Origin of the sequence: Psychrobacillus sp. PGGUH221 (genome assembly GCF_042055255.1) — a bacterium.
GTDB lineage: Bacteria > Bacillota > Bacilli > Bacillales_A > Planococcaceae > Psychrobacillus.
The window spans coordinates 1-115,343 of record NZ_JAQMHQ010000007.1 but is presented as its reverse complement, the minus strand read 5'-3'; the positions used below and the strand labels follow the sequence as shown (position 1 = coordinate 115,343).

100 protein-coding genes, 20 tRNA genes, 2 rRNA genes, 1 pseudogene, 1 riboswitch and 3 other annotated features (1 of these 127 running past the window's edge) are annotated in these 115,343 nt (G+C 36.6%); of the genes and pseudogenes, 27 read left to right on the top strand and 96 right to left on the bottom strand.

The window, feature by feature from the left end; translation table 11 throughout:
* The 4 genes in view from PGC35_RS13070 to sppA are tightly spaced (at most 47 nt apart) and all read right to left on the bottom strand, a layout consistent with a single transcriptional unit that may run on beyond the window.
* Positions 1-458 carry the start of a class I SAM-dependent methyltransferase gene (locus PGC35_RS13070; protein ID WP_375219465.1) on the bottom strand. 472 nt of this gene lie to the left of the window's left edge, so only the first 458 of its 930 coding nucleotides appear in the window; its start codon is at positions 456-458; its stop codon lies beyond the left edge, outside the window.
* A gap of 47 nt (positions 459-505) precedes the next feature.
* Positions 506-1,015 carry a thiol peroxidase gene (tpx, locus tag PGC35_RS13065; protein ID WP_375219464.1) on the bottom strand — a complete coding sequence of 170 codons (510 nt, stop codon included), beginning with the start codon at positions 1,013-1,015 and terminating at the stop codon, positions 506-508.
* Between the two features lie 36 nt (positions 1,016-1,051).
* Positions 1,052-1,633 (bottom strand): RDD family protein, encoded by a 582-nt coding sequence (locus PGC35_RS13060; protein ID WP_375219463.1) that lies wholly within the window; start codon positions 1,631-1,633, stop codon positions 1,052-1,054.
* 15 nt (positions 1,634-1,648) lie between these two features.
* On the bottom strand, positions 1,649-2,659 hold the full coding sequence (sppA, locus tag PGC35_RS13055) for a signal peptide peptidase SppA (protein WP_375219462.1): 1,011 nt from the start codon (positions 2,657-2,659) through the stop codon (positions 1,649-1,651).
* 154 nt (positions 2,660-2,813) lie between these two features.
* Between sppA and PGC35_RS13050 the strand changes: the two genes are divergently transcribed.
* The gene (locus PGC35_RS13050) at positions 2,814-3,614 is read left to right on the top strand and encodes an NAD kinase (RefSeq protein WP_375219461.1); all 801 of its coding nucleotides are present in this window, start codon (positions 2,814-2,816) and stop codon (positions 3,612-3,614) included.
* Positions 3,615-3,949: 335 nt separating this feature from the next.
* Here the strand turns inward: PGC35_RS13050 and rarD are convergent, their stop codons facing one another.
* The 6 genes from rarD to ezrA form a co-directional block, all read right to left on the bottom strand.
* Positions 3,950-4,855, bottom strand: a complete 906-nt coding sequence (gene rarD / locus PGC35_RS13045) for an EamA family transporter RarD (protein ID WP_375219460.1) — start codon at positions 4,853-4,855, stop codon at positions 3,950-3,952.
* Positions 4,856-4,989: 134 nt separating this feature from the next.
* Positions 4,990-6,573 carry an acyl-CoA synthetase MbcS gene (gene mbcS, locus PGC35_RS13040; RefSeq protein WP_375219459.1) on the bottom strand — a complete coding sequence of 528 codons (1,584 nt, stop codon included), beginning with the start codon at positions 6,571-6,573 and terminating at the stop codon, positions 4,990-4,992.
* A 145-nt stretch (positions 6,574-6,718) separates the two neighbouring features.
* Positions 6,719-6,922, bottom strand: a complete 204-nt coding sequence (locus PGC35_RS13035) for an alpha/beta-type small acid-soluble spore protein (RefSeq protein WP_053588614.1) — start codon at positions 6,920-6,922, stop codon at positions 6,719-6,721.
* An 81-nt stretch (positions 6,923-7,003) separates the two neighbouring features.
* Positions 7,004-8,206 (bottom strand): tRNA uracil 4-sulfurtransferase ThiI, encoded by a 1,203-nt coding sequence (gene thiI / locus PGC35_RS13030; protein ID WP_056832987.1) that lies wholly within the window; start codon positions 8,204-8,206, stop codon positions 7,004-7,006.
* Positions 8,203-9,345 (bottom strand): cysteine desulfurase family protein, encoded by a 1,143-nt coding sequence (locus tag PGC35_RS13025; protein ID WP_375219458.1) that lies wholly within the window; start codon positions 9,343-9,345, stop codon positions 8,203-8,205. Before PGC35_RS13025 ends, thiI begins: the two co-directional genes overlap by 4 nt.
* Positions 9,346-9,542: 197 nt before the next feature.
* A complete protein-coding gene (gene ezrA / locus PGC35_RS13020; protein ID WP_375219457.1) occupies positions 9,543-11,243 on the bottom strand; it encodes a septation ring formation regulator EzrA in 1,701 nt (566 codons plus the stop codon).
* Positions 11,244-11,390: 147 nt separating this feature from the next.
* Between ezrA and hisJ the strand changes: the two genes are divergently transcribed.
* Both hisJ and PGC35_RS13010 read left to right on the top strand, forming a co-directional pair.
* Positions 11,391-12,200 (top strand): histidinol-phosphatase HisJ, encoded by an 810-nt coding sequence (hisJ, locus tag PGC35_RS13015; protein ID WP_375219456.1) that lies wholly within the window; start codon positions 11,391-11,393, stop codon positions 12,198-12,200.
* A gap of 2 nt (positions 12,201-12,202) precedes the next feature.
* Entirely contained in the window at positions 12,203-12,682 is a 480-nt protein-coding gene (locus PGC35_RS13010) for a GAF domain-containing protein (protein WP_375219455.1), read from the top strand.
* Between the two features lie 910 nt (positions 12,683-13,592).
* On the opposite strand, the gene megL is transcribed toward PGC35_RS13010, so the two are convergent.
* Both megL and PGC35_RS13000 read right to left on the bottom strand, forming a co-directional pair.
* On the bottom strand, positions 13,593-14,786 hold the full coding sequence (gene megL, locus PGC35_RS13005; RefSeq protein WP_375219454.1) for a methionine gamma-lyase: 1,194 nt from the start codon (positions 14,784-14,786) through the stop codon (positions 13,593-13,595).
* A 268-nt stretch (positions 14,787-15,054) separates the two neighbouring features.
* The gene (locus tag PGC35_RS13000; RefSeq protein WP_375219453.1) at positions 15,055-16,911 is read right to left on the bottom strand and encodes a sensor domain-containing diguanylate cyclase; all 1,857 of its coding nucleotides are present in this window, start codon (positions 16,909-16,911) and stop codon (positions 15,055-15,057) included.
* 392 nt (positions 16,912-17,303) lie between these two features.
* Here PGC35_RS13000 and rpsD point away from each other — a divergent pair, with 392 nt between their 5' ends.
* The gene (gene rpsD, locus PGC35_RS12995) at positions 17,304-17,906 is read left to right on the top strand and encodes a 30S ribosomal protein S4 (RefSeq protein ID WP_053588607.1); all 603 of its coding nucleotides are present in this window, start codon (positions 17,304-17,306) and stop codon (positions 17,904-17,906) included.
* Positions 17,907-18,356: 450 nt separating this feature from the next.
* On the opposite strand, the gene PGC35_RS12990 is transcribed toward rpsD, so the two are convergent.
* The 8 genes from PGC35_RS12990 to PGC35_RS12955 all read right to left on the bottom strand — a co-directional run bounded on the left by PGC35_RS12990 (position 18,357) and on the right by PGC35_RS12955 (position 27,286).
* Positions 18,357-19,580: a CaiB/BaiF CoA transferase family protein gene (locus PGC35_RS12990; RefSeq protein WP_375219452.1), complete on the bottom strand. Its 1,224-nt coding sequence runs from the start codon at positions 19,578-19,580 to the stop codon at positions 18,357-18,359.
* Between the two features lie 55 nt (positions 19,581-19,635).
* Positions 19,636-20,829, bottom strand: coding sequence for a thiolase family protein (locus PGC35_RS12985; protein ID WP_375219451.1), 1,194 nt, complete (start codon positions 20,827-20,829; stop codon positions 19,636-19,638).
* Positions 20,830-20,851: 22 nt separating this feature from the next.
* Positions 20,852-21,697: an AraC family transcriptional regulator gene (locus PGC35_RS12980; protein ID WP_375219450.1), complete on the bottom strand. Its 846-nt coding sequence runs from the start codon at positions 21,695-21,697 to the stop codon at positions 20,852-20,854.
* 78 nt (positions 21,698-21,775) lie between these two features.
* Positions 21,776-22,483: an ABC transporter ATP-binding protein gene (locus tag PGC35_RS12975; protein WP_375219449.1), complete on the bottom strand. Its 708-nt coding sequence runs from the start codon at positions 22,481-22,483 to the stop codon at positions 21,776-21,778.
* Positions 22,470-24,302, bottom strand: coding sequence for a branched-chain amino acid ABC transporter ATP-binding protein/permease (locus tag PGC35_RS12970; RefSeq protein ID WP_375219448.1), 1,833 nt, complete (start codon positions 24,300-24,302; stop codon positions 22,470-22,472). Before PGC35_RS12970 ends, PGC35_RS12975 begins: the two co-directional genes overlap by 14 nt.
* Positions 24,256-25,143 carry a branched-chain amino acid ABC transporter permease gene (locus PGC35_RS12965; RefSeq protein ID WP_375219447.1) on the bottom strand — a complete coding sequence of 296 codons (888 nt, stop codon included), beginning with the start codon at positions 25,141-25,143 and terminating at the stop codon, positions 24,256-24,258. Before PGC35_RS12965 ends, PGC35_RS12970 begins: the two co-directional genes overlap by 47 nt.
* A gap of 32 nt (positions 25,144-25,175) precedes the next feature.
* Positions 25,176-25,919, bottom strand: a complete 744-nt coding sequence (fabG, locus tag PGC35_RS12960) for a 3-oxoacyl-ACP reductase FabG (protein ID WP_375219446.1) — start codon at positions 25,917-25,919, stop codon at positions 25,176-25,178.
* 173 nt (positions 25,920-26,092) lie between these two features.
* A complete protein-coding gene (locus tag PGC35_RS12955) occupies positions 26,093-27,286 on the bottom strand; it encodes an ABC transporter substrate-binding protein (protein WP_375219445.1) in 1,194 nt (397 codons plus the stop codon).
* Positions 27,287-28,354: 1,068 nt separating this feature from the next.
* Here PGC35_RS12955 and PGC35_RS12950 point away from each other — a divergent pair.
* A pseudogene (locus PGC35_RS12950) lies at positions 28,355-29,531 on the top strand (tyrosine-type recombinase/integrase).
* Between the two features lie 386 nt (positions 29,532-29,917).
* Here the strand turns inward: PGC35_RS12950 and xylF are convergent.
* From xylF to PGC35_RS12910, 8 genes are all read right to left on the bottom strand, one after another.
* Entirely contained in the window at positions 29,918-30,988 is a 1,071-nt protein-coding gene (gene xylF / locus PGC35_RS12945) for a D-xylose ABC transporter substrate-binding protein (RefSeq protein ID WP_375219444.1), read from the bottom strand.
* Between the two features lie 11 nt (positions 30,989-30,999).
* On the bottom strand, positions 31,000-32,550 hold the full coding sequence (locus PGC35_RS12940) for a response regulator (protein ID WP_375219443.1): 1,551 nt from the start codon (positions 32,548-32,550) through the stop codon (positions 31,000-31,002).
* Positions 32,528-33,997, bottom strand: coding sequence for a sensor histidine kinase (locus PGC35_RS12935; RefSeq protein ID WP_375219442.1), 1,470 nt, complete (start codon positions 33,995-33,997; stop codon positions 32,528-32,530). The genes PGC35_RS12940 and PGC35_RS12935 overlap by 23 nt, the downstream gene beginning before the upstream one ends.
* Positions 33,994-34,974, bottom strand: coding sequence for a substrate-binding domain-containing protein (locus tag PGC35_RS12930; protein WP_375219441.1), 981 nt, complete (start codon positions 34,972-34,974; stop codon positions 33,994-33,996). The genes PGC35_RS12935 and PGC35_RS12930 overlap by 4 nt, the downstream gene beginning before the upstream one ends.
* 122 nt (positions 34,975-35,096) lie before the next feature.
* On the bottom strand, positions 35,097-36,272 hold the full coding sequence (locus PGC35_RS12925; RefSeq protein ID WP_375219440.1) for a sugar ABC transporter permease: 1,176 nt from the start codon (positions 36,270-36,272) through the stop codon (positions 35,097-35,099).
* Between the two features lie 13 nt (positions 36,273-36,285).
* Positions 36,286-37,806: a sugar ABC transporter ATP-binding protein gene (locus PGC35_RS12920; RefSeq protein WP_056832964.1), complete on the bottom strand. Its 1,521-nt coding sequence runs from the start codon at positions 37,804-37,806 to the stop codon at positions 36,286-36,288.
* Positions 37,807-37,893: 87 nt separating this feature from the next.
* Complete coding sequence (locus PGC35_RS12915) at positions 37,894-38,961, bottom strand: sugar ABC transporter substrate-binding protein (protein ID WP_375219578.1); 1,068 nt, start codon at positions 38,959-38,961, stop codon at positions 37,894-37,896.
* Between the two features lie 293 nt (positions 38,962-39,254).
* Positions 39,255-39,509 (bottom strand): DUF3006 domain-containing protein, encoded by a 255-nt coding sequence (locus tag PGC35_RS12910; protein ID WP_056832960.1) that lies wholly within the window; start codon positions 39,507-39,509, stop codon positions 39,255-39,257.
* Between the two features lie 223 nt (positions 39,510-39,732).
* On the opposite strand from PGC35_RS12910, the gene PGC35_RS12905 reads away from it, so the two are divergent.
* Positions 39,733-39,897, top strand: coding sequence for a hypothetical protein (locus PGC35_RS12905; RefSeq protein ID WP_156316730.1), 165 nt, complete (start codon positions 39,733-39,735; stop codon positions 39,895-39,897).
* A gap of 49 nt (positions 39,898-39,946) precedes the next feature.
* On the opposite strand, the gene tyrS is transcribed toward PGC35_RS12905, so the two are convergent.
* Entirely contained in the window at positions 39,947-41,212 is a 1,266-nt protein-coding gene (gene tyrS / locus PGC35_RS12900) for a tyrosine--tRNA ligase (protein WP_375219439.1), read from the bottom strand.
* A gap of 50 nt (positions 41,213-41,262) precedes the next feature.
* Positions 41,263-41,458 (bottom strand) — a binding site (T-box leader).
* A 100-nt stretch (positions 41,459-41,558) separates the two neighbouring features.
* On the opposite strand from tyrS, the gene PGC35_RS12895 reads away from it, so the two are divergent.
* Positions 41,559-44,462 carry a transglycosylase domain-containing protein gene (locus PGC35_RS12895; RefSeq protein WP_375219438.1) on the top strand — a complete coding sequence of 968 codons (2,904 nt, stop codon included), beginning with the start codon at positions 41,559-41,561 and terminating at the stop codon, positions 44,460-44,462.
* A 555-nt stretch (positions 44,463-45,017) separates the two neighbouring features.
* Here PGC35_RS12895 and acsA read toward each other — a convergent pair.
* Positions 45,018-46,736, bottom strand: a complete 1,719-nt coding sequence (acsA, locus tag PGC35_RS12890; protein WP_375219437.1) for an acetate--CoA ligase — start codon at positions 46,734-46,736, stop codon at positions 45,018-45,020.
* 165 nt (positions 46,737-46,901) lie between these two features.
* Between acsA and PGC35_RS12885 the strand changes: the two genes are divergently transcribed.
* From PGC35_RS12885 to PGC35_RS12875, 3 genes are read left to right on the top strand one after another with little or no spacing between them, the layout of a single operon-like run.
* The gene (locus PGC35_RS12885) at positions 46,902-47,534 is read left to right on the top strand and encodes a GNAT family N-acetyltransferase (RefSeq protein ID WP_275789025.1); all 633 of its coding nucleotides are present in this window, start codon (positions 46,902-46,904) and stop codon (positions 47,532-47,534) included.
* Between the two features lie 37 nt (positions 47,535-47,571).
* On the top strand, positions 47,572-48,219 hold the full coding sequence (locus PGC35_RS12880; RefSeq protein WP_375219436.1) for an acetoin utilization AcuB family protein: 648 nt from the start codon (positions 47,572-47,574) through the stop codon (positions 48,217-48,219).
* Positions 48,189-49,391 carry an acetoin utilization protein AcuC gene (locus PGC35_RS12875; protein ID WP_375219435.1) on the top strand — a complete coding sequence of 401 codons (1,203 nt, stop codon included), beginning with the start codon at positions 48,189-48,191 and terminating at the stop codon, positions 49,389-49,391. The genes PGC35_RS12880 and PGC35_RS12875 overlap by 31 nt, the downstream gene beginning before the upstream one ends.
* Before the next feature lie 66 nt (positions 49,392-49,457).
* On the opposite strand, the gene ccpA is transcribed toward PGC35_RS12875, so the two are convergent.
* Entirely contained in the window at positions 49,458-50,456 is a 999-nt protein-coding gene (ccpA, locus tag PGC35_RS12870) for a catabolite control protein A (RefSeq protein WP_053588594.1), read from the bottom strand.
* Positions 50,457-50,599: 143 nt separating this feature from the next.
* On the bottom strand, positions 50,600-51,685 hold the full coding sequence (locus PGC35_RS12865; RefSeq protein WP_053588593.1) for a bifunctional 3-deoxy-7-phosphoheptulonate synthase/chorismate mutase: 1,086 nt from the start codon (positions 51,683-51,685) through the stop codon (positions 50,600-50,602).
* A 164-nt stretch (positions 51,686-51,849) separates the two neighbouring features.
* Between PGC35_RS12865 and PGC35_RS12860 the strand changes: the two genes are divergently transcribed.
* Positions 51,850-53,988, top strand: coding sequence for a cell division protein FtsA (locus tag PGC35_RS12860; RefSeq protein WP_375219434.1), 2,139 nt, complete (start codon positions 51,850-51,852; stop codon positions 53,986-53,988).
* Positions 53,989-54,290: 302 nt separating this feature from the next.
* Here the strand turns inward: PGC35_RS12860 and PGC35_RS12855 are convergent, their stop codons facing one another.
* The 9 genes from PGC35_RS12855 to PGC35_RS12815 all read right to left on the bottom strand — a co-directional run bounded on the left by PGC35_RS12855 (position 54,291) and on the right by PGC35_RS12815 (position 62,742).
* Positions 54,291-54,878, bottom strand: coding sequence for a YtxH domain-containing protein (locus PGC35_RS12855; RefSeq protein WP_053588591.1), 588 nt, complete (start codon positions 54,876-54,878; stop codon positions 54,291-54,293).
* A gap of 17 nt (positions 54,879-54,895) precedes the next feature.
* A complete protein-coding gene (locus PGC35_RS12850; protein WP_056832944.1) occupies positions 54,896-55,354 on the bottom strand; it encodes a DUF948 domain-containing protein in 459 nt (152 codons plus the stop codon).
* 289 nt (positions 55,355-55,643) lie between these two features.
* Positions 55,644-56,948, bottom strand: a complete 1,305-nt coding sequence (gene murC, locus PGC35_RS12845) for a UDP-N-acetylmuramate--L-alanine ligase (RefSeq protein ID WP_375219433.1) — start codon at positions 56,946-56,948, stop codon at positions 55,644-55,646.
* Between the two features lie 125 nt (positions 56,949-57,073).
* On the bottom strand, positions 57,074-59,542 hold the full coding sequence (locus PGC35_RS12840; protein WP_375219432.1) for a DNA translocase FtsK: 2,469 nt from the start codon (positions 59,540-59,542) through the stop codon (positions 57,074-57,076).
* A 234-nt stretch (positions 59,543-59,776) separates the two neighbouring features.
* Positions 59,777-60,382 carry a YtpR family tRNA-binding protein gene (ytpR, locus tag PGC35_RS12835; RefSeq protein WP_053588587.1) on the bottom strand — a complete coding sequence of 202 codons (606 nt, stop codon included), beginning with the start codon at positions 60,380-60,382 and terminating at the stop codon, positions 59,777-59,779.
* Positions 60,379-61,194, bottom strand: a complete 816-nt coding sequence (locus tag PGC35_RS12830) for a DUF1444 family protein (protein WP_375219431.1) — start codon at positions 61,192-61,194, stop codon at positions 60,379-60,381. The genes ytpR and PGC35_RS12830 overlap by 4 nt, the downstream gene beginning before the upstream one ends.
* 60 nt (positions 61,195-61,254) lie before the next feature.
* On the bottom strand, positions 61,255-61,566 hold the full coding sequence (locus tag PGC35_RS12825) for a thioredoxin family protein (protein ID WP_053588585.1): 312 nt from the start codon (positions 61,564-61,566) through the stop codon (positions 61,255-61,257).
* 13 nt (positions 61,567-61,579) lie between these two features.
* A complete protein-coding gene (locus tag PGC35_RS12820) occupies positions 61,580-62,092 on the bottom strand; it encodes a hypothetical protein (RefSeq protein ID WP_053588584.1) in 513 nt (170 codons plus the stop codon).
* Between the two features lie 128 nt (positions 62,093-62,220).
* Positions 62,221-62,742, bottom strand: a complete 522-nt coding sequence (locus PGC35_RS12815; RefSeq protein ID WP_375219430.1) for a DUF84 family protein — start codon at positions 62,740-62,742, stop codon at positions 62,221-62,223.
* A gap of 196 nt (positions 62,743-62,938) precedes the next feature.
* On the opposite strand from PGC35_RS12815, the gene PGC35_RS12810 reads away from it, so the two are divergent.
* Entirely contained in the window at positions 62,939-63,262 is a 324-nt protein-coding gene (locus tag PGC35_RS12810) for a hypothetical protein (protein WP_375219429.1), read from the top strand.
* 96 nt (positions 63,263-63,358) lie between these two features.
* Here the strand turns inward: PGC35_RS12810 and PGC35_RS12805 are convergent, their stop codons facing one another.
* Positions 63,359-64,432 carry a M42 family metallopeptidase gene (locus tag PGC35_RS12805; RefSeq protein WP_375219428.1) on the bottom strand — a complete coding sequence of 358 codons (1,074 nt, stop codon included), beginning with the start codon at positions 64,430-64,432 and terminating at the stop codon, positions 63,359-63,361.
* 172 nt (positions 64,433-64,604) lie between these two features.
* On the opposite strand from PGC35_RS12805, the gene PGC35_RS12800 reads away from it, so the two are divergent.
* Entirely contained in the window at positions 64,605-64,919 is a 315-nt protein-coding gene (locus PGC35_RS12800; protein WP_056832930.1) for a hypothetical protein, read from the top strand.
* A gap of 1,053 nt (positions 64,920-65,972) precedes the next feature.
* Here PGC35_RS12800 and PGC35_RS12795 read toward each other — a convergent pair.
* From PGC35_RS12795 to pepV, 7 genes are read right to left on the bottom strand one after another with little or no spacing between them, the layout of a single operon-like run.
* The gene (locus tag PGC35_RS12795; RefSeq protein ID WP_375219427.1) at positions 65,973-66,818 is read right to left on the bottom strand and encodes a YtnP family quorum-quenching lactonase; all 846 of its coding nucleotides are present in this window, start codon (positions 66,816-66,818) and stop codon (positions 65,973-65,975) included.
* 41 nt (positions 66,819-66,859) lie between these two features.
* Entirely contained in the window at positions 66,860-67,501 is a 642-nt protein-coding gene (gene trmB, locus PGC35_RS12790; protein WP_375219426.1) for a tRNA (guanosine(46)-N7)-methyltransferase TrmB, read from the bottom strand.
* On the bottom strand, positions 67,485-68,444 hold the full coding sequence (locus tag PGC35_RS12785; RefSeq protein WP_375219425.1) for a diacylglycerol/lipid kinase family protein: 960 nt from the start codon (positions 68,442-68,444) through the stop codon (positions 67,485-67,487). Before PGC35_RS12785 ends, trmB begins: the two co-directional genes overlap by 17 nt.
* Positions 68,437-69,417 (bottom strand): nuclease-related domain-containing protein, encoded by a 981-nt coding sequence (locus PGC35_RS12780; protein WP_056832922.1) that lies wholly within the window; start codon positions 69,415-69,417, stop codon positions 68,437-68,439. The genes PGC35_RS12785 and PGC35_RS12780 overlap by 8 nt, the downstream gene beginning before the upstream one ends.
* A gap of 4 nt (positions 69,418-69,421) precedes the next feature.
* Positions 69,422-69,964, bottom strand: a complete 543-nt coding sequence (gene thpR, locus PGC35_RS12775) for an RNA 2',3'-cyclic phosphodiesterase (protein WP_375219424.1) — start codon at positions 69,962-69,964, stop codon at positions 69,422-69,424.
* Positions 69,961-70,812, bottom strand: a complete 852-nt coding sequence (gene dat / locus PGC35_RS12770) for a D-amino-acid transaminase (RefSeq protein ID WP_375219423.1) — start codon at positions 70,810-70,812, stop codon at positions 69,961-69,963. Before dat ends, thpR begins: the two co-directional genes overlap by 4 nt.
* Positions 70,805-72,220, bottom strand: a complete 1,416-nt coding sequence (pepV, locus tag PGC35_RS12765; protein ID WP_056832916.1) for a dipeptidase PepV — start codon at positions 72,218-72,220, stop codon at positions 70,805-70,807. Before pepV ends, dat begins: the two co-directional genes overlap by 8 nt.
* A gap of 409 nt (positions 72,221-72,629) precedes the next feature.
* On the opposite strand from pepV, the gene PGC35_RS12760 reads away from it, so the two are divergent.
* Positions 72,630-72,851 (top strand): DeoR family transcriptional regulator, encoded by a 222-nt coding sequence (locus tag PGC35_RS12760; RefSeq protein ID WP_053588572.1) that lies wholly within the window; start codon positions 72,630-72,632, stop codon positions 72,849-72,851.
* Between the two features lie 29 nt (positions 72,852-72,880).
* Here PGC35_RS12760 and PGC35_RS12755 read toward each other — a convergent pair whose 3' ends face one another.
* Entirely contained in the window at positions 72,881-73,603 is a 723-nt protein-coding gene (locus PGC35_RS12755) for a pseudouridine synthase (protein ID WP_375219422.1), read from the bottom strand.
* A 9-nt stretch (positions 73,604-73,612) separates the two neighbouring features.
* Positions 73,613-75,226, bottom strand: a complete 1,614-nt coding sequence (locus PGC35_RS12750; protein WP_375219421.1) for a putative polysaccharide biosynthesis protein — start codon at positions 75,224-75,226, stop codon at positions 73,613-73,615.
* Between the two features lie 104 nt (positions 75,227-75,330).
* Between PGC35_RS12750 and PGC35_RS12745 the strand changes: the two genes are divergently transcribed.
* From PGC35_RS12745 to PGC35_RS12735, 3 genes are all read left to right on the top strand, one after another.
* Entirely contained in the window at positions 75,331-76,593 is a 1,263-nt protein-coding gene (locus PGC35_RS12745) for a BaiN/RdsA family NAD(P)/FAD-dependent oxidoreductase (RefSeq protein WP_053588569.1), read from the top strand.
* A gap of 24 nt (positions 76,594-76,617) precedes the next feature.
* Positions 76,618-76,844 (top strand) — a binding site (T-box leader).
* A 46-nt stretch (positions 76,845-76,890) separates the two neighbouring features.
* On the top strand, positions 76,891-78,279 hold the full coding sequence (trpE, locus tag PGC35_RS12740; RefSeq protein WP_375219420.1) for an anthranilate synthase component I: 1,389 nt from the start codon (positions 76,891-76,893) through the stop codon (positions 78,277-78,279).
* Complete coding sequence (locus PGC35_RS12735; RefSeq protein ID WP_375219419.1) at positions 78,276-78,848, top strand: anthranilate synthase component II; 573 nt, start codon at positions 78,276-78,278, stop codon at positions 78,846-78,848. The genes trpE and PGC35_RS12735 overlap by 4 nt, the downstream gene beginning before the upstream one ends.
* 888 nt (positions 78,849-79,736) lie before the next feature.
* Here PGC35_RS12735 and leuS read toward each other — a convergent pair.
* The 7 genes from leuS to PGC35_RS12700 all read right to left on the bottom strand — a co-directional run bounded on the left by leuS (position 79,737) and on the right by PGC35_RS12700 (position 89,986).
* Complete coding sequence (gene leuS, locus PGC35_RS12730; protein WP_375219418.1) at positions 79,737-82,148, bottom strand: leucine--tRNA ligase; 2,412 nt, start codon at positions 82,146-82,148, stop codon at positions 79,737-79,739.
* A gap of 43 nt (positions 82,149-82,191) precedes the next feature.
* Positions 82,192-82,406 (bottom strand) — a binding site (T-box leader).
* A 43-nt stretch (positions 82,407-82,449) separates the two neighbouring features.
* Positions 82,450-83,217, bottom strand: a complete 768-nt coding sequence (locus PGC35_RS12725; RefSeq protein WP_275789070.1) for a 3-hydroxybutyrate dehydrogenase — start codon at positions 83,215-83,217, stop codon at positions 82,450-82,452.
* A 46-nt stretch (positions 83,218-83,263) separates the two neighbouring features.
* Complete coding sequence (locus tag PGC35_RS12720; RefSeq protein WP_375219417.1) at positions 83,264-84,592, bottom strand: GntP family permease; 1,329 nt, start codon at positions 84,590-84,592, stop codon at positions 83,264-83,266.
* A gap of 35 nt (positions 84,593-84,627) precedes the next feature.
* Entirely contained in the window at positions 84,628-85,290 is a 663-nt protein-coding gene (locus PGC35_RS12715; protein ID WP_053588563.1) for a 3-oxoacid CoA-transferase subunit B, read from the bottom strand.
* Positions 85,291-85,306: 16 nt separating this feature from the next.
* Entirely contained in the window at positions 85,307-85,996 is a 690-nt protein-coding gene (locus PGC35_RS12710) for a CoA transferase subunit A (RefSeq protein WP_053588562.1), read from the bottom strand.
* Positions 85,997-86,226: 230 nt separating this feature from the next.
* Positions 86,227-87,570: a sigma-54 interaction domain-containing protein gene (locus tag PGC35_RS12705; protein WP_375219416.1), complete on the bottom strand. Its 1,344-nt coding sequence runs from the start codon at positions 87,568-87,570 to the stop codon at positions 86,227-86,229.
* A 1,240-nt stretch (positions 87,571-88,810) separates the two neighbouring features.
* Positions 88,811-89,986 carry an MDR family MFS transporter gene (locus PGC35_RS12700; RefSeq protein ID WP_375219577.1) on the bottom strand — a complete coding sequence of 392 codons (1,176 nt, stop codon included), beginning with the start codon at positions 89,984-89,986 and terminating at the stop codon, positions 88,811-88,813.
* 120 nt (positions 89,987-90,106) lie between these two features.
* Here PGC35_RS12700 and mnmL point away from each other — a divergent pair, with 120 nt between their 5' ends.
* The 4 genes from mnmL to PGC35_RS12680 all read left to right on the top strand — a co-directional run bounded on the left by mnmL (position 90,107) and on the right by PGC35_RS12680 (position 93,387).
* Positions 90,107-91,066 carry a tRNA modification radical SAM protein MnmL/YtqA gene (gene mnmL / locus PGC35_RS12695; protein WP_375219415.1) on the top strand — a complete coding sequence of 320 codons (960 nt, stop codon included), beginning with the start codon at positions 90,107-90,109 and terminating at the stop codon, positions 91,064-91,066.
* The gene (gene mnmM / locus PGC35_RS12690) at positions 91,063-91,632 is read left to right on the top strand and encodes a tRNA 5-(aminomethyl)-2-thiouridylate-methyltransferase MnmM (protein ID WP_375219414.1); all 570 of its coding nucleotides are present in this window, start codon (positions 91,063-91,065) and stop codon (positions 91,630-91,632) included. Before mnmL ends, mnmM begins: the two co-directional genes overlap by 4 nt.
* A 122-nt stretch (positions 91,633-91,754) precedes the next feature.
* On the top strand, positions 91,755-92,837 hold the full coding sequence (locus PGC35_RS12685; protein ID WP_375219413.1) for a type III polyketide synthase: 1,083 nt from the start codon (positions 91,755-91,757) through the stop codon (positions 92,835-92,837).
* A gap of 4 nt (positions 92,838-92,841) precedes the next feature.
* The gene (locus tag PGC35_RS12680) at positions 92,842-93,387 is read left to right on the top strand and encodes an isoprenylcysteine carboxyl methyltransferase family protein (RefSeq protein WP_371256580.1); all 546 of its coding nucleotides are present in this window, start codon (positions 92,842-92,844) and stop codon (positions 93,385-93,387) included.
* Positions 93,388-93,406: 19 nt separating this feature from the next.
* On the opposite strand, the gene PGC35_RS12675 is transcribed toward PGC35_RS12680, so the two are convergent.
* Both PGC35_RS12675 and PGC35_RS12670 read right to left on the bottom strand, forming a co-directional pair.
* Positions 93,407-94,729: an NAD-dependent malic enzyme gene (locus tag PGC35_RS12675; protein ID WP_375219412.1), complete on the bottom strand. Its 1,323-nt coding sequence runs from the start codon at positions 94,727-94,729 to the stop codon at positions 93,407-93,409.
* Between the two features lie 188 nt (positions 94,730-94,917).
* Positions 94,918-95,775 (bottom strand): alpha/beta hydrolase, encoded by an 858-nt coding sequence (locus PGC35_RS12670; protein ID WP_375219411.1) that lies wholly within the window; start codon positions 95,773-95,775, stop codon positions 94,918-94,920.
* Positions 95,776-95,821: 46 nt separating this feature from the next.
* Here PGC35_RS12670 and PGC35_RS12665 point away from each other — a divergent pair, with 46 nt between their 5' ends.
* Entirely contained in the window at positions 95,822-96,334 is a 513-nt protein-coding gene (locus PGC35_RS12665) for a gamma carbonic anhydrase (RefSeq protein WP_375219410.1), read from the top strand.
* A gap of 60 nt (positions 96,335-96,394) precedes the next feature.
* On the opposite strand, the gene metK is transcribed toward PGC35_RS12665, so the two are convergent.
* On the bottom strand, positions 96,395-97,591 hold the full coding sequence (gene metK, locus PGC35_RS12660; RefSeq protein ID WP_053588554.1) for a methionine adenosyltransferase: 1,197 nt from the start codon (positions 97,589-97,591) through the stop codon (positions 96,395-96,397).
* 206 nt (positions 97,592-97,797) lie between these two features.
* A riboswitch (SAM riboswitch) is annotated at positions 97,798-97,912 on the bottom strand.
* Between the two features lie 195 nt (positions 97,913-98,107).
* On the opposite strand from metK, the gene pckA reads away from it, so the two are divergent.
* Entirely contained in the window at positions 98,108-99,694 is a 1,587-nt protein-coding gene (gene pckA / locus PGC35_RS12655) for a phosphoenolpyruvate carboxykinase (ATP) (protein ID WP_375219409.1), read from the top strand.
* Between the two features lie 78 nt (positions 99,695-99,772).
* Here the strand turns inward: pckA and PGC35_RS12650 are convergent, their stop codons facing one another.
* The 8 genes from PGC35_RS12650 to PGC35_RS12615 all read right to left on the bottom strand — a co-directional run bounded on the left by PGC35_RS12650 (position 99,773) and on the right by PGC35_RS12615 (position 103,651).
* The gene (locus PGC35_RS12650) at positions 99,773-100,222 is read right to left on the bottom strand and encodes a hypothetical protein (protein WP_375219408.1); all 450 of its coding nucleotides are present in this window, start codon (positions 100,220-100,222) and stop codon (positions 99,773-99,775) included.
* 3 nt (positions 100,223-100,225) lie between these two features.
* Positions 100,226-101,014 carry an alpha/beta hydrolase family protein gene (locus PGC35_RS12645; protein WP_375219407.1) on the bottom strand — a complete coding sequence of 263 codons (789 nt, stop codon included), beginning with the start codon at positions 101,012-101,014 and terminating at the stop codon, positions 100,226-100,228.
* A complete protein-coding gene (locus tag PGC35_RS12640) occupies positions 100,983-101,468 on the bottom strand; it encodes an NUDIX domain-containing protein (RefSeq protein WP_375219406.1) in 486 nt (161 codons plus the stop codon). The genes PGC35_RS12645 and PGC35_RS12640 overlap by 32 nt, the downstream gene beginning before the upstream one ends.
* A 203-nt stretch (positions 101,469-101,671) precedes the next feature.
* The gene (locus PGC35_RS12635) at positions 101,672-102,316 is read right to left on the bottom strand and encodes a CPBP family intramembrane glutamic endopeptidase (RefSeq protein WP_375219405.1); all 645 of its coding nucleotides are present in this window, start codon (positions 102,314-102,316) and stop codon (positions 101,672-101,674) included.
* 83 nt (positions 102,317-102,399) lie between these two features.
* Entirely contained in the window at positions 102,400-102,570 is a 171-nt protein-coding gene (locus PGC35_RS12630; protein ID WP_375219404.1) for a hypothetical protein, read from the bottom strand.
* Positions 102,563-102,898 (bottom strand): transposase, encoded by a 336-nt coding sequence (locus tag PGC35_RS12625; RefSeq protein ID WP_375219403.1) that lies wholly within the window; start codon positions 102,896-102,898, stop codon positions 102,563-102,565. The genes PGC35_RS12630 and PGC35_RS12625 overlap by 8 nt, the downstream gene beginning before the upstream one ends.
* Before the next feature lie 73 nt (positions 102,899-102,971).
* The gene (locus tag PGC35_RS12620; protein ID WP_375219402.1) at positions 102,972-103,151 is read right to left on the bottom strand and encodes a YjfB family protein; all 180 of its coding nucleotides are present in this window, start codon (positions 103,149-103,151) and stop codon (positions 102,972-102,974) included.
* 50 nt (positions 103,152-103,201) lie between these two features.
* Entirely contained in the window at positions 103,202-103,651 is a 450-nt protein-coding gene (locus tag PGC35_RS12615) for a Dps family protein (RefSeq protein ID WP_053588549.1), read from the bottom strand.
* 103 nt (positions 103,652-103,754) lie between these two features.
* Between PGC35_RS12615 and PGC35_RS12610 the strand changes: the two genes are divergently transcribed.
* The 3 genes from PGC35_RS12610 (at position 103,755) to PGC35_RS12600 (ending at position 105,234) form a co-directional block, all read left to right on the top strand.
* Complete coding sequence (locus tag PGC35_RS12610; RefSeq protein WP_375219401.1) at positions 103,755-103,877, top strand: hypothetical protein; 123 nt, start codon at positions 103,755-103,757, stop codon at positions 103,875-103,877.
* 3 nt (positions 103,878-103,880) lie between these two features.
* The gene (gene yidD, locus PGC35_RS12605) at positions 103,881-104,111 is read left to right on the top strand and encodes a membrane protein insertion efficiency factor YidD (protein ID WP_375219400.1); all 231 of its coding nucleotides are present in this window, start codon (positions 103,881-103,883) and stop codon (positions 104,109-104,111) included.
* 103 nt (positions 104,112-104,214) lie between these two features.
* A complete protein-coding gene (locus tag PGC35_RS12600; RefSeq protein ID WP_375219399.1) occupies positions 104,215-105,234 on the top strand; it encodes a metal ABC transporter solute-binding protein, Zn/Mn family in 1,020 nt (339 codons plus the stop codon).
* Positions 105,235-105,311: 77 nt separating this feature from the next.
* Here the strand turns inward: PGC35_RS12600 and PGC35_RS12595 are convergent, their stop codons facing one another.
* The 5 genes from PGC35_RS12595 to PGC35_RS12575 all read right to left on the bottom strand — a co-directional run bounded on the left by PGC35_RS12595 (position 105,312) and on the right by PGC35_RS12575 (position 111,517).
* Positions 105,312-106,739, bottom strand: a complete 1,428-nt coding sequence (locus PGC35_RS12595) for an o-succinylbenzoate--CoA ligase (protein ID WP_375219398.1) — start codon at positions 106,737-106,739, stop codon at positions 105,312-105,314.
* Positions 106,740-106,820: 81 nt separating this feature from the next.
* Positions 106,821-107,639, bottom strand: coding sequence for a 1,4-dihydroxy-2-naphthoyl-CoA synthase (menB, locus tag PGC35_RS12590; protein ID WP_053588545.1), 819 nt, complete (start codon positions 107,637-107,639; stop codon positions 106,821-106,823).
* A 2-nt stretch (positions 107,640-107,641) separates the two neighbouring features.
* Positions 107,642-108,463 carry a 2-succinyl-6-hydroxy-2,4-cyclohexadiene-1-carboxylate synthase gene (menH, locus tag PGC35_RS12585; RefSeq protein ID WP_375219397.1) on the bottom strand — a complete coding sequence of 274 codons (822 nt, stop codon included), beginning with the start codon at positions 108,461-108,463 and terminating at the stop codon, positions 107,642-107,644.
* The gene (menD, locus tag PGC35_RS12580; RefSeq protein WP_375219396.1) at positions 108,451-110,163 is read right to left on the bottom strand and encodes a 2-succinyl-5-enolpyruvyl-6-hydroxy-3-cyclohexene-1-carboxylic-acid synthase; all 1,713 of its coding nucleotides are present in this window, start codon (positions 110,161-110,163) and stop codon (positions 108,451-108,453) included. Before menD ends, menH begins: the two co-directional genes overlap by 13 nt.
* Positions 110,156-111,517, bottom strand: coding sequence for an isochorismate synthase (locus tag PGC35_RS12575; protein ID WP_056832867.1), 1,362 nt, complete (start codon positions 111,515-111,517; stop codon positions 110,156-110,158). The genes menD and PGC35_RS12575 overlap by 8 nt, the downstream gene beginning before the upstream one ends.
* 154 nt (positions 111,518-111,671) lie before the next feature.
* On the opposite strand from PGC35_RS12575, the gene PGC35_RS12570 reads away from it, so the two are divergent.
* Entirely contained in the window at positions 111,672-112,583 is a 912-nt protein-coding gene (locus PGC35_RS12570; RefSeq protein ID WP_375219395.1) for a 1,4-dihydroxy-2-naphthoate polyprenyltransferase, read from the top strand.
* Between the two features lie 190 nt (positions 112,584-112,773).
* Here PGC35_RS12570 and PGC35_RS12565 read toward each other — a convergent pair.
* The 22 genes from PGC35_RS12565 to PGC35_RS12460 form a co-directional block, all read right to left on the bottom strand.
* A tRNA-Glu gene (locus PGC35_RS12565) sits at positions 112,774-112,845 on the bottom strand.
* A 7-nt stretch (positions 112,846-112,852) separates the two neighbouring features.
* Positions 112,853-112,943: transfer RNA gene (locus PGC35_RS12560), tRNA-Ser, on the bottom strand.
* Between the two features lie 6 nt (positions 112,944-112,949).
* Positions 112,950-113,024, bottom strand: a tRNA-Asn gene (locus PGC35_RS12555).
* Positions 113,025-113,028: 4 nt separating this feature from the next.
* Positions 113,029-113,105, bottom strand: a tRNA-Ile gene (locus tag PGC35_RS12550).
* A gap of 5 nt (positions 113,106-113,110) precedes the next feature.
* Positions 113,111-113,184: transfer RNA gene (locus tag PGC35_RS12545), tRNA-Gly, on the bottom strand.
* Between the two features lie 6 nt (positions 113,185-113,190).
* A tRNA-Phe gene (locus PGC35_RS12540) sits at positions 113,191-113,266 on the bottom strand.
* Positions 113,267-113,534: 268 nt separating this feature from the next.
* A tRNA-Asp gene (locus PGC35_RS12535) sits at positions 113,535-113,610 on the bottom strand.
* A gap of 3 nt (positions 113,611-113,613) precedes the next feature.
* A tRNA-Met gene (locus PGC35_RS12530) sits at positions 113,614-113,690 on the bottom strand.
* Positions 113,691-113,873: 183 nt separating this feature from the next.
* Positions 113,874-113,966: transfer RNA gene (locus PGC35_RS12525), tRNA-Ser, on the bottom strand.
* A 10-nt stretch (positions 113,967-113,976) separates the two neighbouring features.
* Positions 113,977-114,053, bottom strand: a tRNA-Ile gene (locus tag PGC35_RS12520).
* Positions 114,054-114,059: 6 nt separating this feature from the next.
* A tRNA-Met gene (locus PGC35_RS12515) sits at positions 114,060-114,133 on the bottom strand.
* Positions 114,134-114,156: 23 nt separating this feature from the next.
* Positions 114,157-114,232, bottom strand: a tRNA-Ala gene (locus PGC35_RS12510).
* A gap of 14 nt (positions 114,233-114,246) precedes the next feature.
* A tRNA-Pro gene (locus PGC35_RS12505) sits at positions 114,247-114,323 on the bottom strand.
* A gap of 6 nt (positions 114,324-114,329) precedes the next feature.
* A tRNA-Arg gene (locus tag PGC35_RS12500) sits at positions 114,330-114,406 on the bottom strand.
* A gap of 20 nt (positions 114,407-114,426) precedes the next feature.
* Positions 114,427-114,515, bottom strand: a tRNA-Leu gene (locus PGC35_RS12495).
* 15 nt (positions 114,516-114,530) lie between these two features.
* Positions 114,531-114,605 (bottom strand) — tRNA-Gly (locus PGC35_RS12490).
* 17 nt (positions 114,606-114,622) lie between these two features.
* Positions 114,623-114,707: transfer RNA gene (locus PGC35_RS12485), tRNA-Leu, on the bottom strand.
* A 24-nt stretch (positions 114,708-114,731) separates the two neighbouring features.
* Positions 114,732-114,804: transfer RNA gene (locus PGC35_RS12480), tRNA-Lys, on the bottom strand.
* A gap of 6 nt (positions 114,805-114,810) precedes the next feature.
* Positions 114,811-114,886 (bottom strand) — tRNA-Thr (locus PGC35_RS12475).
* Between the two features lie 11 nt (positions 114,887-114,897).
* Positions 114,898-114,973: transfer RNA gene (locus tag PGC35_RS12470), tRNA-Val, on the bottom strand.
* A 44-nt stretch (positions 114,974-115,017) separates the two neighbouring features.
* A 5S ribosomal RNA gene (rrf, locus tag PGC35_RS12465) occupies positions 115,018-115,133 on the bottom strand.
* 124 nt (positions 115,134-115,257) lie between these two features.
* Positions 115,258-115,343 (bottom strand): 23S ribosomal RNA (locus PGC35_RS12460); the annotation flags it as partial.

The window sequence follows — 115,343 nt, the reverse complement described above, 5'->3', positions numbered from 1 at the left end:
AATAGTTGTATGTCGCAACTTAACAACTCTCCTGTTTGTGCAGCCAACTGGATTAACAAATCATCAATTTCTACTCCAAATGCATGGTTTTCTGTTGGTAATGCATTCATTATTGTATAAAGTAAATTACCTGTTCCTAAGGCAGGGTCTAAAATTGCCAATTCCTTTTTGTCTTTCGACATTTCCTTCACAAAATAAGCTACTAGTAATCCAATCGCATCTGGGGTCATTTGATGATTGACTTGAGCGGATTTTTTCATACCTTTAAGTATCGCAAGTTGTACAGCTTTTCTTATTTGCTCCTTGCTAGGATTAATGATGGAAGGTATTTTTTTGTCTGTTAACCATAATTCCAGAGCATAAATAACTCCCTCTAAATAAGTAACAGATGCTTGTTCTTCTATAAAGCTACTCTCTTGATCGATAAACGTAAAAATTTTTTCTACATTTGTGTGCATATTTATCCCTCATAGTAAAACCCACTCTAAGAGTGGGCTTAAATGTTTTATTTGTTCGTTAATGCTTTAACCGCTTCTAATGCTTTTTCATAGTCTGGATGATCGGTACCTTCGCTAACGTATTCAGCGTAAGTAACAACGTCATTTTTATCGACTACAAAAACAGAACGAGCTAGTAATCGTAATTCTTCCATATAAACACCGTATGCTCTACCGAATGAAAGGTCACGGTGATCAGATAGAGTTTGAATTGCGTCAGCAGCATTAGCTCCGCACCAACGTTTTTGAGCGAATGGTAAATCTACTGAAATAGTTAAAATTACTACATCTTCACCTAAACTAGCAGCACTTTGATTGAATTTGTTTGTTTGTGTAGAACATACTCCTGTATCAAGGGAAGGAACTACACTTATTAAACGAACTTTACCAGCAGAGTCTTGAAGTGTTACTGGTGATAAATCATTTGCTAGAACTGTAAAATCTGGCGCTTTTTCTCCAACTACTACTTCTTTTCCAACTAAAGTTACTGGATTGTTTTTAAATGTTACTTGAACCATAAATATGTAGCCTCCTTTTTCAATATCTTCATCTTACTAGAATATGTTCTGCTCTTGCAACTCTTTTGCAGCAGGAGGACGTGTATATTCAACTTTCTGAGTTTTATCATATACAGCTTCGTGTACTACTAAAGTATCTGCAATAAAGTCGTGAATAGCTTGCTTTTTAGGAGTAAAAGCAACTGCAAGATATGGAATATTTAGTGGAATCACCGAAATAATTCTACCAACCCATTCTCTAAATAAAACCGTACTCCATTTTAACTTTTCTCGGTCCTTTGTGATTACTTTAATACCAAAAATCATTTTTCCAACTGTTTGGTTGAAAAATTTCGTCATCAACACGAAATAAGCATAAAATATAATTGATGTAATTAAGGTAAAAGGAGCATACCAAGTAGGATCATTTATCTCCAATGAAAGTAAACGGAAAATAGGTTTTATTAGTAACATCCCAATAGAAGACAAAACTAACAGGTCCGCTACATATGCCCAAAATCGTATCCAAAAGCCAGCCGCTTTGTGCTCAAATTGATCAGTTGGCTTTGCAGTGACTTGTTGAGTTGGAGCTTCACTTACTTGCACAATACGTTCTTCTGGCTGTTCAATTTCACTCATCATATTCCCTCCTTATCATTCACCGTATAAATACATCATGCGAGGTGCACTATTATCTGCAATCAGTTTACCGATTAATTTAGACTCCATATCTACACCAAAGAATGATTGTGCCTTCATCGCAAACAATGAAGAAAAACTTGGCGAATATCCATATTCAAAAACCTCTGCATCTTCCAAATCATTGTCTGTTTTGATCGCTTGAATTACATCTTCTATAAATCCAATTTCATCTGCTAATCCTGCTTCAACTGCTTGACGGCCATTTACTATTCTTCCGTCCGCTACTTTTTTAACTTCAGCCTCCGTCATATTACGTCCTTGTTCGATAATATCTACAAAATCCTCATAGGAATCGTTCAACATGACCTGTAACAATTCTCTCTCTTCTTCTGTCATCTCTCTTGATGGACTCATAATGTCCTTAAATGGACCTGATTTGATGGTAACAAATTCTACACCGTATTTCTCTGCAAGCTTACCATAATTGACACTTTGCATAATTACACCGATTGATCCTGTAATTGTTTCTTTGTTTACAAAAATTTTATCCGCAGATGCTGAGATATAATAACCACCAGATGCTGCCATACTGCCCATCGAAACATAAACCGGCTTACCAGCTTCCTCTTGTATCTCTCTAATTTCTTTATAAATTTGCGCTGATTCAACTACTCCACCACCAGGAGAGTTTACTTGAAGTACGATAGCTTTAACTGATTCGTCTGTTTTCGCTTGTTCTAATTGCTCTAAAAAGAATTGATGATTATAAGTCTCCGTAGCAAAAAGTGATCCAGTACTTCCTGTATCCTGTATAACTCCATTTACTGTAAGGAGTGCAACACGCTCATTCATATTACCCTCTTCAATTACTGTTTCATAAAATTCAGAGCTTGAAACTGATGCAAACTCCTCCATCATTGCTGTCCAATCCGTTGAAAATGCACTCGATAACGTATTGACAAAAATAGAAACTGCTAACAATACGGATGCCCCTAAAATGGCAAACCAACGTTTCATATTCATATACCTTGTTCCTCCTTTTGTTTACATTCTTACATACGAAAAAAATGTCTAAATGTTTCATGAAATGTTAAAATAAATGCATATACAGAAGATCACATACTTCTAATTAATTTTATATGATAAAAATATTATTTAATTAAAAGGAGAAAGCTTAATGACCTCAAGAAATACAATATTTCTTTATACTAAGAATGACATAGAATCATTAGAAAAAAAAGATGTTTTAGCAGATGCGATTCAATCGTACGGCTTTCAGGTTGTAGACAACCACCAAGATGCTTCTATTATTGTTAGTATTGGAACAGATGGATCTTTTTTGCAGGCAGTTCGCAAAACTGGTTTTCGTCAAGATTGTCTTTATGCTGGAATATCAACAACTGGCACATTAAGTATGTACTGTGACTTTTTAATAGAAGATATAGAAGCGATGGCAGAAGCAGTATTAAATGATCAAATAAAAGTTCGAAAATATCCGTTAATGGAAATATCGGTCAATCATAATCCGAAATTTTATTGTTTAAATGAGTTTGCGATTCGATCCAATATCATAAAAACATTTGTATTAGATATTATTATTGATGATAAACTCTTCGAGACGTTTCGAGGAGATGGCATGGTTATTTCAACACCAACTGGAAGCTCTGCCTACAACAAGTCGTTAAACGGTGCAGTTGTAGATCCACTTCTCCCTTGTATCCAAGTAACAGAGATTGCTTCCGTCAATAGCAATGAATTCAGAACACTTGGCACTTCTTTTATATTGAGCGGCAATAGATCTCTCGAACTCCGTTTACATAAGGATTGGAATGATTATCCTTCGATGAGCACTGACAATGAAGCATTGAGCATACAGCATGTAGAAACTGTCTCTATTGCTTTAAGCAATAAAATTATCAAAACCGTAAAATTAAAAGATAATAGCTACTGGGAAAAAGTAAAACGTTCTTTTTTATAAGGGTCTATTATTTTACCTTCAAAAAAGTGTGCTGGGTCTGATTCTACTAATGAAATAGTATTGTATTAAAGGGTATATCCAGGAAGTACGCCTTACACGCCGCAAGAGCGCGAAGAATGAGACCCCGCAAAGGATGGGAGAGCGACGAAGGAGCGACTTATCCTGCGGAGGCTCATGCGTAGCGTGCGGCAAGCGCACATCCGTTTTCTACTTTCTTTGGCTTGTTCGTTGTAAATATATTCAATAGATTCTCAACAGAATAAAAACTTACGTCTAGATCTTCCCAACATATTATGAGGAGCATGAGAAACCTTTTAATAAATAGAAACAGGTAGTCATAGCACTACCTGTTTTTTTCGTACCTCAACAATTTTTGATGCAGTAAATAAAATTAACGCAAGCCAAATAAAGGAAAATGATATGAATTCAATTTTACTAAACGTTTCGTCATATATAAAAACTCCGATAACCAACATGAGAGTCGGAGCTATGTATTGAAGAAAACCAGACATATAAAGCGGCATCGTTTTAGTACCTTTGGCAAACAACACAAGCGGTACCGCAGTTGCTACACCAGTAAAAGCTAACAATATCATAGTAGGAGTACTAGAATGAAAAAAGACTGCTTTATCAGTAATTAACAAATATCCAAAATAAATAAGAGCCACTGGTAAAACGAACAAAGTTTCAAGCGTTAATCCTCTCAATGGATCAATCGTTAAACTTTTTTTAATAAGTCCATAAAAAGCAAATGTTAACGCCAAAATAAAAGCAATCCATGGGATTTCTCCATAGGAGACAGTTAAAATTGCCACTCCTGCAGCTGCTATAAGTACGGAAAGCTGCTGGGCTCTTGATAATTTTTCTTTTAAAAAAATAATACCTAATAGCACTGAAATTAATGGGTTAATATAATAACCTAGACTTGTTTGAACAATGTATCCTGCATTTACTGCAAATATGTATGTAAACCAATTACCCGTTACTAAGTAAGAAGCTAGAACAAGACTCCAAAAGGCTTTCTTATTTTTCCAAAGTTCTTTTAAATCACTTATTAATACCCGAAAGTTCTTCATTAGAATTACTACTAAAAACGTAAATATAAAGGACCATATTACTCGACTTGCTAAGATTTCGTCGCTGGAAACATCCAAAAGCAACTTCCAATATATTGGCATAAAACCCCAAAAAATATAGGCAATAGCTACGATTACTATCCCTTGTTTTTCTTCATTTTGCAAAACTATCACCCCACATATTTAGGAACTCGAAACACAAGAAACATTATAATACTTTACTTCACTGAAGTAAATGGACATATTTATCAATCACACAAATAAAGCACGGAGAATATAAAATTCTCCGTGCTAATTTATTATTTAGTTTTGAGTTGTTGTTCTTGCTGTCTTAACTCTATTCTTCTAATTTTACCGGAAGTAGTTTTTGGTAATTCCTTGATAAATTCTATTTCACGCGGATATTTATATGGCGCTGTCATGGATTTCACATGCTCTTGAAGTTCTTTCACTAGTTCCTCAGTGCCTTGAATGGATGAATCACGTAAAACAACAAATGCCTTTACGATCGTTCCTCTAAGCTCATCTGGACTTCCAACAACTGCACATTCTTGAACAGCAGGATGCTTTGTAAGTGCATCTTCCACTTCGAATGGTCCAATGGTATAACCAGAGCTAATAATGATATCGTCTCCTCTACCTTCAAACCAAAAATATCCATCCTCATCTTTTTTCGCTTGGTCGCCTGTAATATAGTAATCTCCTCTAAATTGCATAGATGTTCGTTCTGGATCCTTTAAATACTCTTTAAATAGAGCTGGAGTTTCTATATGCACTGCAATATCTCCAACTTCTCCTGGAGCACAAATTTCTCCAAATTCATTCACTATTTCTACTGTATTTCCAGGAGTAGGTTTTCCCATAGAACCAGGACGAGCTTCTGTCCCTTTCATTGTTCCAACTAATAATGTATTTTCTGTTTGACCGTAGCCGTCTCGTACTTCTAAATTGAATAATCGATCAAATGTTTCAATAACTTCTCTATTCAAAGGTTCCCCTGCTGAAACAGCACTGTGAAGTGAGGAAAGATCATAGTCTTTTAATCCATCTACTTTAGCCATAATTCGGTATTCAGTAGGTGTACAGCAAAGAACATTTACTTTTTTCTCTTGCATATTTTTTAAATACGTATTTGGGTCAAATTTCCCATTATAAACATAACCAATCGCACCACTTCCTAAAGTTGCAAGGAACGGACTCCAAATCCATTTTTGCCATCCCGGACTAGCCGTTGCCCAAACAATATCACCTTCTTGAATCCCAAGCCAATTTGGAGCAGATGTTTTTAAATGTGCAAAAGCCCAGCCATGTGTATGCACTACACCTTTTGGATTTCCAGTTGTACCACTTGTATAAGATAGAAATGCCATATCATCCTTTAAAGTATCTACCACTTGAAACTCATCTGATTCTGCTACAATTTCATTTGTTAGTGATACCCAGTTATCTTTACTTTCACCTATTACTAATAGTAATTTTTCATCTAAATGAGAGACATCTTCGAATTGGTCTAAAAATGGCTCATATGCAATTATAGCTTTTGCTTCACTATGCACAAGACGATATTCAATATCCTTTGCTCGAAGCATTTCTGAACTCGGTATTACAACTAACCCCGCTTTTAATGCTGCGATATAAACTTCGTAAGCCTCTATTAATCGAGGAACCATGATTAATACCACATCACCTTTTTGAAGACCTTTTCGTCTAAAAAGATTCGCTATTTTATTTGACCTTTTCATTAGTTGATTATATGTACTAGTCTTCACTTCACCCTTATCGGATTCCCAAATAAGTGCTAACTTACTTTCATCTTTACTATATTTTTCAAATTCACTAACTAGGTTATAATTTTGAGGTGCAATTAAGTCTTGTTTATTCATCCTAACTCCTCCTTTTTATACACTTTAATTATAAAGGAAATTAACTGAGTTTTATATATAAAATTAATTTTCAGAAACCTTTATTTATAAAAAAATAACCACAAAAAGAAAAACCGGCAGCCTAAGCTACCGGTCCGTTGTTTTCTTATTTGCTGAAACCATTCATTTGTTGTTGAGCTTGAGCAACTAATCGCTTAGTGATTTCTCCGCCTACGGATCCGTTGGCACGCGATGATGCTTCTCCCCCAAGTTGTACTCCAAACTCTTGAGCAATTTCATATTTCATTTGATCAAGTGCTTGTCTTACTCCTGGTACTAAAAGTTGGTTTGAAGAATTGTTGTTTGGCATGTCTCTCACCTCCTTGTGAATATAGATTGGTCGATTTCTTTTAAATCATACACAAGGCGATGAGGTATATTTTGTTAATTATTAAAGCAGATTTTCAAACTCGTTTTTCTTTTTACTTGGAAATGAAAACACTTCTCTATTCTCTACTGCTTCTTTTATCAATTCATCAAAATCCTTAAAGCTTTCATAGTATTCCACTTTTTCAAGCTTTGGCTTTGTTTTTGGACAGGATGGCGTGAAAATTGTACAACAATCTTCATAAGGCAATATAGAGGTCTCATATGTCCCAATACTTCGAGCTATATCAATTATTTCAAGTTTGTCAAAAGAAATAAGTGGTCTAAAAATTGGTGTTGTGGATACTGCATTTATTGCTGTTAAGCTTTCTAATGTTTGGCTTGCAACTTGTCCTAAGCTCTCACCTGTGACTATTCCTAGTGCTCCAATTTCTTCCCTTACAAGATCAGCGATTTTCAACATCATTCTTCTAGTCGTTGTCATTGATACATTATCGGGTATTTGAGCTTGAATACTTTGTTGGATTGCGGTAAAAGGAATGACATGCAATCTTACTGTTGCGCCAAAATGACTTAATTGATTGGCTAAATCCATCACTTTTTCTTTTGAACGTTCACTTGTAAAAGGTGGACTATGGAAGTGAATTGCATCTAATCGAACTCCACGTTTCAATAACATATAGCCTGCTACAGGACTATCGATTCCTCCAGAGAGCATCAACAATGAGCGACCATTGGAACCAAGAGGCATTCCACCAGCACCAGGTATAACTTGTGCCATCATGTATACTGCATCTGATAAAACTTCAATTCGTAATTCAATTTCTGGCTTTTTCATTTGCACTTTTAAGGTAGTAAATTGTCTTAGCACATGATTTGCAACTTCTCTTTGAAGTTCATACGTATCTAGTGGGAATCGTTTATCGGTACGCTTTACCGTTACTTTAAATGTTTTATCTTCGTAGTCTAAACTATCGATAATTTTTATAGCAGTTTCTTTTATATCCTCCAGTTCTTGTGTACAAGAAGCAACTGGGCTGAATGATTGAATACCAAATATTTTTGGAAGACGTTTGATCAGTTCATCAATTTCTGCATCCTCTTTCGAGCTAAGAAACATTCGATCTCTTTCAGCTGTGATTTTTACATTAGGTAAATCAACAAATGAAAATTTTATATTGTTTCTAAGATGTGTAATGAATGCCTTTCTGTTTTTACCCTTTGTTGATAATTCTCCGTATCGAACTAATATTTTTTCCCATTTCATCTTTTTATTTCTCCTTTTATTACATTCATTACTTTCGTAAATATTTTTTTAAATTGCTCCACTTCAGCATCTGTATTCGTATACGAAAGACTCAATCTAATGACACCTTTAATATAGTCATCTTCTAGATGCATAGCTTTTAATACATGACTCGTTTTCGTTTGTTTAGATGAACATGCACTGCTTGTAGAGACAATGACGTCTTCCTTTTGCAAAGCATTTATAAAAACTTCTCCTTTTACACCTTTCACTGAAAAAGAAATGATATGAGGTGCTCTTATTTCCGGGGAAATGATTTTTATGGAAGAAAATGTTTTTAAAAAACGCTTAAGTTCCTCTGTCATTTTTATTAAGTTCTCTATATGTTCCTTAAGATTAACACTCGCTAATCTTACTGCTTTTGCTGTACTTACAGCAAGAGGAACTGGCGTTGTTCCGCTTCTAATCCCAGATTCTTGTCCGCCACCATAAATAATTGGATCAATTTCTATTGAATTTTTTAATGCTAGAAGTCCCGAACCTTTGAGACCATGAATTTTATGAGAAGAAATAGTAATAGCATCAACATGTTGCTCATCAAAATTTACAAGCATCTTTCCAAAGCTTTGAACGGCATCCATATGAAATACAGCTCGACAATTCGATTTAATGAGTGCGGATATTTCATTTATCGGTTGGATAGATCCTATTTCATTATTAACATGCATAACACTAACTAAAATTGTATCTTTACGAATTAATGTTTTTAAATCGACTATAGAAATAACCCCATCCTTATTAATAGGAATTTCTTCCACAATAAATCCTTGCTGTTGAAGCATTCTTGCTGCTTCTAAAATAGAAGGATGTTCGATTTCTGATATGAGAACATGATTACCACGCAGTTTATATTTATTTGCTAAACCGAATATGGCTAAATTATTCGATTCTGTTCCACCAGATGTAAAATATATTTTTTCGCTTGCAGTTTTTAGAACATCTGCAACTTGTGTTCTTGCTGATTGTAGCAATTCATTTGTATGATGCCCAAATTCATGGATAGATGCAGGATTTGCCCAAAAATTTTCATTTACCGATACAAATGTATCCATTATTTCTTTATGGGCTTTAGTTGTAGCACTATTATCAAAATAAATCATGTGTTATACCCTCCTTTTCGGAAAAAAACCACCTTCACAATTGTGTGAGGCGGTTCACATTAGTATACAAAGTCTAAATAAATTAAAATAGATCGTTGTTAAACTGTATGAAAACACTTCTCCGTTAAAGTGCTTCTTACTGAAATAAGATTTTTGCAGCAGCTACAAAGTTTGAAAGTATTTCTGAAACCTTCTGATTATGTACGCCAAGCGTCTTCTTTCACTAGAACTTCAATTTTCTTTAAAGCGCCCGGTTCAACCTCTTCAACCGCAGTTGCAGCATCTTCCAAAGCTTTTGCATATCTAAGTTGTCTAAATGCTTCTTCTGCTTCCAGTAAGCGCATGTGAACATTTGGATGATTTGCGCGATATCGGTTTCCATATTGTATTATCTTTTCTGTTAATAATACATTTTCAAGCATTTCCTTCGCCTTTTGATGCACTTCTTCCATACAAGCTTCAGCTTTTGATAAATAGTTTTCGACTAAAGACATGTTGAGAGGAACTTCTTGCAGGCTTTGCATCGCTACATAAATATGTTCTTCCGCTTCTTCTAAGCGAACATCCATATCCTCTGGAATTCCAGGGATATTAGCTTTTTGTAACATTCGGTCTGTATCGTGCAATAAATTTTTTAATTCCTCTAGTTTCGCGCGAGCTTTGTTTTCATCAATTCGAAGGTTTTTTAAACTATTTGCAAATCGATCTTGTTCTTCATATAAACGGTCAATATCTTCTGCAATTTCGTTCAATTCTTCTTGAAGGCTAGAATAAGCTGATTTTTCTTCCTCAACCCGGCTAGAAAGTAACTCAAATTTCTTTTGCAACTCTTCTAACTCTTTTAAACAGCTTTGAGGAATCTCTGCCTCTTTTTCTGGTAAACGGTAACTTTGTTGCACGTAGGTTGCTTCTTCGTTTACTGCAAGAGTTACGGATGTAACTTCTCTAAGACGATCAGCTGTTTTTTCTTTATGCTGGTCTACGTATTTTTTTGCTAATACTTCTTTTTCAAGTAAATCATAGAAAGTTTCAATTTCATCTTTTATTTCTTCAACACGTTCAATTGTTTTGGTCACTTTTAGTTCAACAATAGCTTGTTTTAAAACTTTTAGCTCTTCTTCTATAGCATCTAATTTTGCTGTCATTTCTAGATGTTGCAAGTAATAAGAGCTCTCTTCCATTTCCTTTTGACCGTTTCTTAAATCGTGAATACTTGCAGGAATCTTGTGTTGAATTTCTGATAGCACTGTAGGGATATCATGTAAAATATGAAAAAACTTTTGTCCTTCATTTTGTACAGATATGACAATCTCACGAGCGCTTAAATAATTTCCTGAATCTGTCAATTTATCAAATTCTTCAAAATGAGGATTAAATGATTCTAATTTAGCCTCAAGTACTGGAACTGCATCCCCAAATGAATACTGATGTGCAAGTAACGTTTTTCTAGCAGCGCGATGCTGTTCTTTCAACTGTTCCATTTCAATGCGATTCTTTTCTTCACTACCAATTAATTCTTCAAGTTCTTTTAGAATCGTAGACATTTTCTGATCACATGAAGTAATTAATGACTGAATTTCTTTTTCAGTCTTGGAAGCCTTTATAAAGAGAAACTTGTCTACGTTTTCTTCCGCATCAAATAATAGAACATCAATTTTAGGCATCAGTACATCCATTACCTCTGTCCATGTATTCCTCCAACGCTCAAACATTTCTTCTGTTTGACCATTCATATTCAGCTGTTTTACTTTCGTCATTTCTTCTAAAATCGGTTTATTTTGTATCTGGTGTTTTTCATGTTCTAACCGTTCAATTTCAGTATTATGTTTTCGTCTTATAATAAATGCAAAAACTGCAATGACTAAAAGTATAATAACCACTGGGATGATATACTTCATCGTAAGCCCCCGTTCCAAGATCAAGAGTTCTATTTTAACTATTACTATATATTTTACCATTCTTTTTATGTTATTGTTTCATAAAACAAGAGAAAAGCAATGAATTCTTTGAAATAATTGTATTTTATTCAATTGGAGGTATATTTTTTGAGAAAAGATGGCCATATTCATACACCATATTGTCCTCATGGTTCACTCGACTCTTTTCACTTATACATTGAAAAAGCGATTAAAAACGGGTTCCAAGAAATGACGTTTACAGAACATGCCCCATTACCTAAAAATTTCATCGACCCTACTCCCGAGCAAGATAGTGGGATGGAATTCACTAGGCTCGAATCATATTTGTCTGATATACATGATTTGAAAAAACAATATGAAAAAGATATTATTATTTCAACGGGGTTGGAAGTAGATTTTATTTCAGGCTTTGAAGAAGAAACAACTTCTTTTTTAAATACGTATGGTAAATATTTAGATGATTCTATCTTATCTGTTCACTTTTTGCGTTTTGAAAATAAATATACATGTATCGACTTTTCCAAAGCTACTTATTTAGAATTCGCTCAACAAGTTGGAAATCCGATATCTATGTACAAATTGTATTATAAAACACTCATGGATTCAATAACGAGTGATTTAGGAAAATTTAAACCAAAAAGAATTGGTCATATTACGCTTATACATAAATTCCAACATGCCTTAACAGAAAAAATAGATGATCACGATGTTATCGTATCCATTTTAAAAGAAATGAAAAATCAACACCTTCAATTGGATGTAAATAGCGCTGGTCTGGCAAAAACGTATTGTTTAGAAAGCTATCCTCCTCCTTCCTACATTATGTTGGCAAAAGAGTTAGGAATAGAATTGGTTTTTGGGTCAGATGCGCATCAAGTAAAAGATTTACATCAATTTTATAACGAAGCAAATAAATATATAGAGAATGGAGAATAATCATGTTTACTCAATCAACGTATTCAGAAGATTTATCTGCAAATTATACGATGCTAAGCAAGCAATTAGATGCATTATTAGAAGGAGAAACAAATGCAATCGCTAATTTAAGCAACGCATCGGCACTTTTAAATCAATTTTTCGACCAAATTAACTGGGTAGGCTTTTATTTGATGGAAGACGGGGAACTAGTGTTAGGACCATTTCAAGGTTTGCCTGCATGTGTAAGAATCCCAATTGGTAAAGGGGTTTGTGGAACAGCTGCGAATACGAAAGAAACAGTAATTGTTCCTGACGTACATGCTTTTCCAGGTCATATCGCTTGTGATGCAGCCTCTCAGTCAGAAATTGTTGTTCCAATTGAGAAAAACGGCGAACTGTTAGGTGTACTTGATATCGATAGTCCAATTAAGAATCGTTTTTCCGAGCAGGATAAGCAAGGTTTAGAGCAATTCGTACAAATTTTAGTAAAACATCTATAAAAGACTGTTGATTAGATAAAATTAAATTAGATACTAAGAATTTTATTTGCCTTTGCTATAGCCCCACTAACGCATACTCATCGAAAAAAATGACTAATACTCGTATGTCTGCTGTCGATGTTCTATTAAATGAGCAACATAGTTTAGGAAATCCTAATTCATCCTAATTCCTACTATATTAATCAAAAAGGATTTCTTCATAAACAGTTTTCTATAGGTATTGTGCACCTTACACGAGGACACTGAAAAAGTCTATAGAATTTGACTTTTTAAATAAGCTCTTCCAATAAATAAGAAAATCGTTGAAACGGCTCCCTTTCCGCGGGCGTTGCCTTAGCCTCCTAGGCCAACACGATGTTGGTCATGCAATCGTTGCCGCAGGATGCGGCGAACTTAGATTGCCTTCCCCACAACTGCGGGGTCTACGGCTATCGCTATTCCCGCAGGAGTGTCGCCTTTTTCAACGATTTTCTATAAATACTAATTGTAAAAATATAAGGAATAAAAACTCGCTCTATTAATGGCATAATGGTTTTCTAATTGAAAAGCGGATAATAGTTGATTGGAGTGGAAGGTGGCGACTCCAGCCGGAATAGCAAATGTTTTCTGCACCGAAAGCGAAGCGGCAGGTGCATGAGCTGAAGACCCTGGACTGAGCGAGCGAGGGAAGCGGCTGAAGCCATGCCGGCGGAACGCGTCCGCCTGGAACGGAAATCTACGGGTCTGTTATAAAATCTCATTGAGGACTTTTTCAGTGCCCTCCTTACACACTTCAAGACCGCGAAGAATGAGACTTCATACGGATGAGAGAGTGCCAGATGACTCGTCATTGAAAGCTTAGTCGTAGCATGCATAATCGCACAAGCCGTGTAGTATGTGTACCTAATCATAAAAAGCTGAGGGATATCCCTTAGCTTTTTAGTTTGGTGAAAGCTAACTGTAAGTCTTCTATTAGATCAGTAGAATTCTCTAGACCAACAGATAAGCGTAACAAACCATCTGTAATTCCCATCTCCATTCTTTCTTTTTCAGGTACTACTGAATGGGTCATCGTAGCTGGATGCTGTATTAATGTTTCTGCATCTCCTAAACTAACTGCAATTTTAATTAATCGTAGTTCATTCATTAGCTTTTGAGCACTCTTAAGACCGCCTTTAACCGTAAATGAAATAAGTCCTCCTCCAGCTTTCATTTGCTTTTTAGCTATCTCAAATTGAGGATTCTGCTTATCATAAGGGTAGTAGAAGTTTTCTACCAAGTCACACGTTTTTAAAAAAGATAAAATATCCTCCGCATTTTTTGTATGTCTATCCATTCTAACATGTAGTGTTTTCAATCCTCTGATCAGTAACCATGCATCAAATGGGGATATAATCCCACCAAAATCTTTTTGGATAGACATTCGTATCGCTTCTATTTCGTGTTTTTGTTTACCTACTAATATTCCCGCAATAACATCTCCATGCCCATTAATATACTTTGTCGCACTATGCAAAACAAAATCTGCACCTAGTTGCAAAGGATTTTGTAAATAAGGTGAACTAAAAGTGTTATCGACTACTACTTGTATTCCATGTTTTTTAGCTACTTTTGTAATTAGTTCGATATCCACAATTTCCATAGTTGGATTAATCGGTGTTTCGATATAAATGCAGGTAGTATTCGGTTTAATAGCACCCTCAATTTCTTCTTCGCTTGCTAATAAGGACAAATCATGCGAAATATTATATTTTTCCTTTAAAATGTTCAAGAGACCAAATGTACAACCGTAAATTCCTCGAGTACAAAGAATATGATCTCCTGCTTTTGTTAAATGAACTAATATAGTACTAACTGCTGCCATTCCAGACCCAAAAGCCAATGCCCCTTCCCCATATTCAAGAGCCGCCATTCGTTCTTCTAAGACGTGAACAGTTGGATTACCAAGTCTTGAATAGATTCCACCAGCTTCTTCACCTCCAAATCTTCTAGCACCTTGCTCTGCTGTTTCAAATGCAAAGGTAGAAGTTTGATAAAGAGGTACAGATAAACTACCTTGATGCTGGTCCGAATTATATCCCTTATGAATGTATAATGTTTCCTTTTGTAGCTTTTCATTTGTCATGCAAATACACTCCCTTGTAAACGCTTACATTTATTTTACAATGAATAAAATAAAAAAGATAGGCATCTTCACCTTGTTAAAGTGAAGATGCCTCGGGTTGTAGACAAATTTAGTAGGGTTCATTTCAGACTGTCTTGAAAACGCTTGTCATTCGAGGCGCGCCAGCACTAGGCGGAAGCGAATAGAACTTGAGTTCATGAGCTTACAACGAAGTGCAAGCAACGAAGAATGCGAGCGTTTGTCAACAGTCTGAGGCATCTTCACCTTGTTAAAGTGAAGATGCCTTATAAATACGTAATTGGTTTTTACCACTATTTTTTGCTTCATATAGAGCTGTATCTGCATTGTGGAACAAATGATGAAAAGAAGGAAGCTCATTTTTATCCCATCCGCAAACTCCAATGGATACAGTTACACTCGGATTTGTATTGTCAGGAATTAATTTAATTATGTTTTTGGACTCTTCTATGCCTTCTTCAATCGTCATTTGAGACAAATATACAGCTAGTTCCTCTCCACCCCATCTAGCTCCAATACCAATTCCTTCTGTTCGCTTTTTAATGACACTTGCGATTTGCTTCAGTATTTCGTCTCCAACCTGGTGGCCATGTGTATCGTTGACTAATTTAAAGTTATCAATATCCATGAGGATGAAGACGCCACGCTCGTCATTTTTCATAGACGTTTCCACGTATTTATCTAAATATTTTCGTGCAAAAAGATTAGTCAAATGATCACGATTCACCATTTCCTGCAGTTTATTACGCAATTTAGAATTGCTAATCGCTAGAGAAGAATGCTGTATGAGAGATTGCATTAATTTGAAGCTATCAAATGAAAAGAAATACGGTTCTTTATGTAAAACAATGCTAAATCCAGTAATAAGATTTTGCTCTTTAATTGGTATTGCAATGAGCGATTGAAAATCAAATTTTTGTTCTGCTAGTCTATTAAGATCTGCAATGAACAGAGCATCCTGAACTTTTCCAAAATGGTTGACTACATATTTTATATATTCTTGTCCATTCGATGTATGAAAAAATTCTGAACTGGCGGACGAAACTTCAGACCCTTGGTCGTTTAAAAAAACAAACCCAATTTGTTCTGGCTTAAAAGATTTATTTAATTGTTTGTGTAAAAAGGAGAGCATATCTTCTAAAGATAAATTCATATTAAGCTTATGGGAGGTTTCATTAATTAATTGCAAATCAGATACTAATCTATGTGATTGAATATATAGTTTTGCATTTTCTAATGCATTTCCAGCTGCTGTAGCAAGTAAGGATGCAAATTCTTTTTGTCTAACTGAAAATAAATAATCCAGAGGTGTAGACAATTGCATTATGCCATAAATACCTTGTTTCCCTTTAATAGGTACATTTAATAAACGGGCTCCTAAATCTGTTGCTAACTCTGTTGTGATTTCCCCTGAAACATATGCTTCAACTGTTGCGGGTCTCTCAGATGTATAGTCAAAAAGTTTATACGGAACCGATGTCTTTCGATCTTGATCATTGGACAATATTAAGATCGCTTTAAAATTTGGAAACGCCTCTTGTACAGCATTTAATGTACCTTCTAAAATTTGTCCAATATCAAGTGTTGAATAAAACATCTTCGTAACATTGAACAAGTTTCGATATTGATGTTCTTGCTGTGTTAAATAGACGGTTTTTTTTATTTTTTGAACCAATGTACTAATACTAGTTATAAAACTGATTACTTCTGTTGTCTGGGAAAATTCCTTCCATTTTTGAGTTGATTCCATTATTAACAAGCCTAAGGGTTTATTTTCTTGATCCCTTAACAAAATAGATACTTCGCCATCTGCCAAATTATTTTTTTGTAAAAATGGTATTTCATTAAAGTCTTGACCACAAAAATATCCTTCGACTTCAAACCATTTAATTGCATTTAATTTTTTTGCTAATGAATGATTCCATTGTAATTGTAAAAATGTATCTGTATCAAATATGAAGTAATTTGCCACCTGAACATTAAAAAACTCGGAAAGTATTTCTTTTAAATCTTCGAACCAGTCATAACTAGACTCATGATTAAAGACATTTTCATACCAAATATCTAAAATACGGCTCTTTATAGGCTCCACTATTTTAACGTCCATCCATTTAACACCTCTTAACTTTCCAAGTGTAAATACATTACTTTTATCACATACTCTTTATAATTCTATTTGACTATACTTCACATAATTTGTCAATTAATATACGACTAATCAGAATAGTAAAATCTTTTATATATCAATGTAATTAATGACTTAAAGTTTATTATATGTTGACTTACAAATTATAAAAAGTTACAATAGAATTTGTGTAAAATAAATGCAGCAGTTGTATGATCTAGATTGCTCATTTTGTTCCTCTATAGTTATAGATGGTGTATCCTGTAACCCTTGGCTGCATGGGCGATGATACATGAAAACAAAATGTCTGCTAGTTTGGATACATCTGGTCTTATTTTACAACAAAATAAAACCAATAAAAGGAGGAGTCATTCATGGCTCGATATACAGGTCCATCATGGAAATTATCACGTCGTCTTGGTATCTCACTAAGCGGTACTGGTAAAGAATTAGAAAAACGTCCTTACGCACCAGGACAACACGGTCCAAACCAACGTAAAAAATTAACAGAGTACGGTCTTCAATTACAAGAAAAACAAAAACTTCGTCACACTTATGGTGTTAACGAACGTCAATTCCGTACACTATTTGATAAAGCTGGTAAAATGCAAGGTAAACATGGTGAAAACTTCATGATTCTTCTTGAAACTCGCCTTGATAACATCGTTTACCGTTTAGGTCTTGCTCGCACACGTCGTGGAGCTCGTCAATTAGTTAACCATGGTCACGTTATGGTTGATGGTAAACGTGTAGATATTCCTTCATACCGTTTAAAACCAGGTCAAGAAATTTCTCTTCGTGAAAAATCTCAAAACCTTAATGTTGTAAGCGAATCAATCGAAGTAAACAACTTCGTACCTGAATATCTTTCTTTTGATGCAGACAAAAAAGTTGGTACATTCGTTCGTCTTCCAGAACGTGGAGAACTTTCTGCTGAAATTAACGAATCTCTAATCGTTGAGTTCTACTCTCGTTAATCGAGACACTCTGCAAATAGTAGTATTAAAAGCCTTCAAAACCTTGATAATACAGGGTTTTGGGGCTTTTTTATTTTTATTAGATAATGCAAGATAAAGCATGAAAAAGCAGGTTATTGGGGCTATTTTGGGGCTACAGTGGGGCTAGCAATATAAATAAATGGCGACGTATGTACAGTAATGGGGAAGTATAATTTGAATAATAAAAACAGAAGCACTTAGATTAATTTATTAATAACTATTTATAAAAGTACTTTTTTCTGCTACAACTACTCAATATGTTGCTTCCAGTTTGGATCTTTTTATTCCCGGAATGATTCATTGGCTAGAGTATTATTACAGTTTATAAGGAAAAAGTGGGTACTGAAATCCTGTTTATTTTGGTTGCCTCATACCTGAAGAACCCCTTCAAAGCCTTTTCGCGGCTCGAAGGGGTTTCTATTTAACAGATTAATTTCTATGCACCGCTAGTGTATCCTTTTCAACTCTGATAATTTTGTTTGTTTGGAAGTCCTCAATTTCTTGATCTGTAAAGCCCAACTCCGTTAAAATCTCTGCTGAATGTTCTCCGAGATTTGGTGGTGGTGTGAATTCAGCTATAGGATTATCTTGAATCTTAATGGCAGCGCCAGGAACTGGAACCCCGCCTTTATCTCCCATTTTTAACGTTTGGATCATTTCTCTATGCTTAATTTGAGGATCGTTGAATACCTCATCTAACTTATTCACGGGGCTACTTGCAATTCCCCTTTGTTGTAAATGTTGAAATGCTTCAAGTTTAGTTTGTTCACTCGTCCATTGAGAAATAGCTTCTTCTATTGTTTCCCTTCTTTTAAATCTCCCCTCTTTCGTATATAAAGGAGATTCACTTTGACCCCACTCATTTTTCCCTATTAGTTCAGTTAAATCTTTCCATTGTTTTTCAGACGCTAATAAATAGCTTGAGATGAATACATACCCATCTGTTGTAGGGAATGATTTCGAAAGTTCAAACCGATCTGTCTTTCCCCATCTTTGACTTGTAATACCATGTAACTTGGCCTCAGCAACACTGAAGCCTAATAAGGATACTAGTCCGTCAAGCATGCTTATATCAACAAAGCGCCCGTGCCCTGTTCGTTCCCTATGAAATAGGGCAAACATCGTACCTAGAGCAGCTTGCATTCCAGCAATATGATCTGCTATGAAAAATCCGACATATGTCGGCGGACCATCTGGATGCCCTGTCAATTCTGCTAACCCACTCATTGACTGAATGACTCCATCATATGCTCCATAATTTTTATAAGGACCTGTTTGTCCGAATCCTGTAATATGAACCATGCTAATTCTAGGATTCACAGCTGAAATTGCGTCATAATCAAACCCCAATTTTTCTGGTACATTCGCTCCATAATTCGTTACTAACACATCAGCTGTTTTGACTAGACGAGTGAAAATCTCTTTGCCTTTTTCGCTTTTTAAATCAATTGCAATTCCTCTTTTATTACGATTTTCCGAGGCAAAGTACAAACTAATATCGTCATCCATCGGGGCAGAAGTTCTTCCGACTTCCCCCTCTGGTCGCTCAATCTTAATAACGTCAGCTCCATGATCTGCAAGTATCTGGCTACAGAATGGTCCTGCAATATAATGTGATAAATCCAAAACTCTGATACCAGATAAAATAGACACAAACATCACCCTCAATCGAATTATTTGAAATTTAGAGACATATTATGACCATGCTTTATGCTCTTTCTAAGATTAAAGAAAATCCTTGTCCTCCACCAACGCAAAAAGTAATTAGCCCTCTCGATAAATCTCTCTCGTACATTTCTCTAGCTGTTCTTGCGACAAGAATGCCTCCGGAAGCGGCATTTGGATGTCCAATCGCGATAGCCCCTCCATTTGGATTCACTTTATCCATATCAATGCCTAGCTCGCGTATACACGCAAGTGATTGTGCCGCAAATGCTTCGTTTATTTCAATGATATCAAAGTCATCAATTAACAATCCTGTCTTCTTTAGTAATTTTCGTGTGGAGTAAACGGGTCCTATTCCCATGATTGAAGGGTCAACACCTGCAGATGCAGATGCTCCGATTTTAGCCAAAGGTTCTAATCCATATTTTTCCGCTTTCTCTCTACTCATAATAAGAACTGCCGAAGCACCGTCATTTAACGGCGAAGAGTTTCCTGCTGTCACTACTCCATCCCCACTCATAACTGGGTTTAGCTTTGATAGCACTTCAAGATTTGTTTCTGGCCGAATGCATTCATCTTTTTGGAAAACCTTTGTTTCTCCTTTTCTCTGTGGTATATGAATAGGAAATGTCTCAGCATCGTAAAATCCTCTCTGCCACGCAGCCTCCGCTTTCAAATGACTTGCAAGGGCAAATTCATCACATTCCTGTCTAGAAATGCTATACATCTCCGCGAGATTTTCAGCTGTGACAATCATAGAAGGATTCCCATATTCTTCATTGGTTGTTTGACCTGATAGAAACTCAAGCTTATCCGGATACGCCTTCTCTGGACTTTTTACATAGAACGGCTTTTGGGAGTGACTCTCAACCCCGCCCGCCAATACAACTTCGCATTGACCAGAAGATACTAGCATTGCTGCCCATGCTACCGCATTAAGTGAACTCGCACATTGGCGATCAATTGTGATTGCGGGTACTTCGATAGGGAAACCTGCTTCAAGTGCTGCAACTCGCGCAAAGTTAAAAGAATGACTATCGAATAAATTCCCCATGATAATCTCATCAATATCCTGTGGATTCACCTTATGTTCTTCTACAACATTTTTCATTGCCATTGCTCCGAGCTCTACAGCTGAAAAGTTAGCGAGAGTACCGCGCATTTTCCCAACCGATGTTCTAGAAACTCCCACTATTACAGCGTCTTTCATACTTACTGAATTATCTACTCTATTCATTATTATTTATCCCCCTTGGCATTTAAGGTAGTGGAATCGTTGCAATACAACTCACTTGAGAACTCGCAAGGGATAAACCGTAGAGTTCATTTTTCCGGAAGTTTCCGGGTGAGGTACCTACAATCTTCTTAAATGTCTTGATGAAATGGTAAACGTTGTTATATCCCACATTACTACTAATCTCCGATACATCTAAATTCGTATTGATCAGCAACTGAGCAGCTTGTTCGATTCGAACTTTATTTAAAAATAGGTTGATTGTCATACCTGTATTGTCCTTAAACGTTTTACAAATATAATTCTTGCTATGTCCAACATGTTGTGCAACTTTGTCCAAAGGAACTTCATTGGCATGATTTTCTTTTATATACTCTTTAATTTGATCCGAAACCATTAACTTTTGCTCATTCATTGTCACATTCATCTTTTGATATCGAATTATATAATAGAGGGTAGCTAGTAGTGTATGTGTGCCAATCTCTCGATACCAAGGAGACATCTCAAGTCCTTCATTAAAGACTAAATTCAACATGGCCTCTATGTTATCGGAGCCTATACAGACATTTGGAACATGATGTAAACTTTCTTTTAACTCATTATTAAAAACCGCATATTTTACTTCCAGCATGCGTAACGGTTTTCCATCTACGTCACGTGTGTCAGCAATGCCATGCCTATCAGTAGGTCTAGTAAACAAGTACATACCCTGAGTCAACTTGACACGTTCCTCACCTGCAATAAAGTCCCCTTCTCCGCTAATTACATAATAAATTTGATAGTAATCATTATGTGAATGGGGTTCAAGAGAGCTTCCTGAAGGGTATTCACTTTTAGCAAGCCATAATATATTTATCATGTTAGTATCCATTTTTTATCACCTTAAGTAATTTCATTAGTTTCTTCTTGGTGCTTATAGTAAGTGTAGAAACTAATCAAATTAGTTTTTTTATACATTTCCAAGATACGCCTTTGCGACATCTGGATTCATACGAATCTCTTCTCCTGTACCTGCTAAAACAATACTTCCCGTCTCTATGACGTAGGCACGATCGGATATCTTCAATGCACTATTCGCCATCTGTTCAACCAAAAGCACGGTAACACCCGAGGCATTAATTTCCTTTAATAGATCAAAAACCTCATTTACAATGATAGGAGCAAGCCCAAGTGAGGGTTCATCAAGAATTAAAAAGGATGGTTCAGTCATAAGGGCTCTTGCAATGGCTAGCATTTGTTGCTCTCCCCCTGAAAGAGTCCCTCCCAATTGTTCTTTTCTTTCCTCAAGCCGTGGGAAACGTTCGAAAATCGATTCAATCATGATATTTGTTTTCTTGGAATCCTTTACAATATGTGCTCCTAATAGAATGTTTTCCATTACTGTATGTTGAGGAAATATTTGTCTACCCTCAGGTACGATGCGAATTCCTTTACGCACCAGTTGGTCAGGACGATCATTGGTAATATCTTTTCCTTGAAAGGAGATACTTCCACTTTTCGCCTTATGAAGCGCGACAATCGTATTGAGAATGGTGCTTTTACCAGCACCATTCGCTCCTAAAACTGTAACAATCTCACCTTGTTCTACGTGTAAAGAGATATTATGAACAACTTCAGTTTTTCCGTAACTTACAGTTAAATCCTTAACTTGTAACATAGATTTCCGCCCCTTCACCCAGATAAGCGTTTCTTACAACCGGATTGGAATTCACGCTTGCGGGATCACCCTCTGCAATTTTTTTGCCATAATCAAGTACGGTAATATAATCGGATATCTCCATGACTAAATCCATGTGATGTTCGATCATTAGAACGGTAACTCCGGCCTCCCGAACTTTATTAAGCAACTTCGAGAATTCCATCGTCTCTGTATCTGATAGGCCAGCACATGGTTCATCTAGAACTAGAAGCTCTGGTTTCATGCTAAGAGCTCGCGCCAGTTCTAATAATTTCTGTTGACCCGCTGACAGGCTCTCCGGTTCATTATTCGCTTGGTGGCCAAGGTCTATTAAATCAAGGTAATCCATTGCTTCATAAAATGATTTTCTTTCTTCATTCCTCATTTTCCGTGTACGGAACATCGTATCGGTAAGTGAATAGCTATAAAATAGCCGTCCCCCCATCGCAACATTTTCAACGACCGAGAGATTGTTAAAAAGTCTTACATGTTGGAATGTCCGCGAGACCCCCTGCCTTACTAGATCCACAATACTCTTACCCGTAATGTCCTTGTCTTTAAAAATAACCATGCCTGCTGATGGCTTATCAACACCAGTAATCATGTTTAATGTTGTAGTTTTGCCGGCACCATTCGGACCAATTAGTGAGTGAACCGTCCCTCTTTTAATCGTCATGCTTAGATTTTCTACTGCAGTATGTCCCCCGAACTTCTTCGTAAGATCCTTAATAACTAAAATGTCATCACTATCGGAGTTAGTACCAACACTAATAACATTCTGCTTTATTTCAAAAGCTTTTTTGTCCCTTTTTTCCATGAGGTATTGATTGTCATCTATTTCTCTGAAATGCTTTTTAATCGTTCCTGCAATACCCGCCGGAAGTACTTGTGGGATGACGACAAGAAGGGCACCATATACAATCTGTTTCAAGTCAGGTGCTGCATTAAATAGTTCTGGTATTAACGTAGCAATGATCGCACCGATAATTGGACCGCTAAGCGTCCCTTGCCCACCCAAAACCACCATCAGAAGAATGAATACAGTAAATTGAAAACTGAAGGTATCAGGGCTTAGATAGCCACTATAACTAGCATAAACGCCTCCAGCTAATCCAGCGAGTAATGAACTGAAAAAGTAGCCTATGATTCTATATTTACTGAAGTTAATGCCAACCCCTGCTGCTGCAATCTCGTTATCTGTCATTGCAATTAAATCTCTGCCCCATCGACTTTTAACTATGTTCCTCTGTACGACAATACATATTACTACTAGTAGTAGGATGAAATAGTATTTTTGAAGGGTATCTAGGCTGAAACCGAAAATAGTCCAACTCGAGACGAACAGCCCCTGTGAACCACCTGTAAACCAGGTCCATTCATTAAACACTCGATGCGCCATTTCTAGTAAACCAATACTTATAAGAGCGAGGTAATGGTGTTTTACTTTAGATGCTGGAAGGGAAACTAGCAAACCGACTACAGCAGCCGCTATTGCCCCTAGTATAAGCCCCACGAAAAACGGCAAGTTGTAGGCGGTAATGGCTACTGCTGAAACATATGCCCCAACACCAAAATGTGCGGCAAATGCAAAAGAAGTTATACCACTAAAGCCCGCAGAAATGTTATAGCCAATTGCCAGGATAATATAGATGAAAATTAAACTTACTAATCGCAAGTAGTAACTACCTGCTACTAGGGGAATAGCTAAACTAATCAACAAAAGAGCAACCCAAAGGATAATAAAATAAACTTTATATTTTTTCTGCAGTGAAGCTGCCTTTATTGAAAATTTTGGCACCTAATATCCCTCCTGGTAAAACTATAATGACAACAATCATAATTAAAAAGATAACGGCATCTTTCATACCACCAGGGATCATCAGCCCAACAAATCCCTCTAACAAACCTAAGGAAATACCACCGATAAACGCTCCTTTGGTATTACCTAACCCTCCGATTAGCGCTGCTGCGAAAGCTTTTATGCCAAGTGCATATGTCATTGTATAGCTAGCAAAAGTTAAGGGTGCAATCAGTGAACCCGCGATTGCCGCAACACCTCCTGATATCGCGAAACAGGTCAACACAACGACACTGCTTCGAATACCCATGATTCTTGCAGTATCCGGTTTATACGATACAGCCCTAACAGCTCTACCAAAACTAGTTTTTTGAATGACAAATTGATACGCGATACCAATCGATATTGCAATAACAATCATCATCATTTCGTGCAACATAATATTCGCACCGAACATACGAATATCTAGACCATTAAACAGGTATGGAAAAGCCTTTGGTTCCGTTCCGAATATCATTCGAGCAATATTGTCTATGATGATACTTGCACCAAATAGAGTGACAATCCAACTTGAATTTTTCGATAGATCTCCTAATCTCTCTACTGCTGTCTTATAGATCACCATACTTAGCAATATGTTAATCGATATTGCTAACAAAATAGCAAGTATATAATTCATATGAAAAACACTTATGAACCAGTAGCTTGTCATAGCTCCTATCATAATAACGGAGCCATGTGCAAAATTAATGATACGAGTTGTAGAATAAATGATACCGATGGCAAGTGCCATTAAGGCATACATGCTCCCGTTAGCAAGAGCAAATATTAGTTCCTGCATATATACACCCCTCTCTTATCTTCCTAGTCGCCTCATGTTGTCGCAGCACCACTAACAGTTATGCACTGCCCTGATAAGAAGCTTGCATCATCACTAGAAAGGAAAGACACAACACTGGCAATTTCATGAGGTTTTCCAAGTCTTCTTAATGGGGTATTCTTTATATGTTCTTCTATAATTTCCGTCGGGACAGTTTTATACATGTCTGTTTCAATATAACCAGGGGCAACACAGTTAACGTTAATATTCTTTGGTCCCCCCTCCTTAGCAAGCGTTTTGGAAAAACCAATTAATCCTGCTTTTGATGCTGCGTAATTTGCCTGACCTACATTACCAAATGCAGATATGGACGAGATGTTTACAATCTTTCCGAAGGCATTCTTCCTCATAATCGGTACGACATGTTTACAAAGGTAATAGGCACCTTTAAGATTTACATTTATAACAGCATCCCAAGCTTGATCCGTCATTTTGTGGAACATACTGTCTTGAGTAATCCCAGCATTGTTGACAAGGATGTCAACAGTACCGAAATGTTTCATTGCTTGAGAAACAGCTTTTTCTACTTGGTTGTCATTCGATACATCACATTGAATGGCCAGAACTTCAGCATCACTAGTATCGAGTCTTGAAATCATTTCTTTCGCCAAGTTCAGATCATATTCAAGTACTGCAATACCTGCAATACCATCCTCTAGAAAGCGTTTAACGATAGATTCACCTATTCCTTTCCCACCCCCGGTAATAATTGCGTACTTACCTTCTAATTTTCCCATACTAATACCTCCCAAATAGTTGTGGTTTTTCTTTTTATTGATTTCCTAGTCATATGTAGGGTAAGTCTCCGACTAAGATAAAATTTAAAATTACACAGCTAGAGTAGAGCTACGTTATGTCGATCTCCCAATTTCCATTACAAATTTAGGAGATCGACAGTAACTACTTACAATTAATTTTTTATATACAGATCTCCATTAAACATTTCTGAGATCTTAACCATGATCAATTCTGATAAAGGGAACCCCTCGTGAGATTCCTCCGAAAAGGCATATTCATTTACAAAGACCGATTCGAATTCCGCCACATCATTTTCCAATACCTTTTTCACTTCATCAGTATCCGTCGTACCTGCTTTTTCAATTGCCCACTTTAGTAAATAAACTGCTTCATAACCTGATGTTACCGTAGTAGGGTTTGTATCACGTTTTCCGTATTCACCATATTCCTCCATAATCTTTTGATACATCGCCCAATATTTCGACCCTAACTCTGTTTGATTTGGCTCCACTGCCCAGTTGTTCATAGAAACAACTGACACATTATTAGCCCCAGGGCCAGCCAGTTCCTTAAAGTTTGGCATCGCCAATCCTGTATAGCCTATAACTTGCAAGTTATCAATATAGTCGATTCGTTCTAGAGACCTTACAATCTTCGCCCCATCAGCTCCTAAGGTCCAAAACAACGCTACATCTGCGTTAGCCTCTTTTATTTTTTGTGCAATCGGCGTCATGTCTGGATCATCCGACTTATAAGTAACTTTCACGGCAGGCTCAACGCCATATTCTTTTAGCGTCTCTTCCATAACCGCGATTCCATCCACACCAAGGGCAGAGGTATCAGCAACCAAAGCAATTTTCTGGTAATTTCCCTCAACTGCAATTTTGACAAGAGCTTTTGCCTGTATTTCATTTGACGGCATTATTCTAAAAGCATAAGGATTATTTTTGCTGATAAGGTCTGTACCTGTCGCTACTGGTATCATAGAAATCACTTTATTCTGCTGGAGATATGCCATCGAAGCAGCTGCAGGGGTTGAATTTGTAGGCCCGATTACAAACCTTGCCTTTTCCTTGTCCACTATCTCCTCCATAAATGTTTTGGATTTTGTAGGGTCAGCCTCATCATCACGTGTGACGACTTTCACCTGAGCACCCAAAATACCTCCATTTGCATTAATCTCTTTCACCGCAATATCTATCCCTTGAGACTGCGCTTTTCCATTTACAGCACTAGTCCCACTCATCGCTCCGATATTTCCAATTATGATTTCCTTAGGTGAACTGCTACTTGCTTTGTCTTCACCGCAAGCGGCAAGAAGTAGTAAAACGCTTAAAAGCAATGAAATAACCAGATTTTTTCTCATCAAAATCCCCCTCAATTTTTGTGGTAACAAAGATAATAGGAACCAATTGGACGATAAACAATTTCACAAATCCCCCATTTTACAGTAGTGTGTAAGCCCTTACATTATTCACCGCCCCTTTGTATTTACCAATTAATATATGACAACTTAGAACAACAAATTTAACTATATTAATTGGCGAAAATTTTAAATAATTTGAATATTAACCCAATTTAGCATATAAAATAGAGATAGTCAATATAATATATAGCAAACTTCGGTTTTTTATGAGAATCCACTATTTTTAGTTGTCATAAATCATCTTGCTATCACGATGTATAATACGTCAATTTACTAGTTGTTTTGTCGAAATCAAATTGATTCAAAAGGAAAAGGGCTTCATGCAAAAGAAGTAGCAGAACTGACAGGCTTTGCACACCCGTATTTCAGATATTGAAAGTGGCAAGAGCAATTCTACATCGGAGCCGCTTTAGAAAATGAAAAAGAAAAAGAGCCAGAAGCATTATGCCTCCGACCCAAAATGATTCACTCCATATCCTCAAATGCTTCTGGATAATTAACCGTACCAATAACTTCCCAAGTACTTTGATTCACCGTATCCGATTGTCACATTCAACTTCTCTTCATCCGCAAAACCATCGAAGCTGTTCTCGAATGCTTCCTTGTTGACTTCTACTGTAAAAATAATATCATTACTTCATCTCCCGCTTCTGTCTCCTTTATCTGCCTTCGCAGGCCAAGTGAATAGGTAAACCACCACTTGCAGCAAAACGATTAGAACCGTGACGAGTACTAATAATTGAACGGATGATAGCGGCTTGAAATAGCCCTCCCACTCTTCAATTTTATTCACACGTAGTACCCAACTATAAGAACTTAGAAAAGATAGGATATTTGCTATTAGAAGGACAATGAAAGACGAATGGGTCTTGGATTATGTATATTCCTTAAAAGAATAATAAGATTTTGAAACATTAAAAACCTCAGAGTATGTATCAACAAGGGACTTTAAGAATACCTACCTATTCCTGTGCATCACGCCGCCAAGTAATGAAAGGAACGGTATAATTGAAATTATTCAAATCGAGTAAAGAACCAGAAATCTATTACTATTTCAATACGAATAATGAAAAATTGTGGATGTTTCGCCATAAGTATTATGACAAAACAGGTAAACGAAGAGAGAAAAAGAAGAGTAGTTTCAAGACAGAAAAAGCAGCCCTTAAGGCACTATGGATGTAAAGGCTGCAACTTTACGTGGAGAATCTAAACAAGTGGAGCATGACCAAATAACCGTAGGGGAATGGTTATGGTATGACACCCACAAAAACGACTGGAAAGTTACTTCTCGAAAACAACGGGAAATGGCTATACGTTTACAGATGAAACCTTTGCTCGGTCATTATAAACTACAGAGTTTAGAAAAGACTACTTACAAGAGAGTGTTTTTGAATGTACTAGAGAAGAAATACAAACCAAGTACAGTTCAATTATTCCATACCCTTTTTAAGATTGCCATTAACGCGGCTGTTGATGATGAAATATTGTCTCGCAATAGATTCACTAAAATCACCCTGTCTTCTAATAACGAAATAAAAGAAAAGCCATCGAATTTCTTTACACCCTCTGAGTTAGTAGCATTTTTAGACGCAACAAAAGAGTGTGAAAACATCACGAATATTTCGTATCTCCTAACTGTTGCTTATACAGGTGTAAGAAGAGGTGAAGCATTCGGCTTACAAAGGAAGAACATTAATCTCATAAAGAAAACCATCACCGTTGAGCGTACTCGTGATAATAAAGTTATTCGTTCCCCGAAAACCAAAAACAGCTATAGAACCATTTTAATTGATGATCTTCTTGTTAATCAATTAAAGGCTTACCGAAAATGGTGTATAGAAACAATGCTATCTTTTGGTTACAAATTTACTGAAGAATCGTTTGTTTTCATATCACACCAAACCGGAGAACCCGCTACAGATAACAGTGTATTATACGCGTTTAGAAGAATCTTGAAGCGAACAGGACTTCCGCAAGTAACATTACACGGGCTTCGTCTCTTACACACGCAACTATTTTATTGAACCAGGGCTCTAATGTAAAAGTAATCGCGGAAAGATTGGGCAACACTCCACAAATGGTTTATGAAATATACGGACATGTGTTGGAGGAATTGGAAAGCGAAACTGTTGCTGCATTTAGCTACAGTTTAGAAGCGAGTGGGGCTAAAAGTGGGGCTAATTAAAATCAAACAAGCTGTAAACGTTGATACGACAAGGCTTTTAAATACTACTGAGTTCTACTCTCGTTAATAGAAATACTCTTCTAAGAGTATTAATAGAAACCCTAAAGTCTTTATTAATACAAGGCTTTAGGGTTTTTATTTTTGATTTCTGTTAAACAATGCGGTTGATATTACAGGCGGACGCTTTCCGCGGGCGGCCTGTGAGTCTCCTCAAGCCAACACGATGTTAGCATGAAGTTTGCCTCATGAGGTGGCGTTCTTAGCCTTCTTTCCTTTTTTATCACCTGGACACCCGCTGGAGGCGCCTCCTTTCACTACAATTATCCCAAAAAGCTAACAGAAATTATTCCATATATAGATCTATTGAAATTAAAATGACATACTATTTACTTCGAAGTGTCTTTATAAATATCCTCCGAAGAATGAAACCCATCCGCAATAACCGTGCTTTCTATGTTGTGAACATTTACAGCAATTGGCGATAGTAACACGGAAGGAACTTCAATTTTCCCATTATTAACTTTTTGGAAAGCAGGGACTTCCTCCCCTTTTGCCATAGCTACCGCTAATTTCGCTACTTCTTGTGTGAGCATCCGAATTGGCTTATACACTGTCATCGTCTGATCTCCACTAACAATCCGCTGTACTCCAGCCAAATCCGCATCTTGCCCTGCAACTGGCACGATTCCTGCCAATCCTTTTGCAGCAAGTGCTTGTATAACACCGCCTGCAGTGGCATCATTTGCAGCTATCACTGCGTCAATTTGCCCCTTTGTAGTATGGAGAGCTTCTTCCATATTAGTTTTTGCATTAGCAGGAGTCCAATCCTTCGTCCACTGATCATAAACGATGTTAATATCGCCTCTTTCAATATATGGACGTAGCACGTTGAATACACCTTTTTTTAATAAGTGTGCGTTATTATCAGTAATTGCCCCTCCGATAATCACATAATTACCCTTCGGTACGATTGCAGTGATAGCTTTTGCTTGCATCTCACCTACTTGTTCATTATCAAAAGACACATACAAATCGAGGTTTGCATTTTTCACAAGCCTGTCATAGGCAATTACTTGGATCCCTGCTAAATGTGCCTTATGCACAATTGCAGCTGTTGCTTCAGCATTATGCGGTACAATTACTAAAAGGTCAATTCCGCTACTGATGAGCGCCTCTGCTTGTGAAATTTGTAGAGCATCATCTCCATTAGCTGCTACAATCTTAACTTCTGCTCCTAGTGATTCAACTTCTTCCTTGAATAAATCTCGGTCCCTTAACCATCGCTCTTCCAGTAGAGTATCCATCGAAAATCCAATACGGATTGAATCATCGTCCTTAACAAGAGGTGTTATTTTTTCTTGCTCGTCGGTTTCCTGTTGTAGCTTTTGCGTATCTGTACAAGCAATTAGAAACGAGGCTATTACTAAAAACCATAAAATTATAGCCTTTCTTTTCATCCGTTTACCTCCTATCGAACTTCCGCTTTATTACTCCATAATGTTTTTCGATATTGCTTAGGGGATACTCCACATACTTTCTTAAACACCTTGCTAAAATAATTTGGTTCGTGATATCCGACCTCATACGTAATTTCTTTTAAACTACGCTCAGAATCATTTAAAAGTGTCTTTGCCTTCTCAATTCGGCACTCTGTTAAAAAATCGATGTAGTTAATTCCCAGCTTCTCTTTGAACATTTTACTAATATATATGGGACTTAAGTTAACCCTTTGTGCAAGAATCTCCAAAGATATATCCTCATGTGAATGCTCTCGAATAAATTGTTTTATTTGGTGTATTTTATCCGCTTCCACTTGATTATAATGTGCTTTATAGATCGTATTCATATGATTCAGAAGCAAAAGTGTTTCCGCTCTCAATTGGCGGTAGTCCTGGTTTTGAAATGAGAAGAAGGGTGCATCAGCTTCCATTCCCATTTCATCCATCACTCGTGTAGCAATCCAAAGCAGTTCAAGGACCCTTTGCTGAGCGTATATTAGTGAGTTTCCCTCATTTTCATGTTGCTGTATCAAATTTAACACACCAGACTGAATAGAAACCCAGTCTCCTAAACGAACTTGGTCAAAAAGGTTTTTTTGCTGTTGTTTCATATTCTGATTGTCAGATTCTAGGCTATGAGCTGGTACATCGTTATAAAATCTGTATTTGACCTTTGGCGTTGTATCCATAGTAGCAATGAGTGCTTCTTGGTAAGATTGACGAATTTCATCCAGTTCCTCATAAACTTGACCAATCCCTACAAACCAGTCTAATCCAATTTTTTCCTTATCTAATGATAATATTGCTTTTGCCAATGTAATCGCTTGCAAACGGAAGGACTTTTCTTGATCGCGAAAAACGATAATAGGAAGCTGTCTCCCGTATAACGCCCCTACCCAAGCGTTTCCAGTTTCGTGTACCTTTTCCTTTATTGGCACATAATAGGACTGTGCTCCCTCAGGCAATACAACCAATACAACAAATTTTTCATTAGAAGAACGAATATCAAGCATTTCGAGAAGCATATCGATATGTACTTCATGTACATGATCAAATAATAATTGTGTTACAATGTCTGTTTCTACTAGAGTCAACGTTTTTTCCCAATTCTCTTGTTGCCACTTGTTTGTATCCTGTTGCTCACTTTCCTGTCTACATTCCTCTAATACTCTTCCGACGGTTGCAACAATTTCGCTTACCTTACTAGGTTTTAGCAGATAATCCTTCACACCAAGCTTGATAGCCTGCCTTGCATAATCAAACATATCAAACGCTGTCACCATAACAAATTTACTGGCAGAATGTTCTGCCTGAATTTTTTCTATCGCTTCAAGACCTGTCATTCCTGGCATCATTATATCCATTAACACTAAATCTGGTTGTATCTGATTTGCTAATTCTATTGCTAATTTGCCATTTTTTGCTTGATGAATGATCAGCTCTGGAAAAGCTTTTTGTAAAATAGCCTCCATTCCTTCTCGCTCAATCGGTTCATCATCAACAATAAGAAGCTTCATCATGATATTGCTCCTCCAATGAATTAGGTATTTGTATAATCACTTTCGTGCCTCGACCTTCTTTACTATCAATCGTAACTAAGTTCTCCATTCCATAAAATAAATCCAATCTTTTTACTACATTTTGGAAGCCAATTCCTGTAGAATGCCCTTCGCCAGGTACTACACGTCCCTTCAATAACTGCTCCATTTTTTCTTGGGACATTCCTTTTCCACTATCCTCTATTTCAATGATGACCCATGCATCATCTTCCTTCTTCTTTATCCTAAAGAAAATGGTACCTCCGTCCTCTTCGGGCTCAATAGCGTGGATAACTGCATTTTCGATAATAGGCTGAAGGGTGAGACCTGGAATTTTCACATGGAGACACGACTCATCGATGTACGACTCGAATTTTAAACGATCTGTAAAACGTGCCTTTTGAATTTCCATATACTGATTTAAAACAATCACTTCTTCAAATAGCGTTACAGATCGGTCTATTCGCTTCAGATTATAACGTAGCAAGCCTGCTACACTGACTAACAGATCACTTGTTTCCTCTGCTCCATCCAAATATGCCTTTTTTGAAAGTGTGTTTAACGTATTAAATAAAAAATGTGGATTTATCTGGCTTTGCAGGCTTTTTAATTGACTCTCCTTCAACAAAAGCTTACTTTGCTGTAGCTCATGCTCTAGCTGAGCCTTTTGCTGAATTTCCACAATTAGATCATTAATATTAATACGCATCTTATCAAAGGTCTTTGCTAAAAAAGCAATCTCGTCATTTGATTTGACTTGAATTTGTTGATTAAAACGCCCTTCCGATAATTCGTTAGCAGCCTTAGTCAGCTGATGAATTGGCTTTGTAATAGTAAGTGAAAACCAATAAGTAGCCAATAATAACACGACAGTAATTAAAAGTAATAACCAGATTCCTAGCTTTTCTAACTCCTCTGATTGGCTGATAATATCTCGATAAACAAGATTATACGTCTTCAACTCTCGATCTAAAATCGTCAAGGTCATCTCCGATATGTACGCGGATATTCGATTTGCTTCATTAAATTCATTTGTCGATCCTTCCATTTCTTTATCTTCTGAAAACATAATAGATCGATTAGTAGTCTCTATAAGGCTATCGATTAAATGAATATAATTGGTGACAGAGAACTCATTATCCGCGGTCCGAAGTTGAGCTACATCTTGCTGTACCTCTTCAATGACACGTATGCTTTTCTCTACCTGTTTTTTATGATTATCTGTTGGGTTTAATAGATAATTATTTAAATTCGTAATCAATTGCTGGCTAGCTGTAGTAACTTCATTCATTCGTAAATATCTCTGTAAAATCTCATTGGATTGTTCCTGTGTTTTTTGATTGTAATACGTAAGCGTCAACCAAATAACGCCCATAATGAGCAAAACAACGGAAACGAGCATCCAAATCTTCTTTTGAATCGTTGTCATTTACCGTCACCCTTAGCTTTCACAATACGAGTTTCGGTGAGGTAACCATTTGAATCGAGTGGTACGGTCTCGTCTGTAATCCACTCCAGCAACAATTTAACACTCTCCCTACCCATCTCTTCAGGCATTTGCTCCAACACCCCGTCAAGTTTTCCTTGTTTTAGGAGAATAGCTGACTCAACCCCGTCATCAAATGTAAATATATGATACGGCTCCACCTGTGTACGTCTTTCTATTTCTTGGATCATGGGACCTACATGATTTGCATTGATGGCTATAAAAGCAGAGGCTTGTGGCACTTCATTCATTAACTGTTGAGTAGTTGCCAAAACCTGTTCCTTTGTCTCTGCCGTCCCTCTAACAAAAATTTCTATATCTGGATATCTGTCTAATACATCTCGAATACCTGCTAACCGTTCCTTTTGATAATACGCTTGCTCTTGATCACCAAGTATTATCACTTCTCCTGCTGTTCCCATTTCTTTTATTAATTGACTAGCAACTAATTTACCTGCTAAAAACTGATCTGATCCTACATATGTTTTTCTCAAGCTCTCTTGTACCGGCACATCATTTGCAACGGTAATAACAGGAATGCCATAAAAAGCTGCCTTTACTTTTGTTAGCTCTTTAAATTCTTCATTATCTAATCCTTGTACGATTATCCCATTCACCTTTGAATGAATAGCAATCTCCATCTTTTTTAAAAAGTCGTCTTGGTTGTTTCCATAGCTTCCCCATACTTCAAGCTGTACATTTTCTTCCTGCGCCTGCTTAATTGCACCTTGACCAACCTTATTCCAAAAAGGGGTATCAAGTTCTTGCGTAATGAGTACGAGACGGAAAGAATCCTTAGCGGAAGGGAGGTTAGTAGGCATATCACTAGTTAAACGAAAAGCCTTCGTTGCCGAAACTATAGTCAAATAGCTAAAAATAACAATTAGAACAACTAAAGAAAGAATAACTTTTTTTCTCATGCACCTTCCCCATCCCGATACCTTTTCTTTCATATTACCACCTGTCCAAAAATTAACAATGACCAACAAAACAACAGGAGGCACCCTACAATTAGGATGCCTTGTTATTCTATTATTCTTTTTTAACCACGTTGCTTACGTGTCATTACATCGAAAATTACTGCTCCAGCTAAAACGCCGCCACGAATCATATATTGATAGGAGATCCCGACACCTAGTAAGTTCATCCCACTTGATAAGGAGGCCATTACGATCGCTCCAATAATAGCACCTGTTACTTTACCGACTCCACCTGCGGAAGATACTCCCCCAACATAAGCTGCCGCTATAGCATCAAGCTCAAACAGAGTTCCGGCTGTGGTCGTTGCAGATTGAAGACGAGAGGTAAATAGAATTCCGGATAAAGCTGCGAGCATCCCCATTGACCCAAAGACGATATATGTAATCTTTTGTACGTTTATCCCACTTAAATGCGCTGCCTCAGGATTACTACCGACTGCATAAATGTGACGCCCAAGCACTGTTTTAGTCGTTAAAAAATGATAGATTAATACAACGATAATCATAATGACAACAGTCCAGGAAAATCCGTTATACCCAGCTAAAATCCAAGTAATATATGCAATAATAGCAGATATTAATATAAGCTTTACGCTAAAAATTCCCTTAGACATCACATCAAATCCATATGTCAACTTGTTACGACGTATGGAGATTTCATTGTAAATATACAAAAGAATTCCGACAAGCCCTACTACTAAAGTAAGTAAATGCAAGCCATTTATTTGCATAATAGAAGGAATAAATCCATTACCAATTGCATTGAATTGGTCGTCCTTAATAATTATCGTCCCTGTTTTTTCCGTCACCTGTAGAAGCGCACCTCGGAAAATTAACATTCCTGCCAATGTAGCAACAAATGATGGAATGCCGATCTTCGCGACTAACACCCCATTAAATAAACCAATAACTGCACCCAAAACTAAAATGATTGGAATTGTAATCCATACAGACAAGCCCATTTGGGTCAAGAAAATAGCAGAAATTGCACCTAAAAATCCTGCTAAAAATCCAACAGATAAGTCAATGTGACGGATGACGATGACCAATGTCATCCCCACTGCCAAAACAGCAATATAACCAGCTGAATCCAATAAATTGCTAATGTTTCTTGAAGACATAAACAAGCCGTCCGTCATAATCGTAAATGTAAGCATAATAACGATTAACGCAATATACATTCCATAATCTCGTATATTCGCTTTTACGAGCGCTCTAGCTTCTTGATAAAAGTTCATCGTTATCCCCCTCCTATTGCGTCGCAAGTTCCATAATTGTTTCTTGTGTCGCTTCCTCCTTAGTCAGTTCTCCTTTAATTGCTCCGTCCGCCATGACATATATTCGATCACTCATTCCTAATACTTCACCAAGTTCAGAGGAAATCATGATTATGCTCATACCTTCTTGAATGAGCTTATTCATAATCGAATAAATTTCAAATTTCGCTCCGACATCAATTCCTCGTGTCGGTTCATCTAATATTAAAATCCTAGGTCCAGTAAACAACCATTTTCCAAGTGATACTTTTTGTTGATTTCCACCACTTAATTTGCCGACTACTTGTTCTAATGAGCTTGCTTTAATATACAAGGAGTCTTTGTATTCGTTCCCAACCTTCACTTCTTCGTTTAAATTGAGAACCCCCTTTGAAGAAATACCTGTTAGATGAGCTACAGAGACATTGCTCTTAATATCCTGTAATAAAAACAATCCATCACCTTTTCGATCCTCCGTTACATACGCAATGCCAGCCTTAATAGCATCACTTGTATGCTTAAAGCCCTTCTGTTCTCCTTGAATAGTTAAACTTCCTTGTAGTTTATAGTTTTTTGGATTTCCAAATATACTAATTGAAAGTTCTGTCCGACCTGAACCCATAAGGCCAGCAATACCAATAATCTCTCCTTTTTTAAGGTGAAGATTAACGTTTTTCACAACATTTCTCCCTAGCTGGGTATCATATGCCGTCCAATTGTTCAATTCGAGTACTGTTTCTCCAATTTTCATATCTGGACGTTTAGGGTAAATATCTTCGATGTCGCGGCCTACCATGTTTTTTATTATGATATTTTCTGCAACTTCCCCTTTACTTGCATCCAGAGTACATATTGTCTTTCCATCTCGAATAACAGTTACTTTATCAGCAATTTTGATAACTTCCTTCAGCTTATGCGATATCATAATGCAACTAATACCTTGGCTTTTTAACTCTTTTAAAAGGTCTAAAAGATTCTCACTATCATCTTCATTCAGTGCTGCTGTTGGTTCATCTAAAATTAGCAAACTCACATCTTTACTTAAAGCTTTGGCTATTTCGACGAGCTGTTGTTTACCTACACCTAGTTCCTTAATAAGTGTTTCTGGTGTTACTTTCAGGTTTACCTTTTTTAATAACTGCGTTGCTTGGACGATTGTTTGATTCCAATCTACGAAAGGACCCTTCTTTACTTCGTTACCTGCAAAAATATTTTCATAGACTGTCAAATCCGGAAAAAGCGCTAGTTCCTGATAAATGATGCCAATACCAGCCTTTACACTATCGTTAATCTCATGGAATTTTAGAACTTCATTATTAAAAACGATATCACCGTCGTATGCACCATATGGATAGACTCCACTCAACACCTTCATAAGTGTTGATTTCCCTGCACCATTTTCTCCGACCAAACAGTGAATCTCTCCTTTTTTCACCTTGAAATTCACATTCGAAAGGGCTTTGACTCCGGGAAATTCTTTAGATATGTCATTCATCTCTAAAATATAATTGCTCATTCTATCGCCTCCTAACCAATCAAAATAAAATAAGAGAAATAGTGATAGATACTACTATCACTATTTTTCCTTTTCTATATGATATCTTTACTCTAAACCTGTGAATTCACTTGCTTCATAGTATTCAGAATCGATAAGTTCTGATTTTACGTTATCTTTATCTACAACGATAACGTCTGTTTGTTTCGCTTTAACGTCTACCGCACCATTATTATATGAACCTGTTGTTTCTGGTGTTTTACCATCTAAGATTTCTACTGCCATACCCATCGCATCTTTTACTAATGTACGAACATCTTTGAAAACTGTCATCGATTGTTTTTCATCGATAATGTATTGAATTGAGGCTTTCTCTGCATCTTGCCCAGTTACAAAGTAATTAGTAATTGCACTGTCAGAGGCAAATACGTCTGCGATTGAACGAGCTGTCCCATCATTCGGAGCTAGAATTGCAACATCCCCTTTTACATCATCGCCAGCTGCAGTTAAGTGAGTTTGTGCTTTGTTTTTTGCTTCGTTTGCATCCCAGTTCGTTGTTATTTGACCAATAATTTTTCCAAGTTGGTCGCGTGATAGATCTGCTGACTCTTTTAATGCTTCTGCTTCACTTGAGTTGGCAATTTTAAAAGTACCATCTGCTACTTTCGGTTGAAGTACTTTCCATGCTCCTTCGAAGAATAAAAATGCGTTATTATCGGAAGCTGCTCCTGCATATAAGTAAAGCGGAACATTAGTACCTTCAGCATTGTCTACTAAGTACTGAGCTTGTGCAGCACCTACTGCTAAACTATCAAATGTTACATAGTAATCTACTGCATCTGTGTCTGTAATTAAGCGGTCATAAGCAATAACAGTAACACCCTCTTTTTTCGCCGCTTCTACAGCAGACGCTGCAGCTGCACCGTCATGAGGAGTGATGATTAATACTTTGATCCCTTTATTTAATAAAGCTTCCACATTTTCTTTCTCTTTAGCTGATGACCCTTGGCTAAATAGAATTTCCGTTGAATAATCTGAATCTGCTAGAGCATCTTTAAAACGTTGCTCATCTTGTACCCAGCGAGGTTCGTCCTTTGTAGGTAATACGATACCTACATCTACTGAAGAACCACCTCCACTGTTGTTACATCCTGCAATGAATAATACGAACGCCATCAAGATTATTAAAAAAGTTACTCCCTTGAATTTCTTGAACATTTTTTTACCCCTCTCCCTTTGAAAAAAATGATTACAATTAAATTATAAATTGAGAACATTTATATGAAAGCGCATTCATTAGCATTCTTTTAGCTTTACCTATACTTTTTTAACCTTTTGTAAAAAAACATTATTATTCCTAGAGGAACTCTTCATCAAATAAAAAAACACCCCTTCATGAGAAATATTTTAGAAGAAATGCAAAAAAGCGATTTACTCTAGATAGAGCAAATCGCCAATTTCAAAAAATATTAATTTTTTTGCATTTTCATTCCTTCAATTAAATCAAGCAAACGTTGTTTAGCATCATCAGTTTCTTCCTTCAACGCCTTAAAATCATAGCCTGATTTTTCTTTATTGAAATGTATTTCCAATAAGTCTCCTACTTTTGCATTAATCGTAAACTTATCTTTTAAAATGACGAGTTTGTTTGCTTTATTATCTTTTTCAAAAAGCACAACAAAAAAATCATCAAATCGATCGACCACGTATTTATTTTCACACACTTAAAACAGCCCCTTGACCAAAATTAAATTAAAATTAAATGTAGTTATATAATTTTTTCATGAATAGTAGGAAATTCGTTCAATATTATCATTCTATACTATATACTACTCAATTTTCATCTTATTTTGTTTACTTTTTCATTTTTTTAATAATTTCATGACTATTTGTCTATTAATGGGGAATAATAAAAGATGAATATAGAAAAAAAAAGGAGGATATGTAGTGAAAAATAATAAAACGAATACTTCCAACAACAACTCTAAAGACGACAAAAGTATAAGTGAAAATTTTACAGAACCACAAAAGTTAAATGACGAGGAAAAGGAAAAACTTCAAGTAAAAGATGGTCAAAATAATCATCATGTTGATGAACGCGGTGGTTTTTAATTGAAAAAAGCTTCTTCCCTTGATATATAGGGAAGTAGCTTTTTTCATTTTAAATAAACTTGATCATTTTATAATTTTTCTTTCCTCGGCGAATAATCATGAATTCATCTTCAAGACGATCCTTTTCCCCAACTTCATATGTTACATCCGTAACTTTTTCTCCATTAACAGAAATAGCCCCGTTAGCAACGTCTTCCCTAGCTTGCCTTTTCGAAGGCGAGACAGTAGCTTCCACGATGAAATCTACAATGTTCTTCGAATCTTTTGTCATTTCAACGGAAGGTACATCTTTAAATGCATCCTTCATTTCTCCAGCTGTCAACTCTTTTAAATTCCCGCTAAATAACGCTTGGGAAATACGGATAGCTTGATTCAAAGCTTCTTGACCATGGATAAGTCGAGTCATTTCTTCAGCAAGTTTCATTTGTCCTTTGCGTAAATGTGGCTCATTTTCCACAGTTTCTTGGTAACTTTCAATTTCACTTCGTTCTAAGAAAGTAAAAATTTTCATGTATTTGATCACATCTGCATCTGCAGTATTAATCCAAAATTGGTAGAATTCATATGGAGATGTCTTTTTCGCATCTAACCAAACAGAACCAGAAGCTGATTTTCCAAATTTCGTTCCATCCGCCTTAGTTACTAATGGAATTGTTATTCCGTATGCTTTTGTTTCTTCCTCATGCGTTTTACGAATCATCTCAAGACCAGTTGTAATATTACCCCATTGGTCAGAACCACCAACCTGTACTTTACAATTATATGTGTTGAATAAATGATTGAAGTCGATTCCTTGTATTAATGTGTATGCGAACTCAGTAAAAGAAAGCCCTGAATCTAAACGAGAGGCAATAGAATCCTTCGCTAACATATAGTTGATGTTGACAAGCTTTCCGAAGTCTCTTAAAAATTCAATTACTGTCATCGGTCCAATCCAATCATGATTGTTAACCATTTTAGCACCATTCTCAGCATTAAAATCAAAAATGCGCTCCATTTGCGTTTTGATTCCTTTTACATTTTTATCAATTTGTTCAGTTGTTTGCAAAACACGCTCTTCTGAACGTCCTGATGGATCTCCCACCATTCCTGTTGCTCCACCTACTAATAAGATTGGGCGATGTCCATGCATTTGAAAACGACGTAAAGTCAGTAAGGGCACGATATGCCCGATATGCATACTATCTGCAGTTGGATCGACACCACAGTAGAGTGAAATTTTTTCGCTATCTAATAAACTTTCTAAACCTTCTGCATCTGTCTGCTGATAAATAAGACCTCTCCATGTTAAATCCTCTAATAATGCATTTGTCATAATAAGTTCCTCCTTTTTAAAATAAAAAAGTCCCTGCACGAAATAAATCATGCAGGGACGCTTATTTATAATAGCGCGGTACCACCCAGCTTGAAGGAAAATCCTTCCGCTTCAATCACGATATCGTTGTGAATACGTCTAACTCCAAGACTGTAATTCATCGTTGAACACTGACTAGCTTTCACCAACCGCTAGCTCTCTATACAGTATGTGCAACAACTACTTCGGACTTTTCATCGTTAAAATATATAACTATTTTACCTAAACTAAAACGGTTGTCAATAACTATCGTCTAATGAATAACGATTATGGTATAATAATTCTTGATTTGGGGGTTGAAATGTTAATGGATAAATGGATAGAGAAAATCCAATTTTATAAAGATAAATTTGATGAATGGCAGTCTACTAAATGGGCAAAAGGCTTGCGTATCTCATCTAGTGTTATTTGGAACTTAAGCTTACTCTTTTTAATTGTCTGCATCACTTTAGGTGTATTTGCAGCATCGGTAGGTGCGGGTTACTTTGCATCTCTAGTTAAAGAGGAGCCATTACGCGAAAAGAAAGAAATGAGAGCAGCAGTATTTAACTATGAAGAGACTTCCGAAATATATTTTGCCGGAGATGTCTATTTAGGTAAATTACGTACAGATCTTGAACGGACAGAAACTAAATTATCAGCAGTTTCACCATATGTTTTAGATGCTGTTCTAGCTACGGAAGATGAATATTTTGAAGTACATAATGGAATTGTACCAAAAGCAATTTTCCGAGGATTACTACAGGATGTTACAAACTCTGATACACAAACAGGTGGATCTACTTTAACTCAACAGTTAATTAAAAACCAAATACTAACAAATGAAGTTTCCTATGAACGAAAAGCTAAGGAAATATTACTGGCTATGCGTTTGGAACACTTTATGACGAAAGACGAAATCTTAGAAGCTTATTTGAACATTATTCCTTACGGCAGAAATGCAAACGGAAGAAATATTGCTGGAATCGAAACAGCTGCTCAAGGAATTTTTAATGTCAAAGCAAAGGACTTAAATTTACCTCAGGCTGCTTATATAGCAGGTATTCCCCAAGCACCATTTGCATATACACCATTTAGAAAAGGTGGTGTATTAAAAGAAGGAGAAGCATTAAAACCTGGAATTGAACGTATGAAGACTGTTTTGTTTCGAATGAAAGAAACTGGTTATATTTCCGAGGAAGAATATAATTCTGCTATTAATTACGATATTACAAAGGATTTTAGACAGCCCGAAATTGTACCAGAAGATAAATACCCATGGCTAACTTTTGAGATAGAAAACCGTGTAAAAGCAATTCTTCGAGAACAGTTTGCTTCAGCAGATGGGATAGACCCTGAAAGATTAAAATCGGAGTCAAAACTATACGATAAATATGATATCATAGCAGCACGTGCCGTAAGTACTGGCGGTTATAGAATTCACACAACTATTAATAAAGATATGTACGAGGCAATGATTCAAGTAAAAGATCAGTTTGATACTTATGGACATACATTCACAAAAGAAGTAAAAGATCCAAATACAGGAGAAACCATTACTCAAGATTATCCTGTACAAGTTGGAAGTATGCTAATTGAAAATGGTACAGGTAGAATTTTATCGTTCCTTGGAGGTCGTGATTATAATTTAGAACAATTAAATCACGCAACACAAGCCGTTCGTCCAATAGGTTCTACTATGAAGCCATTATTAGTGTATGCACCAGCTATTGAATATGGAGTAATTGGCGCTGGAAGTCCAGTTGTCGATGTTAAATTAGAGAATCTAGGAAGTACAACTTGGACTAAATCTCCTCAGAACTATACGAAAGAACAAGAGTTAGGGATTATTTCAGCTCGGGATGCTTTAAAAACATCTCAAAACTTATCAACTATTCGTTTATATGATTTGATCATGGACAGAAAGCCTACTGATTTCTTATACAAAATGGGCTTCGAGCATATTGAAGAAAACGAATACGCCAATCATGCATTATCTATCGGCGGTATGACAAATGGTGCAACTGTTGAAGAAAATACGAATGCATTTGGAACATTTGCTAATAATGGACAGTTTATTGATGCTTATATGATTGAAAAAATTGAAGACGTAGATGGGAATATCATTTACCAACATAAGACTGAACCTGTTCAAGTATTTAGCCCAGCTACTTCTTATATTATTACCGATATGCTTCGTGATGTTTTATCGGATGGAACTGCAAAACTTGCAAAATCTAGATTAAAATTCCAATCAGATTTTGCTGCAAAAACTGGAACTACTCAAGATCATAATGACTCATGGCTAGTTGGATATAACCCAAATGTTTCTCTAGGTGTATGGCTTGGTTACGATTACAATGAAACCCTATTCTATATGAATAATCGTTATAATCATCCAAGTGTTCGAATAAACATGCTTTGGTCAAATATGATGAATGCTATGTATGATGTAAATCCAGACATAGTAGATGCACCAAATCCTTTTCCGGTTCCTGAGGGTGTAGTGACTAGATCCTTCTGTGGTATATCTGGACTTGCAGTATCTGATGGATGTAGCAAAGCAGGATTAGTGAAGTCAGATTTATTTAATGCGGCTGCTATGTTACCTACTGCTTCGGATGACAGTCTAATCACATCATCCTATGTTGTGATTAATGGCAATAAATATCGTTCATTAGATTCAACTCCTAGTGAATTTGTTGTACAGGGCGGATACGGAGTAAACGAACAGTTTATTAAACGGATGCTAGGCAAATTCGGTGGAAATGCTAGCAAACTATTCCCAGAGAAATCTAGTTTTGCTGGTAATGTTGTTTCAGAAGAAGTATTCCAAGCTGATGGAAGTCCACCAGCAGCAGTAACAGCAACTCTTTCAGGAAATACAATTACTTGGACAGACGCTGCTTCACCTGATGTTGTAGGATACAGAGTTTATCAGGTTGTAAATGGAAATAGAGTACTTGCTGCTACTAAACTAGAAGCAGAAGGTAAGAGCTTTGTTATTAATGGTAGTGGTCAATACATCATTGTTTCTGTTGATATTACAGGTTTGCAATCGGGCGCTTCGAATATCGTATCAATCGAAGAGAAGACACCAGAACCACCTGAACAAGTTATTCCTCCAACTGCTCCTGAAGAGGGTTCAGAGGAAGTAATTATTGAACCAACTCCTCCTGAAACTGGTGAGACAACTACACCGGTAGAGGGTGAAGAATCAGGTACACCATAAAAAAAATATCTTCTGATTTTAGCGTTTATTCACATTGAAAGAAATGCAAAATACAATATTACGAAGTATCTAGAGAAGAAGGAAGTGAATTCAGTCACTTCCTTCCTCTCTTTTTTTTTATTTATAATACTGTTGCTAATGCGTAGCGTGTGACAAGCGCACATCCGCCTTTCTGTCTCTAAGTACAAATTATATACATAGACTTAAAATATTTTTCACCAACTATAGGCATTCACGCTGGCCGCACGTCCGCATGAGCCGCTGTATGCGCTAGCGCATTTCGCTGTCTCATTCGGCACGTCATGCGGTTGGCAAGGCGTGAATGCCAGTGTATTCTCTTAATAATGATTTATGTAGATTCTATTATATGTTCAGCTATCACTCTTTTTATTGAAATGTACTGTATCATCGGATATTTCAAGGATGTCGACTCATCCTGCGGAGGCTCAGCATAGCGTTCGGCAAGCGCATATCCGTTTTTCTACTCTCGAAGGGTTTAATTATGATAAGAAAAAAGCCACAGCTTCCTGATATTACAGGTCGCTGCGGCTTTTCTTAATCTTCCATTGTTGACAAATCACCAGTTGGTAATTTTAATTCCCAAGCTTTTAATACACGACGCATAATTTTACCACTACGCGTTTTTGGTAACTTGTCCTTGAACTCAATTTCTCTAGGTGCCGCATGTGCAGCAAGTCCTTTTTTAACAAACTGCTGAATATCTGCGATGAGTTCTTCTGATGGTTCATATCCTTCATTTAAAGCGACAAACGCTTTAATAATTTCACCGCGAACAGGGTCTGGAATTCCGATTACTCCTGCCTCCAAAATAGCCGGATGCTCAATTAATTTACTTTCTACTTCAAATGGACCTACTCGTTCACCAGAGGTCATAATCACATCGTCCACTCTTCCTTGGAACCAGAAGTAACCCTCTTCATCCATATAGGCAGAATCCCCTGAGAAATACCACTCGTCATTTATAAAGTAAGATTCATATTTTTCTTTATTGTTCCAAACTTGACGCATCATGGATGGCCATCCTTTTTTAATTGCCAAATTACCCATTGTATAAGGAGGAACAATATTCCCTTGATTGTCAATGATGGCAGCTTCTAAACCAGGTAATGGTTTCCCCATTGAACCAGGTTTAATCGGTAGACAAGCGAAGTTACAAATAACCTGAGCACCTGTTTCGGTCATCCACCAAGTGTCATGAATTCTTTTATTAAACACTTGCATTCCCCATTTAATTACTTCCGGATTCAATGGTTCCCCAACAGATAGAATATGTCGAAGAGAGCTTAAATCATGCTCTTTTACTATTGCATCTCCTGCTCCCATTAGCATGCGGAATGCTGTTGGCGCACTATACCAAACTGTTACTCCATATTGTTCTATCGCATTGTACCACGCATCTGGAGAAAAACGTCCTCCAAGAATTAAGAAAGTAGTTCCAGTTAGCCAAGGTCCAAAGATTCCATAAGATGTACCTGTAACCCAGCCAGGATCTGCAGTACACCAATAAATATCATCTTCTCTAATGTCCATTACCCATTTCATCGATTGATACTGTTGTACCATAGCATAATGCACGTGTAATATACCTTTTGGTTTTCCAGTAGAACCAGAAGTATAATGTAAAATTAGTCCATCTTCTTTATCAACCCACTCTATTTCAAATGAATCGGATGCTCCTTCTAATTCTTTATTAAAGTCGATAAATTTTTCGGTTTCCTCTACTGCTTCCCCTACTAGAAAGACTGTTTCTAAGTTAGGTAATTTATCTAGAGGTATTCTTTCAAGCAGTTCGGGAGTAGTAACAATTGCTTTTGCTTCACTATCTAGCAATCGGTCGTATACTGCACCTTCCATAAATGCTTCGAAAAGTGGTCCAACGATGACGCCCATTTTAATTCCACCAAGTAACGCAAAATATAATTCGGGTGATCTAGGCATAAAAATGAAAAGACGATCCCCTTTTTGAAGGTTAGAATATTTTTTGTAAACGTTTGCAGCTTTGTTGCTTTGATTCTTCATATCAAGAAATGTATAGGATTCTTTTCTATTCGCATCTTGATAATAAAGAGCTACTTTTTCTTTTTTATCAGATTCTGCATGTCTATCGATGGCTTCATAGGCCATATTCACTTTACCTGTTTGTTTCCATGAAAAGTTTTTCTCTGCATCTTCCCATTGAAAAGTCTTTACAGTTTGTTCATAATCTTTTAATTGATAATCCCCTTCTAAAACTGGTAAAACTTCTATTTTCATCCTCTTCACCCTTTCGATAAATATACTCTTCTATTCTACAATACTTTTTTCTATTTTTGCTAATGTTTTGAATGTTTTATTATATTTCTTTTTCCATACACCTTGTCACTTTAAAATAAGGTATAATGTTTGTAAATTGCATTTATTTATTTAGGTGGTGAATTTGTGATACACAATAAAATGTATAATGCTACGGAATTAGAAACAAAGCATGGTACTGTTACTATCGAAGGACCGATATCTTCAGACATTATTGCTGAATTAGAATTCCATGAGGATCTTGTATCTTTTAGAGCTCCTGCTCAACAACACAAAGCCCTCATCGAAATTGCTAAGCTACCAGAAGGAAGAATTATTATTGTTCGAGATGAAAATATCATTGTTGGATACTGTACATTTCTATACCCCGATCCACTTGAACGTTGGTCCCAAGGTAATATGAAAAATTTAATAGAATTAGGGGCAATCGAAGTTATTCCGAAATTTCGAGGAACAGGAGTTGGAAAAACACTTCTCCGTGTTTCAATGATGGATGATGCAATGGAAGACTATATTACAATCACGACCGAATATTATTGGCATTGGGATTTAAAAGGAACGGGCTTGAATGTATGGGAATATCGAAAAGTTATGGAAAAAATGATGCAAGCTGGTGGACTCGAATATTTTGCCACAGATGATCCAGAAATTAGTTCTCACCCTGCCAATTGCTTAATGGCTAAAATAGGTAGTAGAGTGGACAATGAATCTATTCAGCAATTTGATCAGTTACGCTTTATGAATCGTTTTATGTATTAAAGGTGAAGCGAAACAGATAGAAAAGGAGTACATTCTAATGTTAGTTGAAGAAATTATGAATACATCGGTTCCAACCTTAACCCCTTCACATACGATCAACGATGCAATCACGCTATTAAAAGAAAAAAAAATACGTCACTTACCTATCATAAACAAAGACCGAGAAGTAGTTGGAGTGGTAACGGACAGAGATTTAAAGGAAGCAACCCCTTCCACTCTTCAAAGCGTTCTTCATAATGATATATATGAACGTCCATTAGAAGAAATTATGACTAAAAACCCCATTACCGGTCATCCTTTAGACTTTGTCGAAGAGACAGCTAGTATTTTTTATGATAATAGAATTGGGTGTCTGCCAATTGTCAGTAAAGGTAAATTAGTAGGGATGATTACCGAATCTGACTTATTGTATAAGTTTATTGAACTAACTGGAGTTCATCAACCCGGTTCTCAAATCGAAGTTCGTGTACCCAACAGACCAGGGGTATTATTTGAGGTTTCAAAAATTTTCTACGAACAGAAGTTAAATGTATTAAGCGTTCTTGTATATCCCGATAAAGTGCAAAATGATTATAAAATATTAGTATTGCGTGTTAAAACCATGAATCCTCTTAAGCTTATTGAAGCGATTAAAGCAGAAGGATTTGAGGTATTATGGCCAAACCATCCAGGAATGAACGTATGAAGAAAAATGCCGTTTTTATCTTTTCAGAAAATCAGTTAGGCTATAAATTTTCTGACACGCATCCATTTAACCAAAAACGATTAACATTAACTGTTGATTTATTAAAAGAAATGAATGCGTTATCATTATCGGATATAGTCCCACCAAGAACTGCAACAGAGGAAGAATTAAGCTTAATACACGACACCCAATATATTGATATTGTTAAAAAAGCAAGCTTAGAGACTGGTGACACAAGTATTTATGAAAGCTATGGGATTGGCACCGAAGATACACCAATCTTTCCGCATATGCATGAAGCTAGTGCCAGTTTAGTAGGTGGAACGCTAACCGCCGTAGATTATGTGATGGAAGGTAAAGCATCACATGCCCTCAATCTAGGCGGTGGACTTCATCATGGTTTTAAAGGACGGGCATCGGGTTTCTGTATTTATAATGATAGCTCAGTTGCCATTAAATATATGCAGGAAAAATATAATGCTCGTGTACTGTATATTGACACAGACGCCCACCATGGGGATGGTGTTCAATGGAGTTTTTACGATGATCCTAATGTATGCACTATTTCAATTCATGAAACGGGAAGATATCTATTCCCCGGTACAGGTAATATTACAGAAAGAGGTTCTGGAGAAGGGTATGGTACTTCCTTTAATTTTCCAATAGATGCTTTTACAGAGGATGATTCATTTTTAGAGGTTTATCGTACAGCTCTTAGCGAGATTATAGAATCATTTAAACCAGATGTTATCTTAAGTCAAAATGGCGCTGATGCGCATTATTTTGACCCTTTAACACATTTGTATGGTTCGATGAAGATATATCGAGAAATTCCTAAACTGGCCCATGAGTTGGCTCATAAGTATTGTGACGGAAAATGGATTGCAGTAGGTGGTGGTGGTTATGATATTTGGAGAGTAGTTCCACGTGCATGGTCATTGCTTTGGATGGAAATGAATGACTTTAAAACAACCGAAGGAGAACTACCGAAAGCCTGGCTCGAACGTTGGTCTAAGGAATCTCCTATCCCCCTTATACCAACATGGATGGATCCTAATCCGTTATTTGAACCGATTCCTCGAAAAGCGGAGATAACAGAGAAAAATAAACAAATGTTAGACAAGGCGTTATTTTTATTACGTCAACAGAGTTCATACAAAAAACACCAGTAGCCTAAAAGGTTCTGGTGTTTTAATATTATGCAATTACATTCACTTTCTTGATACTAAATAGGATGATTATTTAACAGAATCTCTTTCTTCAATACGATATGGAAGAACTACTGTATGTTCATCTATTTTTTCTTTATTCATAAACTTTGTTAATAGTCTCATGGAAACTGCTCCAATGTCGTATAAAGGTAATACAACACTCGTAAGTTGCGGTCTTACCATACGAGCTAATTTGGAATTTTCAAAGCTGATTACTTCAATGTCTTCTGGCACTTTTAGTCCACTGTCTTGAGCCCCATGGATCAATCCGATTGCTATTTCATCATTACCTGCAAAAAATGCTGTCGGAGGGTTTTTTAATTTACTTAGTTCTTCCCAAGCTAGAAGACCGTCGTCATATGTATTTTCGACGCCAACAATTAGATCTGTATCTATTTCGATACCAGCTGCATCAAGCGCCTTTTCGTAGCCAGAAAGTTTATATAGTCGATTAATCGTCGAAGATATAGAGCCCGATACAAAAGCAATTCGTTTATGTCCGTTTTGTAGTAAACGATTGACTGCATCAACTGCTGCTTCATGGTATTCAATATTAACAGAAGGAAATGCATTAGTCGTTTCAATTGTGCCTGCTAAAACGATAGGCACTTGAGATCTTTCCATCTCATGTAGCATGTCATTTGTTACTTGGTCACTCATCATAACTATTCCATCTACTTGTTTACTGAACAAAGTGGATAAAAGCTGTACTTCTTTATCTTCTTGTTGATCGGAATTCGTTAAAATAATATTATAACGGTACATCGTTGCAATATCTTCTATACCACGCACAAGTTCAGCATAAAATACATTTGAAATATCCGGGATAATTACCCCAACTGTTTTTGTTTTTTTACTTGCTAAACCTCTTGCAACTGCATTTGGACGATAATCTAATCGTTCTATCACTGCTAAAACTTTTTGACGAGTTGCCGGTTTTACATTTTGGTTCCCATTTACTACACGTGAAACGGTTGCCATCGACACATTTGCTTCTCTCGCTACATCATATATAGTAATAGTCAATGCATACCCCTCCTTCACTACTCTGAATAATTATACTTTAAATAATACTTCATTTCCTATGTAACTTTCAATCAAATAGTAAAACCGACCCTAAAAAGAGTCGGTTTTGTGGCAATTCTCTGTCAAAACTAATGATTTTCTAATTATGCATGCACTTCATGAGTTTTCATGAATTTTTGCAGGGAGTCATAGAATTCATCAAATTGTTGTAAATTCATTTGTTGAGCTGCATCCGATAATGCAACAGCTGGATCAGGATGCACCTCAGCCATAACACCGTCAGCACCAATAGCAATAGCGGCTTTAGCAGCAGGTAACAAAATATCTCTTCGTCCAGTTGAGTGGGTTACATCCACAAATACCGGTAAATGTGTTTCTTGCTTTAAAATAGGAACAGCTGAAATATCTAATGTATTTCTTGTCGCTCTTTCGTAAGTACGAATGCCTCGTTCACATAAAATGATTTGGTCATTTCCTTGAGACATAATGTATTCAGCGGCATGAATGAATTCATCTAATGTAGCTGCGATACCACGTTTTAGTAATACCGGTTTGTTAATAGAACCAACTGCTTTTAATAATTCAAAGTTTTGCATATTACGAGCGCCAACTTGCACAACATCAACGTAGTCAAGCGCTTCTTCTAAGTGGCTAGGGGTAACAATTTCTGATACGACAGCTAGACCATATTCTTGGGAAATTTGTTTTAATATTTTTAAACCTTCTAATCCAAGTCCTTGGAAATCGTATGGTGACGTACGTGGCTTGTATGCCCCACCTCTGATTAACTTTAACCCTTTGGATTGAATTGCAGCTGCTACTTCAGCAACTTGCGTATAAGATTCAACCGCACAAGGACCAAATACAAAAGATGGTGCTCCAGTTCCAATTTTCTCACCATTGATCTCAACAATTGTATCAGTTGATTTCTTTTTACGTGAAACAAGAAGTGCTTTCTTTTGATCATCCACTTGCAATTCTAGAGCTGTTTTAAAAATTTCCTTAAAAATATGCTCAACAGTTGACTGTGGTAGTGGCCCAGAATTATTCTCTTTTAAGTGATCTAACATGTGTCGTTCACGAAGAGGATCGTATCTGTTTACACCTTGCTTTTCTTTTACTCTTCCAATCTCTTGTACTACTCCTGCTCTTTCGTTAATTAACTGTAGGATTTCTACGTTAATCTCATCTACACGTGCGCGTAATCCATCTAAATCTACATGACTCATGATACTTCTCCTCTCTTTCTCTTCATCGACACTTTCTATCGCCTGAAAATTATGATACATTTTTAGTTATAAGACTTATTATAATCAATGCTTGCGAGAAAGTCACGCTTTTTATTTTAGCGCTTCAACTCGCTAAAGTATTTGTCTAAAAAGGACGTGGGAAATTGTTACCTAAATTATTTGCACTCGATATTGGAACGAGATCTGTAGTTGGAATTATTTTAGAAGAACGCGACCAATCATTTCATGTTGTAGATATTTTAGTTGAGGAGCATAAAGAACGTGCAATGGTGGATGGTCAAATACATAATGTATTGAAAGTAGCAGAAGCAATTAATACGATAAAAACAAAATTAGAAGAAAAACATGGTCCACTTAAAAAAGTTAGTGTGGCAGCTGCTGGAAGAGCTTTAAAAACTGAACAAGCATCTGTCCAAATGGATATTAAAAATCGACCAATATTTTCTGAAGAAGACATTAGTCGTTTGGAGCTTTCCGCCGTTCAAAAAGCACAAACAAATTTAGTACAAAAAGATATCGATAAGCAATCTAGTCATTATTATTGCGTAGGATATAGTGTATTATACTATCGATTGGATGGAGAAGAAATTGGAAGCTTAGTTGATCAGCAAGGAACTGAAGCATCCATTGAAGTAATTGCTACATTTTTACCACGGGTAGTCGTAGAATCGTTGTTATCTGCATTAAAACGTGCAGATTTAGAAATGGAAGCATTAACACTTGAACCGATAGCGGCCATAAATGTTTTAATTCCTTCATCAATGAGACGTTTAAATGTAGCATTAGTTGATATAGGTGCAGGAACTTCGGATATCGCTATAACAGATCATGGAACGGTAGTAGCTTATGGAATGGTTCCAATAGCTGGAGATGAAATAACAGAAGCATTAAGTGATCATTATTTATTAGATTTCCCTTTTGCTGAGGAGGCAAAAAGATCTATTAATCAAAACGAGTGTATACATATTCAAGATATATTAGGTTTTGATCAGGAAATACCTAAGGATGAAGTAATTGATGTTCTTCGACCAGCAACTAAAGTGTTAGCGGCTGCTATTTCTTCGGAAATATTACGATTGAACAATAATAAGTCAACGAAAGCAGTAATGCTAGTCGGTGGAGGCAGTTTGACTCCTGAACTTACAACTATACTTGCAGAAGAATTGAACTTGCCAGAAAATCGAGTAGCTGTACGAGGAATCGATGCTATTCAAAACTTAACTAAGGAAGAACATATTCCGGTAACTCCAGAGCTAGTTACTCCTATCGGTATAGCCATTGCCGCAAAGCGTGCACCTATACAATACATGTCTATTGAAGTAAACAAACAAATAGTACGTCTTTTCGAATTGAAGGAAATGACAGTTGGAGACGCTTTTCTTGCTGCAAATATTTCTGCAAGAAAATTATATGGAAAACCTGGAGCTGCCCTTGCTGTTCAAGTAAATGGACAAGATATTTATATTCCTGGAGAACATGGAAAGCCAGCAATTATTCATCTAAATGGACAAGAAGCAAACACGAAAACAATCATTCAAAGCAATGACCGTATTGAGCTATTGGAAGGACAGGATGGAAGACCAGGAGAAGCTACTGTTCGTGACCTTCTAGATGATGCATCCGTTAAAACTGTTACCTTCCAAGGGGTTATGCATATTGTGGAGCCTATAGTGCGAGTAAATGGAGAAAAGGTCACTCTGGATACACCATTGAAAGAAAGGGACAAGGTTATTGTTGAAACTCCACAAACCGTTGAACAAATATTACTAGCTATTCAAAAAGGAAGCTATCTTACACAGCTAAAACCTTATACGATTACAATAAATGAAAAGAATCACTATATACCTGATTTTACTTCACATATTCTCTTAAATGAAAATCCAGTGAAACTGCAATACCCAGTCCAAGATAATGACAACATACAAATAAAAATTGTTAGCGCCCCTTCCCTTCAAGAGATTGCTAATAAACTAGATAAAAGTTTAGATAATCGAATGAAAGTTATTTTTCAAAACGAGGAAATAGAATTGTATAAAGAGTGTGCTATTGTTACCTCAGGTGATTTTAAACTTACCTCACAGGACATCATTCCAAATGAATCTATTCTTCTATGGCAAGAAATAAATACATCTCCTTGGATCTTTCAAGATGTATTTCGTTTCTCCAATTGGACTTTACCAGATGTAGCTAGTTCATTTCAAATATTGAAAAATGGGCAAACATCTGGTTTCGACGAAGAAATATTTGGTGGAGACCATTTAGAAATAATATTTAATAATTAAGATCCTTATATAATACATGGACATTTTATTGTCCAGTTTATCGAATTTAATTCGTAAGTAAAACTAGAGCAAATTATTATCACTTAATTTTTTCAATTAGTTTATTGAAAATCATTGAAAAAGGTGACACTCCTGTGGGAATAGCGTTAGCCGCAGAACACGCAGTTGAGGGGAAGGGAGCCGTTTCAACGATTTTCTTATTTATCGGATGACAGGTTTTCCTTACTAGAACACATTCCTTTTAATCGTAAAAAAAGTGGTAATCCTTTTTCTAAAGGACTACCACTTTATTATTTATTTATTTATTTATTTGATTTGTTTTCTACGATTGCCTCTTTTATTGCTTCTGCTACAACGGTTGAATTTTCTTCTTGCTTATCCTGTTCTGCCGTTAACTCTTCCGTCGTATGAGAAATGGTTTCCATAAAATCCATTGGCTCTTCACCTTCATAAGATGCAGTTCCATCGTCTAAAGGAGATGTTGGTGTACCTTTAATAGACTTTACTTTATCCACGATTTGACCAGATTGTTCTTGTAATTGTTTAGACAATTGAGTGGTCTTCTCTTTCGCAGTAGAAGATAGATCCATTGTTTTATCTTTTAACTGATTCGCTTGCGTTGAAATATTTCCTCGTAGCTCAGTACCAGTCTTTGGTGCCAATAATAGAGCAGTTGCAGCACCGATGATTCCACCTACGAACATTCCTAATATAAAGTCTTTTCCTCCCGATCCTTCCTCGCGATAAATATAATCTCTACTTTCGTTATAATATGGTTGAGGCGGATAGGTTGGTTGAACCTGCTTGTTATAGGATGCCGGATTATCGTAATACTCTGCATTGTACTTTGAATCGTTATAATTTGGTTTATTGTGGTCATAGTTGCTCATTTAAATTCCTCCAATAATTATAAATTTTTTTCTGATTCATAAGAATAATATCCTGCTTCTTCTAATGCTTTACGCTCTTTCCATTTGTCACGTATGCCAAACAAGATATTACTCCATTGGACAACCTGTGCAATCTTTTCTTCATTTTTTTCTACTTCCGTTGTTACAGAAGTAGTAATTCGTTGAATAGAATTGTTTAAACCTGTTACGGAAGTTCCAACGTTCTTTACTGCATCAACTACAGTATTTAATTTTTCTGATTTTTCTTGAATGTCAACTGCTAATTCATTTGTTTTATGAAGTAGCTCTGCAGTTTCTTTCGTGACATTTTGTAAATTTGTATCTAGCCCTTCTAGCGTATTTGCAACATTATTTAATGTCTTCTTAACAGAAAACAACGTAACTGCAAGGCTTATACAAAGTACCAAGAATGCTATTGCGGCTATAATAGCGGCTATGTATAAGAGATTTTCCATTTTGTATCCTCCTTCAGTTGTTATACATAATTTTACCCCAAAAGAATTAAATTAAACTTCTTTCTCTATATTACTATACTACGTTTCTTATAAAAATCCTTTAAAAAAATGCTTAATCCTAAATGGATTAAGCATTTTTAAACTTTCTTAAAAATTGAGATGCTTATAATAATTTCTATAATTCGCGACATCCGTGTAACAACAGTTGCACGACCCACGACATATATTCTGGCTCACCAGCAAAGTTACTTTGCGACGAGTAATCGAAAGAGGAATAATTAAAGGTTTGTCAACAGTCTGAAAGTTTTTGTTCAAAAGCTTGTTGATACTTTTGAACATCTCCAGCACCCATGAATAAGAAGATGGCATTTTCATGAGCTAGCAGCTGATCTACCGTTTCTTCGTTTAAAATATGGCTTCCTTCAATAATATCTGCTAACGTTTGAATAGTTAAGTCTCCAGCATTTTCTCTAGCAGACCCAAAAATTTCACAAAGGTATACTTGATCAGCTAGGCTTAAACTTTCTGCAAACTCAGTTAAGAACTTTTGAGTTCTTGTAAATGTGTGCGGTTGAAAAATAGCAACAATTTTTCGAGTTGGAAATTTTTGTCTTGCTGATTGTACCGTTGCTGTTATCTCAGTAGGGTGGTGAGCATAATCATCAATAAGAACACGATTATCTATAGCTGTCTCTGTAAAGCGTCTTTTAACGCCTTCAAACGTTTCTAAACCTTTTTGAATAATATCTGCCGGTACATGTTCATAATGGCAAAGAGATATAACAGATAAAGAATTTAGCACTGCATGATCTCCAAACATTGGAATTGAAAAACGATGATAAAACTCGTTGCGAACAAACACATCAAATGAAGTGCCCTCTGTTGTTTTTTCTAAGTTTCTAGCAGCAAAATCATTGTGCTCCCCAAAACCGTAGTAAAGCACTGGAACAGGCGCTTTAATTTTTTGCAGATACGTGTCATCTCCACAAGCAATTATTCCCTTTTTCACTTGCATAGCCATAGATTGAAAAGCTTGGAAGACATCATCAATATCGTTAAAATAATCTGGATGATCAAAATCAATATTAGTCATAATCGCATAATCTGGATTGTAAGCTAAAAAGTGTCTTCGGTACTCACATGCTTCAAAAACAAAATTGGAAGCATCCTTCACCCCTTTCCCTGTTCCATCACCAATTAAATAAGATGTTGGTTTATAGCCACTTAACACATGTGAAAGTAATCCTGTTGTTGATGTCTTACCATGTGCACCTGTAACAGCTATGGAAGTAAATTGACCCATATAGTCACCTAAAAAATCATGATATCGAATTACTTCCAAACCAAGCTCTTTTGCCTTCACTATCTCTGGATGGTTATCTGGGAAAGCGTTACCTGCAATAACGGTCATGCCTTCTTTAATATTATCATCATCAAATAACAAAACATTTATATCTCGTTCGTGTAATGGTTTTTCCGTAAAAAAATACTTCTCTATATCAGAGCCTTGTACTTCATTACCTACATCATGTAATATTTGTGCCAACGGGCTCATTCCAGACCCTTTAATGCCTGTAAAATGATATTTTGTCATACGTTGTAAACCTCCTGGGATTATCCCCACTTATATACATAAATCAGTTATCAATAGTATACTTCGTCTTAGTAGACGTATTCCCAATTATATCATTATTTAATCGGTAATATTAATAAACTATATTAACTAAATATTTGTTCAAGACTCTCGTTAGTTAGTAACACTTCTCTCGCTTTACTTCCCTTTTGCTCCGTAATATATCCATTTTCATACATAGCATCTATTAATCTAGCTGCTCTGTTATAGCCTAAATGGAACTTTCTTTGTAATAAAGAGGTAGATGCAGAACCTTGTTCTACAACAAATCGACATGCTTCTTCAAAAAGTTCATCCTGTTCTGTTACATTCTCTGCCTTTTGAAGCAATTCTTCTTGCTCAAACATGTACTCAGGAGTTCCTTGAGTTCTTGCATAATCAATGATATTTTCAATTTCATCATCCGTTACGAATGTACCTTGAATTCGTACTGGACTGGACATGCCATTTCCTTGGTAAAGCATATCCCCTTTCCCTAGTAATCTTTCTGCTCCTTGTTGATCTAATATAGTTCGAGAGTCAATTTGTGAAGAAACAGAAAAAGCAATTCGGGTTGGAATGTTTGCTTTGATAAGCCCCGTAATAACATCTACCGATGGTCGTTGGGTCGCTAATACTAAGTGAATACCACACGCTCTCGCTTTCTGGGCGATTCGACAGATTGCATCTTCCACTTCAGTAGGGGCCATCATCATTAAATCTGCAAGTTCATCTATTACGATGACGATATAAGGCAATTTCTGAGCAAATTGTCTCTTTTCTGTTGCCAATGTATTGTATCTACTAATATCTCTTACACCAATATGGGCAAATAATTGGTAGCGTCTTTCCATCTCATCTACTGCCCACTTCAATGCGGCAGTTGCTGCTTTCACATCTGTAATAACTGGGCTTACAAGATGAGGTATATGATTAAACGGCGCGAGTTCTACCATTTTGGGATCAATTAATAGGAGTTTCACTTCATCAGGAGTTGCTTTATATAAAAGACTTACGAGTAACGAATTTATAAATACTGATTTACCAGATCCTGTTGCACCTGCAATTAAGCCATGAGGCATTTTTCGCAAATCAAGCGTTACTGGTTTTCCCGTAAGATCTAACCCTAATGCTGCTTCAAGAGGAGAATCTGATTCCAGAAACACATTTGTATTAATCACTTCTGATAATCGTACAGCTCTTGATTTTCTATTAGGGATTTCAATTCCAATTGAACTTTTCCCTGGAATTGGTGCTTGGATACGTATATCTTTTGCAGCAAGCGCAAGTTTTAGATCATCCGCTAAATTACGAATTTTACTTACTTTTGTCCCATGACCTACTGTTATCTCAAATTGAGTTACTGCAGGACCTTGAACCATTTGAACAATTTCACCTGAAACTTGGAAATGGGATAATGCTTCTATAAGTGTAAATGCTTGTTCCTCCATCCACTCTCTATCTTCATTTTTCATTTCTGGAGGTAATAAATAGCTAAGATCGGGTCTTGCATAATTGGAATGCTCTGGTTGAGATTGCGTGTTTAAATCAATTTGACTTTGAATCGGTTGTAAAGTCACCGCTTTTACTTCTGGAGCATTCTTAGTCGGTTCTTTTATTAGCTTATTCATTTTTTCCTTATCTGATTTAAGCATTAGTACATTAAATGGTCGAATGTTTTCTTTCGGTACTATTTTTGTTTCTTCAACTGACTCTATTGGGTTGTCCATTATTTCATGTTTAACCTCTACTTCAGCTTCTGCTTCTGCTTCAACAATAGGTTCTGTAACTATAGGATCTATTTCAACTTCAAGAACCTCTACTTCCTGAGGAATAACAGTTACCGCAATTTCTTTCGTAACTATTTCTTGCTCAGCTTGTATTGGTGTACTTGCATCTATTTTAGTTTCCAGTTTTTTCGTAAAAACAACATCTGGGGAAGTCACTTGAGTAGAAGAAACTGTTTCTTCTTTATATGGTGACTCCTCGTCAGTTTTTATATGGTCCATTGACTCTTCCGCTTTATTTCCCCGTCTATTGGAGAATCCAAAAACTGGTGAAGGTACTTGTGTAGGATAAACTGTTATTTCTTTATATGATGCTTTCTGCTCAGCATCTTTATATTCCATCGACTCTTCCGTTTTATTTCCACGTCTTTTCGAAAATCCAAAAACTGGTGAAGGAACATCTGTAGGTGTAAACGCCTTTTTCCGTGTTTCAGTAATGGTCTCTTCTATTATTTCTTTTTTAGGAGTTCGTGGTATAACTGGAATTTCCTTTTTAGGAGCTCTGTGTACGACGACAGGTTGTAGTTTTCTTTGTTGCCACAGCTCTTGTGTATGAAGAGGTCTATAAGTTTCTTGTTCTGTTATATGTTTTTTCATCACTGGTTCTACATTTTGTTCTTCTTTTGGCTCTCCAAATAGAAATTGATCTTTTTCTTCATCTGGTATTAGTGGAAAACGAAAAGGTGTTTTCGATTTAGAGATAGAATCTGGTCTATCCTGTTCTACCAATTGTTCGATGTCTCTATATTCTTCTTCATTTTTAGCAAATAGTTTTTTTAACCAATTCAATTTCATCAACTCTTTCTAATAGATACATTTATTTTACCAATAAAAACGCTTAGCGTCCTTATTTTAAAGAATTTGAAATGAATTTGAAAAGAAGTACACCATAATAGGTGTACTTCTGATTGTAGATAAAATCATTTTTGGTAAATTTCTCCTTAGACTGTGTTGTAACCGCTTTTCAGTGCGAGCGTTTGCCAACAGTCTTAAGTACACCATATTAGGTGTATTTTCTCTTATTTATTGAAAAAATGAGCTTCCAATTTCTGATTGTTCATCCAAGATGAGAATCCCTTTTACTTCTGGAGCGTTTGGTAAATCTAGTTCTCTTGCTGAACATAGCATTCCACTAGACGCCACTCCTCGTAATTCTGCATCTTTAATAACCATACCAGATGGCATTACAGCCCCTACTTTTGCAACAACTACTTTTTGTCCCGCATCCACGTTCGGTGCTCCACAAACAATTTGCAACGTGCTACCACCGATGTTTACTTGGCAAACCTTTAATTTATCTGCGTTTGGATGTTGTTCTAATGATTCTACATAACCTACTACAAACTTTGGTGAAAGGTCTACATTTAGTTTATAATCTACTTCATTCGATTGGAGAGCTTGTTCTAGTTTGGCTACAAATTCTTCCGTTAAAGTTATATTTCCATTTTCCTGAATGTCAGCATATTTACTGAATTCGAAAATATTAATTGCTAAAACCTCATTAGTATTCGCATTTTTAATAAGTGTTACATCACCTTTGGATTCTGTAACTACTTTTTCAATTTTTTCTGATGTGAATTGAAGCAACAATACATCTCCAACTCCATTAAGGTTGTAAAAAACATTCATTTTTCTTCTTTCTCCTTCGCTACTCGATTTTTTGCCATAATAAATATTGGCTCTAAATCTCCATTTTCATATATAAATGATAAAGAGGTAATAGGTACAATTCCAACTGTAAAAAAGTGCATCGTCATTTGTGCCAAAACATCATACCCCGTCTCATTTCTTATATCACCAATTATCATAACATCTTGATGGGGTACAGAAATAGTCATATCTCCAACAATTAACTTTTTCATGTCTTTTAAAAGAGACTCATTGAGTATTCTACTTGCATCATAGCCATCGTTATTATTAAAAAAGTAAAATACATTTCCTGCTACTTCATCTTTTTTAAAATTATTTACTAAATTTCGAACTTGAAATAGCGCTCTTTCACGAATTTCAGTTTCCCGTATACCCCAACTCTGCAGCATTTTCTCATCTAGTAACCGATAAGTTTTTCCAAGGTCTAATGCATAATAAATTCTTGTTTCTGCTGTATGTTCTTTCGTAACAAATCGATTTCCTTCATTTGATTTTTCAGGGAAAGAGGTGGAACGAATGACCGGGTATACAGAAGAAGAAGGATCAATGTCCCCAGAAATTTCTTTTTCCATTGCTTGAAAAGTTTGATGAATGGTATACACAACTTCTTCAACGGCCAATTCTTTTTTTGTTTCAACCTTCGCTAAAATTGGTGGGATAGAAATATCTATACCCTTATTAAGTGCTTTATGAGTTAATCTAAGTTTATTCGTTTCCCTATTAAATTCGTAAAGAAATGTATCTTCCGATAACTTTTTTTTCAAAAGCTGTATTAGTTCTTGTGCTTTCATGCGTATTCCTACTTTCTCATAAATAAAACGGTCCACTAATTGTGAACCGCTCTGTTGTTGTTAGATTGTTTGAAGAAATGATTCGATTTCTTCTCTTGTTTTACGATCTTTGCTAACAAAACGTCCTTGTTCTTCCCCTTTATCATATACGATAAAGCTTGGAATTCCAAAAACATCTAATTGAATACAGAGATCAATAAATTTATCACGATCCACAGAAACAAATTGAAAGTCTGAAAACTTTTCTTCTACTTCATCCATAAATGGATCTATGAAATGACAGTCTGGACACCAGCCAGCAGTAAATTTAAACACTACCTTACTTTCTTGTATTAGTTGATTGAATTCTTCCACTGAAGTTAGGTTTTTCATTTTTCTTTCCTCCTTAGTCAGTTGAAATAGACCTTACAATCATCATCATTTTCTCTATATTAGAAGCGATATCTTGTTGTTTTGATATAGTAGTAAGCTTTATGCCGCCTATACTAGCTATAAGTTCAAAGTTTTCTTCACTACTCTCAATAATTGCAGCAAAACCAAACCTTCCGTTTTGTTCAAATGTATCTTTTTCAACTATTTTTAAATTTTTATTATCCATCATTAAATCATAATATAATTGACTTCCAGGAAGTTCATTGGGATTAACAAATAAAATATAGGAATCATTGCCTTTAGATAAAATAATGTTCGTTTGATCAGAGTCATCTTCAATAGAAAATCCACTAGGCAAAAAGATTTTCAAATTATCTACTGTTTTGTTGGGCTTTTCCGCATCCCCTTGAAACACTTCTTTTGCATTTTCCATGCCATCTTCCGCTTGTTCTTCAACTGAAGAACAGCCTACTAATAACAAGACAGCAAGTGACGCGATACATAACCGCATCCAATTTCGAGCCATTTACTTTCCTCCATTCAAAGCATAACTGCTATATATTTTATAGATGATTTCAGTCACTTGCAACTACAGGATACTTTCCATTTTCTTTATAGAAGAATTAGAAATCTAAGAGGCAAGTTCATTCTTATTTAGAGCTTCTTAGAAAGTTCGAATTGACCTATAAGTAATAACATAATATGCTCAAACATGTCGCTTCTAGACACAAGACCATTCGTAAATACACCGATTGCCCCTTCATCATGACGAATATCATTCTTATTAGTAAAGACGTCCATTATAGGACCAAGTTCCGATCCTGCCTTTAGCAAAACAGCAATTTCATTTGGAAGAGGTACACCTGCCCCTGTTGCAGAAAAAACTCTCCCACCTTTTGTTACAAGGGCACCCCAATTGCAGACATACATCGTCCCATCTATCTCTTTTACGCCACCTTCTAATCCTATTCCAAATTCAGCGTCAACATTCTCCACCATTAAGTGTTTTGCACGATTAATAGCACCTTGTCTTGTTTCCTCATCACTCATTGGTTGATTGGATACAAGTGAAGGGACATCCTTATTTTCAAATTCGGCATTTGGATAATATTTCGTTGATATAGTTATGACTGCTTTGGTTTTAGCTCTATTATTGGTTCCTATTAATATTTTCAAACATATTCTCTCCTAACTAGTAAAGGTTCTCGTGATGTTGACAGATTCATCTGAAAAATAGCACTCATACCTCAAGTGCTATTTCGACTTATTCATAAATAGTAATTTGAGTTATATTATCAAAAATAAAGAATTATTGAAACTTTTGGAAGTTTTATTCGTATGAAGTGTAAACAATTTTAGGTGGTGTATTTTTTTGAAAAAAGGTTATGTTGTACTTCTTACGGTATCTATAGAAGCAATCATACTCTCGCTAGCTTCAGTTATTATTGGATGGGCATTGATCGATACACTTTTTTTAGGTAGCCTTGTAATATTCGGATCTGTTTGGTTGTTTCAATTATATACGAACCAAACAACTAATGAATTAAATGCACACATAAAAGGTTGGAATAGATTAGATAATGATGGTGTTAAACCATTTCGATTTAAAATATCACCAATCACATTAGGTCTATTGCTATTTACACTAGTTAGTTTTTTTATTGCAATCCTTTCATATTATCCTTATTTTATATAGAATTAATTCGTAAATTTACAATAACTAGATGTTAATATTCAACAATTAAAAAATCAGGAGCCGAAATTAATTTATCGGCTCCTTCTTTTTATTTTATTATACGTTTGCTTTAATTGTTTCTAAAGTTGTTCGGTCACATGCTTTCACTAATTTAGTTATAAGTTCCTTAGCTGCTGCGTAGTCATCGGTATGAATAATTGAAGCAGAAGTATGGATATAACGAGAGCAGATTCCTATGACTGCACTAGGTATACCTTCGTTGGAAGTATGCACTCGTCCAGCATCTGTACCACCTTGTGAGATGAAATATTGGTAAGGAATTTTATTTGTTTCCGCCGTATCTAATACAAATTCTCTCATACCGCGGTGTGTTACCATTGTACGGTCAAAAATACGTAAAAGAGCTCCTTTTCCAAGTTGCCCAAACTCATTTTTATTACCTGAAGCATCATTTGCAGGACTAGCGTCTAATGCAAAGAATAAATCTGGCTGAATCATATTTGCTGATGCTTGTGCACCACGCAAACCAACTTCTTCCATAACATTTGCACCAGAATAAAGCATATTAGGCAATTGCTCATTTTGTACTTCTTTTAATAGCTCAATTGCAAGTCCACAACCATATCGATTATCCCAAGCTTTAGCCATGATTTTTTTATCATTCGCCATCGGTGTGAACGAACAAACAGGGACTATTTGATCTCCTGGTCTTATTCCCATACGTTTCACATCTTCTTGATCGTCTGCACCAACATCAATTAACATATTTTTGACGTCCATTGGTTTGTTTCTCATTTCATCACTTAATAGATGAGGCGGAATAGATCCAATGACTCCTGGAATTGTTCTATCTTTCGTTACGATATCTACGCGTTGCGCAAGTAATACTTGACTCCACCAACCGCCTAATGGTTGAAATCGAATCATTCCATTATCTGTGATACCTGATACCATAAAGCCAACTTCGTCCATATGTCCAGCAACTAAAATTTTCGGACCATTTTCGTCCCCTTTTTTTAATCCGAAAATGCCTCCTAAATTATCTTGCACGATTTCATCTGAATACTTGGAAAGTTCACTTCGCATAAAAGAACTTACTGCATGTTCATTTCCTGGTGCTCCTGGTAATTCTGTTAGAGTTTTAAAAAGCGAGCGCGTTTCTTCATTCATTTGTAAAAGCCTCCTAAAGCTTTGGTCAAATTTAAATAATATAATTTAGATTCCTCTTCTATTGTAATAAAAGCCTGAATCGTTTACTACTTAAAAACTTCGACATTCGAAAAATTTATTTGATTGAAAATATATGATACACTAAAAAAAAGACGTTAGGAGGAGTAGAACATTGAAACTTCGTGACTATATGATGGGTCTTGGATCAGGAATTGTAATAGGGATGATTGCTAGTCAGGCAACTAATAAATTGAATATTAATCGATCACCAGAGCTTGTTTTAAGAGAAATAAAAAATTCATTTAAACAAGAAGGTCCAATAGATGGTTCATGGATTTATATGAGCCCAGAGCCTTTTGCTAATGAGGCAATCCATACGAATGTATATAAAGGTGGTATTTCTCGTGTTCGAAATGGCGAGCTCGAGCAATTTGAATTTTCTGCAGATACTAAAACAGGAACAGTCGTAGAGTTAGTTAAAGTTTAATAGATATATAAAAGTGAATTTGTTAAATATTATTGTTGACTAATGTGTAGCGTGTGGAAATACACATCTGTATTTCCATTCAAAGTACACATAGACAGAACATATAAAACCAACTATAGGCATGCGCTTTCCGCAGGCGAGCGCTCTTAGCAAGTATGTAAACGACATTTCGTTCACATACTTGCTTTTTGTGTGGGCACCATTGATTTCCGTTCCAGGCGGACGCTTTCCGCCGGCATGGCTTCAGCCGCTTCCCTTGCTCCTGCGCAAAGCTCGTCGCAAAAAAAGAATGCTCCTGCGCAAGCTCGTCGCAAAAATTAATTTCGCTACGCTCAGTCCAGGGTCTTCAGCTCATGCACCTGCCGCTTCGCTATCGGCGCAGAAAACATTTGCTATTCCGGCTGGAGTCGCCGCCTGAAACGAAAATCAACTATTTTATACTTACAATTAACCTTTTCTTCTATCTAAAAAACAGTTTTTTCTGTAAAAAAAAGTAAATTCAAATAGGTGCTTCCTCATGAATTCAACCCATGAAACCCTCAATTTAAGTCTATTCTCGGTGAATCCCTCAAACCTCCTGTTGCGATCCATTCAAGGTGCTTGCACCATACTCCTGTATTCTTTATCACTTCCCAATGGCATCACCCCATTATGCTATTTGCTTTTTGTGACATAGAAAAGCACCCAAAAGGATACTTTGTTTATAAACCCAACTTTTTAATCGCATATTCTTCTCCAGCAGACCCCAACATATCTTGCCAACTTTCAAAGTCTGAATTATTAACGACATACTCATCAAGTTCATTTTCGTTGATCGCATCAAAAGATTCTTCGGTTGATACGTCAAAAGGACTTTTTTCAAAGAATAATACCTCTGCAAATATACAGTAAGGATGTGGTAGTGACGAAGAAACGAATCATCCTGCGGAGGCTCATGTGTAGCGTGCGGCAAGCGCACATCCATGTTCTGCACTCTAAATTGAAAAACACAATTTATAAAGCAAGCCAAAATATAAAAAATCAGCTGCACTAAACAAACGTGCAGCTGATTTTTTATCGAGTTCGGTCTAATTTGTCCACTATTTCTTTTCCATCCGCTGTCCATTTGATCATACGATAAAAAGCATCATGGTAAAAACTAAACCAATAATTATTACTAAGTGCTTCGTTCACCCATTTTTCTTTTGCAAAAACAGAAGTCATCGGATAATCGTCGTATGCTAACACCCACAATGGATTTTGGTGTGCATGGGTTGGCATTAAATCAGCCAAATGAATAATCGTTTCCCCGTTTTGTTTCAATAAAACAATACTATGCCCATCACTATGTCCGCCTGTATGGATTATCTCTATCCCATCCACTACTTCTAATGAACCTGAAAATGAAATAACCTGTCCTTCAATTGGCTCCCAGTTTTCTTTCCAGTAAGTATTTCGTGAACGGATATTTGGATTTCTCATTTCATTCCACTCAACATCTGAAACGTAAATTTTCGCATTAGGAAAACTTGAAACTAGCTCCTCATTCTCCCATTTCGTTAGCCCACAAGCATGATCAAAATGGAGATGTGTCATGATAATAATGTCAATATCTTCTGGTAACACACCTAGTTGAACGAGGTTGTCCTCCACTTGAGATTGATCAGTTATACCGTAGTTTCTTATTTGTTTTTCTGTAAACTTACCGTAGCCAAGTCCCGCCTCCATTAAGATATTGTGCCCATTGTATTGGATAAATAGCGGATCTGACGGTAACTCTATTTGATTTAATTCGTTTACTGGATATTTCTTTTCCCATAATGGCTTTGGTACAACACCGAACATGGCTCCCCCATCCATGAACGTAGTACCGCCTTTAAGCCAGGTTAATGTCATATTGTGAAATTGAAGCGTATCCATTCTCCATCTCCCCCTAATCGATATCGTCAACACTTAAACATTTATACGTATTTTGCTTCTACTCGATAGATTGGTTGTCCCTTTGCAGAAAACTTTTCTTCATACTCGGTCATTATGTTGTCTTCTGGCATATTCACATGTAGATCTAGTGAGACATCTTTTATTAACATACCATACGCAGACATACTAACTAAAGAGTATTCAAATAATCCACGATTATCAGTTTTAAAATGAATCTCTGCGTTATCTACTAAAATAGATTCGTATAATTTCAAAAATCCTTCATGAGTTAAACGTCTCTTCTCATGTCTAACTTTTGGCCAAGGATCAGAGAAATTCAAATAAACACGGTCTACATCATTTTTCTCAAAATACTTTGCCAAATCTGCGCCGTTTACCTTTAGCAATCGTAAATTTGGCAATGGCTGTGCTGCTATCGCATTTTCAAGTGCCGAAACGATTACTTTATCATATAGCTCTATTCCAATATAATTGATATCCGGATTTTGCTTGGCCATTCCTGTTATAAATTGCCCTTTCCCCGTTCCTACCTCGATGTGAAGGGGATGAGCATTTTTAAATTCAGAGTCCCATTTGCCTTTCAATTCCTCCGGATTTTGTATAATAATTTCAGGATGAGCATAGATAAAATCTTCTGCCCATGGTTTATGTCTTAACCTCATTATTTTTAACTCCTTTAACTATTGGTTTCGCTAAATTCCAAGCTTTTGATTGAACCGAAAAAGTATAACGATGATTATGGTCTGTTAGGCAAGAGAATTCTCCATCCACGTGACCAAATACTTGATCATGCATCGTAATCTTAAAATTTTTAGCTTGAAACTGTTTCACTTCTTTAAACTTTGTATGTTTCCCAAAAAACACCGTACCGAAAATAAAGAGAAGCTTCCATTTTGCTAATTTATTTACGATTGTCATTTCTATTAATTGATCATTTGGTTGAGAACTAGGTGATATTTTCATTCCTCCACCAAAATAAGGCTGATTGCATACAACAAGGAACCAAACATCATCAAACTTTAACTCATCTTTCTCCGTATGTAAAGTGAATGAAAATCTTGTAAATGTTATAAGCTCTTTAACCAAATATAGTATATACGCTATTTTCCCTAACCCCAAGACATTTAACCACTTTTTCCATGAAGAATTATTTACGGAATAAACTACTTTTGCATCAAAACCAAAACCTGCATTATTTACAAAACCAAAATCTTTTTCTTTCGTTGATAAGATACCAAAGTCTAATTTTTCATATGTATTGTAGTTCTTTGCATAATTCCGTAACTGTTCTACGGTTTTGAAAACAGAAAAAGTCCGACCAAAATCATTTCCACTACCTGCAGAAATAACTCCGACTCGAACGTGATTATAATGCGTAACTCCTGAAATAATTTCGTGAACAGTACCGTCTCCGCCGATAGCTACAATTAACAAATCTTCCTCATTATATAGTGCACAATCTCTTGCTATATTCGTAGCATGTCCTCTATATTCAGTCACGTAACTAGTATAAGGAAAATCAATTTTCTCTTTCCATGATGCCCATATTTTTTTTGCTCGTCCACGACCAGCATGTTCATTCACAATAAAAACTACGTTACTCATCACTTTCCTCACTGTCTACTTCCCAACCAGATCTTGAATAGGACGTTGTTTGAGCTAAGTCAAGTATTGCTTGTGCAGCTTTAAATTGCATATGCTTCATTGGGGAAGGAGAAGATTTTAATGATCTAAACCACTCCGGAAACTTTCGTGTATCTACAAATTGAGTGTTGAAAGAAGTCCCTGGATAATCAATATACCCATTTCTTGAAAGCACTACTTTCCTAATTGGCAAATCGATTTCTTCTTTTTTAATTATTTGCATTAAAATAGATTCCATTCGATTTAATCCTACCATTGGACTCAATACCTTCTTTTCTTCCTTACCGCTTTTTTGAATCCAAAAACGATCGCTACTTCCTATAAAAGCATCCAATTCTTTTCTTTCTAAAACAACAAGGCATATAATCTCTGTAGGTAATATTAATATGATTTCTAATTCAACTGGAGCTTTTTTAAGTTTTAAAATAGGATAATAAAATAAAAAATAATTATCAGGTAGCTGTAAAGTAAGCGTTCGTAGTAAAGTATCTCGCATAAATTTTGGATCAACATAAGATTTTTCTCGTAAAGTCGAGCTTGCCCACTTCAGTTGAAAATGAAAAAGCTGATTTAAATACAGACGCTTTAATTCTTCTTTTGATTTTGGATTGTAAACGATATTAGGTTGAAAATTAAGCATCGTAGATTCTTCCGGAATCACCTCTTCTTCCTGCAACTCTGATTCTTCCCAAACAGAATCCTCTATAACTTCGTTCTGTTTACGGTTGAAAAGCTTAGAGAAAATAGATTTCTTTTCAGGTATTTCCACCTCATCGTCTTTTTCTATCCATGAGGTGTCAAATGATCCACTTTCCCATTCAGCTTTTGTACGTTCCCATTGCTGTTTTTTTAATCGAACAAATTGAGTGGGATATCGTTTTAAATCAACTTGATATCTTGAAATATAGTCCTGTAGTTTTACTAACTGAGCCATTCACTTACCCTCCTTTGCATCTAATAGAAGCAATCTCCTCATAACGAGGTTTACTATTCGGGTTTATCTTAAATACACTATAACAACTTACTTCAAATGTCGATTTAGGCAAGTGAAAATCTTTTATAGACAGTAACCCCTTAGACGCCCATTTTTTAGCAATCGTAATATGAGCATTAAAATCCTTCGTATGTTCTGTTTTTATACAATCACTCAAGGTTTTCACAACTTCTTTTTGTAACCTCTTTAATGAGTCACTTTCTTCTAAGTCAGTATAAACTACTCTCGGTGTTCGATTGCTTCCAAAATGAGCGAGCCCATTCGTTGTTAGATTAAAAGAACTCCAGTCGATATTTTGTAACGACTGGATGATATGTTCTATTTGTTCGCTCGCCATTGCCCCAATATAAAATAAAGTAATGTGCAAATCCTCTTTAAATGGCAACGTTTTATGCGTCTCATGTAAATTAGTTTTATCTCTTGCTTCTATGATATCTGTTGCGAGCGTTGGTGGAATTTTAATACCTATAAAGTAATGTGTGTTCATACGCCAATAGATGAAGGGATTTTTTTCTCAAAAGCTTGTTGTAATTTTTGAGTCCATTCTCCACGTGTACCATTTCCAATTGGTTTTTCGTCGACAGAAACAATTGGCATTACTTCAGCATTTGTAGAAGACATAATAATTTCATCCATTTCCAAAGCTTGTGCTTTTGTAAATGCTTCTTCTACTACCGGGAGCCCTACTTCTTCACAGCAATCTAAAATCACTTTTCTTGTTATTCCATTTAATATAAGATTACTAACTGGATGTGTATAAAGCACACCATCTTTAATGCCATATATATTGGATGAAGACCCTTCGGTTATTACTTCCCCACGATGTTGAATAGCTTCATAGCAATCTTTGCTTACAGCTTCTTGTTTTGCCAATACATTTCCTAAAAGGTTCAGCGATTTTATATCACAACGAAGCCAACGAATATCCTCAACAAAACACGCTTTTACTCCGTTTTCAAGTTGAGCGTGAGGACGACTTGTTTCTTTTGTATATGCTGTTAGTACAGAATCGACAGCTGGAGTCGGAAAGTTATGCTGTCTAGCGCTAGTACCACGAGTAACTTGCAAATAAATATGTCCGTTTTGGACTTCATTCGTTTCGATTAAATCATAGAGCATTTTATGAAGTACATCTTTTGTATAAGGGATGACTAACTGAATTTTATCAGCGCTTGCATACAATCGGTCAATATGTTCTTTAGCAGTAAATACATCTCCGTTATAAATTTTAATTACTTCATAAATACCATCACCAAATTGGTATCCACGATCCTCATAGCCTATTTTTACTTCTTCTTCGTTAACGATTTGATCATTCCATAATATTTTAGTCATCAATTTTCACCTCTGTAGTATTTTTTCCTGCAAGTTCTACAATTGCATCTGCATAAATCGCTGTTGCCTTAACTAAATCTTCTATGTCTACATATTCATCTACTTGGTGCGCTACGTCCTTTCTTCCAGGGAATAGCATTCCAAATGCAACCCCATTTTTCAGAACCCTAGCATAAGTACCTCCACCTATAGATAAGAGCTTTGCCTCTTCTCCCGTTTGTCTTTCATATACTTTTTGTAATGATTTAATAAGTATATCTTCTTTATCGACATAATGAGGCTTAGAATTAGAGCCAAGATCAAGCGTGATCCCTAAATTTTGAAGAGTCTCTCTACATGTACTCAGTTTTTCTTCAAAAGGGTAAGTAACTGAATATCTCATACTAACTTGTGTACAAGACCCTTGTGCTGGGGCATAATGAATAACACCCGGATTTAATGTTGTATCTCCTGATACATCATCCGAAAAGTTAAGAGATAATGCATGCCCTCTACTGTCATCACCAAAGCCAATAACTAAAAAGTCTACAAATGCTTTCGAGTGAGGAGTTAATGGAACGACTTGTAAAAACTTCGCAAGTAAAATTGCTGCATTTACCCCTTCATCTGGCTCCATAGCATGTGCAGATTTTCCTCTTACCAACACTTTAACCATTGGACCTTCTTGCGTTACTTCCCCATTAAAACCATGTTCAGTAGAAAATTCACTAAACTTTTGTTTTATGGAATGAAGTCCACCAAAAATAAGGGCAAAGGCTTCGTCCGGAACCATATTTGTCCGTTTTCCTGCTTGAAAAAATTGAATAGTTTCCGTTTCAGTTGATCCAGTTTGTGTAAAAATTAGGTTTGCAATTCCTTTTTCTGCATTAATAATTGGGAAATCTGCATCAGGTGCAAAGCCTATTTCAGGCATCGGTTCTTTTTCAAAATAACGTTCTACACATCGAAAGCCGCTCTCTTCATCCGTCCCAATGATTAGTCTTACTTTTTTATGTAAAGGGATTCCAGATTCTTTTACTAACTTCATTGCCATCCAAGCTGCAATAGTCGGACCTTTATCATCTATTGCACCACGACCGTAAATTTTATCATCTGCTACGACGCCTTCAAAAGGAGGATAAGTCCAGCCTTCTCCAACTGGGACCACATCAACGTGACAGAGAATACCTAAAGTTTCCTCTCCATCTCCCATTTCAATATGACCAGCCATATTATCAATATTTTTAGTAACTAGACCCTCATTTTTTCCTTCACTTAACATATGATTAAGTGCTTCTAGAGGTTTCGGCCCAAAAGGCATTTCTTCCGTAGCAGCTTTTTCATCAAGAACACTAGGAATTTGAATTAATTTTTGAAGCTCTTCAATCATCTCAGTTCTTTTTTGTTCCGCAAGTTCTAACCAATTCAATATAAACCCTCCTACACAATCCTTCTAACGTTATTCTACACTTTTTTCAGCGTATAAAACACAAAAAAGAAGGCATTTTCAGTCTTCTTTTTCGATGATTTTTTTAATTCTAATATTTCATGTACTAACGAACCTTTTTTTATATTTTTTCTACTTGTTTGCTATCAATTTTTTCGCTTGGACATCTATTTTTTCATTCATTTTAATAAATCTTTTTTATGAAGTTTTTGTAAATTAGCTGTTTTTTATAGAAATTTTCTCGAAAATCTACTATAATTAAATTGTCAGAAAATATATGACTGACTACCAATATAGTAAAGGGGCTGTAAATTGCAATTAATTTGTTGCTTTTCACCCATGTCGTCCGCTAGTCTTGCCACGAGATATGATGATGAAGGAGTGGTTACTTATGAAACCAACTACTGATCGGATGCTCAATCGAATTAAAGATATGTATATGTTCATCCGTGATCACGGAACTGTTACTACACAAGATTTAGTCGATGAATTTGGCATCACTCCTCGCACGATTCAACGAGATTTGAATGTACTTGCCTTTAATGACTTAGTCATAAGCCCAACAAGAGGCAAATGGACCACGACGAACAAACGCGTTAAAATGACATCTTAGATTTCCCCATATGAAAAGAATGACCTAGCCTAAGCTTGGTCATTCTTTTGCTGTAACCCCTCTAACTCTTCTTCAGTAAGTTCTCTATAATCTCCTTGTTTAAGAGATTCATCTAATTTTAATTGTCCCATTGAAAGCCTTTTAAGAAAAACTACTTTTTTTCCAACGGATTCGAACATTCTTTTTACTTGATGAAATTTGCCTTCTGTTATTGTTAATTCTACTTCGGACACTGGTCCTCTACTTAAAATTGTCAAAATTCCCGGCTTTGTTTTATAGCCATCATCTAATATTACTCCTTCTAAAAAAGCCTGTACGTCACTCTCGTCAACTATGCCTTCAACCTCTGCATAATATAATTTTGGTACATTCTTATTCGGAGAAAGTAGACGATGCGTTAAAGCACCGTCATTTGTTAATAATAGCAACCCTACAGTATCCTTATCTAGTCTACCAACTGGGTATGGCTGAAAATGACGTACATCATCCTCTAATAAGTCAATCACAGTTCGATCTCTCGTATCTTCTGTGGCAGATACGACTCCTGCAGGCTTATTTAGCATTAAGTAGATAAATTCTTTATACTCAATTTCTTCTCCATAAACAGAAACTTTATCTACATGTTCCTTCACATGCAAAGAGCTATCTTTTACTATGACATCATTTACTTGGATAGCTTTAGATTTAATTAATTCTTTTACTTCTTTCCTCGTACCAAATCCCATATGTGCTAGAAATTTATCTAATCGCATGTCATACTCCTAAAAACCAATTTTTTTCGTAAAACGTGTAATTCTCTCGCCGAAAAGCTTTTGTGCAAGTCCTAATCTTAGCGTGACATATCCATAAAAAACTACTCCAATGGAAGCACAAACAAAGATAACTAATAATGATTCTATTTTTCCATCAATCGTAAATACTTGCCCAATTCCCCATTTTACGATGGATACTATACATAACATAATTGCCGTTAATATAGATATAAGGAAAATACGTCTAATTACCATTGTAGATTGATAATGCAATGTTTTTCCTATAGCAACCATATTTAAAGCAATAGCAACAATGTAACCAGCAGAAGTGGCCAAAATAGCACCATCCGTTTCAAACATTTTAATAAACGGGGTATTTAATACGAGCTTTGTTAAAATTCCGATTAATAAATTCAGGATAATTAATTTTTGGCGATCGATTCCTTGTAAAATAGAAGTAGTTACTGGATAAAGAGCAAACAGTATCGCAACAGGTGCATAATGCGCAAGCACTGTAGCCCCTACATCGCTTGTCTCATAAAATACTGTATAAAATTCGTCTGCTAAAACTGAAATACCTAATGCAGCCGGCAAAGTTAAAAATAATAAAATTTGAAATGCCTGATCTAAAGATTTTCTAACATTCATAAAATCCTGTTTCGCATAAAAACTAGTAATAAGAGGAATGAGCGTCATCGAAAAGCCTGTAGCCAACATTACTGGTATCATCACAAGCTTATGTGTTGTGAAGTTCAACATACCTAAATATGTATCAGAAACTGATGCTTTCCCAATCATTGTCATTGCACGGTTAAAAGTAATCATATCGATAAATTGAAAGAGTGGATTGATTACCCCTACTAAAGCAAATGGAACCGTATAGACTAAGATTTCTTTATAAATATTTTTTAACGATACATCTGATGTTAAATTTCCGCTATTTTCTAGAAGTGCATTATATTCTGGCTTTAACTTTTTCCAATACCAATACAGCACAACTAAGCTAGCGATCGCTCCTAAAAATGCTGCAAAAACTGCAAAAGAAACAGCAGTTTTCTCCGAGCCTTTAAATACATTCATGACAACGAAAGCACCAGCTAGAACGAACAAAATACGTACAACTTGCTCAAATAACTGAGATACAGCAGTTGGGGTCATATGTTGATACCCTTGAAAAAAGCCTCTAATTAAGCTCATAACAGGTACAACTATCACCGCAAAACTTACATATCTAATAACGGATGCAACATCCTCAATGGAGAAGATAGCATCTTTGTCTTTTATGACAAGTTGAGCGATAGGTTCCGCCAATATATAAAGAAGAAGAAATCCTAGTACACCTGTAACACACATAAGCAGCATACTTGATTGGACTAATTTTCGTCCTGTTGCGTAATCCCCTAGTGCATTATATTTCGAAACAAATTTTGAAACTGCAATAGGTACTCCCGATACTGCTATTGCCAACATAATTGAATAAGGAACATATGCATACTGATAGAGTACTACATACTCTTCCCCAATTAATTGATAAAAAGGAATTACATAGAGAACGCCTAATATTCTAGATAATAAGAGACCAATTGTTAAAATCATCGTCCCTTTTAATAAATTCGAAGCCATAAAAACCGTCCAATCCTAAGAAATGTCTATCTTACAGTTTACATCTGTCGAAACAAAACCACAATGATGTATACTAAAGAAAAAAATGAAAGTGTGAACTTATTATGTATGACGTTATTGTAATCGGCGGGGGTCCCTCTGGCCTAATGGCAGCAGCTGCTGCTGGAGCAGAAAATAAACAGGTATTATTAATAGAAAAGGGTAATAAGCTTGGCAAAAAGCTAGCAATATCAGGAGGCGGTCGTTGTAATGTGACCAATCGACTTCCTCAAGAAGAAATCGTCAAAAATATTCCTGGAAACGGAAGATTTTTATATAGCCCTTTTTCTGTTTTTAATAATGAAGATATTATTGCCTTTTTCGAAAATCTTGGAGTACAACTAAAAGAAGAAGATCATGGAAGAATGTTTCCAGTATCCAATAAAGCAATGGATGTAGTGAATGCTCTTCTGGACGAATTAAAACGGTTAAAAGTTGAAATTAAATTAAACGCACCAGTTGCTAAATTATTAATGAATGATGAGAAAATTATTGGAGTTCGTCTTGAAACTGGTGAAGAAATTACCGCCGGCGCTATAGTTGTTGCAGTCGGTGGAAAGGCAGTACCACAAACTGGCTCTACGGGTGATGGATATCCATGGGCAGAAAAGGCTGGACATACGGTTACTGATCTATATCCTACAGAGGTTCCTTTACTATCCAACGAGTCATTTATAAAATCAAAAGAACTTCAAGGGCTTGCATTACGAGATGTTGCAGTTTCAGTTTTAAATAAAAAAGGTAAAGCAATTATTACTCATCAAATGGACATGCTTTTCACTCATTTTGGATTAAGTGGTCCTGCTATACTACGTTGCAGCCAGTTCGTTGTAAAAGAGCAAAAGAAAAATGGTGGTGAGCTTGTCCAAATTCGTATAGATAGTCTACCCGACAAAAACGAGGAACAAACTTTTCAATCTCTCCTCTCTTCTATTAAAGAAGAACCAAAAAAAGCTTTAAAAAATGTGTGGAAAGGACTTGTACCAGAAAGATGGCTTTTGTTCTTATTACAACAAGCTGGTATTCAAGAAAGTGAAGATGGGCAAAATCTTTCACACGAAAAGGTTCGCTCATTTGCTCATTTGTTGAAACAATTTACGGTAAATGTATATGGAACACAGCCCCTTGATAAAGCATTTGTAACGGGAGGCGGTGTTTCAATTAAAGAAATCGAACCTAAAACAATGGCTTCGAAGAAAAAAGCTGGTCTGTATTTTTGCGGAGAAATACTTGATATTCATGGCTATACAGGTGGCTATAATATTACTTCAGCACTCGTGACTGGAAAAATAGCTGGAATGAGTGCTGCGAAATCGATTGAATTATGAAACTATTTATTATACAATGTTTTGTAACAAGCATTGAGGAAGAATAGTAACTTTATGAAATGCTCTAGAGAGCTGATGGTTGGTGCAAATCAGTGCATGACATTTAGTGAATGGGCTTCTGAGCTCCAAAGCTGAACAATAAGTAGGCTTTGGCGTATGTCTACGTTACAGGACTTGCAATATATTACTTGCAGTTAAGTGGATTACAATAGTAATCAAAAAAGGTGGCACCACGGCTCTCCGTCCTTTGTGATGGAGGGCCTTTTTGTGTTTAGTTGAGAAAAGGAGAGCAGAGCTATGACAGTTGAGACGAGAAGTTACGAATTGAAAGAAATCCAAGGGGATATGATGACCCCTATATCCATTTATCATGCTTTAAATGGAAAGAAAAAAACGTTATTTGAGTCATCCGCAAAACATGAAGAAAGTGGTAGATATTCATTTATCGCATGTAATCCCATTGCAGAAATAACCGGAAATCAATCTGGATATTCACTCCTTTATGAAAGTGGTAGCCAGGAAAAAGGAACAGAATCCATCATCGAAAAACTAAAATCGATGATGCCTATCCACAAAGAAACATATCCTTTTTCATTTTTTGGCGGTGCAATCGGCTATTTTGGATATGAGACAGCTTTTTACAGTGAAAAAATTGGAGAGTTTCTCCACGATGACTTAGAAATGCCAGATATTCATTTAATGTTTTACGATACATTTGTGATTTATGATCATTTAAAGCAAACTGCTACAATAGCTGCAATCGATTTATTCCACAATGGTCGTACCCAAAACAAAATGACGGAAGCAATTGAAGCTATCTGCTCAGATTTAAAAAAAGGTCCCATTTCATCCAAGGAAAATGAAGCAAAGCTTGCATTTCAGCCCATGATAGATGAGCAGACATTTATAGAGATGGTTCAAAAAGCAAAAGAACATATTATAAAAGGCGATATTTTTCAGGTTGTATTGTCCCAACGATTTTCTTCTCCCTATGAAGGAAATCCATTTGCATTATATCGTAAGCTACGTACATCCAATCCATCTCCATATATGTTTTATTTAGACTTTGAGCATTATATTATACTCGGAACTTCACCAGAAAGCCTTGTAAAAGTACAAAATGGATTAGTGACTACAAATCCAATAGCTGGAACGAAACCCCGTGGTCAATCCATACAAGAGGATGAACAAATTGCGAAGGATCTATTAAACGACGAAAAAGAAGTTGCAGAACATCGGATGCTTGTAGATTTAGGACGTAATGATATTGGACGCATCTCAGAAATTGGTTCAGTCTCAATCGAAAAATATATGAAGATAGAATACTATAAATACGTGATGCACATCGTTTCGGAAGTAACTGGTCTACTAAAAAAGGACACACATGTATTAGATGTTTTATCAGCATGCTTACCAGCTGGAACCGTCTCTGGTGCGCCTAAAATTAGAGCGATGCAGATTATAAATCAACTTGAGACATCTAAACGTGGTGTATATGCAGGTGCAGTAGGCTATATATCCATAACAGGCAATATGGATTTGGCACTTGCTATTCGCACTATGGTTGTAAAGGATCAAGTCGCACATGTTCAAGCTGGAGCAGGGATAGTTTTTGATTCTATTCCAAAAAGCGAATACGAAGAAACCCTAAATAAAGCAAAAGCTCTTTTGGAGGTGCAACGATGATCCTATTAATTGATAATTATGATTCTTTTACGTATAACTTATATCAACAAGTAAGTATGCTCTGCAAAGAAGTTATGGTTGTTCGGAATGACGCTATTACTATCAAACAAATTGAAGAACTACATCCAGAAGCGATAATTATATCTCCTGGCCCTGGTAGCCCTTCGGAAGCAGGGATATCGATTGAACTGGTTCAACGGCTACACAATAGATATCCAATTCTCGGAATATGTCTAGGTCACCAATCCATTGGAGCTGCATTTGGCGCAAAGATTATTCAAGCGAAAAATATTATGCATGGGAAATTATCGATTGTAGAGCATTCCGCTGATTCTTTATTCCAACCATTTAAAGAACCAATTTCGGTCATGCGTTATCATTCTCTCGTAATTGATGAGCAAACATTAAGCGAAGAATTAGAAGTGCTTGCACGTGCAAAAGATGATAATGAAATCATGGCAATCAAGCATAGAGATTATCCCTTATATGGACTTCAGTTTCATCCCGAATCAATTGGAACAGAACAGGGTGATCAATTGATTCAAGCTTTTTTAGCACAAATAAGTTAATAAAGAAATGTTGATGTCCCTATAATTATGCCTTGCTTGAATTAAACTTCGACTACACAATTACCGTGAAAAAATTTAACGAGGGATAAGTGATTGTAAACAAACTCGAATTATCTTATTATGGATAGATTGGTTTTCCGAAGCTTACCGCTCGCTTTCCGCGGGCGAGCGCCGAGCAGCTTCGTCGCTACGCTCCTGCAGGGTCTCGTCTGTCTCGCTGATCCCGCAGGAGTCGAGCGGACGCTTCTCCAAACAAATAAAAAATCCAGATTTGAATGTGCTCAAATCTGGATTTCTCATTTTTTAAAAGCTAGATATGTCCCAGCCTCCTCTTTTATTCGGTAATTATATGGCTGATGTTTGTCCTATGCGCCACTCTTGAAATGTTATAAGCCATGTTACTTTAGGTTTAAATAACACTAAATATTTCCAAATAAGTTGCTTTATCCTATTAAAAGTAAAGATAGTAGTTATCTATAAGGTATTGTTTATAAGGCAAGGACCACCACGAAGACTCCTGTGGGAACAGCTTGAGCAGAAGACCCCGCAGTTGAGGGGAAGGCAATCTAAGTTCGCCGTATGCTGCTCCTGCGCAAAGCTCGTCGCAAAAGAACTTTTGCGGCAACGATTGCATGACCAACATCGTGTTGGTCTAGGAGGCTGAAGCCAAGCCCACGGAAAGCGAAGTGGGGGTCCTTGACGAATTTAATACACAACTCTATGCACCCATAATTGAGTTTGTCTACATTCTGGGAGGGAAAAGCGACTGTGTCACTTTTTATATGATGAGAGCTTGTTAATTTAGTTTGTAGAAATGCCGTACGATGATTTAATATAAAAAACTGTTCCACTATCTAGACGAGAGTGGAACAGTTTTTTCGTTGTTTATTAAATAACGATATTCACCATTTTACCTGGGATAGCAATGATTTTCTTCACTTGTTGCCCTTCCAACCATTGTTGCACTTGTTCAGAAGCAAGAGCCAATGCTTCAAGCTCATCTTTTGTTGCATCTTTTGCAACAAGTAATTTTGCACGAACTTTCCCTTTAATTTGAACAGGAATTTCTACTTCATTGTCTACTAATTTAGATTCATCAAAAGTTGGCCATGATTCGTAAACGATTGTATCATCATGTCCTAGAATACTCCAAAGTTCCTCAGCAATATGCGGAACGATTGGAGAAATAAGCTTCACAAATCCTTCTACATATTCTTTTGAAATTTTTTCGGCTTTATATCCTTCGTTAATAAATACCATCATTTGTGAAATGGCCGTGTTATAATGCATTGCTTCAAAATCTTCCGTTACTTTTTTCACTGTTTGGTGATAGGCTTTTTCCATATTGTCAGAAGAACTGTCTGTAACTTTAGAGCTCAATTTACCATCTTCATCAACTAACAATCGCCATATACGATCTAGGAATCTTCGTGAACCATCTAATCCGTTTGTAGACCATGGTTTTGAAGAATCAAGAGGTCCCATGAACATTTCATAAAGACGAAGGGAATCGGCACCATGGCTTATCACGATATCATCGGGGTTTACAACATTCCCTTTTGACTTAGACATTTTTTCGTTACCTTCACCTAAGATCATGCCTTGGTTAAATAGTTTTTGGAAAGGTTCTTTTGTTGTCACTACACCAATATCATAAAGGAACTTATGCCAGAATCTAGCGTACAACAAATGCAGTACTGCATGTTCTGCTCCACCAACGTAAATGTCAACCGGAAGCCAACGTTTTGCTAATTCTGGATCCACAAGTGCTTCGTCATTGTTTGGATCAATATAGCGTAAGTAGTACCAACAGCTACCTGCCCACTGAGGCATTGTATTTGTCTCCCGACGACCTTTTTTACCTGTTACTGGATCTACAACATTTACCCATTCCGTAATATTCGCTAATGGAGATTCACCTGTACCACTTGGCTTAATATCTGTTGTTACTGGAAGCATCAAAGGTAATTCAGATTCATCTACTGGAGTAGAAGTACCATCTTCCCAATGGATGATTGGAATTGGTTCCCCCCAATAACGTTGGCGACTAAATAACCAGTCACGAAGACGATACGTAATTTTCTTTTCGCCTTTACCGTTTGCTTCAAACCATTCAATCGCTTTCGCAATCGCTTCTTGTTTGTTTAAACCATTTAAGAAGTCAGAGTTAATAAGAGTTCCATCTGCTGTATAAGCCTCTTTTTCAATCTCTCCACCAGACACAACTTCGACGATTGGCAGATCAAATTGTTTGGCGAACTCAAAATCACGCTCATCATGTGCAGGAACTGCCATAATAGCCCCTGTTCCATAAGTTGCCAATACATAGTCTGCAATCCAGATTGGCATTTTTTCGCCGCTAATCGGATTAATCGCGTAGGCACCGGTAAAAACACCTGTTTTATGTTTTGCAAGATCTGTACGCTCTAAATCACTTTTTAATTTTACTTGATCTTTGTAGGCTTGCACTGCTTCTTGTTGTTCTGCTGTCGTAATTGTATCCACAAGCTTGTGTTCTGGTGCTAAAACAGCATAAGTGGCTCCAAAAATAGTATCAGGACGAGTTGTGAAAGCACGGAATGATTCGTTTGTGCCATCTATTTCAAATGTTAGCTCAGCACCCTCTGAACGTCCAATCCAATTACGTTGCATTTCTTTTAAACTTTCTGGCCAATCAAGATCATCTAAATCCTCTAAAAGTCTATCTGCATAAGCAGTTATACGAAGCACCCATTGACGCATTGGACGGCGTTCAACAGGGTGCCCTCCACGTTCGGATACTCCATCAATTACTTCTTCATTTGCCAAAACAGTTCCTAATGCAGGACACCAGTTTACTGGCACTTCATCTACATATGCTAGGCCTTTTTTATATAGTTGAATGAAAATCCATTGCGTCCATTTGTAATAAGAAGGATCCGTTGTATTGACTTCTCTATCCCAATCAAATGAAAAACCTAAGTCCGTCATTTGACGTTTGAATGTAGCAATATTTTTTGCAGTAAATTCTGCCGGGTCATTGCCTGTATCAATTGCATATTGCTCTGCAGGAAGTCCAAATGCATCCCATCCCATTGGATGAAGAACATTATATCCTTGCTTACGTTTAAATGCACTTAAAATATCTGTAGCGATATAACCAAGTGGATGCCCAACGTGTAGGCCAACCCCAGAAGGATAAGGGAACATATCAAGTGCATAAAATTTAGGTTTTGATGGATCATCAGACATCTTATATGTCTTGTTCTGTTGCCAATAATTCTGCCACTTTTTTTCAATTGCTTGATGATTAAAGCTCATTGTAATTCCTCCTCAAAATAAAAAAACTCGCCCCTTAAAAAAACTAAGGGACGAGAGATTAACCTCACGCGGTACCACCCAAATTAGTGAAAAACATCACTCAACTTGATTCCTTAACGCGGAAAACGGTATAAGCTACTGACAGTTCACTCATACAGACTCAAAGGCGAGTTCAATAGGGCATTCCACTAACTTTCACCAACCGTTAGCTCTCTATAGAAATACAATCTATTTACTAATCCTTATCTGCGTCTTGCTATTACTTCGTATTTTAGAGGAAATACGTTTAAATAGCAAGTTTTTATTGAGTAGTATATCCACCGTCTAATACAACTGCTTGACCCGTCATACCTTTTGCAGCATCACTTGCTAAAAACAATGCTAAATCAGCAATTTCTTTTACATCTAACAATCTTTTTTGTGGTACTAATGGATAAATAACTTCTTCCAGTACTGACTCTAAAGGAACATTACGTGTATTTGCTAAGTCTTGGAATTGGTTTCTCACTAATGGTGTATCAACATATCCTGGACAGATTGCGTTTACTGTAATGCCATCTGCTGCTGTTTCTAATGCAGCAACCTTTGTTAGGCCAATTACACCATGCTTAGCAGAGTTATAAGCTGCTTTACCAGCAAAACCTACTAAACCATTAATAGATGCCATATTGAGAATTCTTCCGAACCCTCTTTTTCGCATATGAGGAAGAACATGCTTAGTCGCCATGAACGGAGCAGTTAGCATAATTTTCACTAATAATTCAAAGCGTTCCGTGGGAAAATCTTCTAACATAGAAACATGCTGCATTCCCGCATTGTTTATTAATATATCTATTTGTCCAAACTCTTTTACAGTTAGATCAATAGAATTAATAATATCTTCCTCGATTGTTACATCACATTTAATACCAAGAGCGTCACTACCTAGTGAAGCAGCAGCATCTTTAACCTTCTCTTCATTAATATCAGTTAATACTACCTTCGCACCAGCCTGATAAAATTCCTGCGCAATTTGAAACCCAATTCCTTGTGCAGCTCCAGTGATGAGAAGTACTCTATCTTTTACCATACGTTTTACCTCCAAAATCAGCCATTAAGCTCATTGGACTGAAAAATTATATACCTAGACCAAGAGAGAATAATATAATTGCAATCACGACCCCTATTGCTGGCACTACTACAGTCGTTGCTGCAACAGACCAATATGCGGCACTATGTTTTTCTCCACAGATTGATTGAATAGTAGTTACTACGTATCCATTGTGTGGCAATGAGTCAAGTGCACCAGAAGAAATTGCTACTACCCTGTGCAACGCTTCAGTATTTACACCCATATCCATATAATGTGGCGCCAATAATGGTAATGCTATAGATTGTCCGCCAGAGGAGGAACCAGTCATACCAGCAATTACGGATACCGCAATAGCTGCACCGATTAAAGGCGAACCAGGTATATTCGTCATTGCTTCAACGGCAGTTGTAAATGCTGGAACATTTTTCGCAACTCCACCGAAACCAACAACTGCAGCTGTATTACCGATTGCAATAATTGCACCAACAGTTCCTGCCGAAAACGCTTCCCAGAAATTTTTCGAATATTTTCTCCCAACGAAGTAAGTAGCAATAACTCCTCCAAGTAACGCTATGATCAATGCGGATTGCGCTAGCTTATCATGGTAAATAAATGAGATCACTAATACTACAGCTAACGGAAGCATCGCTAAGAATGGATTAGGCAGACTTCTTGTCGTATCAAATGTTGGATCATTTTCACGATCCACAAATCTTTCCCCTTTATTAACAGCTTTCTGGATAATACGTTTTAGCCACCAATACCCAAAAATCGCCATAAATGCTGCTACAATAATACTTACTTCCCAACCAGCATAAGCGTCTGTACCTAAAAATTGAATTGGAATCCAGTTTTGAATTTCAGGTGAACCTGCAGATGTCATCGTGAACGTAACCGAGCCTAGCGCTAATGTTGCTGGTATAAAACGACGCGGTAAGTCTGCTTGCTTAAACAATGAGATTGCCATTGGATATACAGAGAACGCAACAACGAACAAACTTACGCCTCCATATGTAAGGATTGCACAGGCAATTACGATAGCTAATACTGCATACTTCATTCCTAATTTATCAACGATCCATTTTGAAACGGAATCTGCCGCACCGCTATCCTCCATAACTTTCCCAAAGACAGCTCCTAGTAAGAACATTAAATACCAAGACATAATAAATCCTGTAAAACCTGTCATGTAACTTGTTACAAAATTTGCTTCCCCTTCAGCAGCCAATTGTGGAAACAGTGGCATTCCACTCGTTAACGCAACTAATAATGCTGATATTGGACCAGCGATTAATATATTTACACCCTTCATCGTCAAGATAATAAGTAAAGCCAGACCTCCTATAAGGCCGATCATACTTAATGCTTCCATGAACAAATCCCCCCGAATTGTTTTATAAAGAAGTATTAAAACTCAACATTTTCTTTTACATTATCAACATTTAAAGAAGCTTCTGTTGAGTCAATAATATCTTGTACGGTGTACCCCTCGTACACCTCTTTAAGTACAAGTCCTTCCGGTGTCACTTCTATAGTGGCACGGTCTGTAATAATTTTGTCGACTACTCCTTTTCCTGTTAACGGAAGAGAGCACTCTTTTTTTATTTTTGGCGAACCATCTTTTGCAACATGATCCATGATTACAATCGTTTTTTTAGCACCATGCACTAAATCCATAGCACCGCCCATCCCTTTAATCATCTTTCCAGGAATCATCCAGTTTGCAAGGTCTCCTTTTTCAGAAACCTCCATTCCACCTAGGATTGCAACATCCACATGGCCACCACGTATCATTGCAAATGATTCTGCACTTGAAAAGAAAGCAGAACCGGGAATAGTCGTAACGGTTTCTTTTCCTGCATTGATTAGGTCTGGATCCACTTCATCTTGAGTCGGATAAGGACCAATTCCAAGAAGTCCGTTTTCTGATTGTAATACTACTGTTTTATTTGGAGAAATATAATTGGCAACTAATGTAGGTATACCAATACCTAAATTCACATAATTTCCATCTTCTATTTCCTTCTCTGCTCGAATAGCAATTAGTTCTCTACTTGATAATTTTGTCACTTGAAATCTCTCCCATCTATGAACGTGTCATTAATCGTTCAATCCGTTTTTCTTGATTGGCTTGTAACAGGCCTTGTACATAAATGCTTGGTGTGTGAATAATGGCAGGATCTAAATCTCCTGTTTCCACGATTTCTTCAACTTCTGCAATAGTAATCTTTCCTGCTGCGGCCATCATAGGATTGAAGTTTTGAGCCGTTTTGTTATAGATAAGATTTCCAAACTTATCTGCTTTTGAAGCTCGAATGAGCGCAAAGTCAGCACGTAGTGATTCTTCCAACACATATTCTTTTCCATCATAAATACGAATTTCTTTTCCATCAGCTATTGTAGTACCAACTCCAGCCGGTGTGAAAAATGCTGGAATTCCTGCTCCACCAGCTCTTATTTTTTCTGCAAGTGTTCCTTGAGGGGTTAACTCAACTTCAATTTCCCCTGCTAGCACTTGACGTTCAAATTCTTTGTTCTCACCAACATATGAACCTATCATTTTTTTAATTTGCTTATTATTTAATAAAAGTCCTAAACCCCAATCGTCCACTCCACAATTGTTAGAAATGACCGTTAAATCCTTAACACCTTTCTCAACTAATGCAAGTATTAATTTCTCTGGAATTCCGACTAAGCCGAAACCTCCAACCATCAATGTTGCACCATCTTGTATTTCTTTTACCGCTTCCTCTGCAGAAGAATAAATCGGCTTCATTTGCATTTCCTCCTTACATTTTTGATGCGAAATAAAAGCGCTTTCACATGTAATTAAAACAGATTCTAAATTTTCACGCAATACCATTTGTGACAACTATTAGTCAATTTATCACATAATAATTCTGAAAAACTGGACAACTTTTGCATTAAAATAAAATATAATCACATTTTACAACACCAATTTTTTTCCGATAAATCGGAATATAATCCGATAAGTCGGAATTTAGGTCATAAGTTGTATTTTTTTATTTTTTCATAAAGTGTGGAACGGCTAATACCTAATTGCTCAGCAATCACCGCTTTATTAGGCTCTTCTTCTAGTAAATCTCGAATCACATTTTTTTCAACATCTAGTAAAATATTTGCTAGCTTACCTGAAGTTTGAAAAGATAAAGCATTCCTTTTCTTTACTTGCGCTGGTAATGCGTTAGGTAAAATAATATCATCCTCTGCTAAATATACTGCAGCTTGAAGAACATTTTGCAATTCGGTAACGTTTCCTGGCCAATGATAGGATTGTAGTATTTCTCTTGTCTTCGTAGCTAAAACTACTTTACGACGTCCTGCCTGAACAACAAATTTTTGCAAGAAATGGTTCAATAGCTCTGTGAAGTCTTCCATACGCTCTCGAAGTGGTGGGATGGATAGGGTAATTGCTTGGATTCGATAAAATAAATCTTCTCGAAACTTCTTTTCCTCCACTAATTTAGATAGGGACACATTAGATGCTGCCAAAATTCGAACGTTTACTTGTTCCCCCTTCTCAGAGTGCATACATACAACTTCTTTGTCTTGCATTGCCCGTAAAAGCTTTGCTTGCAGTGTTACAGGAAGTGAGCTGATCTCATCTATAAAGAGTGTCCCTTTATCTGCTTGCTGATATCTTCCTTTTCGTAAATGTCCTGTAATCACATCGAGCTTACCGAATAATTCCTCCTCTAATAGTTCTGGAGGAACTGCAGCACAATTCACCTTAACAAAAAGTTCATCTGATCGATCAGAAAGCTGATGAATACTATGTGCAAACATTTCTTTTCCCGTACCACTTTCTCCTTCGATTAAAACCGGCAAATCACTCGGAGCTATCATTTCAATTGTTTCTTTTATTTTACGCATTGCGACAGAAGTGCCTTTAATATCTACTAAGTGGTACTCTTTATAACTATTATCTTCTTTATTTAACTGTATGCGTTCCATCGTTGTACGAACGTGCGAGCTTAGCTTTTTCCAATCCGACATATCTCGAAATATAACACTACCGAATGCACCGACAATTTCACCATCGACAACAAGTGGAACACGGTTCGCCAGCATGTACGTTCCCTTTATGTAATGAGGTGATGCTATATCTGCAACCCCTGACTTGATTACTTCATGCATTTTTGTATTTTCAATTACTTCCGCAACATGCTGTCCAATTGCATTTTCTTTCGTAACTTCAAGAAACCTGCAATAATCTTCATTCATATAAAGTATGTTTGAATCTTTATCGACAACAACAAACCACTGGAATGCATTCTCTAATATTTGTGCCAGCACTGATACTGACAATTTTCCCAATAAACTATCCATTTTTTCCCCTCCTTCTTGGAAACAACTTCTGTCTTATAATCTCAAAAGTTAGACAATTAATCAATTCCCTTGCTTGATTATCTAAATCTAACTATTGAAAAAGAAGAGAGTCATCTTGTAAACGCATAACCCTTTTCCACCCAAAGCTTAATTAAGAATACTACTTATCTAGTGGCATTCACGCTGGCCGCACGTCTGCATGAGCCGCTGTATGCGCAAGCGCATACTTCTGTCTCATACGGCACGTCATGCGGCTGGCAAGGCGCGATTGCCAGTGTATCCTCTTGATAAAAAATGTAGATTTTATTATTAGATTGTTAAAAAATAATACTTTAAATGAAGGAGCGACTCATCCTTCGGAGGCTCATGGATAGCATGCGGCAAGCGCACATACGAGTTCTACTCTGTAATTAGAAGATTAATTTAACTTTTGTCAAAAGGGAATACTACTTATCTATTGGCATTCGCGCTGGCCGCACGTCCGCATGAGCCGCTGTATGCGCAAGCGCATCCATCTGTCTCATACGGCATGTCATGCGGCTTGCAAGACGCGATTGCCAGTGTATCCTCTTGATAAAAAATGTAGATTCTATTATTAGATTGTTAAAAATAATACTTTAAATGAAGGTGCGACTCATCCTTCGGAGGCTCATGGATAGCATGCGGCAAGCGCACATACGAGTTCTACTCTGTAATTAGAAGATTAATTTAACTATTGTCAAAAGGGAATACTACTTATCTATTGGCATTCGCGCTGGCCGCACGTCCGCATGAGCCGCTGTATGCGCAAGCGCATACTTCTGTCTCATACGGCACGTCATGCGGCTGGCAAGGCGCGATTGCCAGTGTATGCTATTCAATGAATAAAGAAGTTTCTATTTATATGACTTATTAATTAATAATCCTTTAACTTGTTTAAAACTCAATTTCATCGAAAAACAATTATCTGAGAATAGGATGAAGGCTTACTTTTCATAGATTTTTTTCTATCTTTATCGGATAATGTCCAGGATGTGCGCCTTACACGCCGCAGGAGCGCGAAGAATGAGACCCCGTAAAGGATGGGCGAGCGACGAAGGAGCGAATCATCCTGCGGAGGCTCATGCGTAGCGTGCGGCTAGCTCACATCCGTGTATGAAATCTTTCATTTGCTTTGAAACATAATATATTTAACAATTTCATATGTTCCGCAATTTAAGAATCAACAAATAAAAAAACACCGTAGAAACGGTGTTTTTCTTTATTGATTATCCGCTACCTTATTAAGAGGAAGATCATAAAGTAGACTTGTAACTATCGCAAAGACCATCAAGCTCGTTAGAATTAGAATCATCGCTGGTGTGCCATAAGCTTCTACTAAAATACCTCCGATGAAAGGTCCTATCATTCTACCTATTGTCGCCATACTATTAACAATTCCTTGATAAAAACCTTCTCTACCTTTCGGAGCTAACTTATCAGCAAGTGTTGGTACGGCTGGCCAAACGAACATTTCTCCAATAGTCAATATAACCATAGCAGTAATAAACATAGCGTAGCTTTCAGCAAATGCAACTACTACAAATGATCCCATGAAAATAACTATTCCTAAAATCATTTGAGCTTTAATCTTGTTTTCCAATCTCTTAATAATTGGTTTAATAAGAGGTTGACCCGCAATAATAAGCGCACCATTTATTGTCCATAATAAGCTATATTGTTTTAATGTTATACCTAAATCGAGCACATATGTAGAAATCGTCGAAGTCCATTGAACATAAACAATCCATGTTAACATATAACCAACAGTTATAATCATCATTGCATAAAAAGGCGCTTTTTGATTGATTTTCTTTTGTTCATTCAAAACTGCTACATGCTTATTAGATGTTGCTGACATATTACGATAAAAGAATAGAGCGATAAATAAAAATAATACATATGTTAGCAAATTAGCTAGAAAGATATTATTTATATTACGATCTGCTACTAAACCCGCTATTGCCGGTCCTATAGCGACCCCTAAATTTTGAGCCAAATAAATAGCGTTAAACGCTTTTCTTCCCCCTTCTGGCCATACACTTCCAACCAAAGCATACATACTTGGAAATATAATACCTCCACTAAAACCTAAAATGGCTACAAACCAAATATATTCTGGCCAACCGTGCCAAAATGTTAATAGTATTAAAGGAATAATGGATAATATAATACCGAAAACGATAGATTTATATCCACCAATACGATCAAACAAGTATCCTCCTAATAGATTACCAATAACACCAGTTCCAGCATTTATCATAAGAACAAATCCAGCAACAGTTAAAGATTGCCCCAAATGATCATGCATATAAATCGTATGTAATGGCCACAAAAAAGAATTTCCAGTCGTATTAATAAACATTCCAACAATTAAAAGCCACACTACTTTTGGCAATAATAACACCTCATTTCTCCTTGCACTCTGAACATTGTATTCCTTTTCAGATGGCACTTCAAGATGTTGCAACAAACTTACCAAAGACATGATAAAATAATCCTTTAAGGAGGAGTCATAATGACCGAATATCAATTTCCTTTTCCTTCTGATGGGAAAAGATATTATACATGGAATCGCTATTTACGAAATACATTTAACCAGAAAATTTTCAAAGTAGCTTTAGATGCAGGGTTTGATTGTCCAAATAGAGATGGCACTGTTGCATATGGCGGCTGTACATTTTGTAGCGTTGCAGGTAGTGGTGACTTTGCAGGCAATAAAGTCGATTCTATTCCTGTGCAGTTTGAAAAAATAAAAGCTAAAATGCACGAAAAATGGAAAGCTGGAAAATACATTGCTTATTTTCAAGCATATACAAATACCCACGCTCCATTGCCTGTTTTAAAAGAAAAATTTGAAGCTGCCCTTGCCTTAGAAGGCGTTGTTGGGATTTCCATTGCAACAAGACCAGACTGCTTACCTGATGATGTTGTCGAATATCTAGCTGAACTAAATAAACGCACTTTTTTATGGATAGAACTTGGTCTTCAAACTGTACATGAAAGAACCGCTAATTTAGTCAATCGAGCTCACGATTATCCAACATATATAGAAGGGGTAAATAAATTAAGAAAACATGGCATTCAAATATGTACCCATATTATCAATGGATTACCTTTGGAAGATAGAGAAATGATGATGGAAACTGCTAAAGCGGTATCTAAGCTTGATGTTCAAGGTATAAAAATTCATTTATTACATTTACTTAAAGGAACACCTATGGTGAAACAATACGAAAAAGGCAAACTAGAATTTATGGAACGAGATGCGTATATTCAACTCGTAGCGGATCAATTAGAAATTTTACCTCCTAAAATGGTAGTACAGCGAATCACTGGTGACGGGCCTATTGATTTAATGATCGGACCGATGTGGAGCGTAAACAAATGGGATGTTTTAAATGGAATAGATGCAGAATTAGCTAAGCGTGAAAGTTATCAGGGAAAATATTATCAAGAGACTGGTGTTATGAAATGAAATTAAAAAGAGTTTTACCATTTGCAAAAGACTTGTTGGCATCTGTCATTAAGCCCGGAGATTACGTAGTGGATGCAACTGCCGGAAACGGACATGACACTTTATATTTAGCAGAATTGGTTGGAGAAACTGGGCATGTTTATGTATTTGATGTACAATCTGAGGCACTAAAGTCAACAGAGCAGAAATTAGTTGAAGCAAATTTAAAGTCCAGAACTACTTTAATATTAGATGGTCATGAACATGTTTCAACTTATGTTCAAAAGGAAGTTTCAGCTGCCATTTTCAATCTCGGATACTTACCTGGCAGCAATCATCATATCGTGACAAAAGGAAACTCCACAATTCAAGCTGTGGAATCTCTCTTAGAATTGTTGAAAATAGGAGGTTTAATTGTATTAGTTGTTTATCACGGACATGCTGGTGGTAAAGAAGAAAAAGATGCAATTACAAATTATGTTAAACAATTACCTCAATCCTACGTCCATGTGCTTTGCTATCAGTTTTTAAATCAACAAAATAACCCACCTTTTATCATCGCATTAGAAAAAATGAAAACATCCTAAATTCTTTGTCATTACTTTGCATATTTTGAAAGAGCATGGAGAAACTAATTAGAAAAGGCCTAGGCGTACGGAAAGAATATTGTTAATAGTTTTTTTCTGATCAATTTATAAAGGAGAATCCCATGCCTAAAATCGCTTCTATTAGTACATATAATCCTCCATATGCTTTGGAGCAATCCAATATTGAACAATTAACAAAAGAATTGTTTCAAGATAAAATTGCACAATTAGATAGATTATTAAAAGTTTTTGAAAATGGAGACATAGATACCCGCTATTTTTGTGTACCGTTAGAATGGCATCAGAAAGAGCACACCTTTGAAGAAAGAAATAATCTTTATATTGAGCTAGCGACAAAATATAGTGTGGAAGTAATACAAGCTTGCCTAAGTAATACTTCTTTTTTAAAAGATTCTCTTAGGCCAGATGAAATAGATACAATCATATTTGTAAGTAGTACTGGCATATCTACCCCAAGTATCGACGCTCGAGTGATGAATCATATTCCATTTTCTGACAGAACTAAACGGATTCCGATATGGGGGCTAGGTTGTGCTGGTGGAGCTGCAGGAGTTAGTAGAGCATTTGATTATTGTAAAGCTCATCCTAAAGCAAAAGTGCTAGTTGTTTGTGTGGAATTATGTAGCCTCACTTTTCAGCCTAATGATTATTCTAAAAGTAATCTAATAGGTGCTTCTCTTTTTGCTGACGGGGCTGCTTGTGTATTAGTTTGTGGTGATGAAGTATTATTGAACACGCAGAAACGAGTACCTTCTATTATATATACTGCCTCTAAGTGGATGCCTGATTCCGAAAATGTAATGGGATGGGATATTAAAAATAATGGATTACATGTTGTTTTCTCAAAGAGTATACCTTCTATCATTTCAAGCTGGCTCGGTCCATTCATTCATGAATTTATGGAGGAACAACAAATTTCAGTAGACCAGCTTAAGAACTTTGTTGCTCATCCTGGTGGAAAAAAGGTATTGCATGCATACGAGGAAACACTTCAACTCGAGGAAAATCAAACAGCTATTTCACGTGATGTATTAAAAAAACACGGTAACATGTCTTCTCCTACTGTGCTTTATGTCTTAGAGCAATTTATGTTAAAAGATCATCATAAGGATGAAATGGGATTATTAGTAGCTCTTGGACCTGGTTTTTGTGGGGAAGCAGTCTTACTAAATTGGAGTGATTAACAACATGCTGTTATTTTACATTATTATTTCACTAGTAATCATTCAAAGAATAACGGAAGTATTTATAGCTAAACAAAATGAAAAAAAAATGCTTGCACAAGGTGCATATGAAGTAGGTGCTGCTCATTATCCATATATGGTAGCTCTTCACGTCAGCTTTTTTGTTAGCTTGATTGCAGAAGTTCTAATTTTTGAGCGAGGCATTTCTCCTCTATTCCCTTTATTTCTTCTAATTTTTTTATTTGTACAAGGTTTACGTATTTGGTGTTTAACAACTTTAGGTACTTTTTGGAATACGAAAATCATTATTTTGCCTGGAGCACGTGTTGTTTCTAAGGGTCCATATCTTTTTATCAAACATCCAAATTATGTGGTTGTGTGTATTGAAATTGTACTACTACCACTAATGTTTCAAGCTTATATGACCGCTCTTTGTTTTACTCTTCTAAATCTTGCTATGCTATCCGTTCGAATACCTTTGGAAGAAAAAGCTTTAAGTGAAGCTACTAATTATAATGAAGAATTTAAAAAGAAGATTTCAGCGTCTTAAACTGAAATCTTCTTTTTATTTATCTATTCATTTCATTATTTGCTGCTTCTTCTACTGCTCTAGCCACTAAATGATGCACCATAGGATCTAGAGGGTTTGGTATTAACTCACCAGGTTTAGTATGGCTCACAATAGCTTGTGCTGCTGCAATTAACATCGTGTATGTAATTTCCTTTGCACCTGCATCTAAAGCTCCTTTAAATATCCCTGGGAAGCCAATAACATTATTAACTGAGCGTCCGTCTGCTGCGAAGGCTGCTCCTGCTGCTATTGCAGCAGATGGCAAGATCTCTGGATTTGGATTAGATAGAGCTAAAATTATTTGACCCTTTCTTACCATTTCTGGCTTAATCAACCCTGAAACTCCAGTAGTTGCAATGATTATATCACAAGTCTCCATCATCTCTTCTAATGAAGCAATCGTTTGTCCACCATAATTAACCAATCGATTTTGAGCTTCTTCTTGTCGATCTAAACCATACACTTCTTCTACACCATAAGCCATTAGCATACGACAGATAGCCAACCCTGCAGCACCTAGTCCAACTTGACCAATTACCGCAGTTTTAGGATCAACTCCTGTTGCTTTGCATGAAGATAATATTGCAGCAAGTGCCACAACAGCAGTACCATGCTGATCATCATGCATTACTGGAATAGGTAGTTCCGCTTTAAGACGTTCTTCTATTTCGAAGCAATGAGGAGAACCAATATCTTCTAGTAATATTGCTCCAAATCCTTGATGTATATGCTTTACAGTTTCAACGATTTCATCTGGATCACTTGTATTTAATAGAATAGGTATTCCACTTAAACCAACAAACTGATCTAATAACACGGCTTTCCCTTCCATTACAGGCATCCCGGCTACTGAACCAATATTACCTAGACCTAAGATAGCTGTACCATCCGTAACGATAGCTACAGAGCTTCCAATGGATGTAAAATAATTTGCTTTCTCTGGATTATGTACAATTTCCATACAAACACTCGCTACACCAGGTGTATAAATTCTTTGTAAATCTCCTAATGATCGTACATCCAGCTGACTCTTCATCGCGATTTTTCCGCCTTCATGAGCTTTCAGTACATCATCAGTAACAGCATGTATCTTAACGCCATTTCCAATGGCTTCAATATTAGAAATAACTTGTTGCAGTTGTTCTTCCGATTTAAAAGTGATAGAAATATCACGAACAGTTGTTAAAGCACCGCTCTTTAACGTCGTAATATCACCAATATCTCCTTCTGCCATTCCAATTGCAGTTGCTACTTTTGCAAAATTACCCGGTCTAGAAGATGTTTCAACAATGAAGTTTCGTATAATATGTTGGTTTTGCATGTAAATTCTCCTTACTTTCTCTCATTCAATCATAAATTATAACATAAATATCTTTTATTCGTAATAAATATACGAAAGGTTTCATTGATTAGTATATTCCTTTGTAATAGCATCTCAACCAATTTTATATTACACTTCTAAACCCTAAAAATTCTCATTATATTACTGTTAAATTGAATTATTTATAGTCATACAATATAACCAATGGATCTTAGAACATTATTTATAAAGGCATGAGAATACTCAAAAATCTCTTCCCTTTCAGGTTCTTGATGCAAATCATGAAAGCAATTTTTCCATGACTTATATTGATACTCAGATAGGTCTTGCTTTTTAAACCACGCTGCAGTAGATGTGATATCTGCAATCTTATCTCTTTCAGCAGTCATTAGTAATACCGGAACATTCGGTACTGATTCCGTTGATTGTAAAATACTTTTCATAAGTAATTGGAGTTCTATGTACCAATCATTCGAGACGATTGTATGGTAAGTAGCATCATCAATAAATTGTTGATAAATATCATAGTTTCTCGTTAATTCCTTAAGCTGAATATCATGGTTAATCTTTTGTTGTACTGGTAATTTTGCCAGTGCATTTGTCCATTTAGATGGCTGTTTCTTTAATTGCAACCAAGGAGACGTTAAAATGACACCAGCATATTCTATTTGTAATTTGTGTAGCACTTTAATAAGCAGGGTTGCTCCAAGTCCATGGCCAAGAATAAAAATTGGTAAATTATAAGTAACGGCTACTTGTAAAGCAAGCGTTATATATTCTTTATATTGTTCAAAAGATTCATTATGTATTTTTTTTCCTCTTGTCTGTTCACCATGTCCTGGTAAGTCTCCCATTACAATATGACAGTTAGAACTTCTAAACTTTTCAATTAACCAAGCATATCTTCTATGATGTTCATATGCACTATGAACAATGACAATTACTGCTTTAGGTTTTTCTTCTGCTTCCCATTTCCACATGAACATCACCTCTTGTTTTGTTTTGTACCGAATGTCTACTTCAATTATTTGATTATTTTTCTTCATTTGATAACATTAATTATATTCTATTTACATAAGGAGCGTGAGCATATTGATTTATCCATTTAAAGGCAAATATCCAACAATAGATGAATCTGCATTTATTGCTGATTATGTCACAATTACAGGCGATGTGACAATCGGACAAGAGTCTACAATTTGGTTTAATACGGTAATCAGAGGGGACGTTGCTCCTACGATTATTGGACGAAGAGTGAGTATCCAAGATTTATGTTGTTTGCATCAAAGTCCTAATAACCCTCTTGTTATTGAAGATGAAGTGACAATTGGACACCAAGTAACGTTACATAGCTGTACTATTCGAAAAGGTGCGTTGATTGGAATGGGCTCTATTATTTTGGATGGAGCTGAGATCGGTGAAGGTGCATTTATCGGTGCTGGAAGTTTAGTAACCCAAGGTAAGAAAATTCCCCCTAATTCACTTGCCATAGGTAGTCCTGCAAAAGTTGTTCGGGAGCTGTCTAAGGAAGACAAAGAAGATGTGCAACGTATTATTCGTGAATACGTAGAAAAAGGACAGTATTATAAATCACTTCAAAAATAAAACTTATTTTCTTTAAAAAAGAGGCTATCCTATAACAGGAAGCCTCTTCTTTATTATTTGTTATAAACCAGCTTTTTGTCTTAACAAATCTGCTTTATCTGTTCTTTCCCATGGTGCATCAATGTCAGTACGACCAAAATGTCCATAAGCAGCTGTTTGCTTGTAAATAGGACGACGAAGGTCTAGCATTTTAATAATACCAGCTGGACGAAGGTCAAACAATTCACGAATATGTGAAACTAATTTTGCCTCTTCTACTTTTCCAGTACCAAATGTGTCTACTGCGATTGATACAGGTTGTGCTACACCAATTGCATAGGCAAGTTGTACTTCACAACGATCTGCAAGTCCTGCTGCAACAATATTTTTTGCAACGTAACGAGCAGCATATGCTGCAGAACGGTCTACTTTTGTTGGATCTTTACCAGAGAACGCACCGCCTCCATGACGAGCATATCCACCGTAAGTATCTACAATAATTTTACGACCTGTTAAACCTGCATCCCCTTGTGGTCCACCAATTACGAAACGACCAGTTGGGTTAATGAAATATTTAGTATTTTCATCAATTAAATTAGCAGGAACAATTGGATTGATAACTACTTCTTTTAAATCTTTTTGAATTTGTTCTAACGTTACTTCTGGGTGATGCTGAGTCGAAATAACAATTGTATCTATATGAACAGGATTGTTATTTTCATCATACTCCACAGTTACTTGTGTTTTACCATCTGGACGTAAATAGTCTAAAGTTTCGTCTTTACGAACGTCTGCTAAACGACGAGCCAACTGATGAGCTAAACTAATTGGAAGTGGCATAAGTTCAGGTGTTTCATTACATGCGTAACCAAACATTAAACCTTGGTCTCCTGCTCCAATTGCTTCAATATCAGAATCTGTCATAGATCCTTCACGTGCCTCTAAAGCTTGGTCAACCCCTTGAGCAATATCAGCTGATTGCTCATCAATAGAAGTTAATACTGCTGAAGTTTCAGAGTCAAAACCATATTTTGCGCGAGTGTAGCCGATTTCTTTAATAGTTGAACGTACAACTTTTGGAATATCAACATAAGTGGATGTTGTGATTTCCCCTGCAACTAATACTAACCCTGTAGTCACTGTTGTTTCACAAGCAACACGTGCGTTTGGATCTTCCGTAAGAATTGCATCTAGAATTGCATCTGAAATTTGATCACAAATTTTATCTGGATGCCCTTCTGTAACTGATTCAGATGTAAATAATCTGCGTTGTGTCATAGAATATTCCTCCTATATCCTGCGAGATCTCTCTCAAGAATTGATACGGTACTCATTCCCATGTCAAGCCATTTCAAATCAAATAGATTAAACTTGAAGCCGTTTCGGACTTGGCACACAAGGATAAAGGGCGATGTTATAAAAAAAACCTCTCACTCACGTTTGATTACATGAGGAAAGGCTATTAATATCATAAGCACCTTTCACTCTTATCAATCAAGGAATCTCACCTTGTCTCAGGTTGGGCACCTTTGCAATAGAAAAAATTACAGGTTGCCGGGTTTCATAGGGCCTGACCCCTCCACCAGCTCGGGATAAGAGTATCCGTTCAATTTACCATCATACGTAAGTTGTAACGAGAAGTCAATATTTATTTGTTGACAATTTATTCACAAACAAAAAATAATCAATCCATTAGTATAGACTATTAAGCTAAATGTGTTATACTAATTCACATATGAATGCTATATCCCTTTATTTTTTTAGGGAAAACAATAAAAAGGATGGTATACCAATATGAATTCAATCGATACTGTGAGTGAACTGAACGAATTGTTAGCTGGAGAGAATGTACACATTCAGTTATCAGTGCCGCAACTTGTGGAAAAAGCAACATCAAGAGGTGAGGCTGTTTTAACATCTACAGGAGCAGTGAAAGCAGAAACAGGTAAATATACAGGTCGTTCTCCACAAGATAAGTACATTGTAGATGAACCTATATCAAGAGACAAAATCGATTGGGGTCCTGTAAACCAACCAATTTCTTCTGAAATTTTCGAGTCACTCTATAAAAAAGTAACAGACTACCTTGCAACACAAGATGAACTATTTGTGTTCAAAGGATTTGCAGGTGCGGATAAGGATTCACGCTTAGGAATTCAAGTAATAAATGAATATGCATGGCACAATCTATTTGCCCATCAGTTATTCATTCGTCCTTCAGAAGAAGAACTGACAACCCATAAAGCAGATTTCACAATTGTCAGTGCGCCTAACTTTAAAGCAAATCCAGCAGTGGACGGTACAAAATCAGAAACATTTATTATCGTTTCAATGGAAAAACGCATTGTATTAATCGGTGGTACTGAATATGCTGGAGAAATGAAAAAATCTATATTCTCTATTATGAACTATTTGCTGCCAGAAGCAAACATTTTACCTATGCACTGTTCTGCAAACGTTGGTGAAGATGGTGATGTAGCATTATTCTTTGGTCTTTCAGGAACAGGAAAAACAACACTTTCTGCAGACGCAGGACGTAAATTAATCGGTGATGACGAACACGGTTGGTCTGATAATGGAGTATTTAACATTGAAGGTGGATGCTACGCTAAATGTATCGACCTAACTCGTGAAAATGAGCCTCAAATTTTTGACGCGATTACATTTGGAACGGTTTTAGAAAACGTCGTAGTAGATGCTGAAACACGTATCGCTAATTATGCTGATAATTCTTTAACTGAGAATACACGTGCTGCATACCCAATCCAAAATATTGAAAATATAGTAGACCCATCTGTAGCTGGTCACCCAAATACAATTATTTTCTTAACTGCTGATGCTTTCGGCGTATTGCCTCCAATCAGTAAATTAACGAAAGAACAAGCAATGTACCACTTCCTAAGTGGATTCACGTCTAAATTAGCAGGTACTGAGCGTGGAATAACTTCTCCACAACCAGCTTTCTCAACTTGCTTCGGTTCTCCATTCCTACCATTGCATGCAACTGTTTATGCTGAAATGCTTGGGAAGAAAATCGATGAACACGGTGCACAAGTATTTTTAGTAAACACTGGCTGGACTGGTGGAGAATACGGTGTTGGAAGCCGTATGAAGCTTTCTTACACACGTACAATGGTTCGTGCTGCAATTGAAGGTAAGCTAAATGAAGTAGAAACAGAAACTGACGCAGTATTTGGCTTATCAATTCCTACACAAGTAGAAGGTGTTCCTTCTGAAGTATTAGTACCACGTAATGCTTGGGAAGATAAAGCTGCATACGACCAAAAAGCTAGCGAGCTTGCTCAAGCGTTCCGTGAAAACTTTAAAAAGTTTGGAACTGTATCAGAAGATATCACGCTAAAAGGTGGACCTTTAGCATAATAAAAAATGCAAAGCTGCTTAATGTAGTTTTCCAAAGAATAAAGAGGATGTCCCATTCATATGGTGACATCCTCTTTTTTAGTCTGCATAATCATCATAATAATGCGTTATAACCGAAGGAGAAAAGATGGATATAAAATTCTTCGCCTCTTCTTCGTCTACCTTATATAATATGATCTCTGATCCATAATGACTTATTTCTAACCGTTCATCACCGTCTACGTGAAAGAACATAGCGAACCATTTCAATCCACCATTTACGTCAATTGTATGACTTCTAAAAAAAAGTCGATTATCCTCATTCAGATTAATTGTTAATACCTTCATTAATCCTTCATCCATTACCGAAATAGCTCTGGCACTTAATTCTTCAATCGCAGCTAATTCTTCTTTCCAACAATGAATGACGACTTCCTGAAATTCCGAAGTATAATTATCCCAAAGATCTGTCCAAAAACTCGTATTAGTTGCGAACGAAGATTTATCATTTGTACTTGTTGTTTCAATAGATACGACAATGTTACCCATCTATTAAACCCCTTTCTGCATTCTCATCCACATACAAGCATCCTTCACCACTTGTCGATTGACTTTGCTTGGAAAGAAATGCGTGAAGTCGTGAAAATACCATGTCTCTACAATCTTATCATTCCCTAATAACGCTTCTTCTAATACCTTCGCATGTTCAAATGATACATTCAAATCCTTTTTACCGTGAATGATTAGCGATGCTGCTTTTATTTCATTAATATGAGCAAGGGCATTACGATTTTCGTATGCTTCTACGTTTTTAGTCGGTGTACCTCCTATAACGCGCTTCATCATTCGTCTCATGTCGGTTCGTTCATCATAGGTTAAAAAAATATCTGAAACACCAGCCCATGTTACAAGGGAAGTAATATCATTTCGTAAAATTGCAATCCAAAGAGCCATAATACCACCTCTTGAAAAGGCAAATAAGTGAATTCGATTTATAAGACAAAACTGCTTTAAAACATCTACTGCATAAACTGCATCCCACCGATCCTCGCCAGCAAATTCATCTCTTCCTTCCCCTCCTCGGTTTCCACGGTAATAAGGAGCGAATACGACAAAACCTTCAGTGGCAATTTGTGCAATTCTGGCTGGTCTTACCATTCCTATACTTTGCATACCGCCCCTACAATATAAAATACCCTCGTAAGAACCATTTTTTATAGGCTCCGCAAGCATTCCTTTTACCCGATATCCGCAGGACCAATAAGTAATTTCAGATAGCTTAATACGCGGATTTGGTGATGGATAACTTTTAATTCTCTCGATTGTTCCATTTTCCTTCAAGCGCGCTCACCTTTTCTAATATCGCCTTCATACCAGCATCTCTCATGTGAAAGCTAAAATTATTATTATGTAAAAAATCATCTGTACTTAACCAAAGAGCACCGTCAGTTTCGAAATTTGGTCTCTTCTCTTCAATATACCCAACCTCTGCAATAAACACTGCCTTACAAAATGGTTTCTCATCATGTACAAGGTATTCTGCCAACCATTCTACATTTATTATCTCCACATTTGTCTCTTCCCAAGTTTCTCTTATAGCAGCTTCTAGTATAGATTCGTTCCCTTCCACTTTTCCTCCAGGAAACTCTATCCCCCTCTTTGGATGCTTTGTTAATAGCCATTTTTTTTGATGTTTTGCTAACACTAAAACATGTCGAGCTTCAATAGAGAAAGTATTTTTTTCAAAAGACAACTCCACTTGAATTCCATTTAAATCTTTAAAAGAAATTATCATCATTTCCCTCACTACTAAGTCTTTTTTTACGCCTAGTTATACTTCATTGTTGATATGCCAAGCTATTAAACGGTACTGTGCAAAGCTCATCGCAAACGTGTAATGTTCATGAAAAGGATAGATACCAGGGACCTACTGATTCTCTGAATTTTCATACGTGGCGTGTCGAGCTTACATCCATGTTCTCTATTTAACCGTAATAATTAATTGATAATAGACCAATATCCGAGCATGATTCCTATATCAGCTAAACTATGACTGATAATTGGTGCGGTTAAAGAATTTAATTTAAATCGAAATATTCCCCACATACAGCCTGCTAAAAAAACGGGGAGTATTGCTAACACATTAAAAGGAAAAGTAAAAATTTCTATTACAATGATTAAATGATATAAGCTGTAGAAAAAAGAGGGAATGAATATAGACATAATATTGCCTACTCTATCCAATAATCGAGAATAGATAAATTCTCTCCAATAAAATTCTTCTAAAAAAGGATTGATTAGTACTAACACTAGCACAAATAAAATAACCTTTGTTCCTACAAAGTCCCATTTTTCCAACAAACTCTTCAAATGTGTAATATCGATTACTGGAAAATAAGATACAAAACTATAGATGGAAAATAAACACACTAAACCGCTAATAAGCCCCACTACAATATTCTTTTTGGTTAGTGGTAGCATTACACGATATCTGCTTTTTTTATCCCAAAATCTGATAATTAGAGGAACAAACAATAACCACCCATAAAAAAGAAAAAAAGTGATTAAAACATTATTTAATACAGCAAGCCCAAGGAAAATCATAATCGTTGGAGCAATCAATAATATTATTTGTTTTATCATAGGCCCTCCCAGTGTATCCTTATTTAACTATGTTAGCATAAATATGAAAAAAGACTTAGCTTCCTGCTAAGTCTTTTCGCTTCTTATTCCGTTTGTTGGTCTAGTTTATAATGTTCATTTCCTTCTTCTCTATTTTGCGCAATATTTTGTTTCGATTTAAGCTGAGGCGATTGGTTCAATAAGGAACTCACATTCCGATAGTTAGTATTATTTTCGTTACCTTTACGTTTGATATAACCATTTTTGCTACTCAACGAATACTCTCCTACTTTCATTAAAATATGGAAGTGACTCTATTAGTGATCTTGATTCTTCATTGCTAAATTCATGGATCAGCGCATATAATTTCTTCATTCTTATGTCATACTCATCATTTTCTTTATCTGAATGATGATATAATCTTATTGGAATATGTGATTTCCAAAAGTTTCTCATTTCTGTATCACTCAATTGATCAAAAATCTTTTGAAATACAGGAATTATTTCACGATCGGCTACTATTTCATATTCCCATGGAGATTCATCCGGATAAATATAAACTTTCCGGTTTGAAACTGAAACATACACTTTCTTCAAATCCATTTACACACATCCTTTTTGTTAAGTATGTCTCCAAATGAAAAAAACATGCACCACCTGGGTACATGTTTTTTCATTAAAATTGAATATCTACAACAGACCCTTTATAAGGATGTGGAGCAGAAGTTTGAGGCATGTTTTCTAAAAGTCCTACAGCAGCTACTGTTTCCATATTCAAAGCATTTTTCAACACGCTCATTTGAACCGTTTGTTGTAGCTCCATTAACTGTGAAGACATAATGGAATTAATATCCATAATCATTCCTCCCTTTTACAAGTTTAATATCGGAAACTTTAGTAAAAAGTTTATTTATTTGAATCACCTAAAAATGCATTTAGCATCCATTGATGTTTTTCTATTTTTTGGTAAATAGCATTTAAAATATCTTCAGTCATGTCATCCTCATCTTTCGCTGCCTCTTCCATCCCTTTTTTTAGGGACTTCATAATTTTATCAAAATCAGCTACTACTGCTTCTACCATTTGATCGGCAGACTCCTGGTTAGTAGCTTCCTTTACATCTGAAAGCTCTAAATGTTCTTTTAACGTTGCAACTGGATTACCACCTAGAGTTAAAAGGCGCTCTGCAATTTCATCCATATTAAGCGTTGCTTCATTGTAAAGTTCTTCAAATTTTGCGTGTAAAGTAAAAAAGGATGGCCCTTTTACATACCAATGAAAGTTGTGTAATTTGGTATACATCACCGACCAAGTTGCTACTTGTTTATTTAATTCTTTATTTAGTGCTGCTGACATAATTTCGACACTCTCCTTAGACAAATAGTTGTAATCACTTTTCATATACCACTCAATTACTTACAATAAACATAACGAATAGTATATTGGAGTGAAAAATAATATGGTATTTTGGATTTTAGGTTGCGCAATTTTATTGAGTATATTCGGATTTACCTTTTTATATAAAATAGCGATGAATGAAAAGCCAACTGGTATTGATGGAAAACCAAAGGATGCTGAATAAGGCATGAAATATATTATCATTGGAATTTTTCGTTTCTATCAAAAGTTTATCTCTCCTATGACAGGACCAAATTGCCGATTTTATCCAACATGTTCTCATTACGGTGTAGAAGCTGTACAAAAGCATGGAGCAATTAAGGGTGGATACTTGACTATAAAAAGAATATCTAAATGTCACCCATTTCATGAAGGTGGTATTGATCCTGTTCCAGATGAATGGCCTTTGAAGAAATAATAACTTCAAAGGTTTTTTTTCTTGCTTTTTTTTATATTGTCTTGTAAGATTAAAAAGTTCAAAAATATTAAAACGTAATGATTACTATTTAGGAGATGACCGAATGAAAAAGACACTTCTACTATTTTTTATAGTTCTACTGATTTTATTTACAGCAGCTTGCGGTAATAATGCAGTCGAAGAAGCAACAACTCAAGAAAAGAACGAGGAAATACAAATTTATACGACCGTTTATCCTCTTCAATATTTTGCTGAAAGAATTGGTGGAGATGCAGTCTCTGTGTCCTCGATATATCCTGCTGGTGCCAATGAACATACATTTGAACCTACTCAACAAGATATGATGTCACTTGCGGAAGCGGACTTATTTTTCTATATAGGACTAGGTTTAGAAGGATTTGTGGAGAATGCCAAAAAAACTTTAGCAAACGAGAATGTTAAAATGGTAGCAACGATTGATGCAGTTTCGGACGATCAATTAGATGCATCTCATAGCGAGCATGAGGAAACAACGGACGAAGACCATCATAACGAGCATGACGAAGGATCGAAAGAAACAAGTGAGCATACGGAAGAGGGTCACGAAGATCACGATCATGGCGGGGTAGATCCTCATGTATGGATTTCTCCAAAAATAAGTCAAAATCTTGCTCTTTCTATAAAAGATTCTCTTATAGAAGCTGCTCCTTCACAAAAAGATGCTTTTGAAAATAATTACGAGGAATTGATTGCAGAGTTACAACAATTGGATGCAGATTTTAGTGAAATGGCACAAAATTCACCGAACAAGACATTTTTCGTTTCACACTCAGCATTTGGTTATATTGCAAATACCTATGATTTAGAGCAAGTTGCAGTTGCTGGTCTTAATTCACAAGACGAACCTTCTCAAAAAGAGCTTACAAAAATAATTGATATTGCAAAAGATAAAAAAATATCATATATCTTGTTTGAACAAAATGTCTCATCCAAGCTAACGGAAGTAATTCAACAAGAAGTTGGAGCTAAAAGCTTAGTATTACACAATTTAGGTGTACTATCCAAAGAAGATATTAAAAACAATGAAACCTACTTCACATTAATGAACAAAAATCTAGAAACATTGAGAACTGCTTTACAATAATAATAAGCCCAAAGAAATTTTAAAATTCTTTGGGCTTTTCTATTTCAATAAGACAAGGAGTTTGTTTCCTTTTTCATTTAATCGATGATAAGCTTCATCAGCTCTCTACGCATTAACTTATTCGAGGCATTTCGAGGTAAATGCTCGACAAAGTAGTAATCCACCGGTTGTTTATAGGAAGCAATTTGCGTCTTCAAGAAATCTTTTAATTCGTCCTCAGTCACGTTCTCTTTTAAAACTACAAATGCTATTGGAACTTGTCCCCATTTATCATCTCGTTTTCCTGTAACACCCGCTGCTCTTACTGCTGGATGTTCTATTAGAGCCTGCTCTACTTCTGCTGGATATATATTTTCACCACCAGATATGATTAAATCAGAACGACGATCCAAAACAAACAAATATCCTTCATCATCAATATATCCAACATCTCCAGTATGAAGCCACCCATTAACTAATGGATTTTTCGATTCTGAAGCTCCTACATATCCTCTTGTTACATGTGGGCCTTTAATACAAATCTCACCGATGTTTTCTTCCCCATCTATTCGGACATCCGCAAAGAACAATGGTTTACCGGCTGATCCTAATTTACGAATAGCATCCTCGCTTGAAAGAGTTGTTGTTTGAGAGGCTGTTTCGGTCATACCGTATGTTTGAAGAACCGGAATGTTCCGTTCAATTGCTCTTTCTAAATAATTTAAAGGTACTGGTCCACCACCAACAAGCATTGATTTAAAAGTACTTGGGAAAGATAAATCTTTCTCTTCTAATACGGCAATTATTCTTTCGAGCATTACAGCTACAAGAGACATTCCCGTAACTATCCCACCTAAGATTTCCTCTACTGCTTTTTCTGCATCAAATTTAGTATGAAGACGGACAGTCATACCATACAAAACTGATCTCATTAAAATAGAGAAGCCACTAATATGAAATAATGGAACTGTACATAACCAACAATCATTTGGTTGTACACCTAAATTTAATGCGGATCCAGTAGCACTCATAACATGATTATCAAGCGATTGTCGTACCCCTTTTGGTTTGCCTGTAGTACCTGAAGTATACATAATGGTCACGATGCGATCTTTTGGCCACTCAGTTTCTAAGTTGAATGAGACTCCTTCTACACTTTCAACCTCTGTAAAGGAAAGCTTGTTTACATGTAAAAGATTTCTTTTGTCGAAAGAATCGACTAATAAAAATTCAGCTTTACTATCTTGTAATTGATAGCTTAATTCTTCCTCAGTTAAACGTTCATTCAGTAGCACTAGCTCACAACCAAGCTGCATACAACTATGTAAAACAATTACTAACTGAGCACTAGAGGATGCTAAGATTGCTACTCTCATTCCAGGTAAAACACCTTTAGAATGTAGTCTTTTGGCAAATAAAGTTGCCTCCTCATTCAATTGAGCAAATGTCCATTCTTGCTCCCCAAAGCTTAGTGCGATTCGATTTGGGGTCAAGCTTGCACGTTTTAATAATAAATTTGGGTACATTTTTTACCTTCATCTCCTTTAGAGAAAAAAGCTGCCCTAAAGTAGGACAGCTTCATTGCTAACATTTTTTCCATTAAAAAATCATGGAAAACGAGGGAATTGACCAAAATCAGGTTTACGTTTTTCTTTAAAAGCATCGCGACCTTCTTTTGCTTCATCTGTAGTGTAGTAAAGAAGTGTAGCATCTCCTGCCATTTGTTGCAGACCTGCTAGACCATCTGTATCTGCATTCATAGCAGCTTTCAAGAAACGAAGTGCAGTAGGACTCATTTCAAGCATTTCCTCACACCATTGAACCGTTTCATCTTCTAATTGTGCATATGGGACTACAGTGTTTACTAAGCCCATATCAAGCGCTTGCTGTGCATCGTATTGACGACATAAATACCAAATTTCACGAGCCTTTTTATGTCCAACAATACGAGCTAAATAGCCAGAACCATAACCAGCATCAAAAGAACCAACTCTAGGTCCTGTTTGACCAAATCTTGCATTGTCAGCTGCAATAGTCAAGTCACAAACTACGTGTAGTACATGACCTCCACCAATTGCATATCCCGCTACCATTGCTACTACAGGCTTTGGAATAACACGAATTAAACGCTGTAAATCCAAAACATTTAAACGAGGAATTTCGTCTTCTCCCACGTATCCGCCATGTCCGCGGACTTTTTGGTCCCCACCTGAACAGAACGCGTGCTCACCCTCACCAGTCAAAATAATTACACCAATATTTTTGTCATCACGAGCACGTGAGAAAGCATCAATAAGCTCCATAACTGTTTTTGGTCGAAACGCATTTCGTACTTCAGGACGATTGATCGTCACTTTAGCGATTCCATTATAGAATTCATACTTAATGTCTTCATATGTATGTAATGTTGTCCATTCACGAGTCATTTTTATTCCTCCTTTAAAATAATATCCTTTACTATTGTAGCAAACAATTCAGGTTTTTCCACATGAATTGCATGTCCAACTTTATTAACCTGCTTGTGTGCACTATTTGGAAGTATTTTTTGCATTTTTTTTGCTATTTCATAAAACTTTTGATCAAACTCTCCAGTAAGCAGCACCGTTGGAGTTTTCAGCTCTTTTAACTTATTCCAATAGGAAGGCTGCACTCCTGTACTAAATCCCCTTAAACTATTCGAGAGTCCTGTTTTGGATCCTGCTAATCTCTCTTCGCGAATTTTCTTCTTTTTTCCAAGAGACAAAGACCTTTGCGAATGAAACAAAGGAATACTCTCCCAATAATCAACAAAAGAAGTAATTCCTTCATCTATTATTCTTTCCGCAAGTATCTCATCTGCCTGCTTTCTTTTTATTCGTTCTTCCTTAGATTCTAATCCTGGTGAGCTACTTTCAAGTATCAATTTATACACTGGATATTTAGCTGCATACGCAAGCGCTAAACGACCACCCATAGAGTAGCCAACGAGTGTAAAATGAGTCCAATTTATTTGTTTAAATAGGCTGTGTAAGTCCTCTATTTGTTCTTCCACATAATAGCGTTCAAAATCAGTTGGCTTTGATGTTTGACCGTGACCTATTAGGTCAACTGTAAGGATGTCCATAGATGTTGGCAGACAAGTAATTACTTCTTCCCAAGTATCACTAGAGCCAGTAAACCCATGAAGAAAAACTACCTTATTTTTTGCTCCCGAATTATACCGTTTTATTTGCATGCTAATATTTCGTATAGTTAAGTTTATAAATTCCAAACTGAGTCTAACTCCTTCGAAATAGCAGTCCATAGCTTTCTGTGTGTTTCTGTATTCACTTGACGATTTGTAAATACTTCAATAATCCGAATATCTTTTCGTTTTTGCTCACTTAACACCTTATGGAAGTCTTCTTTTGTATGTACAGCATCATATTGTGCATCATACATAGCTGCAATATGTGAAAATTTAAGACCCGTAGGTGTTCCAAATAAGTGCTCAAAATAATTTGTTTCTGTTGATTGTGGCAAATAAGAGAAAATACCTCCCCCATCATTGTTCATCACTACAACAGTTAGATCCGTTTTTTGGAACCTACTTACGATTAACCCATTTACATCATGTAAAAAAGCTAAATCGCCAATTAGCAAATATCCAGGACGTTTAGTAGCTGCATATACCCCTAAAGCAGTAGAAACTACACCGTCTATCCCGTTAGTCCCTCTATTTGCATATATTTGAATATCCTTCGTTGTTTTATTGTAAAAGGTATCTACATCTCGAATTGGCATGCTACTACTTGCAAATAAAAAATCGCCATCTGATAATACTTCAAACAATGTGGCAGCGAGTGCACCTTCGTCTTCTTCTGTTTCCAAATAAGCTTGTACATGTTTTGTTGCAATGTCATTTGCTTTTGACCAATCTTTTAAGTAAGTAGAAGCTTGTTTTTCTTCAATTGGATTCCATAAGGTAGCTGCACCGACTTGCACATGCTGTGTCACAATATGTAGGGAGTCGCGGAAAACAGAACTTTCATCTACTGCGATGAATACGTTTGGTTTACATGCCTTTAAAAATTGTGTCAATGGTTTTGAAACAGGCTGTGCACCAAAACGAATGACTATATTTGGTGCCGCGTATTTTTTAAAGGAATTATCCTTTAATAGCGCATCATATTGATCGATACATAAATGCATACAATCCTCTGGAACTGAACTTCTTAAATTAGATAACGGATCTGCTAAAACTGGCCATTGAACTGTTCTAGCAAATTCCCAAAATCCTTCGGTTGTTGGAAGTGAATCACCAACAATGAATAATCCTTTGTCTTCTTTTTGCAACTGGTCTTTATACCAAGAAATAAATTGTTGACTAGGGACAAGCTGCCCCACCTCGGACTGACTAATCTGAGTTAAGGGTTGTTGCTGCTCCATATTAATCAGTAGTGGCTCACGAAATGGAACATTAATATGCACGGGACCCATCGGAAAAGCTTTTGAAGTAGTAATCGCCCGTTGAATATGACGTTCGATAAAGGGCAAACTTTCTTCATCTGCCTCTGGTATCGGAAAGTCAACTGTCCATTTCACATGCTTTCCAAACAAATGGATTTGATCAATCGCTTGAGGAGCACCAACTTCTCTTAATTCATGTGGTCTGTCAGCTGTAATAACTAACAAAGGGATTCGTGCATAATAAGCTTCCACAATTGCTGGAAAGAAGTTCGCTGCTGCAGTTCCCGATGTGCAAAGTAATACGACTGGGGATTTCTTTGCTTTTGCAATTCCTAAAGCAAAGAATGCAGCAGATCTTTCATCAATTTGACGATAGAACTCAAATCCTTCACTTTTCGCAAAGCCATATGCCAACGGAGTTGATCTAGAGCCGGGACAAATAACAACGTCTTTAACACCCGACTGTTTCACTGTTTCTACAAAATGATTTACATAAGCTGTTAAATAGTTGCTGTTATTCATTCATGTTTCCTCCAAGTGTTCGAAGCATTGGTCGAAACTTCACACGAGTTTCTTCAAATTCCTCTATAGAAGATGACTCTGCAACAATTCCACCGCCTGCAAATAGATATGCCTGATCATTTTCTATTAATGCTGATCGGATACCAACCGCGAATTCTCCATCACCATCTGTATTGATCCATCCAATAGGTGCTGCGTAATAACCACGATTCATCTTTTCCGCTTCTCTAATAATTTCTACTGCCTCTTTTCGAGGTTCCCCACCTAATGCAGGTGTAGGATGCAACGCCTCAACAAATTCAAATAGGGATACTCCTTTTTTTACTTTCCCTTCAATTGGAGTAAATAAGTGCTGTATATCTCTAATTTTCATTAATTTTGGCCTTGATGGAATCCTAACATCTTCACAATATTGATTAAACACTTTTCGAATCATCTCAACAACAAATTGATGTTCTCCAAGGTTTTTGCTATCTGCCAATAAGCCTTCGCCTAGTTGTTTGTCTTCCATCGAATTTTTACCACGTCTAACAGAACCAGCAAGTCCTGCTGATAATACGTGGCCGCTTTCTACTTTTACTAATCTCTCTGGTGTAGCTCCTAAAAAGATTTTATCATCCTTCTCTAAGCCAAATAAATAACTTTCCGGTTGCTCTAATGATGCATTATAAATTGCTGTGGAAGAGGAGAAGTTTTTATCAAAGGTAAGCTTTAGAGAACGACCTATTACTACCTTATTAACTTCGTTGTTCCGAATTTGATTTGTTACTTTCTCTACAGCTTGCAAATATTCATTTTTTAATCGGTCTTCACGTCCAATTAAATGAGGTTTTTCATGAACTTTTAGTTCTTTTACCTGTGCAGTATGAATCAAAGCATCACGTTCCATCCGTAATCGCTCAAACGGCTCCATACTATCTTCTTCCTCTGTAATATAATGAACACTAACAAATGCTTGTTCATTTTTAATTACAAGCTGAAATGTTGGAACAGCAAAAAAACTAGATGGGAATGTATCCCACTCAGATGAAATGTTATTTTTAGGATCAAAAGAGAAAGCACCAAATAGAATAGGAGAAACGTCAATTTTCTCTTTTAATGAAGTCTCACATAACTCTTTCCATTTAGTAGCGATATCCGTATATCTAGTATCTTCTAGTTCATTAGTAAGTATATGAGCATGTCCTAAACCGACTAATGTAAAAGACTTCTCTTTATTTTGCCAGAAAAATCGCTTTCCTTTATAGCTTTCATCTCCCGCCTCGAAAAAAGCATGAGCTGACAATCTTGATACTTCGATAGTTTCTGTATAAAAACGTAATGTTGTTTTCTGTTGACCGGTGGTGTTCGGCATAAATATTACCTCCGTTAAATAACCTTATGATGCATTCATTATCTATTAAATTACTCTACCCTTAATCATACAACTTTCTACCGTTTTCGGCACACATTTAGCAATGAATATATGCTAAAATTGAGGTTGATTCTTTAAAAGGAGAGAAAAACCTATGTCTCATGAACTTCAAGCCGATAGAGGTTGGCGAATTTGGTGGAAATTAACAAGACCCCATACATTAACAGCTTCATTTGCTCCTGTATTTTTAGGAACGATGATTGCACTTTATTACACAAATATTAACTGGCTTATTTTTTTAGCAATGTTATTCGCTTGTCTTTTTATACAGGCTGCTACCAATATGTTTAACGAATATTATGATTTTGTACGAGGATTAGACAGTGAGGAATCCATCGGGATTGGAGGAGCAATTGTTCGAAATGGTGTAAAGCCTAAAACTGTTTTGCAACTTGCATTAATGTTATATGGACTTGCAGCTTTACTAGGTATATATATATGCTACGAATCTTCCTGGATGTTACTAGTCGTTGGTGGAATCAGTATGCTAATTGGATATTTATATACTGGCGGACCTTATCCGATAGCGTACACCCCATTTGGAGAACTTTTTAGTGGTATTGTTATGGGAATGCTAATAGTGCTAATATCTACTTTCATTCAAGTAGGTTCTGTACCAAACTCTGCGATCCTATTATCGATACCAAGTGCATTGCTTGTAGCTGCAATTATGCTATCTAACAATATTCGAGATATTGTTGAAGACAAAAAAGGTGGCAGAAAAACAATGGCTATCCTCGTAGGAAGAAAAAATGCGATTACTATTTTAACATCTTTCTTTCTTGTGTCCTACCTTTGGATTGTTGTGTTAGTTATTTTACAAGATGTTACTCCTTGGGCTTTTTTAGTCCTATTAAGTTTGAAGAAACCGATACATGCCATAAAACTTTTTAGAGAGAAAGAAAACCCACTTGAAGTTGGTTTAGCAATGAAAGATACAGCACTTACAAATACAATTTTTGTTTTCTTACTTGGAATTGGCTTATTAATAGGTTATTTCATCTAAGCAAAACAAAAATAGGCAAGGAAGTTTATACACTTCCTTGCTTTTTTATTGCCCACTACAAAATAATTAAAAAGGATATAAATGAATCCTATTTTCTTTTGTGTAAGTTAGAAAAGAATAAAGAAATAGTTATTAAACAAAAATATACAAAAAAAAGCATGCTTCCGAATTGGAAACATGCTTTTTAATATGACCCCTACGGGATTCGAACCCGTGTTACCGCCGTGAAAGGGCGGTGTCTTAACCGCTTGACCAAGGGGCCAAACATATGGCGGAGAAGGAGGGATTTGAACCCTCGCGCCGGTTGCCCGACCTACACCCTTAGCAGGGGCGCCTCTTCAGCCACTTGAGTACTTCCCCATATGATGGCTCCGAAGGTAGGACTCGAACCTACGACCGATCGGTTAACAGCCGATTGCTCTACCACTGAGCTACTTCGGAATAATGGTGGGCCTAAATGGACTCGAACCATCGACCTCACGCTTATCAGGCGTGCGCTCTAACCAGCTGAGCTATAGGCCCATTATTGGAGCGGGTGAAGAGAATCGAACTCTCATCATCAGCTTGGAAGGCTGAGGTTTTACCACTAAACTACACCCGCATTAAATGGTGGCTCAGGACGGAATCGAACCGCCGACACAAGGATTTTCAGTCCTTTGCTCTACCGACTGAGCTACTGAGCCTTCTTCGATTTGCACTAAGCTACGTATCTCTTCGTCAGCTGCATTCGTTCAGTCAGTTACGTACTTTAGTACGCGCCTTTCTTCACTCAATTGCTTCCTCGACCTACTTGCTTATTCCAAATCTCTAATCGATTTATGCTAAGTTGCGCAACTCTTTGTCAGCTTCACTCACTCATTCAGTCACGTACTTTAGTACGCTCCTTCTTTCACTCGATTGCTTCCTCGATTTGCTTGCTTACCCTAAATCTCTAATTTATTAAATAATAAATGGCGGTCCCGACCGGGATCGAACCGGCGATCTCCTGCGTGACAGGCAGGCATGTTAACCGCTACACCACGGGACCATTTGGTTGCGGGGACAGGATTTGAACCTGTGACCTTCGGGTTATGAGCCCGACGAGCTACCGAACTGCTCCACCCCGCGATAATAATATACTTGCTATCCTTAATAATACTACGCCTGAAGAAAGTAGGACACCTGCTTCGACTTCGTCTGCATCGGTGTTAATCGTCATCTTCGTGTGACGATTTGCTCCACCCCGCGATAATAATATATATTAAGTTTTGTAGAATGAAGAAATTAATTCTTTCATCAACAATTTGGAAATGGAGGAGGAAGAGGGATTCGAACCCCCGCGCGGTTTGACCCGCCTGTCGGTTTTCAAGACCGATCCCTTCAGCCAGACTTGGGTATTCCTCCGAAATATTGTTGGTGGACCTTGCAGGACTCGAACCTGCGACCGGACGGTTATGAGCCGTCTGCTCTAACCAACTGAGCTAAAGGTCCTTAAGATGGCGGCAGAGGGAGTCGAACCCACGACCTTTCGGGTATGAACCGAATGCTCTAGCCAGCTGAGCTACGCCGCCAAGTTTTTAAATCTTTTATAATATGGTGGAGCCTAGCGGGATCGAACCGCTGACCTCCTGCGTGCAAGGCAGGCGCTCTCCCAGCTGAGCTAAGGCCCCATACTAATAAATACTGGTCGGGAAGACAGGATTCGAACCTGCGACCCCTTGGTCCCAAACCAAGTGCTCTACCAAGCTGAGCTACTTCCCGTCTATATGGCGCGCCCGGCAGGAGTCGAACCCACAACCTTCTGATCCGTAGTCAGACGCTCTATCCAATTGAGCTACGGGCGCATGTATCTTTTTCATAAAAGTGGTGCCGAGGACCGGAATCGAACCGGTACGATAGTCACCTACCGCAGGATTTTAAGTCCTGTGCGTCTGCCAGTTCCGCCACCCCGGCACTTAAATGAATCTATGGAGCGGAAGACGAGGTTCGAACTCGCGACCCCCACCTTGGCAAGGTGGTGTTCTACCACTGAACTACTTCCGCTCGGTTATTAAATTAAATGGTGCGGGTGAAGGGAGTCGAACCCCCACGCCTTGCGGCGCTAGATCCTAAGTCTAGTGCGTCTGCCAGTTCCGCCACACCCGCATGCATAATTCACTTAAAAAGTGATGAGCCATGTAGGATTCGAACCTACGACCCTCTGATTAAAAGTCAGATGCTCTACCAACTGAGCTAATGGCTCTAAAAATGGTGCCGGAGAAAGGACTTGAACCCTCAACCTACTGATTACAAGTCAGTTGCTCTACCAGTTGAGCTACTCCGGCGAAGAATAATATGGTGGAGGATGACGGGCTCGAACCGCCGACCCTCTGCTTGTAAGGCAGATGCTCTCCCAGCTGAGCTAATCCTCCTGGGTAATATACAATTGTTAAATACTTATGTATTTTTATTGCAAGCCCAGCGACGTCCTACTCTCACAGGGGGAGACCCCCAACTACCATCGGCGCTGAAGAGCTTAACTTCCGTGTTCGGTATGGGAACGGGTGTGACCTCTTCGCCATCATCACTAGACTTGAATATTATTGAAAGACAAGTTTTATTATATCAACTCTGTAGAATTTTACAAGAGTTTTTTTAATAAAATTTTTATTCTTTCAAAACTGGATAAAAGACATTGGTGCTCGCAAATTCATATTTGGTTAAGTCCTCGATCGATTAGTATTCGTCAGCTGCACGTGTCGCCACGCTTCCACCCCGAACCTATCTACCTCATCGTCTTTG

What these genes read in the sequence shown, in the direction of transcription:
- tpx (WP_375219464.1), bottom strand. Translation starts at nt 1,015, where the DNA reads ATGGTTCAAGTAACATTTAAAAACAATCCAGTAACTTTAGTTGGAAAA.
- PGC35_RS13060 (WP_375219463.1), bottom strand. Translation starts at nt 1,633, where the DNA reads ATGAGTGAAATTGAACAGCCAGAAGAACGTATTGTGCAAGTAAGTGAA.
- sppA (WP_375219462.1), bottom strand. Translation starts at nt 2,659, where the DNA reads ATGAATATGAAACGTTGGTTTGCCATTTTAGGGGCATCCGTATTGTTA.
- PGC35_RS13050 (WP_375219461.1), top strand. Translation starts at nt 2,814, where the DNA reads ATGACCTCAAGAAATACAATATTTCTTTATACTAAGAATGACATAGAA.
- mbcS (WP_375219459.1), bottom strand. Translation starts at nt 6,573, where the DNA reads ATGAATAAACAAGACTTAATTGCACCTCAAAATTATAACCTAGTTAGT.
- PGC35_RS13035 (WP_053588614.1), bottom strand. Translation starts at nt 6,922, where the DNA reads ATGCCAAACAACAATTCTTCAAACCAACTTTTAGTACCAGGAGTAAGA.
- thiI (WP_056832987.1), bottom strand. Translation starts at nt 8,206, where the DNA reads ATGAAATGGGAAAAAATATTAGTTCGATACGGAGAATTATCAACAAAG.
- PGC35_RS13025 (WP_375219458.1), bottom strand. Translation starts at nt 9,345, where the DNA reads ATGATTTATTTTGATAATAGTGCTACAACTAAAGCCCATAAAGAAATA.
- ezrA (WP_375219457.1), bottom strand. Translation starts at nt 11,243, where the DNA reads ATGAAGTATATCATCCCAGTGGTTATTATACTTTTAGTCATTGCAGTT.
- PGC35_RS13010 (WP_375219455.1), top strand. Translation starts at nt 12,203, where the DNA reads ATGTTTACTCAATCAACGTATTCAGAAGATTTATCTGCAAATTATACG.
- megL (WP_375219454.1), bottom strand. Translation starts at nt 14,786, where the DNA reads ATGACAAATGAAAAGCTACAAAAGGAAACATTATACATTCATAAGGGA.
- PGC35_RS13000 (WP_375219453.1), bottom strand. Translation starts at nt 16,911, where the DNA reads ATGGACGTTAAAATAGTGGAGCCTATAAAGAGCCGTATTTTAGATATT.
- rpsD (WP_053588607.1), top strand. Translation starts at nt 17,304, where the DNA reads ATGGCTCGATATACAGGTCCATCATGGAAATTATCACGTCGTCTTGGT.
- PGC35_RS12985 (WP_375219451.1), bottom strand. Translation starts at nt 20,829, where the DNA reads ATGAATAGAGTAGATAATTCAGTAAGTATGAAAGACGCTGTAATAGTG.
- PGC35_RS12980 (WP_375219450.1), bottom strand. Translation starts at nt 21,697, where the DNA reads ATGGATACTAACATGATAAATATATTATGGCTTGCTAAAAGTGAATAC.
- PGC35_RS12975 (WP_375219449.1), bottom strand. Translation starts at nt 22,483, where the DNA reads ATGTTACAAGTTAAGGATTTAACTGTAAGTTACGGAAAAACTGAAGTT.
- PGC35_RS12965 (WP_375219447.1), bottom strand. Translation starts at nt 25,143, where the DNA reads ATGCAGGAACTAATATTTGCTCTTGCTAACGGGAGCATGTATGCCTTA.
- fabG (WP_375219446.1), bottom strand. Translation starts at nt 25,919, where the DNA reads ATGGGAAAATTAGAAGGTAAGTACGCAATTATTACCGGGGGTGGGAAA.
- PGC35_RS12955 (WP_375219445.1), bottom strand. Translation starts at nt 27,286, where the DNA reads ATGAGAAAAAATCTGGTTATTTCATTGCTTTTAAGCGTTTTACTACTT.
- xylF (WP_375219444.1), bottom strand. Translation starts at nt 30,988, where the DNA reads ATGAAAAGAAAGGCTATAATTTTATGGTTTTTAGTAATAGCCTCGTTT.
- PGC35_RS12940 (WP_375219443.1), bottom strand. Translation starts at nt 32,550, where the DNA reads ATGATGAAGCTTCTTATTGTTGATGATGAACCGATTGAGCGAGAAGGA.
- PGC35_RS12935 (WP_375219442.1), bottom strand. Translation starts at nt 33,997, where the DNA reads ATGACAACGATTCAAAAGAAGATTTGGATGCTCGTTTCCGTTGTTTTG.
- PGC35_RS12930 (WP_375219441.1), bottom strand. Translation starts at nt 34,974, where the DNA reads ATGAGAAAAAAAGTTATTCTTTCTTTAGTTGTTCTAATTGTTATTTTT.
- PGC35_RS12925 (WP_375219440.1), bottom strand. Translation starts at nt 36,272, where the DNA reads ATGAACTTTTATCAAGAAGCTAGAGCGCTCGTAAAAGCGAATATACGA.
- PGC35_RS12920 (WP_056832964.1), bottom strand. Translation starts at nt 37,806, where the DNA reads ATGAGCAATTATATTTTAGAGATGAATGACATATCTAAAGAATTTCCC.
- PGC35_RS12915 (WP_375219578.1), bottom strand. Translation starts at nt 38,961, where the DNA reads ATGGCGTTCGTATTATTCATTGCAGGATGTAACAACAGTGGAGGTGGT.
- tyrS (WP_375219439.1), bottom strand. Translation starts at nt 41,212, where the DNA reads ATGACAAATGCATTATTAGAGGATTTAACATGGAGAGGTCTTATTTAT.
- PGC35_RS12895 (WP_375219438.1), top strand. Translation starts at nt 41,559, where the DNA reads ATGGATAAATGGATAGAGAAAATCCAATTTTATAAAGATAAATTTGAT.
- acsA (WP_375219437.1), bottom strand. Translation starts at nt 46,736, where the DNA reads ATGAAAATAGAAGTTTTACCAGTTTTAGAAGGGGATTATCAATTAAAA.
- PGC35_RS12880 (WP_375219436.1), top strand. Translation starts at nt 47,572, where the DNA reads ATGTTAGTTGAAGAAATTATGAATACATCGGTTCCAACCTTAACCCCT.
- PGC35_RS12875 (WP_375219435.1), top strand. Translation starts at nt 48,189, where the DNA reads ATGGCCAAACCATCCAGGAATGAACGTATGAAGAAAAATGCCGTTTTT.
- PGC35_RS12865 (WP_053588593.1), bottom strand. Translation starts at nt 51,685, where the DNA reads ATGAGTCATGTAGATTTAGATGGATTACGCGCACGTGTAGATGAGATT.
- PGC35_RS12855 (WP_053588591.1), bottom strand. Translation starts at nt 54,878, where the DNA reads ATGAGCAACTATGACCACAATAAACCAAATTATAACGATTCAAAGTAC.
- PGC35_RS12850 (WP_056832944.1), bottom strand. Translation starts at nt 55,354, where the DNA reads ATGGAAAATCTCTTATACATAGCCGCTATTATAGCCGCAATAGCATTC.
- murC (WP_375219433.1), bottom strand. Translation starts at nt 56,948, where the DNA reads ATGACAAAATATCATTTTACAGGCATTAAAGGGTCTGGAATGAGCCCG.
- ytpR (WP_053588587.1), bottom strand. Translation starts at nt 60,382, where the DNA reads ATGAATGTTTTTTACAACCTTAATGGAGTTGGAGATGTATTGTTGCTT.
- PGC35_RS12830 (WP_375219431.1), bottom strand. Translation starts at nt 61,194, where the DNA reads ATGAAAGCACAAGAACTAATACAGCTTTTGAAAAAAAAGTTATCGGAA.
- PGC35_RS12825 (WP_053588585.1), bottom strand. Translation starts at nt 61,566, where the DNA reads ATGAAAAACCTAACTTCAGTGGAAGAATTCAATCAACTAATACAAGAA.
- PGC35_RS12820 (WP_053588584.1), bottom strand. Translation starts at nt 62,092, where the DNA reads ATGGCTCGAAATTGGATGCGGTTATGTATCGCGTCACTTGCTGTCTTG.
- PGC35_RS12805 (WP_375219428.1), bottom strand. Translation starts at nt 64,432, where the DNA reads ATGAATGAAGAAACGCGCTCGCTTTTTAAAACTCTAACAGAATTACCA.
- PGC35_RS12795 (WP_375219427.1), bottom strand. Translation starts at nt 66,818, where the DNA reads ATGGATACGCTTCAATTTCACAATATGACATTAACCTGGCTTAAAGGC.
- trmB (WP_375219426.1), bottom strand. Translation starts at nt 67,501, where the DNA reads ATGAGGTTAAGACATAAACCATGGGCAGAAGATTTTATCTATGCTCAT.
- PGC35_RS12785 (WP_375219425.1), bottom strand. Translation starts at nt 68,444, where the DNA reads ATGAGTAACGTAGTTTTTATTGTGAATGAACATGCTGGTCGTGGACGA.
- PGC35_RS12780 (WP_056832922.1), bottom strand. Translation starts at nt 69,417, where the DNA reads ATGGCTCAGTTAGTAAAACTACAGGACTATATTTCAAGATATCAAGTT.
- thpR (WP_375219424.1), bottom strand. Translation starts at nt 69,964, where the DNA reads ATGAACACACATTACTTTATAGGTATTAAAATTCCACCAACGCTCGCA.
- dat (WP_375219423.1), bottom strand. Translation starts at nt 70,812, where the DNA reads ATGACTAAAATATTATGGAATGATCAAATCGTTAACGAAGAAGAAGTA.
- PGC35_RS12760 (WP_053588572.1), top strand. Translation starts at nt 72,630, where the DNA reads ATGAAACCAACTACTGATCGGATGCTCAATCGAATTAAAGATATGTAT.
- PGC35_RS12755 (WP_375219422.1), bottom strand. Translation starts at nt 73,603, where the DNA reads ATGCGATTAGATAAATTTCTAGCACATATGGGATTTGGTACGAGGAAA.
- PGC35_RS12750 (WP_375219421.1), bottom strand. Translation starts at nt 75,226, where the DNA reads ATGGCTTCGAATTTATTAAAAGGGACGATGATTTTAACAATTGGTCTC.
- PGC35_RS12745 (WP_053588569.1), top strand. Translation starts at nt 75,331, where the DNA reads ATGTATGACGTTATTGTAATCGGCGGGGGTCCCTCTGGCCTAATGGCA.
- trpE (WP_375219420.1), top strand. Translation starts at nt 76,891, where the DNA reads ATGACAGTTGAGACGAGAAGTTACGAATTGAAAGAAATCCAAGGGGAT.
- PGC35_RS12735 (WP_375219419.1), top strand. Translation starts at nt 78,276, where the DNA reads ATGATCCTATTAATTGATAATTATGATTCTTTTACGTATAACTTATAT.
- leuS (WP_375219418.1), bottom strand. Translation starts at nt 82,148, where the DNA reads ATGAGCTTTAATCATCAAGCAATTGAAAAAAAGTGGCAGAATTATTGG.
- PGC35_RS12725 (WP_275789070.1), bottom strand. Translation starts at nt 83,217, where the DNA reads ATGGTAAAAGATAGAGTACTTCTCATCACTGGAGCTGCACAAGGAATT.
- PGC35_RS12720 (WP_375219417.1), bottom strand. Translation starts at nt 84,592, where the DNA reads ATGGAAGCATTAAGTATGATCGGCCTTATAGGAGGTCTGGCTTTACTT.
- PGC35_RS12710 (WP_053588562.1), bottom strand. Translation starts at nt 85,996, where the DNA reads ATGAAGCCGATTTATTCTTCTGCAGAGGAAGCGGTAAAAGAAATACAA.
- PGC35_RS12705 (WP_375219416.1), bottom strand. Translation starts at nt 87,570, where the DNA reads ATGGATAGTTTATTGGGAAAATTGTCAGTATCAGTGCTGGCACAAATA.
- mnmL (WP_375219415.1), top strand. Translation starts at nt 90,107, where the DNA reads ATGACCGAATATCAATTTCCTTTTCCTTCTGATGGGAAAAGATATTAT.
- mnmM (WP_375219414.1), top strand. Translation starts at nt 91,063, where the DNA reads ATGAAATTAAAAAGAGTTTTACCATTTGCAAAAGACTTGTTGGCATCT.
- PGC35_RS12685 (WP_375219413.1), top strand. Translation starts at nt 91,755, where the DNA reads ATGCCTAAAATCGCTTCTATTAGTACATATAATCCTCCATATGCTTTG.
- PGC35_RS12680 (WP_371256580.1), top strand. Translation starts at nt 92,842, where the DNA reads ATGCTGTTATTTTACATTATTATTTCACTAGTAATCATTCAAAGAATA.
- PGC35_RS12675 (WP_375219412.1), bottom strand. Translation starts at nt 94,729, where the DNA reads ATGCAAAACCAACATATTATACGAAACTTCATTGTTGAAACATCTTCT.
- PGC35_RS12670 (WP_375219411.1), bottom strand. Translation starts at nt 95,775, where the DNA reads ATGAAGAAAAATAATCAAATAATTGAAGTAGACATTCGGTACAAAACA.
- metK (WP_053588554.1), bottom strand. Translation starts at nt 97,591, where the DNA reads ATGACACAACGCAGATTATTTACATCTGAATCAGTTACAGAAGGGCAT.
- pckA (WP_375219409.1), top strand. Translation starts at nt 98,108, where the DNA reads ATGAATTCAATCGATACTGTGAGTGAACTGAACGAATTGTTAGCTGGA.
- PGC35_RS12650 (WP_375219408.1), bottom strand. Translation starts at nt 100,222, where the DNA reads ATGGGTAACATTGTCGTATCTATTGAAACAACAAGTACAAATGATAAA.
- PGC35_RS12640 (WP_375219406.1), bottom strand. Translation starts at nt 101,468, where the DNA reads ATGATAATTTCTTTTAAAGATTTAAATGGAATTCAAGTGGAGTTGTCT.
- PGC35_RS12635 (WP_375219405.1), bottom strand. Translation starts at nt 102,316, where the DNA reads ATGATAAAACAAATAATATTATTGATTGCTCCAACGATTATGATTTTC.
- PGC35_RS12625 (WP_375219403.1), bottom strand. Translation starts at nt 102,898, where the DNA reads ATGGATTTGAAGAAAGTGTATGTTTCAGTTTCAAACCGGAAAGTTTAT.
- PGC35_RS12620 (WP_375219402.1), bottom strand. Translation starts at nt 103,151, where the DNA reads ATGGATATTAATTCCATTATGTCTTCACAGTTAATGGAGCTACAACAA.
- PGC35_RS12615 (WP_053588549.1), bottom strand. Translation starts at nt 103,651, where the DNA reads ATGTCAGCAGCACTAAATAAAGAATTAAATAAACAAGTAGCAACTTGG.
- PGC35_RS12610 (WP_375219401.1), top strand. Translation starts at nt 103,755, where the DNA reads ATGGTATTTTGGATTTTAGGTTGCGCAATTTTATTGAGTATATTCGGA.
- yidD (WP_375219400.1), top strand. Translation starts at nt 103,881, where the DNA reads ATGAAATATATTATCATTGGAATTTTTCGTTTCTATCAAAAGTTTATC.
- PGC35_RS12600 (WP_375219399.1), top strand. Translation starts at nt 104,215, where the DNA reads ATGAAAAAGACACTTCTACTATTTTTTATAGTTCTACTGATTTTATTT.
- PGC35_RS12595 (WP_375219398.1), bottom strand. Translation starts at nt 106,739, where the DNA reads ATGTACCCAAATTTATTATTAAAACGTGCAAGCTTGACCCCAAATCGA.
- menB (WP_053588545.1), bottom strand. Translation starts at nt 107,639, where the DNA reads ATGACTCGTGAATGGACAACATTACATACATATGAAGACATTAAGTAT.
- menD (WP_375219396.1), bottom strand. Translation starts at nt 110,163, where the DNA reads ATGAATAACAGCAACTATTTAACAGCTTATGTAAATCATTTTGTAGAA.
- PGC35_RS12575 (WP_056832867.1), bottom strand. Translation starts at nt 111,517, where the DNA reads ATGCCGAACACCACCGGTCAACAGAAAACAACATTACGTTTTTATACA.
- PGC35_RS12570 (WP_375219395.1), top strand. Translation starts at nt 111,672, where the DNA reads ATGTCTCATGAACTTCAAGCCGATAGAGGTTGGCGAATTTGGTGGAAA.